The following is a 109,095-nucleotide window of genomic DNA, read 5'->3' on the forward strand; positions in this document are numbered from 1 at the left end:
CGGGGGGGGGGGGGGTCGCCCCCCCCCCACCCCGGCTGGTGTGCTCGGGTTCTGGTAGTCGTCGCAACACTCCAGCTCAAGGGGTTGCGAGCGGCGGGACGCGGGCCGAGTGACGGCGTGCGGCCCGGGTGACGGGTCCGGTCAGCCGGCCGGGTCCTCCGGTGTCGGCCAGGTGATGACCGAGAAGGCTGCGCCCTGCGGATCGGCGAGGACGGCCAGCCGGTTGGCGGCCATGTCGAAGGCCGGGGTCAGGACGGTGCCGCCGGCGCGGACGACGGCCGTCTGGATCTCGTCGACGTCGTCCACGTTGAAGTACGGCTGCCAGTGCGGCGGGACACCCGGCGGGAAGGTGGACAGGTCCATCATCCCGGCGACCGCGCGACCGTCGACCTTGAACTCGACGTACCCCTCGGCGCCGGGCGCCTCCGAGGGGCCGGTGGTGACCGGCAGCACGGCGGAGTAGAAGGCGGCGGCGGCCGTGCGGTCACGGGTGGCGAGTTCGTTCCAGATGAGGGCACCGTGCTCGTTGACGATGCCCGCGCCGTCGAAGGTGCCGGGCTGCCAGAGGCCGACGACAGCCCCGGTCGGATCCGCGATCACGGCCATCCGCCCGAGGTCCATGACGTCCATCGGCCCCGCCACCACCGAGCCGCCGGCGTCGGTCACGGTCTTGAGGGCGGCGTCGAGGGAGTCCGTGGACAGGTAAGTGGTCCACACCGTCGGCGGCATCGGGTCGGGGACGCTGCCGTCCGGGTTCATCGCCTTCATGATCCCGGCGACCGGCTTGCCCTTCAGGGTGCAGACCGAGTACCCGCCCTGCTCGGCGGGCCCGATCTCACCCTGCCAGCCGAACACCTCACTGTAGAAGTCGAGGGCCGCCTGCTGGTCGGGCACCATCAGGTCGATCCAACACGGGGTGCCGGGCTTGTAGGGGCCGTTCATGTCGGGCACGGATGCCTCCGGGAGCGCGTTCGGCGGGACGGGACGGGCGGTTCCGTACCCGGGTTCGCGCAACCGGAATCGGGCCGCAGGAGTGACGCCCGGACCTGCGGCGCCGGGAGGCGGATTCGCCGGGACGGGCGAATGCTGGGAAGCGGCGGGGCGGGCACCGGACCGGTCGAGGGAGGGAATCAGTCGGCCAGGTCGTCGTCGTCGGTGGCGTCCGGGTCGCCGTACTGGGCCCGCCACTCGCGCGCCCGGGCGTTGTGCCAGTCCACTCCCTGCTGCGCCTGCTGCTCGGAGAGACCGCTGAGCGCGGCGACCTCGCTGAGCGGCACCGGGTCGTCGCGTTCGGCCAGGACGCGGCAGACCTTGGCCGCCCACTGCTCCTCCGGGACGAACGGGCGGTCGCGGTAGACCTCGACCAGTACGGCGAGGTGCTCGGCCGAGCACGCCGTGACGACCCGCTCGCCGTCGAGGCGCGGGTCCGACTCGTGAACGACGGAGGAGTCCGGGACCAGTGCGCCGAGCAGGTCCTCGATGAGGACGACCCGACCGCAGTGGTCGCACAGATCGTACGCCGACGCGTCGTCCGCGTCGGCGCCGCCGTCCTCCGGGGGTTCGTAGCGCTCCACCCCCGACGCCTACCCGGTGGCCGGCGGCACAACCACCCCCGGCCCGGAGCCCGTTCGCCACCGCTCGCGCCACCGGTCGCACCAGTGGTCCCGCCCCTCGGCCGGGGGCGGGCGCTCCCGGTCGGCCACGCGCGCGTGCCCCGACGGCCCCGTCGGCAATCCTCCGAGCCGCGGAACCGTCCCAGTGGGCGCCACCCGGTGGCCGACCGGCGCGGCCCGCGATTGCATGGGGAGCGCCCGAACCCCTGCTCAGGGAGGCAGTCGTGTACGAGATGTGGGCCGAGACCGATCCCGCCGTGGACCCGGCGGGTCTGATGTGGCACGTGGTGTCGAAGGACGACGCGTCGACGGCGCTCTGCGGGCAGTTGCTGGAACTGTCCCGCCGGGTGGTCCCGAACGGCTTGGGGACGTCCGTGGGGACGCCCGACCGCTACTGCGATCCGTGCCTGGTCACGGTGCGCGAGACGATGGCCTCCGCCGACCACTGAGCGGCGGCCGGGCCCGCGGCGCGGCGGAAGGTGTCGGAGTCCGGGACCGGTGACAGGCTCCCCGGGCCGGGTGACTGGTGCCGCGGCATCAGCCGGGATCCTGCTCCGGGCGGATCACGGGGTCGGGCGGGTCACGGGGTCAGGCGGCTCACGGGGTCGGGCGGGTCGTCGCTCCAACCGGCCGCGTCGCGGTCCTCCAGCTCCTCCCGGAGGCGCGCCAGGGTGGCCGAGAGCAGCCGGGACACGTGCATCTGCGAGACGCCGATCCGGTCGGCGATCTCGGACTGCGTCCGGTCCTCCCAGAACCGCAGTTCCAGCACCAGCTGCTCGCGCCTCGGCAGCCGCCCGAGCAGCGGACGGACGGCGGTGCGGAACTCGGCGAGCTCTATGCCCGGGTCGCAGCACCCGAGCCGGTCCAGCAGTGCGCTGCCGGACTCGTCGAGGTCCTCCTCGCGCAGCGCGTCGAGGGAGTTCGCCCGGTGGACCCGGGTGGCCGTCAGCCCGTCGACGACCTCCTCCATGCTGAGGTCGAGCGCCTTCGCGATCTCCTCGGGGCTCGGCGGCCGGCCGAGCTCCTGCTCCAGCCGGTCCGAGCCGCGCGCCACCGCGAGGTAGCACTCCTGCATCCGGCGCGGCACCCGGACCGGCCAGGAGGTGTCCCGGAAGAACCGCTTGATCTCACCGGCGATGGTGGGGATGGCGTAGGTGACGAACTCGACGCCACGCCCCGGGTCGTAGCCGTCGACCGCCTTGATCAGGCCGAGGGTGCCGACCTGGAGGATGTCGTCCATGTCCTCGGGGCGGTGCCGGAAGCGGCCGGCGACGAACCGCACCAGCGGCATGTTGAGTTCGACGATGGTGCCGCGCACGTAGCTGTAGGCGTGTGTCTCACGGGCCAGCCCGGCGAGGCGGTCGAATAGCGCGTCGCTGAGTTCGCGCGCCTCGGCCTTGCCCATGGCCCGCAGCCGCGCCTCGGTGGGGCGTGGGGGCAGGTCCGGGGGCAGGTCGGACGTCACCACGGGCGGCGGGACGTCGGCAGGGGCCGGCGTCCCGCCGGGAGCTACGGACGGCGGGGCGGGGGTAGCGGACGGTGGGCCGGCTCGGTGGCCGAGCCCCAGAGTCGGTACGGACACGGCAGCACTCCTGGGGAACGGGTAGACCCCGGACCGCGCGAGGGGGGGTGGGGGCGTGCGATCGCCCGCGCACCGCGGCCCCTCGTTCCGAAACCTCTGCCCGGTTTCGTCGAGCGACGGTCCAGGTGGCACCTGAGAAGGGCACGGGAACGGTCCGCGGCGTTCCGCGGCCGCCCCGTACATGGTGGTACCCGACCTGGGAGGATTCATTCTGTTTTGCGTGGTTCGCTCTCCCTGCTCCGGGAACGCGTGGGCATGGCCCTCGGAACGCCCCGCATCGGCCCGTGGGCCCTGGTCAGGACCGGTCGAGCAGCAGGCGCGCGGCCACCTCGGCGCCGTCGGTGCGGATCCCGGCGGCCACGGCCGCGGCCCGGTCCCGGGTCTGCGGCGACAGGACGACCCGCAGCGCGGCGGCGACGGACCCGGCGGTCGGAACGGCCGTGTCGTGCACCGCGCCGATACCCAGCTCGGCGACCCGGGCGGCCCAGTACGGCTGGTCGACGATCTGCGGCACCACCAGCTGCGGCGCACCGGCCCGGGCGGCCGCCGCCGTGGTGCCCGCGCCGCCGTGGTGCACGACTGCGGCGACCCGGGCGAACAGCGCCTGGTGGTTCACCTCGCCGACCACGAAGCAGTCGCCCGGGCCGGCCGCGCCGCCGCCCTTGCCGCCCGGAGGTTCCGCGCCGCCCGACAGGTCCGCCCAGCCCCGGCCGACGACCACCCGGTGGCCGGCCGCCCCGGCCTGTTCGACGGCCAGTCGGGCGACGTCCTCCGAACCGCGCATCGGCATGCTGCCGAAGCCCACGTACACCGGCGGCTGGCCCGCGTCCAGGAAGGCGGTCAGCCCGGCGGGAAGCGGGCGCGGGTCCGGCAGCAGCCACGCTCCGGTCTGCACCACGTCGAGTCCGGCGGGCAGCCGCCACGGCCCGAGGGTCGGGTCGGTGGCCAGCCACGGCCGCTCGGTGAGGACGTGGTCGCGGACGTTCGCCACCGTCGGCAGGCCGACCGACGCCCGGTGCGCGTTGACCGCCCCGCCGAACAGCGCGTTCATGCTCTCGACGTCCAGCTCCCACAGCTCCGCGTTGCCGGCTCCCTCGGGCGGCGCGGGCCGGCCCGGGTACCGGAACGGCGGGTGGTGCGGCGAGGGCAGGGCGGTCGGCTGCAGGCCCGCGTAGACGAACCGGGCACCCGCCTTCTCCGCCGCCGCCCTGGCACCGGCCGCGCTCGGGAACAGCCCGGTCGCGACGACCGCACCGCCCTCCGCCGTCTGCCCGAGGACCGCCTCGTAGGACGCCGCCGTCAGCCTCGCCACCCGCGTGGGGAAGTCCGTCGGCGCCTGCGCCGCGCCGGTCACCAGCGCTCGCACCGGGTCGCCGACCGGCACCAGTGGTACGCCGAGCGCGGCCGACCTGGCCGCGAACTCCTCGTCCGGCGGAGCGCAGAGCCGTACGTCCGCGCCCAGGTCGCGCAACCGCACCGCGAGTCCCACCAGCGGCTCGACGTCCCCCCGCGACCCGTACGTCGACAGCACTACACGCATTCCGCTCTCCTTGCACATCTGCTGTTCCGGCGCCTTTCCGGCTCCGGCACCTCTCCGGCTCGGGCCTCGGGCCTCCGGCTCGGGCCTCGGGCCTCGGGCCTCGGGCCTCGGGCCTCGGGCCTCGGGCCTCGGGCCTCGGCGGGTGATTCTCCGATGTCACCGGGGCCTTGCCGCAAGCCCCCCGGTCCGCTGTAGCTTGGTAGTGGTGATGATCATCGGTCGGCCGCCGCGCGCCGTACCGCGCTCGTGGGGCTCCGGCCGGGAGCGGGGGCGTGGTGGGGCGGCATCGGATCCTGTTGCTGGACGCGGCGCCCGGGGACCTGCTCGGCGCGGAACTGGAGCGCCTGCTCGGCCACAGCCTGGCCGTCACCCTGAACCTGCGGCGGGTCACCGACCGGGCGGCCGCGCGGGACGCCTGGGGCGGGCGCGTGGGGTTCACCGACTTCGACCCCTTCGACGAGGCGGCCCTGATCGCCGAGACCCTCCGCGACGGCGGGCACCAGGCCGTCAAGTCCCGGGCGGGAGTGCCCTTGCGCGCCGCGTTCCTCGCGGCCACGGCCGGTGATGCCGCCGCTCCCGGGGCGGCCGGCGCGGCGACCGGGTCGCTGCGGGTGATCGGCCGGGCCGGGGCGGGCACCGATCATGTCGACCTGCCCGCCGCCGCCCGCCACGGAGTGGTGGTCACCCACACGCCCGGGTCCAACGCCGACGCGGTCGCCGAGTTCGCCCTGGCCCAACTGCTCGCCCTGACCCGGGACCTCCCGGGCCACAACGCGGCTTCGCACCGAGGTGATTGGCGCAGCCCGGCGGCGCCGCCCCGGGCGCTTTCCGAGCTGACCCTCGGCGTCCTCGGCCTGGGCCGGACCGGCAGCGCGCTGGCCGGACGGGCCCGCGCCCTCGGCATGACCGTGCAGGGCGTCAGCCGCGGCCCGGCCCGGGGGAACGGTGTCCGGCGGGCGGACTCCCTCGCCGGACTGCTGGCGACCAGCGACGTGGTGTCCCTCCATCTCCCGCTCACCGCGCGGACCCGGGGGCTGATCGGCCGCCGCGAACTGGCGCTGCTGCGGCCGGGCGCGATCCTGCTGAACACCGCCCGGGGCGGGATCGTCGACGAGCGGGCCCTGGCCGACGCCCTGCGCGATCCCGGGCACCCGCTCGCGGCGGCGGCCGTCGACACCTTCGAGCACGAGCACGCCGCCTTCGACTCACCGCTGTTCGGACTCCCGAACGCCCTGCTGACGCCGCACGTCGCCGGGATGACCCGCGGTGCCATGGCCGAGGCCGCCGTCCGCTGCGCCGACCACGTCGCCGCGCTGCTGGCCGGCCGCCCGAACGGCGTGCCGGTCGCGACCGGCTGACGGGCCATCCGCCCCTGCCCCTGCCGTTCGGCAGGGGCGGAGCGACCAGGTGGGGCTCGGTAAATGTGCCGATCGGCACATGTGCGGGTGGGGGTGCCGCGACCAGGATTGGGGCATCGAGAGGGCGGCCGACCGGGCCGCCGGGGAGGGAGACCCACCATGTTCCGCCTTCGTACCCGCAACCGTGCCACCGTCCGGACCGCCCGGGCCACCGCTGCCGCCGGGCTGGCCCTCGCGGCGCTCACGGGCGTCGCGCCGGCCTCCGCCGATGCCCTGTCCATCGGCTCCGGGCCCCTCGGCTCCGGGCCCATTGGCTCGGGGCCCATCGGCCCCGGGCCGGCTCGCTCCGCGTCCGAGGACTCCGCGCCCGAGAGCCGGGACGGCCGGTCCACGCGGCCGGCGAGCGTCAGCGGCAGCGGCCGGATCTGGTACGCCTTCTCCCCGGACGACGAGATCTGGTTCACCGTCGACGCCCGGGCGAAGCCCTACTCCCGCCCCCTTCCCGGGACCAAGTCGCCCAACGGACTGCCCACCGACGCCGTGGGCACGGTCCGCTACTCCCACCGGGTGGCCGCCACCGGGGAGACCTTCAGCGCCGAGGCCGAGGTGGACTGCCTGAGCACCGGCGGCCCGGTCGCCACCCTGACCGCCGTCATCAGCTCGGACGCCGGGAACTCCAAGGAACGGATCGGCCTGAGCGTCTACCAGGGCAGCGCCCGCGACGGCGCCCGCCTCGGCTTCTCGTGGGGCGTGGCCAACCTCGACATGGACGCCGACCAGAAGCCCTACCAGCCGGTGGTCGGCACGTGCATGGCCCCGGCCCCGTTCGCCCCGGTGCTGCGGGGCGGCTACACCGTCCGCCACGTGGAGTTGGAGGCCCCGAAGTCGCCCGGCCAGTAGGGCACGGCCCGCCTCGGGCCGGCCGAGGGATCGGCCGGGGCCCGACCGGCCCGACGGACGCCGTGCGGGTCCGGGGTCAGGACGCGGTGAGGCCCGGCTGGGCGCCGGCACCGCAGGACCGGGCCTCGATCTCCCCCGGCACCGGCACCGTGGCGGCGGGTCCGGTGGGTCCGGCGGGGCCGGCGGGGCCGGGGACGACAAGGACCCGCCCGGCCGCCGCAGGGATGCGGCGACCGGGCGGGAGACCGGGGCGGACGGGGTCCGGGCTTCGGGGTCGGAAGCCCTGGTTCGGACCCCGGGGCAGCCGCCTCCGGTCAGCAGGTGCCGGCCGCGCGCTCGCGCACGACCAGATCGGTGCGGCCCGCCGTGGCGTCCAGCCAGACCACCCGGGTCCCCCGGTCGGCCACCGGGAAGTACTGGCCGCCCCGGTTGCAGGACATCCGCTCGGGGGTGCCACCGGTGAGCGGGAGCTGCCAGAGCTTGGGCAGGTCGGTGTTCTTGGTGCCACCCGTCGCACGGCGACCGGCCTCGGCGAAGGTGACCGCCCGGTCGGAGGCGGTGAGGCCGGCGATCCGGCGCGGCTCGGAGCCGGCCCCGGAGCCGGGCCGGGGGCCCGCGGGCAGGAGGTCCGTCACGCCGGAGCCGTCCAGCGCGCCGGAGCGGATCGTGCTGCCCTTCGTCCGGTCGTAGGGCGTCTCGACCCACAGCAGCCGGCCGCCGGCCAGGCGGGTGCTGCCGACCTCGGTCCCGGCGCCGGCGTTCGCGTCGTCCACCACGTACTGGGCGACGACCTTGCCGGCGGCGAGCGAGTAGACGGTCGGCGCGCTCACCGTCCGCTCACCGACCTGCCAGCTCTCGGTCCAGGCGAGCAGGCCGTCGTGGAGGGCCAGAGCGGCGGCGGCATGGCCCTCCGGCAGCGCGATCGGCACCGCCGGGGCACCGTCGCGGGAGATCGCGGGCCCGCTGCGGCCGGTCGCGTGGTCCGGCATCAGGAAGGCGATATCGGCGCCGGAGACCCGGACGTCGCCGAGGTACTGGTTCACACCGCGGTGGACGCTGCGCACCGGGCCGCCTGCGAGCGGCCGGGCCAGCACCTCCATGCCCCAGGCGCCGTCGGCCCCCGGCCCCATCGCCGCCCACACGGCGGTCGTGCCGTCGGTGGCGGGCCAGCTGTGCGAGCGGCCGTCCTCCGGGCTGAGCCGGGCGGGCTCGGCGGAGCCGCCGACGGCACCCCCGTACACGGCCATGCTGCCCTTGGCGCCCTTGCCCGCGGTGGCCACCACCCAGCGGCCGGCGGCGACATCCGGTGTCACGCTCTCGGTGGAGAGGTCGCGCAGCAGCGGCCGGCTGTCCACGCCGATCCGCCGCTGCCAGCCGTCCTTGATCCCGTGGGCGTCGAAGGCACCGGCCACGGTGCGGAGCTGGGCGCGGTCGAGACCGAGCGAGCGGCCCGCGGCGAGCACCGCGTTGCGGGCGTCGACGAAGTCGTCCAGGGGGGTGAGGTACTCGGCGAGCGCGCGGTAGACCAGGCGGTCGGCGAGGAGCGGGTCGAGGGTGCGCCGGATGTCCCACAGCGCGCCCGAGACGATGGTGGAGTTGAGGTGCACACCGCCGTTGTCGACCCCGGCCGGCGCCCCGATGTAGTCGGCGGCGGTGCTGCGGCGGTCGTCCAGCCTGCGGTCGGCGCAGGTCTCGGGGGTGCCGGTGCGGCAGAGGTCCTCGCCCAGCAGTGCGGCCCTGGGGTCGGTCATCGGGATGCCTCGGCTGGTCACCTCGATGGCGTTGCCGAAGTAGTCGGCGAGGGCCTCGTCGAGGGCGCCGGACTGGCCGAGGTAGACCAGCTCCGCGGTGTGCTTGACGACGCCGTGGGTCATCTCGTGGCCGGCCACGTCGCGGGCGACGGAGAACGGGCGGTACTTGCCGCTGCCGCCCCCGTAGATCATCTTCTGGCCGTCCCAGTAGGCGTTGTCCATGGGTTCGCCGAAGCTGGTGACGTTGACGACGGAGGTGATCGGTCCGGCCTTGCCGTCGATCCCGTCGCGGCCCAGGCGGTCGCGGTAGAAGTCGTACACGGCGGCGGCGTTGAGATGGGCGTCGGTGGCGCCGCTGGTGCCGGTGGTGGCCGGGAACTCGGTGGTCGCCGAGGCGGCCGGGTGGGCGTCGGCGGGCAGGGTGCGGTCGTAGTCCATCACCTCCCGGCCGGCCGCGTCGTAGGTGGTGACGGTGGCGGGGCGGGTGAGGTCGACGAGCTGGTAGGTGCCGTCCGGGAGGCGGCCGATGTTCACCCGGGCGGGGCGGCCGAGGACGTCGGGCGCGGTGCCGGTGGCGGGTTCGAGGGCCGGGGCGGCGGCTGCCGCCGCGACGGCCGGGACACCGAGCGGGTACGGGGCGCGCACCTCGTAGGAGAGCGCGACCTGCCCGACCGCGGCGTCCACGAACACCTCCTGCGCCTTCGCCGCCCAGACCGCCGGGTCGCTCCCCCGCACGGTGAAGTGGCGGGCGAGCCGGCCGGCTCCGCCGGGCAGCACCACCAGGCCGTGGTCCTCGGCCGCCGCGCCCGCACGGGCCGCCGGGTCTTGCACCGCGCCGATCGCGAGCCGTCGCAGCACCTCGTCCGGCACGCTCTGCACGGTCGGGGCGGTGAGCCCGGTGAAGTACTTGCCGCCGGCCGACTCGACCCGCTGTCCGGCGCCTTCGCCGACCAGGTGGACCAGGTACCTGGCCCCGAAGACGGGTATGCCGCCGTGCCGCTGCTCGAACCTGACGGTGCGCCGGCCGTCGGCGGCGCGCTCCACACCGGCCTCGGCGAGCTGCGCGGTGTCGACCTGGTAGCGGTCCTGATGGGCGGCCAGGTGGGCCCGGGCCGCCTCGGCCGGGTTGTCGCCGGGGGCCGCCTCGGCGAGGCCGGTGACCAGCTGCGGAGCGGCGGTGTCCGACCCGGCGACCAGCCCGGGCACCGGGTCGGCGTCGGCGGACGGCCCCCCGGCCGGTCCGGCGAACGCGGGTGGCACGGCCACTCCGAGACCGAGCACGGCGGCGATCGCGACGCCGAGCAGCTTGGGTCCGGGTGTACGGGAACGGTGATGCACTGCGGTCCTCCCACGGGAAGCTGCCGGCCTGGCGGCATGCCAGGCCCTGCTGAACGGCGGACGCCCACCCCCACGGCTCGTCCGTTCTCCGGAGCCGGCGGTCCGCCCTGCGGGATCAACATAGGCCATCTCTCTGCATATGTCGATCGACTGCATATGCAGACCGACCGAGACTCCTTGCCCCCGACCGAAGACCCGCCCCCATCGCCCCGCCCCACCAGGGCAATTGACCCGCCCTCGACCCCCGGCCCGCTGGACGTCCACATCGCGGGTAGGCGAACAGGGCCCCCGGAGACGACGAAACCCCCGGCCCGGCCACCTCCGTGAGGTGGCCGGGCCGGGGGCAATCGGCCCTGCCGAACGACCCGTCGAGCTACTCGACTTACAGCGGGGGCGGCGGACGGCGGGCGAGGAGGTCGGAGACCTTGGCCGTCGAGAAGGGGGAGACCGCGAGGGCGAGCGCCAGATCCGCACCGGCGCGGTCCCGGCGCGGCAACGGCGCGGTACCGGCGGCGGGGATGCCACCGGAGAGGATCACCCGGGCCACTTCTGGGAACGGCTGGACATCAACCGGCCGTCATGGCCGTGACCAGGGCCTTGGGACGCCCGACGGCTCAGGCGGACCGGGGGCCGGCCATCAGCGTGCGGCTTCCGCCGCCCGAGGCCCCGCCCTGCCCGTCGGCCCCTCGGGCGGCGGCCGCGCACACGCGCCGGAGCAGCGAGTTGAGCTCGACGCGCTGGCCCCTCGTCAGTGCGGCCAGCAGGCCGTCCTGCGCGGCGGACGCGTCGGAGTGGAGCAGGTCCAGGGCGGCCCGGCCCGGGTCGGTGATCGCCAGCAGTTCCTGGCGCCCCCCGATGTGGACCACCATCGACTCCAGCAGGCCCCGGGAGAGCAGGTCGTCGAGTGCCCGGTCCGCGTCCGTCCCGGGTATCGCGAGCCGTTCCACGAGATCCCGTCGGCCGTGCGGTCCCAGGGTGGCCAGTGTCGACAGCAGCGCCTGGTGGGCCGGGGTCAGTCCACGGTGTTCCAGCCGCTCCGCGAGCAGGCGGTCGACGGCCCGGCCGGCCTCCGAGAGGAGGTAGACGGTCTGCTCGAACGGACTCGAGGATCCCTTCCGTCCGTCGTACAAGCCGTGTCCCCATCGTCGAGAGCGTGCGACGCCCCGCAGCCGGGACGGTAAGCCGAGGCTCACCATATCCGCGCTTCCGACCGTTGGTCTACATCGATGTCGTCACTACGGTCACCGCCCGGTGAGCGCCTCCGCCGCGTACTCGACGTACTCGTGCAGGCCGTAGGCGAGGCCCAGTGCCAGCACGGCCGAGGCCACCACCGCGGCGAGGAGTCCGGCGACGGCGAGCCGCGAACTCCGCCCCTCCGGTCCGGCGGGCGCCGGCGCCAGCAGGGCCTGGACCCGCAGGGGGACCGGCCCCGTGCTCACGGACAGGGGCCGGGCGGCGCCGTGTCCTCCCGGACCGGCCGCGCCGGCCAGGGCGGCACGGGCGATCGCGGTCGCGGCAAGCCGCCGGTCGGACACCGAGCGGGCGGCCGCCTCGTCGGCCCACCGCTCCAGAGGGAACTCCAAGCCGGTCCGCAGCCGCGCGAGGGCCGGATGGACGGCGGCGGCGAGGTCGGCGGCGGCCGAGAACAGGTGGTGGCGCCCCTGGAGGTGGGCCCGCTCGTGTGCGAGCAGGACCGCGCGCTCCGACGCCTCCAGGGTTTCGAGCATGCCCTCCGTCACGACCACCCGGCCGGCCCGCCCCCGGTGGCTCGGCAGGGCGAACGCCTCCGCCTCCGCTCCCGGCACGATGAGCACATCGCCCTCCGCCCTCGCCCCGCCGGTCAGCTGCCACGCCCGCGACAGCAGCGCGCGGTGGCGGCGCGCGGCCCGCACCAGTCGGACGGCCTGCACGACGAGCAGGACTCCGGCGACGCCCGCGACCGGCAGCACCGCCGGCCAGTGCGTCGCCACCCCGGTGAGCGGCAGCTGTTCGAGGCCCGCCAGGAATGGCACATGGAGGAGGGCGACCAGCACCGCGACGGTGCCGCCCGCCAGCAGGACCGCCGCGCCCGCGAGGGCCAGCGCGGCTTCGCGCGGCGCGAGCAGCCGCGAGAGCCGGGACGCCGCGGGCACCGCACCCCAGGGCAGGAGGACGGCCAGGGCGACGACGACCAGGACCGGCGTCATGCCTCCTTCACCCGCGCCGAGTCCTCCGCCCGCGCCTGGCCCTCCGCCCCGGCGAGCCGTCCGCTCTCCGCGGCGATCAGGAGGCTTCGCAGCACGTCCTCGTCGTCCGCGGACAGCGAGGACACGAACCGCTTCAGGACGAGATCCCGCTGCGGTTCCTTCTCCAGCTCCCGGCGCATGCGGCCCGCGGCCAGACCGGCGGCGTCCGCCACCGGCGCGTAGGCGAAGGAACGCCCCGGACGCGTCCGGCCGAGCGTCCCCTTCTCGTGCAGGCGGGCGAGGATCGTCGCCACCGTCGTCCGGGCGAGGTCCTGCCGCAGCGCGCCCTTGACCTGCTGGGCGGTCATCGGCTCGGCGGACGCCCACAGCACCGCCAGCACGTCCGCGACCAGTTCCCCGTGCGGACGCCTCGCCTCCTGCCTGCCCCTCACCATCTCGCTCCCCGCTCCCGCCCCGTCCCGATGCGCTCGACCGGCACACCCCGCGCCGACAAGGCCGACGGCCGGGGCCGCCCGGACCGGCGCGGTGGAGAAAGGGCGCGGCCGATGTGGGTGAGGTGTGCCTCGGTCGACTCTACGCGGACCGTCCGCGCACACCGCGGGCCAGTCCGCCCGGCGGCGACCGGTCCCGGCGGCACCCGTCCGTACCCGCCCTACCCGCCGGGCCAGCGGTTCGGGCGCGGGCCGGGCGGTTCAGGCGCGGGCCGCGCCGGGGCGGTGCTCCTCGCAGAACCACCCCCCGGGGTAGAGCCGGGCGCCCCGGCCGCAGGCGGGGCCTCGGCCCGCCGAGCAGACCTCGCGCCGGAGCGGGGCGATCTCCGGGCGCACGATCGGCGCGGGGGCCGCCGCCGGCTCGGGGCACCAGATCGCCTCGCCGCTGTCGCGGGCCGGCCGGGCCACGAATCGCCGCTGCCGCCGCTCGGCCCGATCCGCCCACTCGGCCCGGCCCACCCGGCCCACCCGGTCGGCGAGGTCCGCCCGGGCGAGGAGGCAGCGGGTGTCCCGGCGGCGGTGGGGGCGCGGACCGGACGCGGCGGAGCGGTGCGGCGCCGGCGCGCGGTCCACGGCACCGGCGTCCGCCTCGTCGGCGGGCGCGAGCGTGCCGCCGCTGTCGAGGAAGGCCTCCCGCTCCTCGACCGAGGACCAGAAGCGGTGCACGTCCCGACCCGCCCGCACGGTGAGCGGGACGCAGCTCCCGGCGGCGATGTCGCGGACGAGGTCGTCGAACTGCCGGGGCCGGGGACCCCACCGCGCGTGGCGGCGCCCACATCCGCCCTGCCTGCGGGTGGGGCACGGCGTCGGCATGCGGTCGCAGAGTTCCAGGGTGAGGGCCCGTACGCCGCCGCGGACCAGCAGGTCGCGCTCCGCGCGGACGGCCGCGGCGGGCAGGTCGTCCGTCCTGGTCCAGTGGACCGCGTCGATCAGCGGCGACCTCGGGTCCACCGCGTGCCAGACCGCCGTGATGCCGTCGGCCCGGGCGGCGGCGTCACGGCTGCGGGCGGTCGCGGCGGAAAGGTACGACAACTGTGGTTCGAACCCGTACCGTCGTCCGCCCGCGCCGGTGACGAGCACACCGGTACGCCGCCCGCCGTTCGCGTCGGCCGCCCCCACCTCGGCGGTGTGGCCGGCGCTCTCGGCCGCCCGGACGTACCGCTCCCGGTAGGCCTCGCACACATCGCCCCCGCCGGCCGGGCGGCGGTACGGATTGTGGTGCGCGGCAATCCGCAGGCCCTGCCGCTCGAAGACGTACATCCAGGCCCGGGCACCGCTCGCCGCCCGGCAGTCCGGGCAGTGGAGTCCGCGCTGGTCGACCGGCCCGCGGTCACCGATCAGCCGCTCCCACAGTCCGGGGTGGGCGGGGTGCCCGAGGTCGTCGCGGTCCAGGTCGAGGAGGGAATTGACGAGCGCGCAGAAGACGGGGTTGCGTTTGGAGGTTTCGCCGTCGAAATCATCCATGGCATCTCTTTCTCTGCCTTCGGCTACCGGGGTAGGCTCGGGTGAAAGGGTCCGCAGCTGCTTTTCCAACGCGCGAACGCCCTTGGTACTCCCGGATTCCGATGCCCCGCCGGCAGTTGTCCTGATGCGCGCGGAAAGTGGGCGGGTAACAGGCTGCCCGGGCCCGGGAATGCGGTGATTCCCCGTACTTGCCCGCTATTCGCCGCGCCGGAATCGGCCACCCGCGGTGTGAACCGCGGCCGGCCTCCCACGGCCGGCCCCCGGGTCGTCCTGACGGCGGACGGCGGCTCCGACCGTGGGGTGACGGATCGCGGCGGCCGGCGCCCGTATCGTCGAAGGCATGAGCCGAGCCCTGCATCTCTCCAGCTACCTGCTGGCTTTCGACACCCGGGCCCAGTCCTTGCAGGACCGCACCCGCGCCGGCTTCCTGGTGCGTGCCGCCGCCCTGGCCGAGCTCGCCCACCGGGGCGCCGTCGCCGAGGACGGGGCGGGGCACGTCCGGGTCGTCTCCGCCGACCCCACCGGGGACGGCGTCCTGGACGCGCTGCTCGCCGAGGCGGGCGGCACGGCGCGCGGCTGGAAGGCGTGGATCCGGCGCGACCGCGAGGACACCCTGGAGGCCGTCGAACAGCGGCTCGCGGTGCTCGGCGTGCTGACCGTCGCGGACCGCGAGCCCCACGGCCGGGTCGTGCCGCGGCGGCCGGTGGCGATGGACGACCCGCGCGAGGCCCTGGAACTCCAGGCGCGGGTGGCGGAGCTGGTCCACGGCAGTACCCCACCCGCCGAGGCCCCGTTCACGGACGCGGTGCTCGCGGCCCTGGCCGCCCACGGGCACCTGCGCCTGGTGCTCTCCCGCCACGACCGGAAGGCGCACGCCAACCGCGTCACCGCCCTCACCGACCGCCTCGCCACCGACGCGCCCGGCCTGGCCCGGGCGGTGTCCGGGCTGAACCTGACCATGATCGCCGCCCAGGGCGGCCTGGGCGGCGGCTGACCGGCCGAACCGGGCACCTGGGGCCTCCGAGCGCCGCTGGGGGCCGCCGGGGGCGGTCCGCAGGTCCGCGTCAATGCCCTCGGGGCGGTCCGGCGCCCCCCGGTTTCGGTCCGCCGGCGGAAAGTCGCAGGTCAGGGGGGTGACGCCGGTGCCCGTCGCCGGTCCGGGGGCGGCGTGGCGTGCGTCTCATCACAGGCGCGGCCGAGTTCGTTCCGGTATCGATGTGGTGGGATGTGCGCACACAAGGTGATGACCGTTGGACAGGGGGTGTTCCATGCGGAACGTACTGTTCGGGCTCGGGCCCGACGCGGGGGCTGCGGATCTGGTGGCCGTGGGGCTGGTCCGGCTGGCCGTGGAGGAGCGGCTGGGGCTCGTGGAGGGCGCACCGCCGTGGCTGGGGCAGATGCGCGCCGCCTCGTTCGCGGACGCCTGGCTGGCGTTCGCCGACCCGGCCGCGCCGGGGCTTCGGGTGCCGGCCGAGACGGTGCTGCGGGCGGTGGTGCTGCGGGCGGCCGAGCTGGTGCTCCGGCGTGAGGAGGGGGACGGTCCGGCGGCGCTGGAGCGGCTGGGTCGGGAGTCGGCCGGGGCCCGGGAGTGGGCGGCGCTCACGGACGTGTCGCACCCGGCCGAGCCGGACGCGCTCGTCCTGGTCTGGTACGGGGTGAAGATGGCGATGGCCGGTGCCGATCCGGTCGCGGCGGCCGAGCGGGAGACGCTCGGCGCCTGCGTCCTCGAACGTGCCCGGGCCTACGTCCGCGAGCACTGCCGACGCCAGGACATGCTCGCGCTCGTGCTGGCCTGCGCCCGCTCGGCGGCCGCGACGCTGGCGGAGCTCAGCGACGGCGACCGGGACCGGGCGCTGGCCGTCCTCGACGAGCACGCCGCCCGGCACATGGCGCCCACCGCCCCGGTGCCGCTGTGGGTCCCGGGCCGGCCGGGCCAGCTCGCGGGTTGAGCGGGGACGCCGGCACGTAGGGCGCCGGCACGCGGGGGGCCGACACGTGGGGGGCCAATGCGCGGGCACGCTCCGGCCGCCGATCCCGCCCCCACCGCCGGCCGCCGCTGCCGCACTGGGGGATGAGCACCTCAGGCGGCCACCCGAAGGAACTCGGCGCGTTCCTGCGCACCCGCCGGGCCGAGCTGCCCCAAGCAGGCCGGGCTGCCGTCGGACGGCGCGCTGCTCACCGACTTCGGGAGCCACCCCGTCCGGAACCGCGACTACGTGTGGCTGCTCTTCAACGACCCGGTGCTGCGGTCCCGTTACGGCGACTGGGCAGACGGCGCCCGTCGTCACGCTCCGGCGTCGCCGCCGATCGACAGGACCTCGGCGCTCGTCCGACCACCGGGGGCGTCGTACTCGACGGTCTCGCCGACCCTGCGGCCGAGCAGAACCTGACCGAGCGGACTGTCGTCGGTCACCAGCTCCGGGTCCAGCTCCTCGGCCAGTTCGCCGATCCGGACGGTCAACTCGGTGGCGTCCGCGAAGCGCAGGGTGACCGTGCTGCCGACGCCGACCGTCTCGGTGCTCGGCGCGCCCGCGGTCGCCGCCTCGCGCAGTCGGCTCTCGATCCGGGAGATCCTGTCGTCCAACCGGTCGAGGGTGTCGGCCCGTTGCAGTTCGTCGGCCTGGTCGGCCCGGTCGCCGACCTCCTCGCCGCCCCGCAGCGTGGCGGCGACGGCGTCGCGCTCCGTGCGCAGATCTGCCAGGTCCCGCTCCAGCGCGGCACGGCCGGCGTCGCTGATGGGTTCGGGTGCACCGGTCATTCCTGCCTCCCTGGTAGAGCCGCCCGATCGGACGGCGCAGGCTGATTCCGGCAATCCGAACATAACAGCACTCCTGGGTACCCGGCTCGGCGACAAGGTCACCCCTGATCGGTAACGACTTGCCCGTCCGTCTTCCCGCGACCGTCGGATGATCGATAGAACAGCCCTACCACCACCTCCGAGGCAGGGAACCAGCCAGGATGAGTACCAACGGCCCCACCGGGTACGGCCAGAACGAGAACCCGTACGACGGGTCGAACCCCTACGGACAGCAGAACCCCTACGGACAGCAGCCGCCGTCCGGCCAGCAGGCTCCGTACGGCCAGCAGGCGCCCCACGACCAGCAGGCGTACAAGCAGGAGGCCCCGTACGGGCAGCCCGGCTACGGCGTCCCCCCGCAGCAGCCCTACGGCGAGCAGCCGCAGGCCGGCCTGCCGCACTGGCTCGGCCAGCCCGGCGGGTACGGCGGCGCCCCGGTACCCGGGTCCCGTCAGCTCGCGCCGATCGGGGAGCGGCTGGTCGCCCGGCTGATCGACGTCGCCGTGCTCCTCGTCCCGACCCTGCTGGTCTTCGTCGTCCTCGGCGCCTCGATCCTCTACTACCTCGTGGCGGGCCTGCTCTCCTTCGGCTACGAGGCGGCGATGCTGCTCACCCAGGGCGGCCAGACGGTCGGCAAGAAGGTGATGAAGCTGCGGGTCGTGGACCTCGGGCACGGCGGTAAGCCGGCCGAGAACTCGCTGCTGATCCGCGCGGCCGTGTACACCCTGCCCAACGCGGTCTACTGCATCGGCTCCCTCTTCGCGCTGGTCAACGTCCTGTGGCCGCTGTGGGACAAGCCGCTCCAGCAGGCCCTGCACGACAAGTCGGCGAAGACCGTGGTGGTCAAGGAGTCCTGAGCCGCGGCCTCCCGCGAACTCCCCCGGCCGGACGTCGGGCCGGACGTCGGGCCGGACGTCGGGCCGGACGTCGGGCCGGACGTCGGGCCGGACGTCGGGCCGGTCCCGGGCCGGTGGCCCGCCCGACCTCCGGCCCCGGCCCGGCCCCGGTCCACGGCCGTCACCGGGCCCCGGTCCCCGTTCTCCCCCGGTGGTGGACCGGCATCCGGCCGGAAGGCCCGGAACCCCCCGGTGAGGTGACGTAGCGTCGGATCTGCGGGCCCGGCGGCGGTCCGTGGACACAGTCCGAGCCGGAACGTCAACATTTACATTCCCCGCGCGTCCTCGCATAGTGGCAGGCCGAACCCGAGAGGAGCGCTGCCTTGCCGCAGGTCGAGGACAACGTGGTACAGCAAGTGGAGCTGGAGCGGGCGGAGGTGGCCGCCGTCGTCGCGCTGTTCGACGAGCGGCTCGCCGACACCCGGGCCCGGCTCGTCGGGACACTCGCCGAACAGGCGGACGGCGCCACCGAGGCGTACGAGAGGGACTTGGCCGCCGAACAGCTCGCCCGGGAGGTGCGGCGCCTCGAAGGGGCCGAGGGCGGCCTGGTGTTCGGCCGCATCGATCTGGCGGACGGCACGGCGCTGCGGATCGGCCGGCTGAGCCTCCAGCGCGACGAGGACGAGCTGCCCGCCCTGGTCGACTGGCGGGCCGACGCCGCCCGCGCGTTCTACGAGGCGACACCCGTGCACCCGATGGGTCTGCGCCGGCGCCGCCACCTGCGGCTCACCGAGCGCACGGTGGTCGGGGTGAGCGACGAACTGCTCGACGGCTCCGAGCCCACCGCGGAGGACGTGGTCGGCGACGGCCCGCTCGCGGCCGCGCTCCAGGCCCGCCGCACCGGCCGGATGGGCACCGCGGTGGCCACCCTCCAGACCGAGCAGGACGCGATCGTCCGTTCCCAGCACCGCGGCGTCACCGTGGTCCAGGGCGGTCCCGGCACCGGGAAGACGGTGGTCGCGCTGCACCGCGCCGCCTATGTGCTCTACGCCTTCCCGAAGGCCGCCGAGCGGGGCGTACTGGTGCTGGGACCCAACGCCCGCTTCCTGGACTACATCTCGCACGTGCTGCCCTCGCTCGGCGAGAGCGAGGTCGTCCTCGCGACCTGCGCCGAACTCGCCGCACCGGGCCTGCGGAACGGGACCGGCGGCAGGGAGAACGGGGCGGGCACGGGGCGGGCGCCGGACGGGGCGGGGCCCGTGCCCGCCGTCGAGCGGCCGGAGGCGGCCAGACTCAAGGGCGACGGGGCGCTCGCCGGGGCGCTGGCGGCGACGGTGCGGGAACGGCAGGCACCCGCCGGGGAGTTCGCCGTGCGGGTCGGGCAGGACGACGTGTGTCTGGGCGAGGCGGAGGTCGCCCGGACTCGTGACGCCGCACTGATGAGCGGTCTCCCGCACCACCGGGCCCGCGGACTGTTCAAGGAGCTGCTGGTCGACGCGGTGACCAGGGACCTGGCCCGCGAAGCCGCCGAGACGCTGGAGCGGATCGACGCCGAAGTGGCCGAGCTGACCGGCCTCGACCTCGACCGGGCCACGGCGTCGGACCTGCGCAACCTGGGCATCGAGGCCGATCCGGCGGCCGGCGGGGCGGAGTTCGACGCGGACGCGATGCGGGCCGCCCTGCTCGACGACGACCTCGTCGAGCGCACGGTCGAGGAGTTGTGGCCGCACCTCACGCCCGGCGCGGTGGTGGACGCCCTGCTCGGGGACCTCGGGACGCTGGCCGCGCGCCTGCCGGGGTTCACCGCCGAGGAGCGCCAGGTCCTGCTGCGGGCCCCGGGCGCGCCGTGGACCGACGCGGACCTGCCGCTGCTGGACGAGGCGTCCGCCCTGCTGGACGGCCCGCCGGCGCGGACCTTCGGCCATGTGGTGGTGGACGAGGCGCAGGAGTTCACCGCGTTGCAGTGGCGGATGGTCCTGCGCCGGTGCCCGGCCCGGTCGATGACCCTGGTCGGCGACTTCGCCCAGGCCGGCCCGGCCACCACCGCGCACGGCTGGCACGAGGCCCTGGACCCGCACCTCGGCGGCCGCTTCGACCTGCGCACCCTGACCGTCAGCTACCGGACCACCGAGGAGATCCTCGCCACCACCCGTGAGCTGTTGGCCCGGATCGCGCCGGACCAGGCCCCGATCGGCTCGATCCGGCACGGCGAGGAGCCCCGCAGCCGCGACGCCTCGCCCGCCGGGCTGATGGACGCCCTGCTGGCCGAACTGCGCGAGCAGTCGGCCGCCCACCCCGGCGAACTCATCGGCGTGGTGTGCCCGGACGGCTCGGTGGACGCGCTCACGGCGGCGGGCGCGGAACGGTACGCCCGGCTGGTCCCGGCCTCCGAGGCGCGCGGTCTGGAGTTCGACACGGCCGTCGTGCTCGATCCCGACGCGATCGCCTCGGCCCGGCCGGGCGGCGAACGCGACCTGTACGTCGCGCTCACCCGGGCCACCAAGCGCCTGTGCACGATCGTGGTGCGGAAGGACTGACCCGACCGGTTGTGTCCCTCCCGGGCGGTGGCGGACGATCCGCCCGCCACCGCCCGGGGGCTTGAGGCCCTGGAAGCCACCGTCAGGCGCGGTAGGCGAGCAGCCCCATCATCCCGGCCTCGCCGTGGTAGGCGTTGTGACAGTGCGTCATCCACTGCCCCGGGTTGTCCGCCTCGAAGTCGCAGACCACCGTCCGCCCGGGCAGCACGATCACGGTGTCCTTGCGCGGACCGTCGTCACCCAGTTGGAAGGTGTGGCCGTGCAGGTGCATGGGGTGCCACATGTCGGTCCGGTTGACGAACTCCAGCCGCACCCGCTCACCGCTGCCGACGAGGAACGGGCGCGCGGCCGGGTCGGCCATGTCGAAGGGGCGCCCGTTCAGCGCCCAGTCGTACTCGGCCATCCCGCCCGTGAGTTCGATCCGATGGGTGCGCTCGGGCGCCCGTCGCGGCAGCCCGGCCCCCTCCGCCGCCCGCAGATCCGTGGCGGCGAGGATCCGGCCGTTCAGCTCGGCGGGGCGGAACGCGGCGGCCGGCGCCTCGCCCGCGCCGGTGCGGACCAGGGCCTGCCCGGCGGCGTCCTTCCCCTCGGCGAGCGCGGTCAGCGGGAAGACGCCGTCCTGGAGGGTGACCAGCACGTCGTAGCGCTCGCCCATCCCGACCAGCAGGGCGTCCACCTCCTCGTGGCGGACCGGGTAGCCGTCGGTGTGGGTCACGGTCAGCCGGTGGCCGCCCAGCGCGAGGCGGTAGGCGGTGTCGGCGCCCGCGTTGACGATCCGCAGCCGCACCCGCCGGCCCGGCGCCGACCGGTACACCTCGGGGTCGGCGGCGATCCGGCCGTTCACCAGGTGGTGCGGGTGACGGACGTCCCCGGCGTCGCCGCCGAGCAGGGCGCTGGTGGCGCCCATGAGCATGAAGGAACCGGCACCGCCGCCACTGCCGCCGCCGCTACTGCCGCTGCCGGACATGCTGTGGCTGCCGATGTCGTGGCCGCCGCCACCCATTCCCTTCCGAAGCTCGGCGAACGCCTGGTCGGGTGTGCCGGTGACGCCGTCCAGCCAGTCGTCCAGCACGACCACCCACTCCTCGTCGTACCCGAGCGGCTCGTCCGGGTCCTCGACGATCAGCGGCGCGTACAGGCCCCGGTCGAGTTGGACCCCGACGTGCGGATGGAACCAGTAGGTGCCCGGACGGTCGGTGACGAAGCGGTAGGTGGAGCTGCCGCCCGGCGCGACCGGCCGCATGGTGACCGGGGGCACGCCGTCCATGTCGTTGCGCAGCGCCAGACCGTGCCAGTGCAGGGAGGTCGGGTCGGGCAGGTGGTTGTTGAGCGTGGCGACCAGGGTGTCCCCGGCCGTGGTGCGGACCGGGGTGCCCGGCAGGGCTCCGAAGGTCCAGGACCGGGCGGTGGTCCCGCCGCCCAGGTCGACGGTGTCGGCCGTCGCGGTGACGGTCACGGGGCGCTCCCGGCCGGTGCCGCCCCGGGCGGCCTCCGCCCGGGCGACGGCGCTGCCGGAGGGGTCGGCGAGCGGCGGCGCCGCGGGACCGTCCGAACAGGCGGCGAGCAGGCCGGCGCCGGCGGCGCCGAGGCCCGCGAGCAGGAGGGAACGACGGTTGACGGTGTACTCGGGCATCGAGGTCTCTCGGGTGTGCGCGCGGTGGCACGGGTGGTCGCCCGTACCGGTGGACGGGGCCGCTCGGCGGCGCGGGACGGGAGTTCCGGTTCCCGGCCGCCGGGGGGCGCCTATTTGCGCGCGACGGAGAGGACGTCGAGATCGGGAGGTGGCGCGCCCGGCCAGGGCAGCCCGGGGTGGGCGACCGCCGGGCGCGGCGCCGGGTCGGGGCGCGCGGCTGCGGCGAGGGCGGCGGCGGGCGGGGCGGCGGGGGCCGCGCCGCGCGCCGGCACGGTCGAGGAGCAGACCCGGTGTTCGGCGCAGGCCCGGACGGGGTCGCTGACGACCGGTGCCGTGGCGGTCCCGACGGGAGCGGTGTGTGCCGTGGTGCCGTGTGCCGCCGTGCCATGGGCCATGGCAGCAGGGGCGTGCGAGGTCGGCATCACGCCCGCCGGCAGGGTGTGGTGGCCGATCAGCCCGAGGGCCGTCAGCAGCAGCACCACGACGGCCGCCCCCGCCCACCGCCGACGGTTCCAGCACGGACGCCCGTCCACCCCGGCACGGGCGGCGGGCCCGTGGGGGGAGGCTTCGGCGTCCGGGCGGCACATGGCGGCCACCGTACCCCGCCCCGGTATTCGCACGCCGTAAGACCGCCCGGCCCTACTCCGCGCCCCTACTCGTGGAGCTCGAACCTCCACACCTGCCGCTGGTCGTTGACGTCCAGCGGACGCAGCGCGAGGCGCGGCGGGAAGATCCTCAGCAGGCTGAGGTCCAGCGCCAGCTCGACCCCTTCGATCGGGCCGCCCGGGACCACCACATGGAAGCTGAACGGCTGGGCCGCCTGGTAGAGCGCCCACGGGCGGGGCTCGGTGCTCCCCATGATCATCTCGTTGAGGTTCGGGTCGTTGTCGTAGGTCAGGAATGTCTGGTGGCGCAGGTTGCGGATCGTGACGTTACCGTCGTCGCGCCCTTCGATCTGCCATTCCTGGTCGCCCGGCTGTCCGGTCGGCGGCAGCAGGACCGCGAGGTCCTTCGGCTCCAGCAGCGTGATCAGCTGCTCGTACTGCTTGGTGATGGCGTACACGCCGTTGGGTACGGGTGCCATGGTCGACTCCACTCTGCGGACGCGGTGCCACCCGGGCACCGCCAGCCATTGGGTGAGCCGATTCAATCGGCGCAGACCCGGCCGTGCACGGCGGAATCGCGGAGCCTCACTCCATCGGGTAGAAGCGGCCGTACATCCGTTCCCTGATCGAATGCCAGACCTATCCGGCCTGCGGCACCTGAACCGGCGGCCGGACGGAAGCGCTGCCGACACCCACCCCGGTGATCTTGCTGTGCCCATAACATCATCCGCACAACCGATTACCGATCGACAGGCGGGGAGAGGCACATGACCGTAAAGGTCGCAGTCATCCACTACAGCGCCACCGGTACCGTGCACGCGCTCGCGCAGGCGGTCGCCGACGGAGCGGCCTCGACCGGGGCCGAGGTCCGGCTGCGGCGGGTCGCCGAACTCGCGCCCGACAGCGCGATAGACCGCAATCCGCGCTGGCGGCAGCACGCCGACGCCACCGCGTCCTTGGAAGAGGCCACCCTGGACGACCTGGCGTGGGCGGACGCCTTCGCGTTCGGCACGCCCTCGCGCTTCGGCGCGCCGGCGGCGCAGCTCAAGCAGTTCATCGACCAGGCGAGCGGGCTCTGGGAGGAGGGGCGGCTGGCGGACAAGCCGGTGACGGTCTTCACCGCCGCGTTCAACCGGCACGGCGGGACCGAGGCCACCATCCTGTCGCTGTCCAACGTCTTCTACCACTGGGGCGCACTGATCGTCCCGCCCGGCTACACCGACCCGGTCGTGTTCGCGGCCGGTGGCAATCCGTACGGCACCTCCTCGACCGGCGGCTCCGAGGACGGCCCCGACGCCGCCACCCTGGCCGCGGCCCGCTACCAGGGCGAGCGCCTGGCCCGCACCACGCTCCGCCTCCACGCGGGCACCCGCGCCCTCGCGACCCCCGAGGCCCTCGAGGCCCTCGACGGTGCCGGCGAACTCCGCACCCACACCGGCTGACCGGCCGACGGAGGCCCTCCGAGCCACCGGGGCCGCCGCCGTCGGGCGGCGGCCCCCGCCGCCTCCGGACCCCACGGGGGCCTCAGGACGTTCCCGGGCGCGCGACAGCAGTGCAACGGCGGGGGCGCGGGGGCAGGGAGCCGGTACCGGAGGCCGCCCGCGGGGCGCCGACACCCGCACGAGTATCCGGGCCCGGCTCCGCATCGGCGGACGGCGGCGGGGGTACACGGATCGTTCGGGGGTGGATCCCTTCCGCCCTTCCGGTCCTCCCGGGCCGCCCGACGACGTACGGAGCCCGCGTGCAGGCAGCGCCCATCGATCCGAGCATCCCCGACGCCTTCCTCACCCCCGTCGGGCAGGTCTTCCGCCGCAGCCACCTCGGGCCGCCGCCCGAACTCGACGCCGGCGCCTGGACCCTGAGCGTCGAGGGCCTGGTGGACCGGCCGCTGCGGCTGGGTCTCCAGGCCCTGCGCGGACTGCCGCGCACGGACCTCACCGCCTTCCACGAATGCTTCGGCAACCCCTCCCGCCCCGACGAGCCGACCCGTGCCGTCGCCAACCTGGCCTGGTCCGGGGTGCCGCTGGCCGCCGTACTGGACCTGGCGGGTGTGCGCCCGCAGGCCCGCCACATCTGGCTGGAGGGCGCCGACCGGGGCGCTTTCGCGGGCGAGCAGGGCGTGGCGTACCTCAAGGACCTGCCGCTGGACCTGGCCCGGGCGGAGGTGCTGCTGGCCGACACCGTGAACGGCGCGCCGCTGCCGAGGGAGCACGGGTTCCCGGTGCGCGCGGTGGTGCCCCGGTTCTTCGGCACCAACTCGGTCAAGTGGCTGACCCGCGTCGTCCTGGCCGACCACCGGCCCGAGCACCTCTTCACCACCCGGCTGTACACCCGGGTCCCCCCGGGCGGCGGCGCCCCTCGACCGGTCCGGGAGGTCGACGTCAACAGCAGGCTGGTCGGCGCCCGCGACGGGGACGCCGTCCCGGCCGGGCCGTTCCAGGTGACCGGCCGGGCCTGGGGCTTCGACCCGGTCGTCGCGGTGGAGGTCGCCGTCGACGACGGCGGCTGGCGCCCGGCCCGGCTGGAGTCGCGCGGCCCCCAGCCCGTCTGGCAGCGGTTCACCCTGCCCTGCGCGCTCGCCCCCGGCCGGCACCTGATCCGCTGCCGCGCCACCGACGCCCGGGGCCGCGTCCAGCCGCCCGACGGCGCGCGGAACGCCGTCCACGGGATCGAGGTGGTGGCCCGCTGAGTCACCGCGGCCGGACATGCCGCCGGCCTCCCGGCCACCACGACCGCGGCTGCTCTGCATAGGGTCGGGGTACACGGGGCCGGGGAGAGGCCCGATGGTTCCGGTCGGGCACCTGCCCGGCCGGACGGAGGGAGCTGAGGAGCGGTGACAGTGACGATGCGGGAGTATCCGCTGGTGGGCGGACCGGTCGAGATCCGGGGGGCGCTGGACCTGGAGACGACGCCTGCGGGAGTGATGCCGCGCCGGCTGCCCGCGTGGACCAAGGAGCAGTACCAGGATCCCTCGGTCTTCGGGGGGACCGTGATGCCTTCGGGGGTGCGGCTGGTGTTCCGCACCGACGCGCGGGTGCTCGAGTTCGAGGTGCTCACCTCCACCGGCCAGCTCGACGGCGACCCGGAGCCCCGGCCGACCGGGATGCTGGACCTGCGGGTGGACGGCGCTCTGGTCGGCCGCCGGCGATCGCCCTTGGGCCACGTCCTGCGGATGGCGGGCCCCGGAGCCCCGCAGCGGCTCGTACCGGGCGAGCCGGGAACGGTACGTTTCGACGCGCTGCCGGCCGGGATGAAGACCGTCGAGCTGTGGCTGCCGCAGCAGACCCCCACCGAACTGGTGGCGGTTCGCGCCGACGGCGAGGTCCTGGCGCCCCTGCCCGACGGCCGGCCCCGCTGGGTGCACCACGGAAGCTCCATCAGCCACTGCCTCGAGGCCGACGGCCCCACCGGGACCTGGCCGGTGGTGGCGGCGTCGCTCGGGGGCGCGGAGGTGACCAACCTCAGCCAGCCGGGCAACGACATGCTGGACCCCTACGTCGCCCGGACGATCCGGGACCTGCCCGCCGACCTGATCAGCCTCGAGACGGGCGTCAACATCGTGGCCCGGGTCGGCTTCCGGCTGCGCACCTTCGGCCCGGCGGTGCACGGATTCCTGGACACGATCCGGGACGGGCACCCGGACGCTCCGCTGCTGGTGGTCTCACCGGTGAGCTGCCCGGCCCTCGACGGGTGCCCCGGCCCGACCGCGGTGGGCCGGGACGGGCGGATCACGGCGCTGGGAGATCCGGCCGACGTGGCCCTCGGGGCGCTGACGCTGCAGGTGGTCCGGGACGAGCTGGCCAGGATCGTGGCAGCCAGGCAGGCCGGCGATCCCCACCTGCACTACCTCGACGGACGCGAACTGCTCGGCCCCGCCGAGGTGGGCGACCTTCCCGACGGGCTGCACCCGTCCGCAGCCGCGTACCGCCGGATGGGCGAACGCTTCGCCGCCCACGCCTTCGCCGACCGGGGCCCGTTCCGTGGCCGACCGCAGCGGTGACAGGCCGTCAGTCCAGCAGCCGCGCGCCGAGGACGGTTCCCGGCGGGGCGCCGGGGAGGACGTAGGCGACGGCGGAGGCGGTGTGGGTGAGGAAGGGGTTGAGGGCGTCGCGCTCGGCCAGGCGGCTCTGGACGCGGGTGAACTGGGCGGTGTCGCGCACGAAGGCGGCGAAGAGCAGCCCGCGGTCGTCCGGGGCGTCGTCGTAGCCGTAGCCGCGCCGGAGCATCCGGGCGCCGCCGTCGAGGCGGGGGCCGGTGAGCCGGACGTGGGCGGTGGCGGGGATGACGTAGGCGCCGTCCGGGTGCTTGGCGTAGAGGTCGGGTTCGTCGTGTTCGGCGGTGCCGGTCAGCGGGGCGCCGTCGGTGGCGCGGCGGCCCATCGCGGCCTCCTGCCGTTCCCCGGGGAGGGCGGCGAAGGCCGCGGTGTCCATCCGGATCCGCCGGTAGACCAGGACGGTGGCGTTCTCGTGCGGGCCGGGCGGGCCCCAGACCCACTGCCGGGCGGCGTCCTCGTCCGGGTTGGCGGTGCCGTCCTTGAAGCCGAACAGGTTGCGCGGGGTGGCGCCCGGGCGGGTCGGGGGCAGGAAGCCGGACTGCGACCAGCGGGGCACCGCGCCGGCGGCGTGGGCGGCCGCACCGGCGAGTTCGGTGAGGACGGCGAGCGTCCAGGGGTCGGCGGCGGAGAGCTGGAGCAGCAGGTCGCCGCCGCCGCGCGCCGGGTCGAGGCGGTCGCCGGGGAAGGCGGGCGGCTCGGCCAGTCCGCCGGGGACGGCGAGGGCCAGCCTGGCGGCGAGGGCCGGGCCGAGGCCGACCAGCGAGGCGGTCCGGGGCGGGCCGTCGTCGCCCCGAAGTCGCGGGTCCGGCGGCGTGCCGGCGGCCGTGGCGGAGAGCAGGCGGGTCCAGTCGGCGAGCAGGGTGCGCAGGGAAGCCCGGTCGGCGGCCGGGGAGTTCGGCGGCAGGTCGAAGGCCAGCAGCCGGGTCGCCGGGAGTTGGGCACCCGTCAGTCCGGACTGGCGGGCTCCGTGGAAGGGGATCGGGGCCTCCGTGGCCGGCGCGCCGGCCGGGGCGGCGGCGTCCTCCGAGGTCCGGCCCGAGCCGGTCGACCCGCCGAACACGGAGCCGCCGTGGGCCAGTTCACCGACCGCCGCGCCGAACCCGGCGGCCAGCACCGCGCCGGCCGCCAGCAGTGCCCGGCGCCGCCCGGGGCCGCTCGCGGCGGGACCGGCGGGACCGGCGGGCGCGCCGGACGTCGGCGCGTCCTGCGGCAGCGCGTTCTCCTGCGGCGCGCAATCCGGCGGCGCATTCTCCGGTTCGGTGGGCATGCGCCCTATTGGAGACGATAGAACACGTCCTATGCAAATCACGTTTCGTGTTCGTCAGTTGACTATTGCGGTGGTGGTGGCGGCGCTGACCGCCGGGACGGCCACCGGGTGCTCCTCCAGCGGCTCGGACTCCGGCGACGCCGCGCACCCCGCCGGGAACGTCGTCCGGGTGCCGGAGGACTTCCCCACCGTCCAGCGGGCCGTGGACGTCGCGCGCGACGGCGACACGGTGCTGATCGGCCCGGGCACCTACCGGGAGAGCGTGCGGGTCGCCAGGAGCAACCTGGTGCTGCGCGGGACCGACCGCTCCGCCGTGGTGCTGGACGGCGGGCTCAAGCTGGCCAACGGCATCACCGTCACCGGCCCGGGCTCGGTGGTGGAGAACCTCACTGTGCACCACTACCTGGCCAACGGCGTGCTGTTCACCGGGGTCACCGACGAGAAGCTGCAGCAGCGCGGCGCGGGCGGCTCGGCGTACGACCCGCTGGACACCGCCCGCTTCCCGCCCGTACAGGGCTTCCGGGCGACCGGGGTGACGGCGTACAACAACGGCCTGTACGGCATCTACGCGTTCGACGCGCGCGGCGGCGTGATCGAGGACTCCTATGCCTCCGGGCACGCCGACTCCGGTATCTACGTCGGCCAGTGCAAGCCCTGCGACACCCTGGTGCGCGGCAACACGGTGGAGCGCAACGCGGTCGGGGTCGAGCTGACCAACGCCTCGGACGGCCTGTCGATCCTGGGCAACCGGGTGGCCGGGAACCGGGTGGGCGTCACCGTGAACTCCAACGACCTGGAGGCGCTGGCGCCGCAGCACGGCGCGGTGATCGCGGGCAACGTGGTCGTCGACAACAACGCCGCCGACACCCCGCAGCAGGCGGACGGGGGCTTCGGCATCGGGATCGGGATCGGCGGCGGGACGGCGAACCGGGTGGAGCGCAACCTCGTCCGGGGAAACCGCGCGGCCGGGGTGATCGTCACCGATCCGGCGGACCACCCGGCGAGCGGCAACCGGGTCGAGGGCAACCAGGTCGACGGCAACGGCGCGGACCTGGTGCTCGCCTCGGCCGACCCCGGCAACTGCTTCACCGGCAACCGGCCCGGCACCCAGAGTCCGGAGGGGCTGGAGGCGGCGGCGGCCTGCGGCGGACCGGGGCGCGGGCCGCTGGCCGCCGGGCGCCCGGCGCCGGTGCAGGCGCCGCCGGGGGTGCCGTTCAGCCAGGTGGCGGCTCCGCCCGCGCAGCCGTCCGCGGTCGATCCGGCCGCGCCGGCCCGCCCGGCGACCGGGCTGCCGGGGCCGGTGGACCCGGCGGCGTACCCGCTGCCGACGGACGCCGGTTCGCTCCCGCCGCGCCCGGCGGGGTGACGCCGGGCCCACACCCGGCGGGGTGAAGCCGGGCCCACACCCGGCGGGGTGGGACAGAGGCCCGGCGGGGTGAGGCGGTCAGCCGGTGAGCCAGGGGGCTTCGGGCAGCTTGGCGCCGCCGTCCTGCCCGGAGAACTCCACCGTGGTCGGCGTGCCCAGCCCGGGCATCCGCATGGTGACCCGGCGCAGGCCGCCGTCGCCGTCCACCCAGTAGGTCAGCGGTGAGCGTTCCCCGTCGGGGGCGGCGCCCTGGGCGCGCGGGCCGGCGAACCGGTCGTAGTCCCGGCCGTCGAGCCGCTCGCCGCCGAGCCTGCGGGCCCCGGACTGGGCGAGCAGCAGCGGGTTGTCGGGCCGGTCGGCGCCGAGCTGGACGACCAGTTGCAGCCCGGCGTCCAGCGGGTCGGCGGTGTAGGAGCGGGGGGACCAGCCCTGCCGGGGGACGCGTTCGGCCTGCTCCCAGGCCGGTCCGTCGACCCCGGCGGGTTCGGGGGCGAGCCCGAGGCCGCCGGCGTCCCACACCACCAGGCCGTGGTCGAGCGGGCCGTCGGCGCCGGTGACCCGGTAGCGGCCGACGCCCCGGCGGACGCGGTAGTCCACCACGCCCTCGACCTGGACGGTGACGCCGCCGCCCTCGGCGGCGGTCAGGGCGAGCGTGACCGGACTGGCCTGGAACAGGTTGAGCCGCGACAGGGCCAGCCGGGAGGCCTCGTCGACGGTGACCGGGCGTTCCCCGGTGTCGGCGGCGACGGTCCGGTAGGCGACCACGCCGCCGACGGCGGCGGCGCCCGCCACCAGGGCGGCGAGGATCCTGAGCCGGACCGTGCGGCGGCGCGGGGCCGGTCCGGGGGCACCGTCCGGCGCGGTCCGGGCCGTCCGCTTCCCGGGCTCCTTCGTCGCCACGGGCTCCTTCGCCTTCCCGGGCTCCTTCGTTGCCGACGCCTGCTTCGGGGCCTGCGGGTTCCGGGCCGGGGTCGTCCGGGCCATGCGGGTTCCTTCTCTCGTCCGTCGGTCGGCCGGTCGGCCGGTCGGCCCGTCGGCCGTTCTGCCGGTACGGGCACGTGCGTGAGCGGGCGGGCCCGAGAACCCGGAGGTCCTGGACCCGCCCGCTCGGCGACGGCCCGTCAGGGCCGCCACCAGGGCTGTACCGCTACTACTGGTGCCGCGCCCGGCGGCGGCGGGACAGCAGCAGGAGCGCCGCGCCGAGCAGCGTCAGCGTTCCCGCGCCGGCCAGCATCACCGGGATGCCCTCGCTCGCACCGGTGCTGGGCAGGTGCGATCCGGGGGCCGGCGCCGGCGGAGCGGGCGGCGGCACGGCCGGGCCCGGCTGCGCCGGCGGCCAGGTCTCGGTCGGCGTCACCACGGTCGGCGTCGGGGTCGGCGTGACCGTCGGGGTCGGGGTCGGGGTGGGCGTCGGGGTCGGGGTCGGGGTGACCGTGGGCGTGGGCGTGGGCGTCGGGGTGGGCGTCGGGATCAGCTTGTTGACGGCCGTCACCGAGACCCCGGCGGTGAGGTTGTCGGTGGTCAGCGCCAGCGGGCCGAACACCGTCACCTCCGGCGCGGAGTAGCCGTCCGGCGGACTGGTCTCCTGCCAGTAGTACGTCCCGACCGTGCCGGTGCCCTGGCAGATGCCGTCGGCCCCGGTCGTGCAGGGGTCGCCCACCGCGGTGTCGGGCTTGTCGCCGGTGCTCTGCAGCCCGTCGGTGCCGTTGGTGTCCTTCCACAGCCGGAACTTCGCGCCCGCCAGCGGCTTGCCGTCCTGGTCGTGCTTGACCAGGCGCAGCGCGCCCTCCTGCTGCCGGAACCCGAAGTCGTAGGTGTGGTCGTTCTCGCCCGGACCGCCGGTGGTCAGGGCGCGTTCGACGTACTGCCCGCCCGCCGGGACGACGCCCTTGGAGTCGATGAAGCGGTTGTCGCCGACGTCGGCCGTGGTGGGCACCCACTGGTACAGGGGGCCGCCCTTGGCGTAGTCGGCCGGGTTGTCGAGCTTGACGGTGTACTTGGTGCGCGGCTTGAGGCCGCCGGTGACGTTGGAGTCGTCGAAGTAGTACTCGCCGCGCGCGGTGGTCTTCGTGGTGCCGACGAGCTTCCCCGACTCGTCGTACAGGTTGACCGTCGCCGCCGGTACCGGGCGCTGGCCCGGCAGTTGGAGGCCGGAGCGCTCGGGGTCGTACCAGACCCGGTTGCCGATCTGGAGCGGGGCCTGGTCGCAGAGCACCTCGAGGTCGCCCATCGAGGCGCCCTTGCCGAACGGCGCCACCACTCCCGCCGGGTTGAGCCGCAGGCCGAACTTCGGGTCCTGCTGGCCGTTCCGCTGGAGGAAGGAGGTGCCGTAGCCGAGTGCGGTGTGGTTGGGGTCGAACGCGGAGGTCGCGATGGTGTTCTCGACCTTGGAGAAGGCCATGCCGGCGAAGGCCGTGTTGCGGTGGCCGCCCCAGCTGGTGTCGAAGAACCGGGTGCCGCGGGGCGACAGCCCGCAGCCGTTGTTGGTGTCCATCACGTAGCTGCCGTTGACCGGGCAGGCCTTGTTGAGGTCGCCGCCCGACATGACGACAGCGACGGAGCCCGGCGTCGGGCCGGCCGGGGCGCGGTCACCGAAGCGGTCCCGGAAGGACAGCAGCATCGAGCCGTCGGTCTCGAACGCGATCTCGCCCAGCTCCGGTTCGGGGTTGGCGATGGTGCTGGCGCCGCAGGGGTTGCCGTTCTGCGAGGTCGGGTAGGTGTTGGTCCACGGGAACCAGCCCGCCCCGTCGCAGGGGCCGCCGCCGACGGTGCTCTGGCGCGGGTAGTCCAGCGGCTGACTCAGTACCGCCGCCGCGAAGGCGCCGGTGCCGAGGTCGAACGGCAGCACGACCGCGCGCAGGTCGGCGAGCTTGCCGGTCGACTCGCCCGAGCAGACGCCGCCGAGGTAGCCGGTGCCGTCCTGCAGTCCGAGGCCGAACGGCCGCCAGTCCACGGCCGCCGGACAGCCGGGGTCGGGGATCGGGTAGGAGGCCTTCGGCGCGGCCGCCGTCGGACCAGTGGCGTCGTAGCGGTAGAGCTTGCGATCGTTGAGGTTGACGACGAAGAGGTCCTTGCCGTCGTCGGTGATCTTGATGCCGCCGAGGCTCTCCTTGCCCGGGACCGCCAGGAACCCGTCGTCGGTGCCGCCGCCGTGGGCGGTCGCGCCGGCGTCCGGGACGGTGGTGAAGAGCTTCGTGGTCTTCGTGACCAGGTCGGTCACGTAGATCGCGCCCGCGCCGCCGGGGCCGTAGTCCGTGGTGCGCTTGGCGACGGCGGAGGAGAACAGCCGGCGGTCCGCCCGGTTCCAGGCGATGCCGAACAGGGTTCCGGTGTCGGCGTTGGTGGCGAGGTCGGTGGCGTCGACGTCCACGCCCTCCTGGCCGCGCGCGCTGTACGGGAAGGACAGCAGCGTGCGCTGCGTCCCGCCCTCGCGCGTGGTCGGCTGGCAGGCCGAGACCAGCGGGGCGTTCTTCTGGCAGTAGTCGCCGGGGCTCCACAGTCCGGTGGTGTAGGAGACGTTCTTGCCGCCGGAGAGGTCGACGAACTCCTCGTTGCTGCTCAGCTGGTTGGGCGCGCCGGTCAGGCCCTGCCGGGAGGCGAAGGCCGGGTAGAGCTTGCCGGGCTTCGGATTCACCACCTGGACCCGGTACTTGCCACCGGTCGGCTTGGCCGCGGCCGGCGCCAGCGTCACCGTGCCGTCCGCCGCCGTGGTGCCCTCGATGCTGGCGCCGGCGTCGTCGGTGAGGGTCACCCTCACTCCGGCCAGCCCGGGTTCCAGCGCGGGCGTCCACACCCCGGTGGTGTCCACGGCCCGCACCACGCGGACCGTCACGGTGCCGTCCCCCGCCTGCGGGAAGGCCTCCGGGGCCGCCGCCAGCGAGACCGCGCCGATGCCGACGGCCAGCGCCACCGCTCCGCCGACGGTCCGGCGGCCGGGCGCCCGCGGCCGCCGTCGTTCCGGGCCGCGTACGGCGCCGGGTTCCTGTGCACGTGTCGTTGTCATCCCTGCTCTCATGGTGGAGTTGGTCCCGCCGCCCCGACCTCGGATGGGAGTCGTGCGTGGCGGAAAGCCGCCGTTGGTAAGGGGAGCTTAAGGGGACCTTATGGAAGTTCGCAGGAGAACCAGGAATCTTGACGTTCCATCAGATGTTTCTCCCGCCTCGGCCCCGCTCTTTCGACGATCATGACTGCCGGGAGCGCGCGCAGGCGCGGCGAGCGCCGCCGCCCGCGCCCCTGACGAGCGCCCGGCACAGGGCGCCGGCCGGACGAGAGGGGATCACCGATGCGGGACATCGTGCGGGAATCGGCGGCGGCGGGACGCCTGGTGGTGTGGGAGGAGTCGGCGCGTGACGGCGCGCAGGCCAAGACCTTGATGCCGGGCGGCTTCCGGGTGCGGCTGGCCCGGGAGCACGGCGCGATATTCGGCGCGGACGGGCCGCGCCACGTGGTGTTCGCCGCCGGATTCCCCGCCGTGTGCGCCGAGGAGTTCGAGGCGGTGCGGCGAGTAGCCGTCGAGACCGAGGGACAGGTTTCGGCCGCGGCCGTCTGCCGGGGCACCGAGGCCGACGTCCGGCAGGCGGTCGCCTCGGTGCGCGGCGTCGCACACGCCCGGGTGCTGGCCGTCGTCCCGGCCTCCGAGGCGATGGCCCGGGTGATGACGCACCGGAGCGCCCGCGAGGCGCTCGCGCACGGCACGGACCTGGTGAAGGCGGCACGCGACCTGGACGAGGGCGTCGCGATCGACCTGTGCCTGGCCGACGCCTCCCGTGCCGACCACGGCCTGATGGCCGAAGCTGCGGGCGGGTTCACCGCCGCCGGGGCGGGCACGGTCCTCCTCGCCGACACGGTCGGGCGCCAACTCCCCGGCGAGACGGCCGAGATGTTCGAGCGGGTGGGCGCCTCGGCCGGTCCCGGGGTGGTACTGGGCTCGCATCTGCACAACGACCTCGGCCTCGGCCTCGCCAACACCGTCCAGGCGGTGTGCAACGGCGCCCGGGTGGTGTCCAGTTCATGGCTCGGCCTGGCCGAACGCTCCGGCCTGGTCGCCACCGAGCAGCTGCTGTTCCTGCTCGCCCACGACCCGGAGCGCGCGGCGGCCCTGCTCGGCGCCGACGGGCGCGCCGCCGAACTCTGGTGGCGGACACCGGACCTCACCCGGCTGCCGCGCATCGCCGCCCTGGTCTCGGAGCAGACCCGGGTGCCGCTGACGGTGACCACCCCGGTGGTCGGCACGGGGGTGGCCACCATCTCCACCGGCACGCCCTTCGTCGACCCCCGGCTGTTCCAGCCCTACGATCCGACGGCCCTGCTCGGGGTCGAACCCCGCATCGTGCTCACCCAGTTGGCGAGCGCCCGGGTCGTCACGGCGGTCGCCGAGCGGCTCGGCCACCGGCTGGACGCGGCCGGGGCCCGCGCGGCCATGGCCTGGGTGAAACGCCGGGCGTTCCGCACCGGCCGAGCCGTCGTCGACGACGAACTGTTCGCCGCCTATCTGGACGGCCTCGCCCGCACCACCGCCGAGGACACCCCGTGACGCCCGTGCCCCCCGCCCGCGAGCTGTCCGACCTCGCGGCCGTCCGCGCCGCCCTGGCCCGGGGGCGGGCCGTGGTGCTGCCCAACCCCGCCCCGCTGACCTGCGTCGTCGCCGCCACCCGGCCCGACGCCGTCAACACCGCAAAGCAGCGCCCGGCGGAGCAGGCCGTCGCGCTCTGGGCCCACCATCCGCGGACCCTGGACGCGCTGACGGAGCGGCTCGACCTCGGCCCGCACGCGCTGCGGCTGGCCCGGCGGCTGCTCGCCGAGGAACACCTCACCGTGCTCGCGCCCGTGCGCCGCCCCGAGGCGCCGCCCTGGCTGGCACCCGCGACCAGGGACGGCTGGACGCTGCTGTTCGGCGCCCGCTGGCAGCCGCTGGCCGGCCTGCTGGACGCCTTCCCGGTGCTGTACGTCAGCAGCGCCAACCGGACCGGCCACGACCCGGCGCCCGGGCCCGCCGAGGCCCTCGCGATGTTCCCGCCCGCCGTGCCCGTCCTCCGCTCCCCCGTCGCCGACGGCTCCGGCACCCACGACCGCTCCGACAGCTCCGGGGAACCGCGGGCCGCCACCACCACCGTCCGGCTGCATCCGGACGGCCGGCTCGACCTCCACCGGCACGGCGCGCAGGACCGCGCCTTCGCCGATCCCGAGCAGTACCTGGCCCAGCTCCGGACCGGCCCCGGGCGGTGACGGCCCGCCCCCCGCACCGCACGTCCGCCTCCGGCAGGGCGCGTCCCACCCGGCTCCGGCGCCGACACCGGACTCGCCGCCGTCACGGCGGCTCCGGCGGCGCGACCCGGCCGCTTCCCCGCCCGGCCGGAGCGCGCCCGTCATGACGGCCGGTTGGTCGTGGACGCGGACGGTCACGGCATCGAGGGGCCACCTGTGGAGCCGCCGCCTCACATCTCCGGCGGCGGCGCCTCGCCCTCCCGGCGCTGCCGCCGGCGGTAGTTGCGCATGGACACCTGGGAGCCGCAGCCGGTACTGCAGTAGAGCCCCGCCCCATTGCGGGTGCGGTCGAAGAAACCGAAATGGCACGGGGGGTTGCGGCAGGCCTTGACGCGCCCCCAGTCGCCGGTCTGGGCGAAGGTCGTCACCGCGGCCAGTACCGTCCCGAACACACGCGGAACCCCTGTCTGCGGCGACGCCAACTCGACACCACCGGCCGTGACCACCGTCGCCAGCGGGTAGAGCGCACCTGCGCGCCGCAGGTGCTGCTCGGCGTGCCGGAGCGGCTCGCCGAGGCCCGTCTCATCGCCCGAGTGCGCGAGCAGCAGGACCACCAGGGCGTCACGCAGCTCGCGTGCGGCCGCGGCGTCCGCGTCGGTCGCCACGGTCTCGTCGCCGAATTCGCCGTGCTCCGCGAGCCACTCCGCGAACGAGTGCCCGTCCCCGAACAGCTCCCGCCGGCCGCCTCCGTCCGCGCGGGTGTTCACGAACGCGAGCACGGTCTCCACCGTCGGCACGACGGTGCGCGGGCTGGGTTTCGCAGATCCCGTTGCAGTGCTGCTCATCGCCCCAGCCTACATCAGCAGGAAAAGGCACTAAGTCGACTGAAAGGCAACGTTAGGCGCTCCCTGGATTGACGCGTTGCTAGCTAACGGCTTACGGTCGCAACATGAACGAAGCAACGAACCACCCGACCGCCCCCCGCAGCTGGCTCATCACCGGTGCGAGCTCCGGCATCGGCCTCGAACTGACCCGGCAGGCAGTGGAGGACGGCGATGTCGTCACGGCGATCGCCCGCGAGACCGCACCCCTGGAGGGACTGGTCGAAGCGCACGGCGACCGCCTGCTCCTCGTCCGGGCGGACGTGCGTGACGAGCAGGCCGTCCGGGAGGCGGTGGAGCGCGCACTCTCGCGTTTCGGCCGCATTGACGTGGTGGCCAACAACGCCGGATACGGACTCTTCGGAGCCGTCGAGGAAGCCTCCGACACGCAAGCCCGCGCCGTGTTCGACACCAACGTCTTCGGCGTGCTCAACGTGCTCCGCGCGACGCTGCCGGTACTCCGCTCCCAGCGATCCGGACACATCCTCCAGGGCTCCTCGGTCTACGGACAGTCCGCCCACCCCGGCGTGGGACTGCTGGCCGCGACCAAGTACGCGGTCGAGGGACTGTCGGACGCACTGGCGGCCGAGGTCGCGCCGCTCGGCATCAAGGTCACCATCATCCAACCCGGAATGACCGCCACCCCCTTCCTCTCGAACCTCGACGTCGCCGCCGGCCTCGACGACTACGACCGGACCGTCCGCGAGGTCCAGAAGGGCATCGGAGAACTGCCCGCCTCCGCGTTCTCCTCCGCCGCCCGGATCGCCGAAGGCATCCGAACCGCGGTCGACAGCCCCAACCCCCCACTGCGCCTGGCTCTCGGCGCCGCCGGCGCCACCGGCATCCGCACCGCACTGGAGGCCCGCCTCGCCGGCCTGGACGAGTGGAACCACGTGACCGACGCCGTCGACAGGTGATCGCACGTCCCCCGGGGGCCTCGGCGTCCGGCGCCGGGGCCCCCGGGGCGGCGCGGTCCCCTGTACGCCCAGCCCGCTACCCGTCCTCGTCCTCGCCCGCGGGTGGTGCGCCGTGACGTTCGGGTGTGCCAAGACAGCGAGAAGACCCAGTGGTCCCGGCGCTGCCCGGCTCCCGTCGTGGAGGCGATCTCGCCGATCGCCGCCGTGGCCGGAGTCGTCCCCGGTTCCCGGATGCTGTCCGTTCTCTATGGCCGTCCGGTCAACTCCGGTAGGGTGCCGCCGCTCAGGCGGACACCCGACGAACCGGAGATGTTCATGGGTTCAGCTTCCAGAAGGTGGCGCGGCCGACCGTTGGCCGCCCTTGTCTCCGTCGCACTGATCGTGTCGACGGGTTCGATTTCGGCCTGGGGAGCGACCGACACCGGCAGGTCCCCCGGTGCGGCCGGCCCCGACCATCGGGAAGCCGGCGAAGAGTCCGGCGAACTGATGGAATCCATCGACTCGTTCAACGATCCTCGGCTGTCGCCCGGCGGGACGGTGGCGCCCGGCGCGTACCGTGCGGCGTGGCAGCACGCCCTCGCGATGCCGGTGCACCAAGGCGCCTTCACCGAGGTCACGACGCAGCCGTACAACTCGGACGCGACGCACTACCGCGACCACAGTGCCTCCAACGGCGGTGGCGGGGGCGGGTATTCGACCGGCAGGATCGCCGCGCTGGCCGTCGACCCGGCACACCGGGGCGTGCTCTACGCGGGCGGCGCCGACGGCGGCGTCTTCCGGTCCGCGGACGACGGCGCCACCTGGACGCCGATCGCGGACCACCTGCCGAGCCTGTCCGTGGGCTCCCTCGCGGTCGCCCCCGACGGCGCGCTCTGGCTCGGCACCGGCGAGGCCACCACCGCCTTCGACAACTACCTCGGCAGCGGCGTGTACCGCCTCGCCGACCCGTCGAAGGCGACGTTCGCCGACTCCGACCACCTCGGCGCCGGCGAGCTCGACAACAGCTCGATCCACCAGCTGCGCTTCGACCCCGAGGCGAACTACGCCTTCGCGGCCACCTCGCACGGCGTCTACCGCCGCGCGCTGAACGCCGGAAGCTCCACCGCCTGGCAGAAGGTGCTGGCCCCCTGCGCGGGCGTCGGCATCACCGGCGTCGCCTGCGGCACCAGCCAGTACTACGCCGACATCGCGGACGACCTGGTCGTCCAGCCCGGCAGCGGCGGCAAGCGCCTGCTCGCCAACGTGGCCTGGCGAGGCGGCGCTTCGTACAACGGCTTCTACTACTCCGACGACGCCGGAACCACCTGGCGCCTGGCCAACCCGCAGGGCGCGGTCAACCCCAGGGACATCGGCAACGCGACCTTCGCGTACGCCGCGGACGGCAGCAAGCTGTACGTGGCGCTGGAGTCACCCGCGCTCTACAACAAGAACACGGGCGCCCAGGCGCCCTACTCCATCCTCGCCGGCGTCTTCGTCAGCAACTCGGGCGACGTGAACGGGCCGTACAACCAGATCGCCACCTCCAGCAAGCTGGCCGACAGCGGCTCGGCGATGAAGCTGACCGTGATGGGCCCGGGGTACCAGCCCGGCACCCAGGCCTGGTACGACCAGTCCCTCGCCGTGGACCCGGCCGACCCGAACCACCTCTACCTAGGACTCGAAGAGCTGTACGAGACCCGCAATGGCGGCACCAGCTGGAATACAGTCGGCCGGTACTGGAACTTCGGCCTGGACTGCTTCAGCTACCAGCCGTCCGCGAACACCTGCGACGGCAACGTGATGCACTCCGACCAGCACGCCCTCGCCTTCTCCAACTGGCCCGGGCGGGCGCCCGAGGTGTACGCGGGCAACGACGGCGGCGTCTTCGCCCGCCCGACCGCGCAGACCGCGCAGACCGCGCCCGGCTGGCGCAACCTCAACGCGAGCGGCACGCTGCGAACCCTGCAGTACTACTCGGTCGGCGCGGGCCGGCTGCCCGGCGGCGGCGACGCGGTCTGGGGCGGCCTCCAGGACAACGGCGTCTCGCTCGCCGCACCGACCGGCGCGACGTACTCCTACACCTACCCCGGTACCACCACGCCGGTCACCGAACAGCTCAACCCGCGCGGCGAGATGGCCTCGCCGTTCGGCGGTGACGGCGGTGACCAGCTGGTCAACCCGGCCAACGGCTGCCAGACGGTGGGCGAGTACACCAACCTCGCCATGTCGCTGACCAACAACTGCGGCTACACGGCCAACGACGACGGCACGCCCTCGGGGATCACGTCGATCGATCCGCAGGACCCCAACGCCCGCTTCATCGCCCCGTTCGGCGCGGACGCCAAGGACCCGGGCTACTGGGTCGCCGGCGGACAGTACGTCTACGCCAACACCCGCACCTGGCAGAGTACTTCGGGCGCAGACTGGCAGCGGATCGCCGACGCGGGCGCGGGCCGCTCGGTCAGCGCGATCGCCTCGCAGCGCGACGCCTCGGGCGACCACGTCGTGTGGGCGGCCTGGTGCGGGGCCTGCAACCCCGGTGACACCTTCGGACGCGGGATCATGACCAACTACGGTGGCAGCTGGCACCAGTCGCCCCTCCCGGCGCAGTTCCCGATCCGCTACGTCCAGGGCATCACCATCGACCCGGCCGATCCGACCGGGGCCACCGTGTACGCCGCGATCTCCGGCTTCTCCCGGCACTGGAACGAGGGTCCCGGCGCGGGCTTCGGCCACCTGTGGCGGACCACCGACGGCGGCAGCACCTGGCAGGACGTCAGCGGGCCCGACGGCGCGTCCGACCAACTCGTGGACGCCCCGGCCAACCGGGTCCTGATCGCCCCCGGCGGCACCCTGGTCGTCGCCACCGACCTCGGCCTCTTCACCGACGACGTCAAGGCCGACGGCCTCGGCCACTGGAAGCGGCTCGGCCTGACCGACACCACCGCGACCGGCAACCTGCCGAACGCCGCCGCCGTCTACCTCAGCCCGAACCCGGACGGCACCTCGGTCTACGTGGCCACCCACGGCCGCGGCATCTGGCGCACCCCGATGCCGTAACCACCGACAGCGAGGGCCGGAGGCACCCGCCTCCGGCCCCTGCCACGAACCCGCACAACACCGCGGGCAACGACCGGCCGGCAAGCCGGGTCGGGTCGGGTCGGGTCGGGTCGGGTCGGGTCGACCGATGGAACGGGAGGTTGAACGCCGGGGCGGACGAGTCGGCAGCCAGGCGCCGATCACGGCGCCAGAAGGTTTCGTGCCAGGTGTGACACCGGCGACGACTCCGGCGCTGAACGTGATGCCCGCTCCAACCGACGCGGGCCGATCACGCCCGTCCGATCCCGCCCCCGCACCCCGTAGAGGCCGCCCGCCGATGACCCGACACGCCGACTCCCTGTTCGAGGACACGGCGCCGCTCGTCCGCCTGGCCGAGAATCCGCCGAGTGCCACCGCCGAAGACCCGGCGCCGGGGTCCGCCGAGACTCCGGTCTTCGTCGATTCCTCGGGCAGGCGCCAGCGCAGCGTGCGCCGCCTGGGCCGTGTCCTGGTCGTGCCCGCCGCCGCGTACGTGGTCCTCCTGGTCAGCACCCTGCTCGGCGGCCCCACGGTCCGCTCCCCGTTCCTCCCTTCCGCCCAGGCTCCGCACTCCGCCCAGACCAGCGCACCCGCTTCCGACCCGAGCACGGCGGCCCCGTCCCCCGGCACCGCCGTGGCAACGAACCCCGCCGGCGCCTCGGGCGGGTCCACCGCCGTGTCGAACCCCTCGCCCAAAGCCGCCTCCGGGACGGGATCCGGTGCGACGCCGGTTCGCACCTCCGGCCCGACCTCCTCCACCACCACCGGAGCCACCCCGACACCCGCACCCACACCCACGCCCACACCGACCGCCACAGCGACCGCCACAGCGACGGCCACGGCCACGGCCACCGGGCACGGCAAACCGACGTCGGCCCCCAGCCAGAGGGGCAAACCCACCACCCACCCGTGACCCACCCCGACCGCACCAGGCAGGAACCACCTCCGTTGTCGAAGAACCGCCGCCAACCCCGCGGCCGGCACACCACCGTACGCAACGTCCCGCTGCGCACCCACTGGCTGCTGCTCACCACTCTCGTGGTGACACTGTCGGCCGCTCTGCTGCTCCAGGGCTACACCCAGCACATGTTCGACAGCACGGCGGACGGCGCACCCCGCGCCGCGATCCCGGCAGCCTCCGTGCCGGCGCAGATCACCTCCGGCGGACCCGTCATCGAAGGCTCCGCCGCCCGCACGGCCAAACCCGCCGCCCGTACCATCGCGCTGACCTTCGACGACGGCCCCGACCCCGTCTGGACGCCGAAGATCCTGGACATCCTGCGCCGCAACGACGTCCACGCCACCTTCTTCACCGTCGGTACCCGTGTCGCCGCCCACCCCGACCTGGCCCGGCGGATCGTCGCCGACGGGCACCAGATCGGCCTGCACACCTTCACCCACACCAACCTCGGCACCGCATCCGCCTGGCGACGCGACCTGGAGCTGCGCGAGAGCCAGCTCGCCATCGTCGGAGCCACCGGAGTCACCACTCCACTGCTGCGCCCGCCCTACTCCTCCACCAGCGAGGCACTCACCGACGCCGACTGGAACGCCGTGGTCCAGGCCGGTCAGCAGGGCTACCTCACCGTCCTCACCACCCAGGACAGCGAGGACTGGCGCCGCCCCGGCGTCGACAGCATCATCACCAACGCCACCCCCAAGGGCACCGACGGCCAGATCCTCCTGATGCACGACGCCGGCGGCGACCGCTCCCAGACCGTCGCCGCCCTGGAACAACTGATCCCCCGGCTCAAGGCGACCGGCTTCCGCTTCACGACCGTCAGCGACGCGGTCGCCCTACCCGCTCCCGTCCGGCCGGCCACAACCGCGGACCACTGGCAGGGACTCGCCCTCATCACCGCACTGCGCACCAGCGGCTGGGTCCTGACCGTCCTCTCCTGGCTGCTGTGGGCGGCCGGCGCGATCAGCGTGCTCCGCGCCGTGGCGGTGCTCGTCGCCGCCCGCCGCCACGTGAGGATGCGCCGCAAGCCCTGGGGCAGGACGATCACCGAACCGGTCAGCATCATCGTCCCCGCCTACAACGAGAGCGCCGGCATCGAAGCCGCCGTCCGCTCCCTGCTGGCCTCCGACCACCCGGTCGAGATCATCGTCGTCGACGACGGCTCCACCGACGGCACCGCCGACATCGTCGAAGCCCTCCGCCTCCCCGGCGTCAGGGTCGTCCGGCAGCAGAACGCCGGCAAACCCGCCGCCCTCAACACCGGAATCGCCGCCGCCTCCTGCAACCTGCTCGTCATGGTCGACGGCGACACCGTCTTCGAACCGGACGCCGTCCGCATGATCGTCCAGCCGTTCGCCAACCGCCGCGTCGGCGCCGTCTCCGGCAACGCCAAGGTCGTCAACCGCGGTGGCCTGCTCGGCCGTTGGCAGCACATCGAGTACGTGGTCGGCTTCAACCTCGACCGGCGCCTGTTCGACCTCGCCGAATGCATGCCCACCGTGCCCGGCGCCGTCGGCGCGTTCCGCCGCGAAGCCCTCCTGCGCGTCGGCGGCGTCAGCGACACCACCCTCGCCGAGGACACCGACCTGACCATGGCCCTGTGCCGCGACGGCTGGCGCGTCGTCTACGAGGAACGCGCCAAGGCCTGGACCGAGGCCCCCGCCTCGCTCGGCGCGCTGTGGAAGCAGCGCTACCGCTGGTGCTACGGCACCCTGCAGGCCATGTGGAAGCACCGCGGCGCCCTCGTCCAGCGGGGCCAGGCCGGCAAGCTCGGCCGCCGCGGCCTGCTCTACCTCCTGATGTTCCAGGTCCTGATGCCGCTGCTCGCCCCCGTCGTCGACATCATCGCCGTCTACGGCCTGATCTTCCTCGACCCGGTGCGCATCATCGGCCTGTGGAGCGCATTCCTCCTGGTCCAGGTCCTCATGGGCGTCTACGCCTTCCGACTCGACAAGGAGAGGACAGGTCCCCTGTGGAGCCTGCCCCTCCAGCAGTTCGTCTACCGGCAGCTGATGTACCTCGTCGTCATCCAGTCCGTGTTCACCGCCATCGCCGGCTCCCGTCTGCGCTGGCAGCGGATGGAACGCTACGGCAGCCTCCAGGTGCCCGTCACCGCGGTCGCACCGCCCGCCACCGCAGTCGCACCGCCCGGGCCGGCCCTCGGCCGGTCCTGGACGGAGGAGCCCGACGCCGTGCCACCGACAGCCTCCGGCACGGGATTCCACCACGGTCCCGCGGAGGACTCCTGGCAGCCGTACCAGCAGCAGAGCGGCCCGGTTCCCGAGCAGAGGTCATTCACGGAGTACAGATGACCCCTCGGCAAACCGGGGCCACGGGAGGAAAGGAGGGCGCGCATGATCTGTGCCGTGGTGTTCAAATTCTCGAATGACCGACACGGCTCCGAGCGCGGTGGCCGGGATGCCACAGTGACGGAATGGGCTCGACGGGTGACGCGTTGTTCGCCTCAGGTCTTCCTGGCCCTCTACAGGAGGCCGTACTTCTTCAAGTAGTCTCGCCAGCCGAGCCACCGGCACCGCGGGCTCGGGACCACCTTGCTGCTCACGATCCGGACCTACGGCTGGAGTTCAAGGCGATGACGGCGGCGATCGGGATCGACCCGCGCTTTGCGTACCGTGTCTACCTCTCACTTCTTCGCACCAGGGAAAGCGGCACGTGCCCGGAGGATCTCGCCCGGGACCTCGGCGCCGGGGTCGGCGAGGTTCGGGAGGCCCTCGGCTGGCTGGCCGGCCACGGCCTCCTGGACCGGGACCGGGGAGCGCCGCCGGCCACGCCGCAGAGCGTCCTGAGACGCTTGGTCGCCGATCAGCAGGAGCGGCTGGCCGAGGTCACCCGCGCCCAGGACCTGATCTCCGACCTCACCGACGGCTTCCTCGCCACTCCGGCCCCCGCGGGGGAGGGTCCGGCGGTCGAGGTGGTCGAGTCACGGGACCAACTGGTGCACCGATTGGGAGAGTTGCACGCGTCCAGCCGGTCGGAGGTGGCGGTGATGCTGCCCACCGCGGCCGAGCGGGAAGCGCTGCACCCGTGCATCCGCGAGGACGTCGAGCTGCTGCGCCGGGGCGTCCACTACCGGCTGGTGGCGCCGGCCTCCGCCCTGGGGAGCCCGGCCGTCGTCGAGTACGTGAACGCGCTCCAGGAGGCCGGCGCGGAGATCCGGACGGCGGAGTCGCTGCCGCTGCGGCTGGTCATCGTCGACCGGGAGAAGGTGGTCACCCGGTCGCAGGTCGAGGGGCTGCGCCGCAGTGTGGTGATCGACGGCGGACTGCTCGCCCAGCTCTTCACCCGGGTCTTCGAGCACAGTTGGTCCACGGCCGCGCCGTACACCCGGCGGCGGCGCGGCGCTACGGGGCCGGTGCTGTCCGGCACGCACCGGCTGGTGCTGCGGATGATGGCCGCCGGGACCACCGACAAGTCGATAGCCCGTCATCTCGGCTACTCGGACCGGACGGTGCGGCGGTTCGTCGCCGAGATCCTGCGGGTGCTGGAGACCGACAACCGGCTCACGGCGATGGTGCGGGCCACCCGGCTCGGGCTGCTCGAACACGAAGGCAGGGAGGGCAGGGAGGGCAGGGAGGCGAAGGAGGTCGCGGCGGCGAAGGAGTCGAAGGAGGTCGCGGCGGCGAAGGAGAGCCGGGAGGTGCGGGCGGCGAAGGGCTGAGCCCGGCGCCCGCCCGGGGGGGCGCCAAGTCCGCCTACAGCAGCCCCCGTTCGGCGGCGATCCGGGCGGCGTCGAAGCGGTTGCGCCCGTCGAGCTTGCGCATCGCGCCCGAGGTGAGGTTGCGGACCGTCCCGGCGGCCAGGTAGAGCTCGCGGGCCACCTCCTTCACCGAGGCGCCGGTCGCGGTGAGGCGGAGGATCTCGCGTTCCCGCGCGCTCAGCGTCTGCTCCGCGACGGCCGTCCGGACCGCCGGCCCGTCGGGCGCCGGTTCGGTGTCGCCCGGGGCCGGGCGGCCGCCCGCGGCGGCGTCCCGGATCGCGTCGACCAGGCGGGGGATCTTGGTCTGCTTGGTGACCACCCCGAGCGCCCCCGCCGACACCGCCCGGTCCACCAGGGTCCGGGTGGGCCGGGCCGCCATGAGGACGACCCGGCAGTCGGGCAGGCGCTTCCCGAGCTCCCGCACCAGGCGGAAGCCGCCCTGCGCGGTGCCCATGCCCAGCACGGCGACGTCCGGCCGGCGGCGGACCGCGACCGGGACGACCATCGAACTCCGGTTCACCGCCCCCACGACCTCGAAGTCCTTCACGGACGCGAGCACCTCGGCGATCGCGTCCAGGGGCAGCAGCTGCTCGTCGGCTACCAACACACGAATGGTCATCACTAGGTCTCCCCCGAGGATCCCGTGAACGGAACTCATGGTGATCGTTGCGGCCGCGCCCCAGTGTGTGGCGGACGGCCCGCTCCCGTCGACGGCACCCGGGCGTCCGGGTGCGGACATGTCCTCAGCAGGACCGGTGGGTCTACGCGTGTCATTCGGTGACCCCTCAACTTATCCCGGGTCCGGCGGCCGACCCGATGCCCGCGGGCAGGGACGTGACAAGTGTCAGTAGAAGCAGGTCAAAGCCTTGTCGCCGGTGACCGGCCGGGACCACGATGCGCACTGGTGATCGACTGCCGTGCGGGGCCCGTCCGCCCCGCACAGCCCCCGTCGCCCGCTGCTCCCCGACCCCTCCCCCCGGCCGCTCCCGGCCGTCCCGACCCGACACCGCCCGCGCGGCACCCTCCCGCGCGGCACCGTCCGCCCCGCCCCCTGCCCGTGCCCCGCCGGCACCCCGCCCCAGCGTGCCCCCGCACGCCCCGGGCCGGGCGCCGGCCCGTGCCCGGACCGGCTCACCACGGATGCCAGAGGAAGAGGACATGCACACAGACCCTGTGGTCCAGGACCCGACCCAGGCCCTGGCCGTCGTCGGCATGGCGGGACGGTTCCCCGACGCCCCGGACGTCGAGAGCTTCTGGCGGCTGCTGATGGAGCGTCACGACGCCATCGGCCCCGTCCCGGCGAGCCGTTGGGACTCCACCGCGCAACTCGACCCGCAGCGCGAGATCCAGGCCGTCGGCGGATTCCTCACCGACGTCGACCGGTTCGACGCCACCTTCTTCGGCATCTCCCCCCGCGAGGCGGAGATGCTCGACCCGCAGCAGCGGCTGATGCTGGAGGCCGCCTGGCGGGCGCTGGAGGACGCCGGGACACCGGCCCGCGCGCTCGCGGGCAGCCGGACCGGCGTGTTCGTCGGCGCCGGCTGGCACGACTACGAGCACGTCGGCCGCAGGAGCGCCGCCGGGGTCACCCAGCACACCGCGCCCGGCTACGCGCTCGACATGATCGCCGCCCGGGTCTCCTACTTCCTCGGGCTCACCGGGCCCAGCCTGGTCGTCGAGACCGGCTGCTCCTCCGCGCTGGTCGCGGCCCACCTCGCCGCCCAGGCGCTGCGCTCCGGCGAGGTGGACGCGGCGATCATCGGCGGTGTCGCGCTGATGCTCGACCCGACCGCCTCGATCGGCCTGACGTACTTCGGCGGCCTCTCCCCCGACGGCCGGTGCAAGGCCTTCGGCGCCGGGGCGAACGGCTTCGTGCGCGGCGAGGGCGTGGGCGCCCTGTTCGTGAAGACCCTGGCCCGGGCGCGGGCGGACGGGGACCGGATCCACGGTGTCATCGCCGGTACGGCGGTGAACAACGACGGCGGCGGGCAGAGCGTCGTCGCGCCCAGTCCGCTCGGCCAGGAGCGGCTGCTGCGGGACTCCTACCGGCGCTGGGGCATCCCGGCGGACCGGGTCGCCTATGTGGAGGCGCACGGGACCGGCACCTCGGTCGGCGACCCGATCGAGGCCGGTGCGGTCGGCCGGGTGCTGGGGCAGACCCGCAGCGCGGACGCCGGTCCGCTGCCGATCGGCTCGGTGAAGACCAACATCGGCCATCTGGAGGCCGCCGCCGGAATCCCCGGGCTGTTCAAGGCGCTGCTGGCGCTGCGGCACGGCGTGGTGCCGCCGAGCCTGCACTCGGCGGAGCTCAACCCGGAGATCGCCTTCGACGAGCTGAATGTGACGGTGGTCCGCGAGCCGCTGCCGCTGCCGGCGGACGAGCAGGTCTTCCTCGGCGTGAGCAGCTTCGGCTGGGGCGGCACCAACGCGCACGTGGTGCTGACCGGGGCGCCGCGGACGGAACCGCCGGCCGCCGACAGCGAGGACACCGCCGTGCACAGCGGCCCCGTACTGCTGCCGGTGTCCGCGCACTCGGAGCAGGCACTCGCCGAGCGCGCCCGCGAGCTGCGCGGGCTGCTCACCGGCGCGACCGCCCCGTCGCTCCCGGCACTGGCCGGCACGCTGGCCTGGCAGCGCGACCAGTTCCCGGTCCGGGCCGCCCTGCTGGCCGCCGACGCCGACGCGGCGGCGGGGCAGTTGGAGCGGCTGGCGGCCGACCCGGCCGGTGCCGAGCCGGTGCCCGGCGTGTTCGCCGGACGGGCCGCGACCGGGGGGCGGACCGCCTTCGTGTTCCCCGGCCAGGGCTCCCAGTGGCACGCCATGGGCCGCGAACTCCTGGCCGCCGAACCGGTGTTCGCCGCGGTGATCCAGCGCTGCGCGGCGGCGCTGGAGCCGTTCGTGGACTGGGACCTGGTCCGGGTCGTCTCCGGCGAGGCCGGGGAGGAGTGGCTGTCGCGGATCGACATGCTGCAACCGACCCTGTGGGCCGTGTCGCTGGGCCTGTGCGAGCTGTGGCGGGCGGCCGGGGTCGAACCGGACGTGGTGGTCGGCCACAGCCAGGGCGAGGTCACCGCGGCCACGGCGGCGGGCATCCTCTCCTACGAGGACGGCGCGATGGTCGTCGCCCGGCGCAGCGCGATCGCCCGCCGGACCTCGGGCAAGGGCCGGATGCTGGCGGTGGACCTCTCGCTGGACGCGGCGAAGGCGGCGCTGTCGGGCTTCGAGGAGGGCGTGTCGCTGGCCGTGAACAACGGCCCGAACAGCTGCGTGCTCTCCGGTGACACCGAACTCGTGCTGGCGCTCAAGGAGTTGCTGGAGGCCGAGGGCACCTTCTGCCGGCTGGTGAACGTGGACTACGCCTCGCACAGCCCGCAGATGGACGAGCTGGAGGACGACCTGCTGGCGGCGCTGCGACCGGTGCGCCCGGGCCGGGGCGCCGTCGAGCTGATGTCGACGGTGCGGGTGGCCCCGCTGGAGGGGCCGGAGCTGGACGCCCGGTACTGGGTGGACAACCTGCGCCGGCCGGTGATGTTCGCCGACGCGATGGAGCGGCTGTTCGACACCGGGGTGACCCATGTGGTCGAGATCAGCCCGCACCCGGTACTCACCCCGGCGCTGGAGCAGCTGGCCGCGCAGCGGCCGGTGCCGCCGCAGGTGCTGTCGACGCTGCGGCGCGACCAGGGCTCGCCGGACACGGTGCGCGAGTCCATGGCGCGGGCGTACGTGAGCGGTCTGGAGCCGTTCGGCGCGCTGCCCCGGACGGCCTGGGCGCCGGTGCCGCCGTACCCGTGGCAGCGGGCCGTGCACTGGGTGGAGCCGGGCCGCCGGCGTGCCGGGAGCGGGGCCGGGGAGGAGCTGCGGCTGGTGCCGTCGGTGACCGAGCAGGGCGCCTGGAGCGGCATGCTGGAGCTGGCCCCGGCGGACATCCCCTGGGTGCGCGACCACCGGGTGTACGACGCGGTGGTGCTGCCCGGCACCGGGATGCTGGAGCTGGCGCTGCGCACGGCGCTGGCCAGGACCGGCGGCGCGCACCGCACGCTCGCGGAGGTCGGCCTGCACAGTCATCTGACGCTCACCGAGGAGCCGGTGACGGTGGCGCTGGGCTGGCGGGACGATGTCACGGGCGGCGGCAGTTTCACGCTGTCCTCGCTGGAGCCGGGCGGGCAGGGCTGGGTCCGGCACGCGTCGGCGCGGGTGCTGGCGGAGGACACCGCGCCGCACGCGCCGTCGTTCCCGGAGCGGCTGCTCGCTCTGGACGCCGCGCCGGCCGCCGGGTTCTACGCCGACTGCGCGGCGCGGGGCCTGAACTACGGTCCGGCGTTCCAGGGCGTGGTGGGGCTGCGGGCCGGGGCGGCGGAGTGCCTGGCCGAGGTGCGGCTGCCGGAGGGCTGCCTGGCCGGCGGTCATCCGCACCGGCTGCATCCGGCGCTGTGGGACGCGGCGTTGCAGGCTTCGATCCCGCTGTTCCCGGGCGGGGAGGCGGCGGTGCCGGTCGGGGTCGGGCGGGTGCATCTGCACCAGGACCTCGCGGAGCCGGTGACGGCGCTGTGGTCGCACGCGGTGCGGCGGGACGGCGGCGAGGAGGTCGACCTGTTCCTGTTCGACGCCGGGCGGCGGCCGGTGCTGAGCCTGCTGGGCCTGCGGATGCGGGCGCTGGCGGCCTCGGCCGATCCCGGCGCCGTGGACGCGGAGCGGATCCACCGGCTGGAGTTCCGGCCGAAGGACCGCGCCGACTCCGAAGGGACCGGCACCGACGGAACCGACGCGGCGCAGCCGGCCGAAGCGGCGCGAGGCACCGGCCGCTGGGCGGTGTGCGCGGCCGACCAGGTCGGCGGCACGGCGGCCTGGGCGCGGGCCGGCGAGCTGGCCGAGGCGCTGGGCGCGATCGGCGGGACGGCGCTGGCGCAGGTGGCCGACGGCGCGGACGCGGCGCGGACCGAGGTCTGGCAGGAGCGGCTGGCCTCGGTGGAGGGGCTGGACGGCGTGGTCTTCCTGGCGCCGAACGCGGAGGCCGGGCCGGACGCCCAGCGGGCGGCCCTCACGGCGCTGGCCGCGCTGGTGCGCGCCTGCTCGGCGCACCCGCTGGTGCCGCGGCTGGTCGTGGTGACCGCCGACGCCCAGCTGCCGCCGTCGGCGGCCGGGGCGGTCGACCCGGGCGCGGCCCTGTACTGGGGCTTCGGGCGGGTGCTGCGCCGTGAGCACCCCGAGCTGCGGCCGGTACTGGTGGACGTGGCCGGTGGCGAGGCCGACTGGGCGGCGCGGTGCGCCGTCGAGCTGTCGGCCGAGGACGGCGCGGACCAGGTGCTGCTGAGGGGCGGGGAGCGGCTGGTCGGCCGGCTGGTGCGCGGCGCGGCGGGCCCGGTGGACGGCCCGGCGGACCCGGCCGGGCCGCGCCGGCGCTCGGCGGCCCCGCAGCCGTTCCGGCTCGCCCCGGACGGTCGGGGCACCTGGGACGGGCTGGCGTTCCGGCCGCTGGAGCGGCGGGCGCCGGGCGCGGGGGAGATCGAGCTGGCGGTGGGTTCGGCGGCGCTGAACTTCATCGACGTGATGAAGGTGATGGGCACCTATCCGGACCCGACGGCCGACGCCCGGCTGCTCGGGCTGGACGGCGTGGGCGTGGTGACCAGGACCGGCGCGGGCGTGACCCGCTTCGCCCCCGGTGACCGGGTGGTCGCCTGCACCGCCGGAGGCGCGCTCGCCACCCACTGGACGGTGCTGGCCGACCACGCCCAGCACGTGCCCGAGGGGATGGCGGACGCCGACGCGGCGGCGTTCCCGGCGGTGACCGTCACCGCCTGGTACGGCCTGCGGCACCTGGCGGCGCTGCTGCCGGGCGAGACGGTGCTGATCCATTCGGCGGCGGGCGGGCTGGGGCTGGCGGCGATCGCGGTGGCGCGGCTGCTGGGCGCCGAGGTGCTCGCCACGGCGGGCAGCGCGCACAAGCGGGCCCGGCTGCGCGAGCTGGGCGTGCGGCACGTCTTCGACTCCCGGGACCTCTCCTGGGCGGAGGAGGTGCGGGCCGCGACCGGCGGCCGCGGGGTGGACGTGGTCCTCAACTCGCTGACGGGCGCGGCGATCCCGCTGGGCCTGGAGGTGCTGGCCGAGGGCGGGCGGTTCGTCGAGGTCGGCAAGGCCGACATCTACGGCGGGCGCACGCTGGCCCTGGACGCGTTCCGCAAGGGCATCGGCCTGGTCTCGCTGGACCTCGCCGGGGTGATCGCCCGCCGGCCTGCGCTGTTCACCCGGCTGTTCGCCGAGGTGTGGGAGCGGGTGGTGGCGGGTGAGCTGGCGCCGCTGCCGGTGCTGTCCTACCCGTTCGCGCGGGCCACCGAGGCGCTGCGGGAGATGTCCCACGGCCACCACATCGGGAAGTTCGTGCTGTCGGACCCGTCGACGGTGACGGAGGTGGTCCCGGAGCCGCTGCGGGACGGCCGGTTCCGGGACGACGGCACCTATCTGATCACCGGTGGGCTCGGGGCGCTCGGCCTGTCGCTGGCGGAGTTCATGGCCGGGCGCGGCGCGGGCCGGCTGGCCCTGGTGGGCCGCTCGGCGCCGGGCGCGGACGCGGTGGCCCGGATCGGGGCGCTGCGGGCGCGCGGTGTGCTGGTGGAGACCTTCGCGGCCGATGTCGCCGACGCGGCGGCGGTGCGCCGGGTGCGCGAGCAACTGCCGCCGCTGCGCGGGGTGGTGCACGCGGCCGGTCTGCTGGACGACGCCACGGTCCTCAATCTGACGGCGGAGCAGCTGGACCGGGTGCTGGCGCCCAAGGTCGACGGCGCGGTCCACCTGGACGCGGTGACCGAGGGCGATCCGCTGGACTTCTTCCTGCTGTTCTCCTCCGCCGCCGCGCTGTTCGGCAACGCCGGCCAGGCGGCCTACGCGGCGGGCAACGCCTTCATGGACGCGCTGGCGGTGGACCGGCGGCGGCGCGGGCTGCCCGCGCTGAGCGTGCAGTGGGGCCCGTTCAGCGATGTCGGACTGGCCGCCGCGGCGGACAACCGCGGGGCCCGGCTGGCGGAGCGCGGCATGGCGGGCTTCTCCACCGCCGAGGCGTGGCGGGCGCTGGAGGGGTTCCTCGGCGGTGACGAGCAGGTGGTCGCCTATGTGCCGATCGACCTGCGGCAGTACCTGGAGGCGTACCCGGACACCGCGACGCTGGAGAGCTGGAGCGCGCTGCGCGAGCTGGCCCGGCACGGTGGGAGCGGCAGCAGCGCGGGCGCGGCCTTCCTCGCCGAGCTGCGCGGGGCGCCGCGGGAGCGCCGGCCGGAGCTGCTGGAGGCCAAGGTGCAGGAGCTGGCCGGGCGGGTGCTGCGGCTGGAGGCCGGGGCGATCGACCGGGACACGCCGTTCAAGTCGCTGGGGCTGGACTCGCTGATGGGTCTGGAGCTGCGCAACCGGCTGGAGGCGGCGTTCGGGCTGCGGCTGTCGCCGACCCTGCTGTGGACGTACGGCTCGGCCCGGGCGCTGTCGGCGGTGCTGGCGGAACGGCTGCTGGACGATCCGGCGGCGGGCGAGGACGGCGCGGGCGGGTCCGCCGAGACCGCCGGGACCGCTGCGGAAGACGAGGGCTGAGCGCATGACGGAGCAGCAGCAGAGCGGCACCGCCGCACCCGCGCCCACCCCGCTCACCCGGGCGCTCGACACCGTCCGCAAGCTGCGGGCGCAACTGGACGCCGCCAGTGGCACCGGCCCGCTGGCCGTGGTCGGCATCGGCCTGCGGCTGCCGGGCGGCATCGCCGACCTGGACGGCTACTGGGCCGCGCTGGCCGAGGGCCGCGAGCTGGTGGGCCCGCTGCCCGCCGGGCGGCGCGGGCCGTTCGCCGCCGAGTGGGAGCGGCTGCCGCACAGCGGCGGGTTCCTCGACGAGGTGATGGAGTTCGACGCGGAGTTCTTCGGCATGGGCCCGGCCGAGGCCCGGGGCGTCGACCCGCAGCAGCGGCTGCTGCTGGAGGTCGCCTGGGAGGCGCTGGAGAACGCCGCGCTGCCGCCGGACCGGCTGGACGCGGCCCGCACCGGGCTGTTCGTCGGGATCACCGGCCAGGAGTACTGGGACTGGCACACCGGTGAGCTGGACACCCACTGGGCCGGCGGCAACGGCCACTGCTTCACGGTCGGCCGGGTGGCGTACGCGCTGGGGCTGGCCGGTCCGGCGATCACGGTGGACACGGCCTGCTCCTCCTCGCTGGTGTCGGTGCACCTGGCGCGCCAGGCGCTGGCCCGGCGGGAGTGCGACGTGGCGCTGGCGGGCGGGGTGAACCTGGTGCTCTCGCCGCGGGCGACCCGGCTGCACCAGCTGGCGGGCACGCTGTCGCCGGACGGGCGGTGCCGGCCCTTCGACGCCCGGGCGAACGGCTTCGCCCGGGGCGAGGGCTGCGGCGTCCTGGTGCTGAAGCGGCTGGAGGACGCGCGGCGCGACGGCGACCGGGTGCACGCGGTGGTGCACGGTTCGGCGGTCAACCAGACCGGCCGCTCGACCGGCTTCACGGCGCCCAACGTGCTGTCGGAGGTCGCGCTGACCGAGGCGGCGCTCGCGGACGCCGGGCTCGCCGCCGCCGACATCGGCCTGGTGGAGGCGCACGGCACGGGCACCTCGCTCGGCGACACCATCGAGATGGAGGCGATCGCCGCCGCGCTGGGCCGTCGCAACGGCGGCGCCGAGTTGAGCGTCGGCTCGGTCAAGGCCAATCTGGGCCACCCGGAGTCGGCGGCCGGGGTGATCGCCCTGGTGAAGGCGGTGCTGTGCCTGCGGCGGCGCGAGGTACCGCCGTTGGTGAACTTCACCGCCCTCAACCCGCTGATCGACCTGGACGGCACCGCCATCACCCTGCCGACGGCGCTGCGGCCCTGGCCGGAGCGCGGCGGGCGGCACGCGGTGGTGAGCGCCTTCGGCATGGGCGGCACCAACGCCCAGGTGGTCCTGGGCGCGGCCGAGGACGGCTCCGTCGACGCCTCCGTTGACGCCTCCGTTGACGGGGCCGGGGCCGGGGCCGTTCCGGTGGCGGGCTTCGAACTCTCCGCCCGGACACCGGAGGCGGTGCGGGCGCTGGCCGGCGCCCTGCACGGCCGGCTCGCCGGGCTGCCGGACGGGTCCTACCCGGCGTTCGCCTACACGGCCGGTGCCGGGCGGGCCAGGCACCGCTGGCGGGCGCGGATCGCCGCCGCCGACCGGGCCGCCGCGCTGCGCGCGCTGCGCGGGCTCGCCGACGGCGGTGCGCCGTCCGCAGTGGTGCTCGCCGAGCGGGAGCAGCACGACCGGGACGAGGCCGACGGCGGGTTCGCGGGGCTGCCCAGGGCCGTGCTGGACCTGCCGAACTACCCCTGGCAGCGCCGCCGGTACGCCCCCGAAGATCCTGGGGCTCCTGGGGCTCCTGAGGCTCCCGCCGTGCCGCCGCCCGCCGTGGAGCAGCCCGCCGCCGAGGAGGGGACCGGTCGCGCCCTGTTCGCCCTGGAGTGGGCCGGGACCGAGGACGGCACGGGTGCGCCGGCCGGCGCACCGGGCCGCTGGCTGCTGTTCGCCGACCGCGCGGGCACGGCCGGCGCCCTGGGCGCCGAACTCGTGTCCCGGCGCGGCAGTTGGGTGTCGGTCACCCCGGGCGACCGCTCGCGATGGATCGACCCGCTGCGGTACGAGCTCGACCCGGCCCGGCCGGAGGACCTCGCCGCGCTGCTCAAGGAGCTGCGCGCGGCCGGCGACGAGCCGTGGGCCGGGGTCGTGTACGCCTGGGGCCTGGACGCGGCCACCGGACCGGCGCGGGAGGGTCCGGCGCCGTTCCCGCTCCCGGCGGCGCGGGCGGACGCCCTCCGCCCGGCCCCGCCGCTGGCCCGGGAACTGGCCGCCGAGGCGCTGCCCGGCGCCCCGCGCCTGGTGGTGCTGACCCGGGGCGCACAGCGGGTGACCGAGCGGGACGGGGCGCCCGACCCGGCGCAGGCGCTGCTGTGGGGTGCGGCCGGCGCGGCCCCGGCCGGGGCCGGAGTGCCCCGCCCGCTGCTGGTGGACCTCGACCCGGACCCGGCGCGGGACGACACCGCCCGGCTGCTCGACGTGCTGCTGCGCCCGGCCGGGGAGCCCTCGGCCGCGCTGCGCGGACCGGTCGGGTACACGCCGGTCCGGGTGCCGCAGGACTCCGCCGACGGTACCGAACCCGCCTGGCAGCGGCGGCCGTTCGATCCCGAGCTGGACACCAATCAGCGGCTGCTCGCGGTCCGGCCCGGCCTGCTGGAGAGCCTGGCGCCGACGCGCTGGGAGCGGACCGCGCCCGGCCCCGGCCAGGTGGAGATCGAGGTCGCGGCGGCGGGCCTGAACTTCAGCGATGTGCTCAAGGCGATGGGCGCCTACCCGGGCGCGGCCGGGACGGTCCCGCTGGGGGTGGAGTGCGCGGGCCGGGTGAGCGCGGTCGGCACCGGCGTCGATCGCTTCCGGGTCGGCGACCGGGTGATGGCGGTCGCGCCGTCCGCGCTCGCCGCCTACACCACCACCGAGGCGCACCTGGTGGCGCCGACGCCGTCGGCACTGGACGACGAGCAGGCGGCGGCGGTGCCGGTGGCCTTCCTCACCGCCGTGTACGGGCTGGGCCGGCTGGCCCGGCTGCGGGCGGGCGAGACGGTGCTGGTCCACTCGGCGAGCGGCGGTGTGGGCCTGGCCGCGCTGGCGGTGGCCCGGCGGTGCGGGGCGCGGGTGTTCGCCACCGCGGGGACGCCCGCCAAGCGCCGCTTCCTGCGCGGACTCGACGGCGTGGAGCTGGTGATGGACTCCCGCTCGACGGACTTCGCGGCGGAGGTCGCGGCGGCCACCGGCGGGCGCGGGGTCGATGTGGTGCTCAACTCGCTGACCGGGGAGGCGCTGCGGCGCGGCCTGGCGCTGCTGGCGCCGGGCGGGCGGTTCGTCGAGCTGGGCAAGCGCGACATCCACGACGACAGTCCGGTCGGCCTCGGCGGCCTCAAGGCGAACCGGGCGCTGTTCGCGGTCGACCTCGACCACACCTTCCACGCGCGACCGGAGCTGCTGGCCGAGCTGTTCGAGGAGGTGGTGCGGGGCTTCGAGGACGGCGGTTTCGGACCGCTGCCGGTCACCGTCCACCCGTTCGCCGGGGCCCGGGAGGCGTTCGCCGCGATGGCGCAGGCCCGGCACACCGGGAAGCTGGTGCTGCGTCCGGAGCCCGCGCCGGAACTCTCGGTGCCGCCGACCCGCTCGGTGGTCCGGGCCCGGGCCGGCTACCTGGTCACCGGGGGCACCACCCCGGTGGCTCTGGCGGCGGCCCGCCGGCTGGCGGACCTGGGGGCGCGCCGGATCGCCCTGCTCCGCTCCGCCGGCTCCGCCCCGGACGCCGCCGCGGAACCGGCGCTGGCCGAACTGCGGGCCCGGGGTGTGGAGGTGGTGCTGCCGGTCGCCGACCTGTCCGGCGCCGAGGAGCCGGCAGCCGCGGTGGCCGCGTTCGACACCCCGGCGGCGCCGCTGGCCGGGGTGGTGCACCTCGCGGGCGCCGAGGCGGCACACGCCGCGGCGTACGGTGCGGCAGATGGCGCGGCAGATGGCACGGCGGACGGCACGGCGGACGGCGACGGGCCGGAGGAGGCCGAGGACGACCCCTTGGGCGCCGCCGGCCCGGCCGCCGACGCCTGGCGGCTCCATCTCGCCACCGCAGGACGGTCCTTGGACTTCCTGGTGCTGTCCGACCCGGCCTCCGCACCCGGCCGGGAGACGGCGCTCGGCACCTGTCTGGACGCGCTCGCCGCGCACCGCAGGGCCGTCGGTCTGCCCGCGCTGAGCGTGGACGGCACGGGACTGGCCTCCCTCGCCCGGCTGTTGGGCAGCCCGGCCGCGATCGTCCGCTCGGCCGGCGGCGCGGGCTCCCCCGAAGCCGGCTTCCCCGGAGCCGACTCCCCCGAGCCCGGCGCCGCGGCGGCGGACACCGACGGCGGCGAGGCGGTCCGGCGGCAGCTGCTGGCGGTCGAGCCGGGCCGGCGCCGCCGGGCCCTGCTGGTCCGGCACTGCCGGGAGCTGGCCGCCCGGGTGCTCGACGGGCCCGGCCCGGGCGCGCCGGACCCGGCGGCGATCGACAGCTCGGCGCCGCTGGCCGGCCTCGGCTTCGACTCGATGCGCACCCTGGAGCTGCGTTCCCGGCTGGAGTTGTCGCTCGGCGTGCCACTGCCCGCCACCCTGGGCTGGCAGTACCCGACGCTGGACGCCCTGGTGCCGTTCCTCGCCGAGCGGATGGGGATCCCGCTGGAGGCCGCCGCCCCACCCGGCGCCCCGGACCGCCCGGACGTCGACCTCCACCACTTCCACGGCCCCTCCGACCTCGACCTCGACCTCCACGGGCCCGAGGACCCCGACGCCCCCGAGGACCTCGACGGGCTGTCGGAGCGCGAACTGGAGGCCCTCCTCCTCGCCAAGACCGAGCAGTTCGACACCAGTGCCGATCCGACCGACCGGGGGCAGGGACGATGACCACGCGCGAGCACACCACCCGGGGCGACACGCCCGAGGACCGCACCGGCTCGATGACGGCGATGAAGCGCGCCTATCTGACCATGGAGCGGATGCAGCGCCGGATCGACGAGCACGAGCGCGCCAGGACCGAGCCGATCGCCATCGTCGGTGTCGGCTGCCGCTTCCCCGGCGGGGTCACCGACCCCGATTCGTACTGGGAGCTGCTGGCCTCCGGCACCGACACGATCGGCGAGATCCCGGCCGACCGCTGGGACGTCGAGGCGTTCTACGACGAGCAGCCGCGCACCCCCGGGAAGCACAGCACCCGCTGGGGCGGCTTCCTGGACCACATCGACCGCTTCGACCACGAGTTCTTCGGCATCTCCCGCCGGGAGGCGGTGTCGATGGACCCGCAGCAGCGGCTGGTGCTCGAGGTCGCCTGGGCGGCCCTGGAGGACGCCGGGCAGGCGCCGGACGCGCTGGCGGGCAGCCGGACCGGGGTGTTCCTGGGCATCTGCAGCAACGACTACGCCGGGCTGCTGTTCCGCGAGCCGCAGGACATCACCGCCCACGCGTCCACCGGCGTCGCGCACAGCATCGCCAGCGGCCGCCTCTCCTACCTGCTGGACCTGCGCGGGCCGAGCGTCTCGGTGGACACCGCCTGCTCCTCCTCGCTGGTCGCCGTGCACCAGGCCTGCCAGAACCTGCGGCTCGGTGAGTGCGACCTCGCGATGGCGGGCGGCGTCAACGCGGTGGTCGCGCCGGACGCGGCGATCTCGTTCTCGCAGTTCCCGGAGATGCTCGCCGACGACGGCCGCTGCAAGACCTTCGACGCGGCGGCGAACGGCTTCGTCCGCAGCGAGGGCTGCGGCGTGGTGGTGCTCAAGCGGCTCTCGGACGCGCGCCGCGACGGCGACCGGGTGCTCGCGGTGATCCGCGGCTCGGCCGTCAACCAGGACGGGCGCAGCTCGGGACTGACCGCGCCCAGCGGCGCCGCCCAGCGCGAGGTGTTCCGCCGGGCGCTGGCCGCCGCCGGGGTGGGCCCCGACCGGGTCGGCTACATCGAGACCCACGGCGCCGGCACCAAGCTGGGCGACCCGATCGAGGTGTCCGCGCTGGCCGAGGTCTACGGGCGCCCCGAGGGCGCGCCGCTGCACCTCGGCGCCGTGAAGACCAATCTCGGCCATCTGGAGGCGGCGGCCGGGATCGCCGGTCTGATCAAGGCCGCGCTCTGCCTGGACCGGGGGCAGATCCCGCCCAATCTGCACTTCGCCGAGCTCAATCCGCACATCTCCTTCGAAGGCACCACCTTCGCCGTGCCGACCGCGCTCACCCCGTGGCCGTCCGACGGGGCGCGGCGGCTGGCGGGCGTGAGCAGCTTCGGTTTCAGCGGCACCAACGCGCACCTGATCGTCGAGCAGGCGCCGGACCCGCGGGTCGCCGGGCCGGACGACGCGCCGGACACCAGGCCGGAGAACGGGCCGGAGGACGGCCGCCCGCTGACGGTGCTCGCCCTATCGGCGCGCAGCGGCGGCGCCCTGCTGAAGCTCGCCCGCCGCTACCAGGACCGGCTGGCGAAGGCCGGTCCCGCGGGCGCGGCCGACCTGTGCTTCTCCGCGAACACCGGCCGCTCGCACTTCCCGCACCGGCTCGCCGCCGTCGGCGCCACTCCCGGCGAACTCGCCGAGCGGCTGGCGGACTTCGTCCGGGACGACCCGGGTGAGGGGCTGCTGCTGGGCCGGTCCGGGGGCGCCGCCCCGGCCGGGCCGGGGTCTACCGCCGAACCGGTCTTCCTCTTCACCGGCCAGGGGCCGCAACGCGCCGGTATGGCCCGGCGGTTGTACGAGACGCAGCCGTTCTTCCGACGCACCCTGGACCAGTGCGACGAGATCCTGCGAGGCGTCCTGCCGGCGCCGCTGCTCTCCGCCGTGTACCCGGCCTCGGCGGCGGACGGCGAGCTGATCAACACCATGGAGTTCGCCCAACCCGGCCTGTTCGCCGTGGAGTACGCGCTGGCCGGGCTGTGGCGCTCCTGGGGTGTGGAACCGGCCGCCGTGATCGGCCACAGCCTCGGCGAGTACGCCGCCGCCTGCTTCGCCGGAGCGCTGCCGCTGGAGGACGGCCTGCGGCTGGTCGCCGAGCGCGGCCGGCTGCTCCAGCGGCTCGCCGAGTCCGGCGCGATGGCGGCGATCGCCGCCCCCGCGGACGAGGTGGCCGCCGAACTCGCCCGCCACGACGAGGCGCTGGTCGCCGTGGCCGCCGTCAACGGCCCGGCGAACACCACCGTCTCCGGGGTGCGGGAGGTCGTCGACGAGGTCTGCGCGGCCTTCGCCGCGCGCGGCGCCGAGGTGCGGCGGCTGCGCATCTCCACCTCCTCCCACTCCCCCCTGGTGGAACCGGTGCTGGAGCCGCTGCGGGTCGCGCTGGAGAAGGTCCCGTTCGGCGCGCCGGCCGTCCCGCTGCTGTCCAACCTGACCGGCGGGCTGTGGCCGTGGGACAGACCGCTGGACACCGACTACTGGCTGCGGCACGCCCGGCAGCCGGTGCTGTTCGCCGACGGGGTGCGGGCGCTGTACGAGCTGGGCCACCGCACCTTCCTGGAGGTCGGTCCGGCGCCGACGCTGCTGGGCCTGGTCGGCGAGGTGCTGACCGGCGACGACGTGCTGATGCTGCCCAGCCTGCGGCCGAAGTACGACGACTGGGAGGTCCTGCTGGGCAGCCTCGGCCGGCTGTACGCGGAGGGGGCCGAGGTCGACTGGGCCGGGTTCGACCGGGAGTACCGCCGGACCAGGATGCCGCTGCCGCACTACCCGTTCGCCGCCACCCGCTGCTGGCACGAGCCGAGCGGCGACGGCTCCGCCGCCGCTCCCGCCCGGCGGCCCTCGCCCCGGGCCGAGCGACCGGAGCGCGTGCGGCGGACCGAACGCGTGCCACGGGCCGAACGGACCGAACCCGCCTCCCGGCCCGCGCCCCCCGTGACGGCCCCGGCCCGCAGGCTGCCCGGCGCCCCGGGCCGGGCGGCGGCGAGCGCGCTGCCGACCGCCGAGGAGCTGCTGTCCGCCCCGGCCGAGCAGCGGGTCGAGGCCCTGGTCGCCGGGCTGACCGCCAGTGTGCGCACCGCCCTGGGCTCACGCGGGGCCGCCGTCGACGCCGACGCGCCGCTGTCCGCCCTCGGCCTGGACTCGCTGATGGCCGTGGAGCTGCGCAACGAGATCCAGGGCCGGCTGGGCGTCAAGGTGACCGTCGCCGAGTTCCTCAAGGGTGCCACGGTCCGCAGCCTGGCCGGGCAGGTGGTCGAGGGGCTGACGGCCGCCGGGCCCGGCGGCGCCACCGTCGGGGAGGCGGCGCCGATCCGCCGGGCGGCCCGCTCCACCGACCTGGCCCCCGACCGGACGCCCGACCGGACGCCCGACCCCACCGCCGAGTTGCTCGCCCTCCTGGAGCAGGTCACCGAGGGCTCGGAGCGGGTCGATGACTGAGCTGGACGAGCGCCTCGCCGCGCTGACCCCGGAGCAGCGGGCGCACCTGGAGCGGCTGCTCGCCGAACGGCGGGCGGGCGACACCACGGCGGAGGACACCACGGGGAAGAACGCCACGGGGAAGAACGCCACGGCCGAGGACGTCTTCCCGCTCTCGGTGTTCCAGCAGGGCATGTGGTTCCTGGAGCAGGTCCGGCCGGCGAACCCGGCCTATGTGGTGCCGGGCGCGGTGCGGGTGCGCGGCCCGGTGGACGTCCGGGTGCTGCGCGCGGCGCTGCGCGAGGTGGTCCGCCGGCACGAGGCGCTGCGCACCACGTTCGCACTGCGCGACGGCCGCCCCGTCCAGGTGGTCCGCCCGCCCCTCGAACCCGAGCTGCCCGAGACCGACCTCCGGCAGGCCGGCCTCACCCCGGCCGAGCTGGACGGGAGGATCGTGGCGGCCGCGGTCGGCGAGCCGTTCGACCTGGAGGCCGGGCCGCCACTGCGGCTGGCCCTGCTGCGCACCGGCGAGGACGAGTCGGTGCTCGTGCTGGCCCTGCACCACCTGGTCTCGGACCGCTGGTCGTTCTGGGTGCTGCTGGCCGAACTCGCGGCACTGTACGAGGCGTTCGCGGCCGGCCTGCCCTCGCCGCTGCCGGAGCTGCCGGTCCAGTACGCCGACTTCGCGCTCTGGCAGCACGAGCAGCACGAACAGGGCCGCTGGGCGGAGCAGTTGGCGTACTGGAAGGAGCGGCTGGCCGGGGCACCGGCCGCGCTCGAGCTGCCGACCGACCGGCCGCGTCCGGCCGTCCAGGGCTTCAACGGCGGCACGCTGCCGTTCGAGCTGCCCGAGCCGGTGCTGCGCGGGCTGTCGGAGCTGGCGCACCGCCGGGGCGCCACCACGTACATGGCGCTGCTGGCCGTGTTCACCGTGCTGCTGTCCCGGTACGCCCGCCGCCAGGACGTGGTGGTGGGGGTGCCCACCGCCGTCCGCGACCGGCCCGAACTGGAGCCCCTGATCGGCTACTTCGTCAACACCCTGCCGATCCGCACCGAGCTGGGCGGCGAGCCGTCCTTCACCGAGGTGCTGGACCGGGTGCGGGCGGCCTGCCTCGGCGCCTACGAGCACCAGGAGGTGCCGTTCGAGCTGGTGGTCGGCGAGCTGGGCACGGCCCGGGACCTCAGTCGGCCGCCGGTGTACCAGGTGAGCTTCGCCTACGGCCGGGAGGCGGTGCCGGACCTCACCCTGGGCGGGGCGCGGCTGGAGCCGGTGCCGGTGCGCGGCGGCGGCGCGCGGTTCGACCTGGAACTCCAGGCCTTCGACCGGGACGGCGGCCTGAGCGGCTGGTTCGAGTACGACCGCGACCTGTTCGACGAGTCCACCGTCGCCCGGCTGGCCGACCGGTTCGGCCGGCTGGCCGCGCAGGCGGTGGCCGGTCCGGAGCGGCCGGTGGAGCGGCTGGAGCTGCTGACGGAGGCCGAACGCCACCGGGTGCTGGTGGAGTTCAACGACACCGCGCGGGACTGGCCGGCCGGGTCCGGCTGGATCCACCAGGCGTTCGAGGAGCGGGCGCGGCTGTGCCCGGAGGCGGTGGCGCTGCGCTTCGAGGGCCGTTCGGTGGGCTACGGCGAGCTGGACCGGCGGGCCAACCGGCTCGCCCACCGGCTGCGCCGGCTCGGCGTCGGCCGGGACTCGGTGGTCGGCGTCGGCATGGAGCGCGCGCCGGAGCTGGTGGTGGCGCTGCTGGCGGTGCTCAAGGCGGGCGGCGCCTATCTGCCGCTGGACCCGGAGCTGCCGGCGGCCCGGCTGGAGTACATGGTGCGGGACGCCCGGGTGCCGGTGCTGCTCACCCAGCGCCGGGTGCTCGGGCGGCTGCCGGCGGTCGACGCCGAGGTGCTGTGCGTGGAGGAGTTCGAGGCCGGGCCGGGCGGGGAGCCGGACACCGCCCCGGAGGTCGCGGTCGGCGGCGAGGACCTCGCCTACGTCATCTACACCTCCGGTTCCACCGGCACCCCCAAGGGCGTCATGAACGTGCACGCGGCGATCCGCAACCGGCTGCTGTGGATGCAGGACGCCTACCGGCTGGACGCCACGGACCGGGTGCTGCAGAAGACGCCGTTCTCCTTCGACGTGTCGGTGTGGGAGTTCTTCTGGCCGCTGGCGGAGGGCGCGACGCTGGTGCTGGCCCGGCCGGAGGGGCACCGGGACACCGGCTACCTGGCCCGGACGATCCGGGCGGAGGGCGTGACGACGGTGCACTTCGTGCCGTCGGTGCTGCGGGCCTTCCTGCGGGAGCCGGTGGAGGAGTGCGCGAGCCTGCGCCGGGTGGTGTGCAGCGGCGAGGCGCTGCCGCGCGACCTCCAGGACCGCTTCCTGGCCCGCTCGACCGCCGCCCTGTACAACCTGTACGGCCCGACCGAGGCCGCCGTCGACGTGACCCACTGGACCTGCGGGCCGGACGACGACCCCCGGCGGCCGGTGCCGATCGGCCGGCCGATCGCCAACACCCGGATCCTGGTACTGGACGAGGCGATGCGGCCGGTGCCGGTCGGGGTGCCCGGCGAACTGCACATCGGCGGCCGGGGCCTGGCCCGGGGCTATCTGAACCGGCCCGAACTGACGGCCGAGCGCTTCGTCCGGGACCCGTTCGACCCCGACCCGGCGGCGCGGCTGTACCGCACCGGGGACCTCGCGCGGTTCCGCGAGGACGGCGCGGTGGAGTTCCTCGGCCGGCTGGACCACCAGGTGAAGCTGCGCGGCCTGCGGATCGAGCTCGGCGAGATCGAGGCCGTGCTGACCGGGCACCCGAAGGTGCGCGAGGCCGTGGTGACGGCCCGTCCGCACCGGACCGGTGACCTGCGGCTGGTCGCCCATCTGACCTTGGCCGAAGGCGCCGGAGCGCCGCCCGGGCCGGCCGAGCTGGCCGCCCATCTGCGCGGCCGGCTGCCCGGGTACATGGTGCCCGCGGTGTTCGCCGTGCTGGACGCACTGCCGCTCACCCCGAGCGGCAAGGTGGACCGCAACGCGCTGCCCGAGCCGGGCGAGGACGGCCCCGCGGCGGGCGCGCCGTTCACCGCGCCCGGGGCCGGGCTGGAACGGTCGCTGGCCGGCCTGTGGCGCACGGTGCTGGGGGTGGAGCGGGTCGGCGCCCACGACAACTTCTTCGACCTCGGCGGGCACTCGCTGCTGATGGCCGAGCTGCGGTCGCTGCTCGCGGCGGACCTAGGGCACCGGGTGTCCATGGTCGAGCTGTTCCAGCACCCGACGGTGGCCTCGCTGGCCGCCCATCTGAGCCGGTCCGGGGTGGATCCGTCCACGGCCCCCGGGGCGGCCGCGCGCGAACGCGCGGAGAACCGACGCCGGGCCGGTGCCCGGCGGCAACAGGCGGCCGTGCGCCGTGCCCGTTCCTGAGAGCGCGATGTGAGAGAGCGACAGGTGACCCCGATGCCGGAGATGTCCGAAGAACTCGACCAGATCGCCGTCGTGGGGATGGCCGGCCGCTTCCCCGGCGCCCCCGACGTCGACAGCTTCTGGAGGACCTTGGAGGAGGGCCGGGAGTCGATCGAGGTGCTCTCCGGGGCCGGGCTGCGGGCCGCCGGGGTGGACCCGGAGGTGTCCGGCCGGGACGGCTACGTCCGGGCCAAGGGCGTACTCGCCGGGGCCGACCGCTTCGACGCGGCGTTCTTCGGCTACAACCCGCGCGAGGCCGAGATCATGGACCCGCAGCACCGGGTGTTCCTGGAGTGCGCCTGGGAGGCCCTGGAGTCGGCCGGCTGCGTGCCGGAGGACTTCGGGGGCCGGATCGGCGTGTTCGCCGGCGCCGGGATGAACACCTACCTGCTGCACAACGTCACCGCCAACCGCCGGGTCTTCGAATCGGCGGGCCCGTACCAGACGCTGCTGGCCTCCGACAAGGACTTCCTGGCCACCCGGGTCGCCTACAAGCTGGGCCTCACCGGGCCGGCGATGAGCGTGCAGACGGCCTGCTCGACCTCGCTCACCGCCGTCCACCTGGCCTGCCAGAGCCTGCTCAACGGCGAGTGCGACCTCGCCCTGGCCGGCGGGGTGTCGATCGGCTCCCCGCTGGAGCAGGGCTACCAGTACGAGCCGGGCGGCATCCTCTCCCCCGACGGCCACTGCCGGCCGTTCGACGCCTCGGCGGGCGGCACCGTGCCCGGCAACGGCGTCGGCGTGGTGGTGCTGCGCCGGCTGGCCGACGCGCGGCGCGACGGCGACCCGGTGGACGCCGTGGTACTGGGCTCGGCGGTCAACAACGACGGTTCGCTGAAGGCCGGTTACACCGCGCCGAGCGTCGACGGGCAGGCCGCGGTGGTCTCCGAGGCACTGGCGATGGCCGGAGTCGACGCGGGCTCGGTCGGCTACGTGGAGACCCACGGCACCGGCACCGCGCTCGGCGACCCGATCGAACTCGCCGCGCTGACCCGGGCCTTCCGCGAGGACACCGAGGAGACCGGCTACTGCGCGATCGGCTCGGTGAAGAGCAACATCGGCCACCTGGACGCCGCCGCCGGGGTCGCCGCGCTGATCAAGACGGTGCTGGCGCTGCGGCACGAGGCGATCCCGGCCTCCCTGCACTTCACCAAGCCCAATCCCGAACTCGACCTGGAATCCGGCCCGTTCTTCGTCAACGACCGGCTGCGGCCGTGGCCCCGGGGGGAGCGGCCGCGCCGGGCCGGGGTCAGCTCCTTCGGCATCGGCGGCACCAATGTGCACCTGGTGCTGGAGGAGGCCCCCGCGCCGACGCCTGCGCCGGCGGAAGTCGTCACCGGCCAGGAGACCGGCCAGGAGACCGGCGAGGCCACCGGCGAGGCCACCGGCGAGGACACCGCCCCCGTCCTGCTGCCGCTGTCCGGCCGCACCGCCGCGGCCGTCGCCGAGGGCGCCCGACGGCTCGCCGACCACCTGGAGGCCCACCCCGGCCTGCGGCTCGACGACCTCGCCCACACCCTGGTCCACCGCCGCCGCGCCTTCGGCCGCCGCGCCGCGCCGGTGGCCCGGGACCGGGCCGGGGCGGTGGCCGCGCTGCGCGCCGTCACCCCCGCCGGCACGACGGAGGCCGCCGAGGGCGCCCGAGTGGCGTTCCTGTTCCCCGGCCAGGGCACCCAGTACGTCGACATGGCCCGCGGCCTGTACCGCCGGGAGCCGGTGTTCACCGCCGAACTCGACCGCTGCGCCGAGCTGTTCGCCGCCGAGCTGGGCGAGGACCCGCGCGCGCTGCTGTTCCCCGCCCCCGGGGCGGCCGGCGCGGCGGCGGAGCGGCTGACCCGCACCGAGTACGCCCAGCCCGCGCTGTTCCTGGTCGAGTACGCGCTGGCGCAGCAGTGGACGGCCTGGGGCGTGCGGCCGGACGCGATGGTCGGCCACAGCGTCGGCGAGTACGTCGCCGCCTGCCTGGCGGGCGTGTTCGAACTGGAGGACGCGGTACGGCTGGTGGCGGCCCGGGGCCGGCTGGTCGCGGCGATGCCCGCCGGGGCGATGCTCACCGTGTTCCTCTCCGAACGTGAGCTCGCGCCCTGGCTGGCCGACGGCACCGGCCTCGCCGTGGCCGCCCTCAACTCCACCGGGCTGAGCGTCGTCTCCGGCCCGACCGACGCGGTGGACGGGCTGGAGCGGCGGCTCAGGGAGGCCGCCGTCCCCTGCCGCCGGCTGCACACCTCGCACGGCTTCCACTCCCCCGCGATGGACGGCGCCGTCGGCCCGCTGGTCGAGGCGGTCCGCGCGGTGCGGCCGAACCCGCCGCGGATCCCGTTCTGCTCCAACGTCACCGGCACCTGGATCACCGAGCAGGAGGCGACCGACCCGGAGTACTGGGGCCGCCACCTGCGGCAGCCGGTCCGCTTCGCCGACGCCGCCGCGCTGCTGCTCGCCGACCCGTCCTGGGTACTGCTGGAGGTCGGCCCCGGCCACACCCTCGGCGACTTCGTCCGCCGTCACGGCGCCTGGCAGGAGGGCCGGACGGTGGTCGGCTCGCTGCGCCACCCGCAGGAGCGGGAGGAGGACGACGCGCTCCGGCTGCGCCGAGGCCTGGGCGCGCTGTGGAGCGCGGGCGTGCCGGTCGACCGGGACGTGCTGCGGCCGGGCACGGACGGACGGGTGCTGCGACTGCCCGGCTACGCCTTCCAGCGGCAGCGCTTCTGGGTGGAGCCGGACCGCGCCGCAGCGGCCGGCCCGACGGCCACCGGCGGCGCGTCCCGGCGGGCGGCCGGGCCGGTCCCGGTCGAGGACTGGTTCCGCACCCCCGGCTGGCGGCGCCTCGCCCCGCACACCGGACCCGGCGCCCGGACCGGCTCGGACGGCGCGGACGGCTCGAACGGCTCGGACGGCTCGGACGGCGGGCCGCTGTGGGTGGTGCTGGGCGACGGCACCGGCCTCGGCGCCGCCCTGGCCGGGCGGCTGGCCGAGGACGGCGCCGCCGTGGTCCGGGTCGGCACCGCCGACGGCTCGGAGCGCACCGACGGCCTGCGCGTCCCCGGTCCGCACGCCCGCGGCGCGGACTCCTGGTCCCTGGACCCGGACGACCGCGCGCAGGCCGCCGAACTGCTCGGCGCGCTGGACCTCCGGGGCGCGGCCTCGCTGCGCCTGGTGCACCTGTTCAGCCTCGGTGACGAGCTGTCCGACGGCGAGGTACTGGAGGGCGAGGCCCGGGCCGGCGAGGCGCTGGACGAGGCCCGGCTGAACGCCGCCCGCCGGCTCGGCCTGGACAGCCTGACCGCCCTCGCCCAGGCCCTCACCGACGCCCGCCCCGCCGTCCCGGTCACCCTCGACGTGCTCTGCCGGGGCGTCCACAGCGTCACCGGCGACGAGCCGCTGCGGCCCGAGCAGGCCCTGCTGGCCGGGCCCTGCACGGTGATCCCCCAGGAGCTGCCGGACGTCGGCTGCCGCCTGCTGGACGTCACCGGCACCGATCCGGCCGCCCCGGCGGAGGAGGCGGTGCGCGCCGTGCACGAGCTGCTGCTGCGCGACCCCGCGGAACGCGACCTGGCGCTGCGCGGCCGGCACTGGTGGGTCCGCGACTTCGACCCGCTCCCGCTCCCGGCCGGGGAAGCGCCCGACGGACCGGCCGACGGACCGGCCGGGGACGCGGCCGACGAACGGTCCGACCGCCCGGCCGACCGTCCGGCGCACCCCCGCGACGGCGGCGTCTACCTCGTCACCGGCGGCCTCGGCGGAGTCGGTCTGGCCCTCGCCGAGCAACTGGCCGAGGGCCTGCGGGCACCGGTGCTGGGCCTGCTCGGCCGCTCGGACTTCCCCGCCGAGGAGGACTGGCCGGCCTGGCTGGAGACGCACGGCGAACAGGACCCGACCAGTGCCCGGATCCGCCGCCTCACCCGGCTCCGGGAGCGCGGCGCACGGATCGCGCTGCTGCGGGCCGACGTCACCGACGAGCGCGGGCTCGGCGCGGCGCTGGCCGCCCTGCGCGCGCGGTTCGGCCCGCTGAACGGCGTGGTGCACGCGGCCGGGGCGCCGTCCACCGGCATGCTCGCCCGCCGGACCCGCGCGGACGCCGACGCGGTCCTGGCCGCGAAGACCGTCGGCACCCTGCTGCTGGACCGGCTGTGCGCGGACGACCCGCTGGACTTCCTGCTGCTCTGCTCCTCGGTCAGCGCCGTCCTCGGCGGCCCCGGCCAGAGCGACTACGGCGCGGCGAACGCCTTCCTGGACGCCTTCGCCCAGTGGCGGCGCCGACAGGGCCGTCCGGTGACCGCGCTCGGCTGGGGCACCTGGGAGGGCGTCGGCATGGCCGCCGGACTCACCGGCCGACCGGCCGCCGCCGGGCCGGAGACCGGCCACCCGCTGCTGCGCCCGGTCCGCGCCGAGGGCACCACCGTCGTCTACGAGACGGTGCTCTCCACCGCGGACAGCTGGATCGTCGACGACCACCGGCTGATGGGCCACGGCCTGGTGCCGGGCACCGCCTACCTCGAACTCGTCCGGGCCGCGCTGGCCGGGCGGGCCGGGGAGCGTGAGACCGAGCTGCACGACGTGCTGTTCATGACGCCCGTGGTCGTCCCCGACGGGCAGCACCGGACGGTGTTCACCACGGTCGAGGAGCGGGACGGCCGCCCGCACTTCACCGTCCGCAGCCGCCCGTCGGCGGACGCGCCGTGGCGCGAGCACGCGACCGGCTCGGCCTCGTTCCACGAGCGCGGCCCGGACGTCGTCCGCGACCTGGCCGAGGTGGCGGAGCGCTGCGAGGTGACGGAGGTCCTGGAGACCGAGGAGGAGATCCGCCGCCGGCTCGGGGTGGAGCGCTTCGAGGAGGGCGGCGGGCCGCTGCGGTTCTGGTTCGGACCGCGCTGGCAGGTGCTGAAGACCATCCGCACCGGCGGTCGGCGGATGCTCGCCACCCTGCGGCTGGACGACGCCTTCCTGGCCGACCTGGCGGACTACCCGCTGCACCCGGCCCTGCTCGACATGGCCGGCGGCGTCTTCCGGCTGCACGCCGAGGACCCGTACTACCTGCCGCTGACCTACCGCAGCCTGCGGATCCTGCACCCGCTGACCGGCACGGTGGAGGTCTCCGTGGAGATCAAGCACCCGGCCGGATCGACCGGGGAGACCCTCACCTGCGACCTGGAACTCCTGGATCCGGACGGCCGGTTGCTGGTCCAGGTGACCGACTTCACGGTCAAGCGGATCAACGACGTCGAGGCGCTGCTGACCCAGATCGGGCGGACCGTCGCGGAGGCCGAGGCGGCCGGCGCGGACGCCGGGACCGGGACCTTGACCGGGGCGGGTACCGGACCGGCCGAGGCCGCCGGGGCGCTGGCCGCGCTCGCCGAGGGCTTCGGCGAGCCGGAGGGCCGCGCCGCGTTCGCCAGGGTGCTGGCACAGCCGGAACTTCCCGCCCAACTGATCGTCACCCCGCAGGACTTCACGGTGCTGCGGCGGCTGGCCCGCTCGATCACCCCGGCGCTGCTGGCCCGTGAACTGGAGCAGCTGGCCCCGCTCGGCGGCAGCCACCCCCGGCCCGAGCTGGCGACCCCGTTCGTGGCGCCCGCCACCGAGCGGGAGGAGGCCGTCGCGGCGCTCTGGCGGGAGGTCCTGGGCGTCGAGGAGGTCGGCGTGCACGACGACTTCTTCGCCCTGGGCGGCCATTCGCTGGCCGCCGTGCAGATCAACACCCGGATCCGGAGCCGCTTCGGCACCGAACTCGACCTGCGGGACTTCTTCCACTCCCCGACCGTCGCCCACACCGTCGGCCTGCTGGACGGGGGCGGCGGTGACGCGGGCGGCGGCGGGGACACCATCGAGGCCCTGAGCCGCGCCGGGGACGGCGGAGAACCCGGGCACGAGGACCTCGACGACCACGACCTCGACGACCTGGACGGCCTGGACGACCTCGACGGCCTGTCCGACGAGGAGGTGGAGGCCCGCCTCCAGGCCCTGCTCGCCGAGGAGACCGCCGACCGGGGGGACCAGGAATGAGCGCCCGCGACACCCACGGAACACCCGAGGACGGACGTGCGATGACTACCCCCGACCCCGCGACGCTCTCCGCCGCCGAGAAGCGCGCACTCCTCGCCGAACGCCTGCGCCGCAAGAAGGCCGCCCGGCCCCGCGAGCACCGGTTCCCGGCCTCCTTCCCGCAGCAGCGGATGTGGTTCCTGGACCAGCTGACGCCGGGCGACACCGCCTACAACGTCTGCGGCGCCACCCGGATCCGCGGCCCGCTCGACCTGGACCTCTGGCGGCGCGCCGTCTCCGCGATCGCCCGGCGCCACGAGGCGCTGCGCACCACCTTCCGGGCGGTGGACGGCGAGCCGGTCCAGGTGGTCACCGAGGGCGCCGAGCCGGGCTTCGCCGTCGTGCCGTGCGAGCACCTGGCCGGGCCGGACGGCGAGGACGGCCTGCACGCCCTGGCCCGGGAGGAGTTCGCCCGCCCGTTCGACCTGGCCACCGGCCCGCTGGTGCGGATGCGCTTCCTGCGGCTCGCCGCCGACGAGCACGTCCTGCTGCTGACCATCCACCACATCGCCGGCGACCTCTGGTCCACCTCGGTGTTCCTGGACGAGCTGGTCACGCTCTACGGCGCCTACGCGGGCGGCACCGAGCCCGCGCTGCCCGAACTGCCCATCCAGTACGCCGACTACGCGGTCTGGCAGCGCAAGCGGCTGGACGGGGACGGCGCCCGCGCCGACCTGGAGTACTGGAAGCGGACGCTCGACGGGGCCCCGGCCGCCCTGGAGCTGCCCACCGACCGGCCCCGCCCGCCGGTGCAGAGCACCCGCGGCGGCTCCCGCCCGTTCGCGCTCTCCACCGAACTGATGGACCGGGTCAGGGAGTTCAGCCGGGCCGAGGGCGTCACCCCGTTCATGACCCTGCTCGCCGCCTTCCAGGTGCTGCTGCACCGCTACACCCGGGAGGAGGACGTGGTCGTCGGCGTGCCGGTCGCCAACCGGGGCCGGCCCGAGGTCGAGCGGCTGATCGGCTACTTCGCCAACATGCTGGCGCTGCGCACCGACCTCTCCGGCGCGCCGTCCTTCCGCGAACTGCTGGGCCGGGTACGGCCGGTGTGCCTGGGCGCGTTCGCCCACCAGGAGCTGCCGTTCGAGCGGCTGGTGGAGGAGCTGCACCCGCGCCGGGACCTCTCCCGCACCCCGGTGTTCCAGGTCTCCTTCGTGTTCCAGAACATCGCGATGCCCTCCTTCGACGTGGCGGGCCTGCACCTGGAGCCGATCGAGGTGGCCGGCAGGACGGCCCGCTTCGACCTGGAGCTCCAGGTCTTCGACCGCCCGGAGGGCCTGAGCGGCCGCTTCGAGTACAACAGCGACCTGTTCGACGCGGCCACCGTCGACCAACTGGCCGGCCACCTGCGGCTGCTGGTGGAGCAGTTGCTCGCCGATCCGGACCGCCCGATCGGCGCGGTGCCGATGCTCGCGGCGGAGGAGGAGCGGCGGCTGCGCGCGCAGGGCGACGCCACCCGCCGGGAGTGGCCCGACCGGGCCCCGGTCCACCGCCTGTTCGCCGAGCAGGCCGCCCGCACCCCGGCCGCCGAGGCGGTGCGCTGCGGCGCCGAGGCGCTGGACTACGCGGAGCTGGACCGGCGCTCCGACCGGCTGGCCCGGCGCCTGCGCCGGCGCGGCGTGGGCCGGGACGTCCTGGTGGGCGTGTGCACCGAGCGCTCGGTCGACCTGGTGGTGGCGCTGCTGGCGGTGCTGAGGTCGGGCGGCGCGTTCGTCCCGATCGACCCGGAGTTCCCGCCGGAGCGGATCGCGTACATGCTGGCCGACTCCGGACTGCCGGTGCTGCTCACGCAGCGGCCGGTGGCGGAGCGGCTGCCCGCGACCACCGCCGAGGTGCTCCTTCTGGACGAGCTGGACGAGCCCGAAGAGCCGGACGAGCCGGTCGAGTCGGACGAGTCGGACGAGCGGCTCGCCGCCGAACCGGCCGGGGACCCGGCGGTGGCCGAGGAGGACCTCGCCTACGTCATCTACACCTCGGGCTCCACCGGACGCCCCAAGGGCGTCCAGGTCCCGCACCGGGCGCTGGCCAACTTCCTGCGCTCGATGCGGGAACGGCCTGGCCTGACGGCCGAGGACACCCTGCTCGCCGTCACCACCCACTCCTTCGACATCTCGCTGCTGGAACTGCTGCTGCCGCTGGTCACCGGCGCCCGGGTGGTGGTCGCCGAGCGCGCCGCCGCCGCCGACGGCGAGCAGCTGTCCCGGCTGCTGGCCGCCTCCGGGGCGAGCGTCGTCCAGGCCACCCCGTCCACCTGGCGGATGCTGCTGGACGCGGGCTGGCCGGGCGCGCCCGGGTTGAAGGCGCTGGCGGGCGGCGAGGCGCTGCCCGCCGAACTGGCCCGGCGGCTGCGGGCCTGCGGCGTGGACCTGTGGAACATGTACGGACCCACCGAGACCACCGTCTGGTCGGCGGTGGCCGAGGTCGGGGACGGGCCGATCTCGATCGGCGCGCCGATCGCCAACACCGAACTGCACGTGCTCGACGAGCAGGGCCGGCTGACACCGCCCGGGGTACCCGGCGAGCTGTACATCGGCGGCGCCGGCCTGGCCCGGGGCTACCTGGGCCGGCCGGAGCTGACCGCCGAGCGGTTCGTCCCGCACCCGTTCGGGGCGGGGCCGCAGGACCGGCTGTACCGCACCGGGGACCTGGTGCGCCGTCGGCTGGACGGCGGCATCGAGTTCCTCGGGCGGCTGGACCACCAGGTGAAGGTGCGGGGCTTCCGGATCGAGCTGGGCGAGATCGAGAGCGAGCTGGCCCGGCGGCCCGAGGTCGGCCACGCGGTGGTGACGGTCCGGGAGGACGTCCCCGGTGACCAGCGGCTGGTGGCGTACGTGGTGCCGGCGGCCGACGGGGGCGCCGGCCCGGCGGAGGAGTGGCCGGACCAGGTCGAGGAGTGGCGCCGGATCTGGGACACCGCCTACGACGGCCCGGAGGACGGCCCCGCCCCTGCCACAGCCCCTGCCACAGCCCCCGCCGCCGGAACGCCCGGCATCCCCGCCGAGGACCTGCGCGGCTGGAACAGCAGCTACACCGGGGAGCCGATCCCGGCCGGGGAGATGCGCGAGTGGGCCGACCGCACCGCCGATCGGGTGCTCGGCCTGCGCCCCCGCTCGGTGCTGGAGATCGGCTGCGGGACCGGCCTGATCCTCCAGCGGGTCGCGCCGCGGGTCGAACGCTACTGGGGCACCGACATCTCCGAGGTGGCCCTCACCGGTCTGCGCGAGGTCGTCGACGGCGCCGGTGACACCCTCGGCGAGGTCGCGCTGCACCTCTGCGCGGCCGACCGGCTCGACCGGCTGCCCGAGCGGCTCTTCGACGTGATCGTGCTCAACTCGGTGGTGCAGTACTTCCCGGACGAGCGCTACCTGCTGCGGGTGATCGAGGGCGCGCTGCCCCGGCTCGCCCCGGGCGGCTCGCTGTTCCTCGGCGACATCCGCAGCCTGCCGCTGCTGGCGTCCTTCCACCTGTCGGTCCAGCTCGCCCACGCCGAACCGGGCCTGCCGCCCGCCCAGGTGCTGGCCCGGACCCGCCGCCGCCTGGCCGAGGACCAGGAACTCGTCATCGACCCCGCCCTGTTCACCGCCCTGCCGAGCCGCTTCCCCGCCGTCCGCGAGGTCCGGGTGCTGCCCAAGCGAGCCGCCACCGCCAACGAGCTGACCCGGTTCCGCTACGACGTCGTCCTCACCACCGCCCCGGCCGACCTCACTCCCGAGCCGGTGGAGGCCGAGCCGCTGGACTGGGCCGCCGAGGGTCTGACCGTGGCCGCGCTGCGCGAGCGGCTGGCGACGCGCCGGCCCGCGCTGCTCGCCGTCCGCGGCGTGCCCAACGCCCGGCTCCGCGACCTCGCCGACACCCTCGGACGGCTCGACAACGGCGCCGAACCGCCCGCGGACCGGCCCGGGGCCGTCGACCCCGAGGAGCTCTGGGCCCTCGGCGAGGCGCTCGGCTACCGGATCGACCTCGACTGGTCCGAGCACGGCCCGGACGGCGCGCTCACCCTGCTCGCCCGCCGGTCCGACACCGACGGCGGGCCGACGTCCCGCTTCCCGGGCGCCGTCCGCCCGCCGGCGGCCGAACCGGACTGGGGCAGCCTCGTCAGCGGCACCCGGCGCCGGCTCACCCGCCGGCTCGTCCCGGCGCTGCGCTCCGCCCTCGCCGAGCGCCTGCCCGGCTACATGGTCCCCTCGGCGTTCGTCCTGCTGGACGCCCTGCCGCTGACCCCCAACGGCAAGACCGACCGCAAGGCGCTGCCCGCTCCCGACGGCGACCGCCGCGACCTCGACGCGGTGTATGTCGCCCCGCGCGACGAGCGCGAGGAGGCGCTCTGCGCGCTGTTCGCCAAGGTGCTCGGGGTGCCGGCGGTCGGTGTCCACGACAGCTTCTTCGACCTGGGCGGCCACTCGCTGCTCGCCACCCGGCTGGTCTCCCAGATCCGGGCCGCCCTGGGCGCCGAGGTCCAGGTCCGGGCGCTGTTCGAGACCCCGACGGTGGCCGGACTGGCCGGCCGCCTCGCCGCCGACGGCCCCGACCGGGCCCCCGCGGCGGCCCGCCCGGCCCCGGCCCCCGAGCCCCGGCCGGCCGAACTGCCGCTGTCCTTCGCCCAGCGCCGGCTGTGGTTCCTCGACCGGCTGGAGGGCCCCTCCGCCACCTACAACATCCCGATGGCGGTACGGCTGACCGGCCCCCTGGACGCCGACGCCCTGCGGGCCGCGCTCGCCGACGTGGTGGAGCGGCACGAGGCGCTGCGCACCGTCTTCCCCGACACCGGCGGGGTGCCGCGCCAGCACGTCCTCGCCCCGGCCGCCGCCCGCCCGGTACTGACCGTGACCGAACTGCCGGAGACCGCCGCAGCGGCGGCCGTACGCGCCGCCGCACGACACCGCTTCGACCTGGCCCGCCGGATCCCGCTGCACGCCGAGCTGCTGGTGCACGGCCCGCAGCGGCAGACGCTGGTCCTGGTGGTGCACCACATCGCCGCCGACGGCTGGTCCGTCGCCCTGCTCGGACGCGACCTGGCCACCGCCTACACCGCGCGCCTCGCCGGCCGCCCGCCGCAGTGGGCGCCGCTGCCGATCCAGTACGCCGACTACACCCTGTGGCAGCACCGGCTGCTCGGCGGCCAGGACGACCCGGGCAGCCTGCGCAACAGCCAACTCGCCTACTGGCGCGAGGCCCTGGCCGGACTGCCGGAGCGGATCGCACTGCCCGCCGACCGGCCGCACCCGGCCTCGGCCACCCACCGCGGCGGCACGGTCGCCCTGCGCTGGGACACCGAGCTGCACACCGCCGTCGCCGCGCTCGCGCGCCGGCACGACGCCAGCGAGTTCATGGTCGTGCACGCGGCCCTGGCCGCCCTGCTGCACCGGCTCGGCGCCGGGGACGACATCCCGGTCGGCGCGACCGTCGCCGGGCGCACCGACGCCGCCACCGAGGACCTGGTCGGTTTCTTCGTCAACACCCTGGTGCTGCGCGCCGACCTGTCGGGGGCGCCGAGCTTCCGCGAGCTGCTGGCCCGGGTCCGCGAACGCGGCCTGGACGGGTACGCCCACCAGGACGTCCCGTTCGAGTTCCTGGTCGACGCGCTGCGCCCGGCCCGCTCCACCGCGCACCACCCGCTGTTCCAGGTGCTGCTCGCCTGGCAGAACGTCCCGGACGCGGTGCTCGGCCTGCCCGGTGTGGCCGAGGAGGCCGTGCCGGTGGACAGCGGCGGGGCCCGGATGGACCTGGTGTTCTCGCTGACCGGCCGCCGTTCCTCCGTCGACGGCGCGCCCGCCGGGATCGACGGCGTGGTGGAGTACAACGCCGACGTCTTCGACCCGGCCACCGTGGAGCTGCTGGCCGAACGCCTGCGGCGGATGCTGGTGGCGGTGTGCGCCGCACCGGACCGCCCGGTCGCCGAGGCCGAGCTGCTCTCCCCCGACGAGCGGCACCGGCTGCTGTCCGACTGGGCCGGGACCGCCCCCGCCCCCTCCTCGGGAAGCACGCTGCCCGCGCTGTTCGAGGCCCGGGCGGCCCGCACCCCGGACCGGACCGCCGTCGTCGACCCCGGGCGGGAGCTGACCTACGCGCAGCTGGACGCCGAGGCCAATCGGCTGGCCCAGCTGCTGATCGCCCGCGGCGCGGGCCCGGAGCGGCCGGTCGCGGTGGCGCTGGGCCGCTCGGCCCGGTCGGTGGTGGCCATGCTGGCCGTGGTCAAGGCGGGCTCCGCCTACCTGCCGGTCGACCCGGACTACCCGGCGGCGCGGATCGCCTTCCTGCTCGACGACGCCCGTCCGGTGCTGCTGCTGACCGACGGCGGGTCGGCCGCCGCGCTGCCGGCGGGCGAGGTCCCGGTGCTGCGGCTGGATCTTCCCGAGGTGCTCGCGGAACTCGCCGCCCGGCCCGCCGTCGCGCCGACCGACGCCGACCGCGCCGAGCCGCTGGCCCCGGCGCACGCGGCGTACATCATCTACACCTCGGGTTCCACCGGCACCCCCAAGGGCGTGGTGGTCACCCACACCGGCATCCCGGGCCTGGTCGCGGCGCAGGCCGAGGGCTTCGGGCTGGACGAGCACAGCCGGGTGCTGCAGTTCGCCTCGCCGAGCTTCGACGCCTCGGTGGCGGAGCGCTGCGACGCGCTGCTGACCGGCGCCGCGCTGGTGGTCGTGCCCAAGGAGGAGCTGCTGCCCGGCGAGCCGCTGACCCGGACCTGCGAGCGCTACGGCGTGACCAATGTGACGCTGCCGCCCAGTGTGCTGGCCGCCGTGCCCGAGGGCGGGCTGCCCGCCGGGCTGTCCCTGGTGGTCGCGGGCGAATCCTGCCCGGCGGCGCTGGCGGACCGCTGGTCGGCGGACCGGCGGATGGTCAACGCCTACGGGCCGACCGAGACCACGGTGTGCGCCACCCTGACCGGACCGCTGGCGCCCGGCGCCGGCGCCCCGCCGGTCGGCCGCCCGATCGCCGGCGCCCGGGTGTACGTCCTGGACGAGGGGCTGCGGCCGGTGCCCGCCGGTGTGCCCGGCGAGCTGTTCGTGGCCGGCGCCGGCCTGGCCCGCGGCTACCTGGGCCGGCCCGGGCTGACCGCGCGCCGCTTCCTGCCCGACCCGTTCGGCGCGCCCGGCACCCGGATGTACCGGACCGGGGACCTCGTCCGGTGGCGGGCCGACGGCCGGCTGGACTTCCTCGGCCGCACCGACCAGCAGGTGAAGATCCGGGGCTTCCGGATCGAACTGGGCGAGATCGAGTCCGCGCTGTCCGCCCGCCCGGACACCGCCCGGGCCGTGGTGACGGTCCGGGAGGACCGGCCGGGGCAGCGCGCCCTGGTCGGCTACCTGGTCCCCCGGCCGGGGGCGGCACCGGACCCGGCGGAGGTGCGGGCGGCGCTCGCCTCCGAGCTGCCGCCGTACCTGGTCCCGGCCGCGGTGGTGGTGCTCGCCGAGCTGCCGCTCACCGCCAACGGCAAGGTGGACCGCGACCGGCTGCCCGCCCCCGGCTTCGCCCCGGGCGCCGGGTCCGGCCGGCCGCGCACCCCGGTCGAGGAGACCCTGTGCGCGATCTTCGCCGAGGTGCTCGGGCTGCCCGAGGTCGGTACCGGGGACGGCTTCTTCGACCTCGGCGGTGACAGCATCCAGGCGATCCAGGTGGTCTCCCAGGCGCGCAGCGCCGGGCTGGTGATCGGTGCCCGGGACGTCCTCGCCCACCAGTCGGTGGCCGCGCTGGCGGCCGTGGCCGTCCCCGCGGACGGGGCGGCCGGGCCCGAGGACGACGGCGTCGGTACCGTCGGGCCCACCCCGATCACCGAGTGGCTGCGCGAACTGGACGCCCCGACCGGCGAGTTCAGCCAGGAGGCGGTGATCGCCGTACCGCCGGCCGGCGTGCTGGACCTGCCGCGGCTCACCGCCGCGCTCCAGGCGGTGGTGGACCACCACGCCGTGCTGCGCTCCCGGCTGACCGTGGGGCCGGAGGGCCGCTGGGGGCTGGAGACCGGCCCGGTCGGCTCGGTGCGGGTCGCCGACCACCTGGTCCGGACGGACGCGGCCGGTGCGGACCCCGAGCGGCTGCGGGCGCTGACCACCGCCGGGGCCGCAGCCGCACGGCGCCGACTGGACCCGGCGGCCGGGGTGATGCTCCGGGCGGTCTGGCTGGACGCCGGGGAGCACACGCCCGGCCGGCTGCTGCTGGTCCTGCACCACCTGGTGGTGGACGGGGTCTCCTGGCGGATCCTGCTGCCGGACCTCCGGGCCGCCGGCGAGGCCGTCCTCGCGGGCCGTCCGGTGCGGCTGGCGCCGGTCGGCACCTCGGTGCGCCGCTGGTCCGAGCTGCTGGCCGCCGAGGCCGCGGCCCCGCACCGGCTGGCCGAACTCCCCGCCTGGCAGCGGCTGCTGGCCGGGACCCCGGCGCTGCTGCCCACTGCCGGGACGGCCACCGGCACCAGTACCGGCACCAGTACCAGCACGAGCACCGGCACCGGGCGGCTGGTCCTCACCCTCCCGCCCGAGGACACTGCCGCGCTGCTCGGCACCGCCCCCGGCGCCTTCCACACCGGCGTGCAGGAAGTGCTGCTGGCCGCGTTCGGCATCGCCCTGGAGGAGTGGCGCCGCCGCCGCTCACCGCTGGACCCGCCGGCCGACGGCGTCCTGGTCGCCGTGGAGAACCACGGCCGCCAGGAGGACCTCGCCGACGGCGTCGACCTGTCCCGCACCGTGGGCTGGTTCACCAGCGTCCAGCCGGTCCGGCTCGCCCCCGGCCCGCTGAGCTGGCCCCGGGTCACCGAGGCCGGGGCCGAGCTGGCCGCCGCCGTCGTCCGGATCCGGGAACAGCTGGCCGCACTGCCCGGCGACGGCCTCGGCCACGGGCTGCTGCGCCGGCTCAACCCCGCGACCGCCCCGGCACTGGCCGAACTTCCCTCCCCCCAGGTCGCGTTCAACTACCTCGGGCGTTTCGCCGACGCCGGCCCGGACACCCCCTGGGCACCGGTCACCGCCGACGCGGCGCTCGCCCTGGGCGACCCGGACGCCCCGGTCGGCCTGCTCACCCACCCCGTGGAGCTCAACGCCGTCACCTACGACAGCCCCGACGGCCCCCGGCTGGCGGCCGGCTGGACCTGGGCGCAGGGCCCGCTGACCGAGCCCGAGGTGCGCGAACTGGCCGAGACCTGGTTCGCCGCGCTCAGGGCGGTCGCCGGCTGCGCCGCCCTGCCCGGCGCAGGCGGTCCGCCGCCCGCCGGGCCCGCCGTCCGCCGGCGCCCCCGGGCCGCCCGGGCCGACGGCCTGGTGCCGTCGGCCGACCGCACCCACGGCGTGCCGCTGTCCTTCGCCCAGCTGGACATCATGCACCAGCCCGTCGATCCGGAGTCCTCGCACCACAACGTCATCACCGCGACCGTCCTCACCGGCACCCTCGACCCGGCGGCGCTGCGGGCGAGCCTCGACGCGATCGTGCACCGCCACGAGGCGCTGCGGACCAGGATCGTCGGGGACGGACCCGGCGACTGGCGCCAGTTCGCCGACCCCGTCGGCGGCTGGCCGCTCGCCACCGTCGACCTGCGCGAGGAGCCCGCCGCCGGCAGGCGGGAAGCGGTGCGCCGACTGGTCGCGGCCGAGGTGGACCGCCCGTTCCGGCTGGCCGAGGGCCCGTTGGTGCGGGGCACCCTGATCGCCACCGCCCCCGGCGAGTGGGTGCTGGTGCTGGTGCTGCACCACATCGTGGTCGACCTGTGGTCGTACGCGCTGCTCGGGCGCGAGCTGGGCGAGCTGTACGCGGCCCGGGTGCTGGGCCGCGAACCGCGGCTGCCCGCGCCGGCCGTCCAGTACCCGGACTGGGCGGCCTGGCAGCGGCGGCGGCTGGCGGACGGCGTGCTGGACGAGCACCTCGCCCACTGGGAGCGGCTGTTGGCGGACCTGCCGGCGCTGCCCCGGTTCGAGGCGCCGGAGCACCAGCGGGCCGAGGCCGTCACCGGGTACACCAGCGGCTTCGTACTGGAGCCCGCGATCGCCTCGGCCCTCAAGGAGGCGGCGCAGCGCGAGGGCGTGACGCTGTTCATGCTGCTGCTGACCGGCTTCCACCTCCTGCTGCAGAGCTACGCGCGGGGCGGGGCACCGGACGGGGTACCGGGAGAGGAACCGGCCGGTGACCTCGCGGTCGGCTTCCCGCTGGCCGGCCGGGAGCATCCGCAGACCGAGCGGATGATCGGCTTCTTCATCAACCCGGTCGTGGTCCGCCCCCGCCCGGCCGCCGACGCGACCGTCCGCGAACTCCTGACCGCCGTCCGGGCCGGCGTCCTGGACGCCCATCTGCACCAGGAGGTCCCGCTGCGGCAGCTGCGCAAGGACGCCGGGGAGGACCACAACCCGCTGCGGCTGCTGTTCAACCTGCTGAACGTCGCCGGCGATCCGCTGGACCTGCACGGCCTCACCGCGGCGCCGCTGAGCCTCGACGTCGGCGACGCGGAGGTGATCCCCGAGCTGGTCACCGAGATGCGCCCGCACAACGCCGACCTCTACCTGATGATGCACGAGTCCGAGGCCGGACTGCGCGGCCTGTGGCTGTACTCGCCGGACCGGATCGACCCGCGGTCGATGGCGGCCATGATGCGCCAGTGGCCTTTCGTGCTGGAGCTGCTGGCCCACCGGCCGGACCTCCCGCTGGCCGAGCTGCGGCGCCGCGTCCGCGACCGCCCGACGGCCTGAGCCTCCGACGGCCTGGACCCCCGACGGCCTGGGCCTCGCCGGACCGACCGCCCCTCCCCCGCCTCCCCGACCCGAAAGGCCCTCGATGAACCGGACCGCCAACCCCGTCGCGCTGATCACCGGCGGCACCCGCGGCATCGGCCGCGCCACCGCCCTGCGGCTGGCCGAGGACGGCTACGACATCGCCCTCTGCTACAGCACCGACGCCGAGTCCGCCCGCACCCTGGAGAAGGAGCTGCTGGACCTCGGCCGCGCCGCCTACGTCCGCCGGACCGATGTCGCGGACGCCGAGGCCGTCCGCGACCTGGTGGACGGCGCCGAGGACGCGCTCGGCCCGATCACCGCGCTGGTCGCCTCGGCGGCGATCCTCCGCGACGCCCCGCTGCTGCTGATGGAGGACCAGGACTGGCAGGACGTGCTCCAGGTCAACCTCAGCGGCGTCTACCACGCCTGCCGGGCGGTCGTCGACGGCATGGTGCTGCGACGGCACGGCACCATCGTCAACCTCTCCTCCGTGGCCGGGATCTGCGGCAACGCCGGGCAGACCAACTACGCGGCGACCAAGGCCGGCATCATCGGCTTCACCCGCTCGCTCGCCCAGGAGGTCGGCCGCTACGGCATCCGCGCCAACGCGGTCGCCCCCGGCTACATCGACACCGACCTGGTCGCGCAGCTGCCCGAGGAGGCCGTCGAGCGGTCCCTCGAACAGGTCGCCCTGCGGCGCCTCGGCCGCCCGGAGGAGGTCGCCGACCTGGTCGCCTTCCTCCTGTCCGAGCGGGCGAGCTACCTCACCGGCGAAGTCCTCCGGATCGACGGCGGCTTCCGCTGACCCGGCCCGCTTCCCGACCGCCCCGCCCACCCCTGGAGCCCCCGTGCGATGGACCGTCCTGGTCAACGACCAGCAGCAGCAGGCCCTCTACCCCGCCGACCGTCCCGCCCCCGCCGGCTGGCACCCCACCGGCTTCACCGGCACCGAGGAGTCCTGCGCGGCCCATGTGGACGCGACCTGGCCCGACCTCCGCCCGCTTGCACCGCGCGCCCAGGAGTCCTAGGTTCTGTCCGGCGGATCTTGACAGGTCACAGCGCAGTACGCTGGGACGGTGCTGCTCCCCACCGTCCCACGCACCCGACTGCGTTCCGCCGATCAGCCGGCTATCGACACGCCATTCGGCCCGCTGACCTTCACCACGACCATCGGGAACACCGGCCTTCCCCTGCTGCCCGATGAGCTGTTCGAACTGTCGAGGGGTCGCATGGTTGCCCGCTGGGTCCATCCTTCGGCCCACGTCGAGCTGCTGCTGACCCCGTGGGATCCCGAGCTCGACCCCGAGCACTGGGGGCCGCTGATCGACTGCCGCGCGGCGGTCTGGAGGATCGATGCCCTCACCCCGATCGAGCGGGTGAGGTTCTCGGCGGAGCTGCCGGAACGGCTTCCGGAGGGAGCCGACGCGCAGTGGGACGGTGGGCAGGCGCTGGCCGCGATCACGGTGGAGGACGACAACATCCGGCTCACCGTCGGTGGTAACGACGAGGAGGCGATCTGTGGGGCGGCCGCCGAAGGCGAGGTACCGCGGCGGTGGGCGGCGCTGAGCGGGGAGGTGTACGACCGTTCGTTCACAACGTGGGGGGTGGACTTCGGACACCATCACGGCATGTCCTGGACGCTGCCTCCGCTGGAGGCGGGTGACCACTGTGAACTCCCGGTGGTGGCCGCCTGGGCCCCGGCCACGGACGAGACCGAGAACACCTGGTCCGCCGTCATACCATCGCCAACGGTGCTGCTGCGGCAGGTCACTGCCGAGCTGACGAAGCGGGCTGACGCTCCGGACGCGGGCTGATCAGGGTCTGAGCCAGAGGCGTATTGACGCGACGATGACGGTGCCGTGGAAGACGTAGGCGCGCTTGTCATACCGCGTCGCGACGGCCCGTGAGTGCTTAAGTCGGTTGATCGTGCGCTCGACCTCGTTCCGGCGCTTGTACATCTCCTTGTCGAAGCCCGCGGGCCGGCCTCCTCGGCTGCCGCGGCGCCGGCGGTCGGCCCGCTGGTCCTTCGGCTCCGGGGTGGTGTGCTTGATCTGGCGTCTGCGCAGGTAGCGGCGATTGCGGCGGGAGCTGTGGGCCTTGTCGCCGCCGAGGTGGTCGGGGCGGGTGCGCGGATGGCCGCCGCCTGGGCGCTTGACCCTGATGCGTTCCAGGACCGGGATCAGCTGCGGGCTGTCGCCCCACTGACCGGGCGTGATCAGCATGGCCAGTGGACGGCGGCCGCCTTCCCCGGCAAGGTGGATCTTGGAGGTCAGACCGCCACGGGACCGGCCGATTCCCTCGTCGGGGCGGTGCTGCCGGGGCGTTGATTTCCGCTTCGGGATACGGGGTGTTCTGCGCGGTGCACCGGCAGCGTGCCGGTGGGCCCGGCACGAGGTGGAGTCCACGCTCACCATGCTCCAGTCGATGCGCCCCTGAGAGTCGGCCTCGGCCTGGACGCCCTGGAGGATCCTTTCCCAGGTGCCGTCCGCCGACCACCGACGGTGGCGCTCGTACACGGTTTTCCAGCTACCGAACCGCTCCGACAGGTCCCGCCACGGGACGCCCGTGCGGACCCGGAACAGGATCCCGTCGATCACCGTCCGGTGATCAGTCCACCGTCCACCGCGGCGCCCGGTCTTCGGCAGATGTGGTGCCAGTCGCACCCACTCGTCGTTCGTCAGATCGCCCCGCCCCACGACCAACACAATGGGCCACGCGAGGCGATCACATGATCCGCCGGACAGAACCTAGCGCGCCGAACCGTTCGGAAACTTTCCTAACCAAATCCATTGACCCCGCGGCCGGGGACCCCGATTCTGTGAGACACCCGCCGCGGGGCGTCGTCGTGCGCCGCGGGCGGCCCTCCACCTCCCCCTGACCTGCCGTCAACCCCGTGCACAGGACCGACGAAAGCGAGTTGGCATGCGCAAGACCATCGGAGTCCGCCTCACCGCCCCGCTGCTGGCCGCCCCCCTCGGTCCGGCCGCCCTCCTGCTGGCCCCGGTGGCCTCCGCCGCGGCGGACCCCACGGCCACCGACCCGGCCGCCGTGGCCGCGCCCGGGATGGCCGCCGCGCCGTACGAGTACCTCGGCTGGGGCAACCCGCAGAAGCCGACGGACGTGATGAAGGCGACCGGCGTCAAGTGGTTCACGCTGGCGTTCATCCTCTCCGACGGCGGGTGCAACCCGAAGTGGGACGGCAGCCGGCCGCTCACCGGCGGCTCCGACGAGGCCGCGATCAAGTCGATCCGGGCGGCCGGCGGCGACGTGGTCGTCTCGGTCGGCGGGTGGAGCGGCAACAAGTTGGGCGAGAAGTGCTCCAGCGCGAGCGCACTGGCCGGCGCCTACCAGAAGGTCATCGACGCCTACCGGCTCAAGGCCTTCGACATCGACATCGAGAACACCGAGTTCGGGAACGCGACGGTCCGTCAGCGGGTGGTCGACGCCTTGAAGATCGTCAAGGCGAAGAACCCCGGCCTCGTCACCTACATCACCCTGGGCACCACGCCCACCGGCCCCGACGCCAACGGCAAGGACCTCATCAAGCGCGGCGCGGCGGCCGGCCTCGCCAACGACGGCTGGGTGGTCATGCCGTTCGACTTCGGCGGCCACAGCGGCACCATGGGGCAGGCCTCGGTCGGCGCCCTGGAGGGCCTCAAGGCGGCGGTCAAGAGCGCCTACGGCTACAGCGACGACGCCGCCTACCGGCACATCGGGGTGTCCTCGATGAACGGGAGGACCGACGAGGCCGGCGAGACCGTCACCACCGCCGACTTCCGCACCCTGCTCGGCTACGCCCAGCAGCACCACCTCGCCCGGTTCGCCTTCTGGTCCGTCAACCGCGACCGCGCCTGCGGCTCGGGTACCGACGCCGACGCGTGCAGCGGCGTCGCGCAGTCCCCGTACGAGTTCACCCGGATCGTCGTCCAGTACCAGGGCTGAGACCCCTCGGCCGGGGGCGGCGGTCACTCCACCGGAGCCGCGCCCCCGGACACCGGCCACCGGCCACCGGACCCGGCGAGCGGACCGATCGATCGGTTGATTCTCTTGCCGGATAAGCCAGTTGACGTATCTTCCGCTTCGGATCCCCCTCGATCGTTGACGACCGGCCGTCCGGAGGATTGGCTTCCCGGAAAGCCCGCCACCGGGAGGGATCCCGGCCGGGCGACCTGAGGGGAAGCCTTGATGACACGTACCAGCCGGACGTCCCGCAACCGATGGCTCGCGGGCGGCGGAGTGCTGGCCGCGGCCGCCGTGATCGCCGCCACCGCCGCCCCGGCCCAGGCCCTGGCCCGGCCGGTGGCGCGCGGTACCGTCCAGATCAGCACCGGGGTGAACGGCACCGCGCCCGACGGACAGTCGTCCAGCCAGGGCATCAGCGCCGACGGCCGCTACGCCCTGTTCACCTCCTGGGGCACGAACCTGGTGGGGCAGCCCGGGAAGGGCGGGCGCGACGCCTATGTGACCGATCTGCGCAACGGGCGCACCGAGCGGGTCAACCTCTCCGACGCGGACGAGCCGCTGAACGGCTTCACCGAGTACGTCGCGATCAACGCCAACGGCCGTTACGTCGCCTTCGACAGTGAGGCCGAGGGCGTGGCCCCCGGCGCACGGGTGGCCGGGCGCGACGAGGTGTACCTGCGCGACCGCTGGACGGGGCGCACCGAACTGGTCAGCGGCAGCGCCGCCGGGACCGACACCGACCAGTACCACGCCTCCTACGCGCCCTCGATCAGCGCGGACGGCCGGTACGTGGCGTTCGTGTCCTCCCGGACCGACCTGGACCCGACAGTGGTGGACACCGAGCCCCCGGCCACCGGCACCGACCCCGCGCTGGCCCGGCCGTACACGTGGAAATACAACGTCTACCTCACCGACCGGCGGACCCACACCACCCGGCTGGTCTCCCGGGACGTCGACGGCAAGCCGGGCGAGAGCCTCTCGGTGCACCCGACGATCAGTGCGGACGGCCGCACCATCGGCTTCTCCTCGCTCTCGGCGCTGCTGCCGGAGGACCAGCCGACCGCGGCACCCGCCCCCGCCGACGTGGAACCGACCCCGGGCGCCGCCGAGGCCGCGCGCCGGATCACCCCGCCGGGGGCGGCGCAGTCGCTCGCCTCCCATCCGACCTCCGCCGTCTACTACGTCTACGACGTGCCCACCGGGCGGCTGACCCCGGTGAGCACGGGCACCGACGGCGTCCTCGGCAACTCCAGCTTCGCGGCGACGATCAGCCCCGACGGGCGGCGCGCGATCTACACCCTGGCCGAGCCCGGCGGCTCGACCCACGGCCACCGCTACCACACAGTGCTCCACGTCCGGGACCTGCGGACGGGCACCGTGACCAAGGTGAGCGGCGGCCTGCCGGGTACCAGCTCGGTCGGTTCCTCGGACCACGGCTCGATCACCGCCGACAACCGCTGGCTCTACTTCGAGTCCGCCGCCGACAACCTGGTGGCCGGCCCGCAGCACGCGGACTGGGACGTCTACCGCCAGGACCTGCGCACCGGCCGCACCGAGCGGGTCTCCACCGCGCCCGGCGGCTCGCTCGGCAACGGCTCGTCGAGGGAACCCTTCGTGGACGCCGCGGGCCGCGCGGTGGTGTTCGGTTCGACCAGCCGCAACCTGGTGGCCGGCACCGACGCTCCGGCGGCCGAGGACTCCCAGGTCTTCGCAGCGTCCGCCGGGCACCACCGGGGCGACGGCGACGACCAGGGCGAGAACGAGGACGGCTGACGGGCCGGAAGGACCGGTCAGTACGGGCCCGACCGGCCGCAGAGGCCGGTCGGGCCCGTTGCCGTGGGGGCAGGAACGAGGCCGCCCTGCGCCCTGCCACCCGACCCCGACCCCGACCCGACACGCCGACCGGGCGACGGCCTGCTTTGCGATTAATAATGCCCAGTATTAATCTTGGGCCCATGGCAAGGACGTCGGCGGGCCACGAGACCCGCGAGAGGCTGCTTCGGGCGGCGGAGGAACTCTTCGCCACCCGGGGTGTGGAGGGCTCGCTCACCAAGGACATCGTCCGGCTGGCCGGGCAGAGCAACCCGTCCGCCGTGCAGTACCACTTCGGCTCCCGCGAAGGGCTGCTGGACGCGATCATGGCCGCCCGGCAGGAGCGCACCGAGCGGGCGCTCGCGCCGAGGCTCCCCACCCTGGCGGAGCAGGACCTCCCCGGACTGCTCGACGCCCTGGTCACCGCCGAGGCCACCGAGCTGCGCACCGAGCAGGGCCGGCACTGCCTGCGGATCTCGGCCCAGGTCAGCCACGACAGCGGTGTCCGCACTCGGACCCCGCACCCCACCCTCGCGGGCGGCGGCTACTGGCGGCTGATCGCGCTGGCCGAGCAGCGGATCTCCGGCCTGCCGGAGCCGGTCCGGCTGGAGCGGCTCGACCTCGCCCTCACCCTGGTCGGCGCGGCGCTGGCCGACCGGGCGCGGCAGTACCTCACCGGGTCCACCCCCCTGACGGACGAGGAGACCTTCCTGGCCGACCTGGTGACGGTGTCCGCCGCCATGCTCTCCGCCCCCACCCCTTCGAGGAGCACCTCATGAACGACCTGACCGGCAAGACCGTCATCATCACCGGCGGCGCCCGCGGCCTCGGCGCCGAGGCCGCGCGGCTGGCCGTCGCCGCCGGCGCCAATGTGGTCGTCACCGACGTCCTGGAGGACGACGGTCTGGCCACCGCCGCCGAGCTCGGCGAGCGGGCCCGGTTCGTGCGGCACGACGTGACCTCCGAGGAGGACTGGCAGCGGGTGGTGGACCACGCGGTGGCGGAGTTCGGCGCGGTGCACGGCCTGGTCAACAACGCGGGGATCTCCACCGGCACCCCGCTCGCGGACGAGAGCGTGGCGTACTTCCGCAAGGTGCTGGACGTCAATCTGACCGGGGTGTTCATCGGCATGAAGACCGTCGTCCCGGCGATGCGCGCGGCCGGCGGCGGCTCGATCGTCAACATCTCCTCGGCGGCCGGCCTGATGGGCCTCGCCCTGACCGCCGGTTACGGCGCCTCCAAGTGGGGTGTGCGCGGCCTCAGCAAGATCGGCGCGGTCGAGCTGGGCACCGACCGGATCCGGGTCAACTCGGTGCACCCGGGCATGACCTACACCCCGATGACGGCGGCGGTCGGCATCCGGCAGGGTGAGGGCAACTACCCCAACACCCCGATGGCCCGCGTCGGCGAGGCGTCGGAGATCGCCACCGCCGTGGTGTACCTGCTGTCCGACGACGCCTCCTACGTGACCGGCGCCGAACTCGCGGTGGACGGCGGCTGGACCACCGGGCCGACCGTCAGGTACGTCATGGGGCAGTGAGCCGGGCGCTCCCCCGAGCGACTCCCGCGCGCCGCGCCCCGGGAACGTTCCCGAGGCCGCGGCGCGCGGCGGTCCGCCACCCGTTGCCCGCCGGGCTACCGCGCCCCGTCGAGCAGGACCGGGAGTTCGCGGTGCCCGTTGGAGATCAGCGACTCGACGGGCCGCAGCTCGGCGCCCGGGGCGAGGGCGAGGTCCGGGAACCGCTCGAAGAGCATCCGCAGGGCGGTCGCCCCCTCCAGCCGGGCCAGCGGGGCGCCGATGCAGAAGTGCGGGCCGTGGCCGAAGGCCAGGTGGTCCTTGACCGGGCGGGTGACGTCGAAGACGGCGCCGTCCTCGCCGTAGCGGACGGGGTGGCGGCCGGCGGCGGCGTACGAGGCCAGGATCGGGTCGCCCTTCCGGAGCACCACCCCGCCGGGCAGCTCGATGTCCTCGACGGCGTAGCGCAGCGGCAGGTGCGCCACGGGGGCGTCACGGCGCAGCGCCTCCTCGACCACGTCGCCCCAGCCGACCTTGCCGGCCCGGACCAGGGCGAGCTGCTCCGGGTGGGTGAGCAGCGCGGCGATGGCGTTGTCGATCAGGTTGACGGTGGTCTCGTAGCCGGCCGAGACGACCAGCAGCAGGGTGTCGCGCAGTTCCTCCTCGGTCAGCGCCGAGGCACCGGCGGTCCTGTCCGGCCCGTCCTCCCCATCGGGCCCGCCCTCGCCGTCCCCGGTGTCGCGGGCGGCGATCAGCAGCGAGGTCATGTCGTCGGCGGGCTCGCGGCGCTTGGTGGCGATCAGCTCGTCCAGCATGCCGTAGAAGGTCGTCAGGTTGGCGACGGCCTCCGCTGCGGTGCGGGTGGTGTCGAAGACCCGGTCGACGGTGGTGCGGAAGCTGTCCGTGAGGGAGTCCGGGAGTCCCAGCAGCCGGGCGATGACCTGGATCGGCAGCCGGTAGGCGAGGTGTTCGCGCAGGTCGACGGGGGTGCCGGCCGGCATCGCGGCCAGGTCGTCCAGCAGCGTCCGCGTCAGCTGCTCGACCTGTCCGGTCATGGCGTTGATCCGGCGGACCGAGAACGCGGTGCCGACCAGCCGGCGCAGCCGCCGGTGCTCCGCGCCGTGGGCGGTGAACATGTTGCGGGCGGCCACCCAGATCGCCAGCGGCCAGGTGGGGACGACCTCGGCGAAGTCCGGCCAGTGCTGGAGACCGTCCTTGGACACCCGGGGGTCCTTGAGCAGTTCCTCCAGCAGCTCCGGGTCGGCCACCGCCCAGGCCCGCACCCCCAGGAGGTCGACGGGCGTCGCCGGACCGCGCTCGAACAGCTCGGCGGTCTCGGCGTCGCGGTCGCGACCGGTCGGGTCCAGCACGAGTCGTTCCACGGGGGCTCCTTCGGTCGGGTGACGCAGGCGCGCGGCGGTCGGGCCGCGCACGGGACCGAGCATGCCGCCGCGCGCCGGTCACGTCGAGAGGGCCTGTGCGGCAAGGGCATTGACGGAGCATCAGCTTGAACGGCTCCTGGGTGCCGAAAATCAGGTGGCGACCGGAACCCCCGCTGTTAGAATTCCGGAGACCGTTGATCTTTCCTCGAGGAGACCGGACATGGTGGTGGACGAGGACATCTCCGGGTGATCACCCGGAGCCGACAGGCCGCTCGCCGGTGCATCGAAGCACCGCTGCCGCGGCCCGCTCGTCATCCCCTCCTTCCCTCTGTCCGGCACCCGGGCGGGTGTGTCCTCCCCCGCCCCGTCACTCCACGAGGTCACCGCCATGTCCGGCGCTTCCGTCGTCTGCACCAACCTGTCCTTCTCCTGGCCCGACGACACCCCCGTCGTCCAGGACCTCTCCTTCGCCGTCGGCCCCGGCCGGACCGGCCTGGTCGCCCCGAACGGCAGTGGCAAGAGCACCCTGCTCCGGCTCCTCGCCGGTGAACTGCGCCCCTCCGCGGGGTCGGTGACCGTCGACGGCGTGCTCGGCCACCTCCCGCAGACCCTCCCGCTCACCGCCGGGCTCACCGTGGCCGAGGTCCTGGGCGTCGCCGACGTGATCCGGGCCATCGACGCGGTGGAGTCCGGGGACGTCGACGAACGGCACTTCACCACCATCGGCGAGGACTGGGACATCGAGGAGCGCACCCGCGACCGGCTCGCCCGCCTCGGCCTGGGACACCTCTCCCTCGACCGCGACCTGGGCACCCTGAGCGGCGGCCAGATCGTCTCGCTGGGCCTGGCCGGCCAACTGCTGCGGCGCCCCGACGTCCTGCTGCTCGACGAGCCCACCAACAACCTCGACCGCGACGCCCGGCACCGGCTCTACGACGCGCTGGACGACTTCCACGGCTGCCTGCTGCTGGTCAGCCACGACCGCGAGTTGCTCGACCGGACGGACCGGATCGCCGAGCTCGACCGGGGCGCGCTGCACTTCCACGGCGGCAACTTCACCGCGTACGAGGAGGCCGTCCGGGCCGGGCTGGAGGCCGCGGAGCGCACTGTCCGCAGCGCCGAGCAGGAGCTGAAGCGGGAGAAGCGGGAGCTGCAGCAGGCCCGCGAGCGGGCCGAGCGACGGCAGAGCAACGCCGCCCGCAATCTCAAGAACGCCGGACTGCCCAAGATCTTCGCCGGCACCATGAAGCGCGGCGCCCAGGAGGCCGCCGGCCGGGCCGGCCAGGTGCACGCCGGCCGGGTCGGCGAGGCCAGGGCGCGGCTGGACGAGGCCGGCCGCGCGCTGCGCGAGGAGCAGCGGATCGTGGTGGAGCTGCCCGACACCCAGGTGCCCGCCGGACGCACCCTGTTCCTCGGCGAGCGGCTGCGGGTCCGGCTCGGCGGGCGCGAGCTGTTCGCCGCCCCCGGCGTCGACCTGACCGTGCGGGGCCCGGAGCGGATCGCGCTGACCGGGTCCAACGGCTCGGGCAAGAGCACCCTGCTGCGGCTGCTCGACGGGAGCCTGCTGCCGGACGGTGGCACGACCCGGCGGGCCGAGGGCCGGATCGCCCGGCTGTCGCAGCGGCTGGACCTGCTCGATCCGGACCGCACGGTCGCCGAGAACTTCGCCGCGTTCGCCCCGGAGCGGCCGGAGGCCGAGCGGATGAACCTGCTGGCCCGCTTCCTCTTCCGGGGTCCCGGCGCCCAACTGCCGGTCGGGCTGCTGTCCGGCGGCGAGCGGCTGCGCGCCACCCTCGCGTGCGTCCTGTGCGCGGACCCGGCGCCGCACCTGCTGCTCCTGGACGAGCCGACGAACAACCTCGACCTGGCGAGCGTCGGCCGGCTGGAGAGCGCCCTGACCGCCTACCGGGGCGCCTTCGTGGTGGTCAGCCACGACGAGCGGTTCCTGGAGCGGATCGGGGTGACCCGCCGGCTGCACCTGTCCGACGGCGGGCTGCGGGAGGCGGCGGTGCCCACCACGCCCTGACCGGCCGCCGCCACCGGCCCGGGGGCCGGGGGCCGGGGGCGCCAGGGTCCGGGGCCGGGGCTGCCGGGGGGGCCGAGGGCGCCGGAGGGACGACTACCGGCGAGTACGGCGTGGGCGGCGCGGCGGCCCGGGGACGCTGCTCCGGATCGATGCGCATCCGCGCCGAAGACCGGGAGCCGTCCATGCCGCCGTCCGCCCCGCCGCCCGATCCGCAGCCCGACCGCCGCGGCCCCGCCGCCGCCGAGCCCGCGGCCGAGCGCACGACCGCGCCCCCGGCCGAGCGCCGGGGGCTGCGGCGGCTCGGCGAGTGGTGCGCCCGCCACTCACTGCTGGTCATCGTGCTGTGGATCGTGGCGCTGGCCGCCGTCCAGACGGCGAACAAGACGGTCGGCGGCGACTACTCGGACGACTTCTCGCTGCCCGGCTCCCAGGCGCAGCAGGGTCAGCAGGTCCTCCAGGCGCACGTCCCGGCCGCCGCCGGCACCAGCTCCCAGGTGGTGCTGCACGACGCCCAGCCGCTGACCGGCTTCGCCCCGCAGGTGTCGCAGGCGGTCGCCTCGCTGTCGCAGCTGCCGCACGTGCTGAGCGCGCAGAGCCCGCTGCCGCCGGCCGGGCAGCCCGCCCCGCCCGACGGGCCGCTGGCCGCGGACGGCCTGACCGGCTACATCACGGTCCGCTTCGACACCAACCCCACCCTCCTCGACCCGGACTACCTGGCCGGTGTGGACACGGCGGTGGCCCCGCTGCGGGAGGCCGGCGTCCAGGTCGAGTACGGCGGTCCGCTGGGCGAGCTGGCGCAGCCCGACCCCGACGACCGCCTCAGCGAGGTGATCGGCTTCGCGGTGGCGATCGTCGTGCTGCTGATCGGCTTCCGCAGCGTGATCGCGGCCGGGCTGCCGCTGGTGACGGCACTGTTCGCGGCGGTGGTCGGCCTCGGCGTGCTGGGGCTGATCGCGGCGCTGTCGACCTTCGCGACCGTCGCGCCCACCCTGGCGACCATGATCGGCATCGGGGTCGGCATCGACTACGCGCTCTTCCTGCTCACCCGGCACCGGCAGAACCTGATGGACGGGGTGGATCCGGTGGCCTCGGCCGGACAGGCGGTGGCCACCAGCGGCCGGGCGGTGCTGGTCTCGGGCTGCACCGTGATCATCGCGCTGTCCGGGCTGTCGGTGTCGGGCATCTCCTTCATGGCCAAGCTCGGGGTCGCCGCCGCGGTCACCGTGGTGTCGGCGGTGCTCGGCGCGCTCACCCTGCTGCCGGCGCTGATGGGACTGATCGGCCGCCGGATGGACCGGTTCACCGTCGGCCGCCCGATCGCCGAGAGCAACGGCGAGGCGGGCGCGGAGACCGGGGTCTGGCACCGCTACGCCCGGCGGGTCGAGGGGCGCCCCTGGTGGTACCTGATCGCCGGCGTGGTCGCGCTCGGGATCCTCGCGATCCCGCTGTTCTCCATCCAGCTCGGGCACATCGGGGACGGCGCCGACTCCACCGACTTCACCGACCGGCGCGCCTACGACCTGATGTCCGAGGCCTTCGGTCCAGGCTCGAACGGCCCGCTGACCGTCGTGGTCGACCAGAGCGCCGTCCCCGCCGAGGACCGGCCGGGCGTCCAGGCCGCCGTCCAGCAGTCCCTCACCGGCCTGCCGGGCGCGGCGAGCGTCGGCCCGCCGCAGCTCAGCCCGGACGGCGTGGTCCTGTTCAGCACCGTCGTCCCCAGCACCTCACCGCAGGACCGGGCCACCACCGAGCTGGTCGACGACCTGTCGGACACCGTGCTGCCGGACTCGGTCACCGGCACCGGCGCGAAGACCTACGTGACCGGCAACACCGCCGCCCAGGTGGACTTCCTGGACATCGTGTCGAGCCGGCTGGTCCCGATCATCGCCGTGGTGGTCGGACTCGCCTTCCTGATCATCCTCGCCGTCTTCCGCGGCCTGCTGGTCGCCGTCAAGGCCGCCGTGCTCAACCTGCTGTCGATCGCCGCCTCGTACGGGGTCCTGGTGGCGGTCTTCCAGTGGGGCTGGGGCGGCCCGGCCCTCGGGGTGAACGGCACGGTCCCGATCGAGAGCTACGTGCCGATGATGATGTTCGCGATCGTCTTCGGACTGAGCATGGACTACGAGATCTTCCTGCTCTCCCGGGTGCACGAGGCCTGGCTGCGCACCGGCCGCAGCCAGGACGCCGTCGCGCACGCCCTGGAGATCACCGCCCGGGTGATCTCCTGCGCCGCGCTGATCATGGTGAGCGTCTTCGCCGCCTTCATCGTCAGCGACAACATCGTGATCAAGATGATGGGCCTCGGTCTGGCGGTCAGCGTCCTGGTGGACGCCACCATCGTCCGCCTGCTGCTCGTCCCGGCCGTGATGACCCTGCTCGGCCCGGCCGCCTGGTGGACCCCCCGCTTCCTCGACCGGATCCTCCCCCACATCGACGCCGAGGGCGGGGGCGAGAGGGTCTAGGGTCCGTCCCCCGGGGCCGCCTCCCGACGGCGGGGGGCGGGCCCAGGGGCGTCGGTCACCGCGACCCGGGGCAGGGCGTACGGGTGATGGTCCCGCAGGTACCCGATCAGGTGCTCGCGCAGCTGGCAGCGGAGTTCGAAGGCGTCATCGGCGTTCGCGGCCGTGGCGAGGGCCCGCACCACGATGGTGGTGGCCGTGGTGTCGACCACCTGGAGGGCGCTGCCCTCGCCGTCCCACAGCGGGTGCCCCGACAGGAAGGCGTCGAACTCCTCGCGCAGCGTCCCGACCGGCGCGTGGTGGTCCAGGTGGAGCAGCGCCGTGCCGGTGATCCGGCTGGTCCGGCGGGACCAGTTCTCGAACGGACGGCCCACGAAGTACGACATCGGCATGACGATCCGCCGCTGGTCCCAGGTCGCGATCACCACCGCCGTCAGCGTGATCTCCTCCACCGTCCCCCACTCGCCCGCCACCACGACCACGTCACCGATCCGGGCCAGGTCCCCGAACGCCATCTGGACACCGGCGAAGACGTTGCCGAGCGTGCTCTGGGCCGCCACGCCCGCCACCAGACCGACCAGGCCGGCGGAGGCGAGCAGACTCGTCCCGACGCCGCGCACCGCCGGGAAGGTCATCAGGATCGCGCCCAGCGTCGCCAGCGCCACGACCGCCTGGCAGATCCGGCCCAGCAGATCGGCCTGGGTCCGCGCCCGCCCGGCCCACGCCGGGTCGCGGCGGTGCACGGCGATCCGCACGGTGCCGTCCACCAGCAGCGCCACCACCCGGGCACCCAGCCAGCCGCCGGAGGCGATCGCCAGGATCACCACCAGGTGGCGCAGCGCGTCCCGGGCGGCGGGCGGCGCGTCGATCCACGGCAGCGCGCCGAGCAGGAGCAGGCACGCCGTCAGCGCCAGCGACGGCCGCCGGCACCGGGCCAGCACGCCCGGCACCCCGACCGGGCCGCCCGCCCCGTCACTGGCCCCGTCACCGGCCCCGTCACCGGCCCCCGACCGCCGCGCCACCGCGCGCGCGACCCGGTCCAGACCGTACGCGAGCAGCACCGCCGCGAAGGCCGCCACCGCGAGTCGTACCGGACTCCACCCCATGTCCCGCTCTCCGTCCGCTCGCACCGACCGGCCCGCCGGGCCACCGCGCCCGGTCCGCCATCCCGCCTTTCCCGCCCGGGCCTCGTCACACCTCCCGTCTTGCCGCAGGCATGGATCCCACGGACCGGGGCACCCGAGCGGTGCACCGGCCTGAACGACGGAAGGGAGAAGGACACATGAGCGAGGGCGTCAACCTCTGGCAGTTCCGCGACACTTCCGGCCACACCGCCGGGACCGACCTCATCGGATTCCACGTGGAGGCCGTGGACGGCCCGGTCGGCAAGGTGGACCGCCTCTCCGAGGCGATGGGTTCGCAGTACCTGGTCGTCGACACCGGCCCCTGGATCTTCGGCCGGCTCGTGCTGCTCCCCGCCGGCACCGTCATCCGGATCGAGATCGGCGAACAGAAGGTCTACATCGACCGGACCAAGGACGACATCAAGCACAGCCCCACCCTGGGCGCCGACGACACCGACCGCGGCCCGGACTTCCAGGACCGCTATGCCCTCTACTACAGCCCGTTCTACGGCGGCCGCCGCTTCTGACCGGGCTCGGGGGCGAACCTGTGCGGAGACCCACGGGGCCGTGGACGGCTGTCTGCTCCGCAACCCCGAGGACATCACTCCGGCCATGCCGCACCACATCATCGGCGGGCAGTGGAAGAGGATCAAAGCCTCCGGCCAGGTCGACATCCCCGAGGGCGTGGTCCTCTACGGCCTGCGCCACTTCTTCGCATCGGACTGCCTCAGCAACGGCATACCGATCACGAGGCCTGCCGATCGAACGAGAGTCCAAGCCGCGCCGAAGCCAGTGAGGTCGGTCCGCAGCAGCTGAACCCTCGTCGTGTTCCGGGCCGGGCTCGGTCCCGCCGCAGGACGGCCCTGCTGGAGGGGCTCACCGCGCGTATCGAGTGCGGCGCGAGCGGTTCCGGTACCTGACGCGGAGCGGGCGCGGTCCGACGGCGCCGGTCCCCCGGTGGTCGGCGGTCGCCGTTCGCGCGGGGGCCCGCCCGCAGGCGGGTGGCGCGGATTTTGTCGCGCCACCCGCCGATCACACCGTGGCCGGGTCCTGCGGAACGGGCCCGGGGCCGGTGCGGGAGCGGCGGCCGGGGTCCGTGCGGCCGTCTTCGGGCCCGCGTCGCTCCGGGCATCAGCAGGGCACCACCACACTGGTGCTGATCGGGGCGGTGTACCAGCCGTCCGCGGAGACGGAGAAGGTCGCGGTGACGGTCGAGCCGCACGGGACGGTGCCGCCGTAGCCGGCGATCTCCAGCGTGGTGGCCCGGAAGAGCAGGGACTGCTGCACGGTGCCGAGCGATTCGCCGCCCTCGATGTCGGTGGTCAGGGCCGCGTCGACCAGCTTCGTCCGCAGGGGCGGGCTGCCGGGGCTCGGCGGGCCGGCCAGGCCGATCCGGCCGGTGAACTGGACGCCGTCCTCGGTGACCGTGTAGCAGAGCTTGGTCCAGAGGCCGGACTGCAGGCCGGAGGCGTCGCAGACCTCCGTGGCGGTCCCGGTGGTGGCGGTGGTGGCGGCGGTACCGGCGGCGACGGCGGCGACGGCCGGGGTCGCGCCGGCGAGAGCGAGTGCCAGGGCACCCGTGGCGGCGGCCGTCGTCAGCATCTTGCGAGTCATGAGGTGCTTCTCCTGTGTGCAGAGCTCCTGGTCCGTCCAGCAGCACTGTTATGTGATATTGCACTATCTCTCTGTAGTCAAGAGGTCGCTCATCTGAATGGAGTGAGTCCGGTTGGCATGGATTTGGTACGTGGAATCCGGATGTTTAATTCGCCCGCGCGTGGTGAACGACGTCCTGGACCTGCCCGGGAGCGACTTGGACCGACCCTCCCACCTGGCGGGGGAAGGGTCGCCGGGGTGGTGCGGAAGCGGGGGGCGTGGGCGGGGAGGAGGAGTTCGAGGAGCGCGGTCGACTCGCGGAGCGCGAACCGGGCGCCCAAGCAGGCGCGGGCGCCGACGCCGAACGGGCAGTAGGCGGCGAGGTGGGCCTGCCGGGCGCCGGGGATGGTGAACCGGGACGGGTCGAAGTGCTCGGGCTCCGGCCAGAGTTCGGGGTCGCGATGGGTCGGGTAGCGGCAGACCAACAGGTCAGTGCCGGCCCCGATCCGGTAGCCGGCCAGGCTGTCGTCCTCGGTGGCGCGCCGGGGAGGATCCAGGCGGACGGGTAGAGCCCGAGGGTTTCGCTCACCAGTGCCTGCACGACCGCAGGACCGCCACGAGGCGGCAGACCTGCCCATACCGGGGCGACATCGACTCTTCGGAGCCACCCCAGCATGGACATGATCACGCACCGGGAGCAGCCCGATCGGTCAGACCTGGTTCGTACTCTTCTCTCGGCAGGGGTAGCGGTGATATCACTTGACCCCGGGTGATCGACTGGTCACGGACACAGGGGACTCGGGGGGCTGGGAGAAGTGTCTGACGGTGTCGCCATCGGGGCGGACGACAGTGACCCGCCGCACCTGACCCTCACCGGTCCCTGGCTGAGAACCCACGCCGTACCTTCCCCGAAGAAGATCGTCTTCTCGTACGATCCCGACGAGTTCGAGGAGTTCGTCAAGGAGTGGGTCCCCGCCCTGACGACGAAGTACGTCGCAGTGCAACGGCACGGCGGTTCCGGGGATCACGGAGTCGATGTCGCCGGCTATCTGACCCCGAACGGGCTTGAAGGAACCTGGCACAACTACCAGTGCAAGCACTACGGGGAAGCCCTGACGTGGTCGAAGGCCGCTCCCGAGATGCGCAAGATGTTCGCTTCGGTGGTCAGCGGGTACTTCACCGCTCCCCAGCAGTACGTCTTCGTCGCGCCCATCGTCGGCCCCAGCCTGGTCCGGCGGTTGTCCAAGCGGTCCGAGGCCCGAGCCGAGTTCCTCAAGGAACTGGATTCCACCAGCGATCCCGTCATCACCTCGCTCACCCCCGGGAAGCGGCGCGAACTCCAGGAACTCGTCGAAGCCACGGACTTCTCCATGTTCACCACCCTCGACATGGACGACATGTTGTCGTTGCACCAAACCACCCCGCACTGGGCGGTGCGCTTCCCCCAACCCCCGGCAGCACGTCCACGGAGGATGCTTCCGCCTGACGCCCACACCCCAAAAGAGGCCCGCTACATCCAGCAGTTGGTGCGGGCTTACGGAGAGCTCTGGGGCGAGCAGGCCGACACCCTTGAGCGCGTCGCCGAGCACAACGAGGCACGCGATCATCTGCGCAGGCAGCGGGAGGCCTTCTACAGCGCGGAATCGCTGCGCCTGTTCGCCCGCGACTCGACCTCGGACGGGCACTTCGACGCCGTCCTCGACGATGTCCACGACATCGTGGTCGAGGTCGCGGCCGGCAGGTTCGAGTTCGGGTACGACCGCATGCAGGCGGTCCTGGCCGCCTCGGGGAACATCGAGCTCACCAGGACTATCCTCACCGAGTTCGTGCGGCCGTTGGACCGCAAGGGGGTCTGCCACCACCTGGCGAACGCGGACCGCTTGATCTGGTGCCGCGGAGGTGCCGCGTGAATCCGCTGAACAGCCCTCTCGAGGTCGGGATGCGCGCACTGGTCCTGCTGGCCGAGAGCCATCCCGAGCCCCTGGACCTGGCCCAGATCACCCTTCTCGACTACGCGCTGCTGCACAGCGGAGAGTTCGACGGCCCGCCGAGCCTTCACCCCGACCTGCCCGCAAGGTCCGGCGAACTGGGCGTGAAGCGCGGCCTGCTGGAGCAGGCGTTGCTCGTCCTGATCCGCGCCGAGCTGGCCCGGCTAGAGCCTGCGGACGACGGCCTTGTCTACCGCGCGACGGAGCGGGGGCCCGCGTTCGTCGAACTCCTCGAAGCCCCCTACGTCGAGCGCCTGCGCGAGCGCGCCGAATGGGTCGTCCACCAGTACGCGCCCAGCGCCGACGTGCGGGCCGCCACCCGTGCGCTGCTCAACCGCCCCGCCGGGACGCCCCTACCCCCCGAGGTTCACCGTGGCTGATCTGCGACTGACCCACCTCACGTACGCGGGCTCCGGAAAGCCCACCGCCCACGTGGCCTTCGGCCCCGAACTCACCGTCATCTACGGTGCGTCCGACACCGGCAAGTCCTTCATCGTCGAGTCCATCGAATACATGCTCGGTGGTGCGCGTCTGCCCCTCATCCCCGAAGCCGAGGGCTACAGCCAGATCCTCCTCGGGCTGCGGTTGCCGGACGGAGCGCCGATCACCCTGGTCCGGCGACCGGGCGCCCGCACCGTTGCCGTCCACTACGAGGACCTGCGCAACCTGGTTACCCGGAGGTCCGACCGGGAACTGACCGCGGTCCACCGTGCCGGCAGCTCGCGCAGCCTCTCCGCCGTTCTCCTCGCCGAGCTCGGTTATGCCGACGCCCGAATCCGAAAGAACGACGCCGGCGGTACCCGCGGACTGTCCCTCAGCGACCTCGTCCACCTGTCTCTGGTGACCGAGACCCGCATGGGCGACCCGCTCTCCCCCGTCCTGCGGTCGAACGCAGCGGCCGGCAAGACCGCTGCCGCCTCGCTGATGAAGTACCTGCTGACCGGCGAGGACGACCCGCTGGTCGCCACCGGGCCGAACGCCGAACAGCGCCGGGTCCACAAGGGCCAGATCGGGCTCCTCGACCAGATCGTCGTGGAACTCTCCACCAAGCTGACGACCAGGGAGAACGCCTCCCAACTGCGCGAACGGCTGACGCGGATCCAGGCCACCATCGACGGCCAGTCCCGTTCCCTGCGGGTGATCACCGACCGCCACGTCGGCGCGGTCTCCGACCGCATGAATGCCGCGCAGGAGCTCGCCGCCGTCGAGTCCCGCCTGGCCGAGGTCCACGACCTGATCACCCGGTTCGGACTGCTGGAACAGCAGTACCGCTCCGACCTCGACCGCCTCGCGATGGTCAACGAAGCGGGCAGCATCCTCGGGTACTTCCGTGTCGACACCTGCGTCTTCTGCGGTGCCGAACCCGAACACCAGCACCACGGCCACGGGGAGCAGGAAACAACCCAGCTGCACGCGGCCGTCGAAGCCGAAGCCGCCAAGACCAGCTCGCTCCTCGCGGACCTCCTCCCGACCATCGCCGACCTGCGGACCCAGCTGGACGAGCTCGTCGGACGAAGGGGCGTCCTGCTCCTGCGGGCCAGAGAGCTCGACACCGAGATCTCCCAGTCCGAGGAGCGCCTCACACCCCTGCGGACACACATGGACGAACTTCTGGCGGCCCGCTCAACCGCCGAACGCGAGCTCGAACTCCACGCCCGCATCGAGGAATTGGACGACCGACGGTCCAAGCTCGACGGTGCAGGTGCGGTCCGCTCCCACCGGCCTGCCAGTCACATTCCCGCCCGGGTGCTCTCCAAGTTCGACGATGTCCTCAGGCGGACCCTGGACGCCTGGTCCGTTCCCTCGGTCGAGTTCGCCGAGTACGACCAGTACGGCATGGACGTCCGGGCCGGCAGCCGACCCCGATCCGGCCGCGGCCAGGGCGTGCGCTCGGTCCTGCACTCGGCGTTCACCACCGCCCTCGCCCGCTACTGCCTCGGCGGGGACTTGCCCCACCCCGGCTTCGTCGTCCTCGACTCCCCCGTGGTCACCTACCGCGAACCGGTCGGGGAGGACGTCGACATCACGTCGAATGTCGTCGACCACTTCTACCAGGACATGCTGACCTTCCCCGGCCAGGCCGTCGTCATCGAGAACGGCGACCCGCCGAGCAGCGTGCTCTCCTCCGCCACGACGTACCGCTTCACCGGCCCGGGCGGGGGCCGCCCCGGTTTCTTCCCGGTCTCGCCGACCGGCGGGGCGTGAAGTCGGGACTCAAACCTCACCGTGCTCTCCCGACTGCGAGATCCGGCACCACTATCGGCGGCCCGGGCTCCGACGCATGGTCCCGTCGGCATGGTGGCATGCGACGGAGCCCGAGCCGTAGGCGGAGTCCCGTTCGGCACTGCCTTGTGTTGGCGAAGAACACTCCGAGGTGGAGGCGTGGGCTGGTTCGCGCTCGAGGCGCCAGTGGTGTGGGATGCCGGCAGCGGCGTACAGGGCCAGCTTCATCTTCTTGTCGGTTCGCCAGGTGGAGGGTGAGGTGCTCCCAAGGGCGACGCCGATGTCGGCGGCACTGAGGGTGGTGCCGACCTCGGCGAACGCAACGGGGCCGGCGGCGGCGACGAGGTCGATGTAGGTGAGGGTGACGAGCAGACCGTCGACAGGGACGTCCTCGATCCGGACGGTTTCCGGCCGCCGCTCAACACCGTCCGGATCGGCGCGCGGCATGGCCTGCCACTCCATCCGGCCGTAGCGGGCGCGCTCGAAGTTGCGCGAGAGCAGCGCGATAGCGGCGGCGGACTCGGTCACGCAGCTGTCCATGAAGCCGACGAAGTTGGCGCCGAGCTCGAAGCCCCATCCCCGAGGGGGAGGCCTGGTTCCCGGTCTCGCCCAGGGTCCAGTCGATCCAGGAGGCCCAGCGTTCGCCAGCAGGCGAGTAACTGATGAAGAAGTCGGTTGCCCGGGCCACCCGAGCTCACGACAAAGGCCCTCTTGGGTGGACCCGCCAACCCGTCCAACGGGCCTCGATCCTGTTTCACCGCAGCGGATTTGGGTGGTTCTCGCACACCCAGACCGAACGGCTGCTCGACGTGGGCGCCAGCGAACGAATCTCGAACGCGCTCGTTCGCGACGGCGGCTGTAGCCTGCCCGTGCCTCGATCGAGGAGGAGGCTCGTCGGCCGCGCCCTAGGAAAGCCAAGCCGCCGAGCTCCTCCTCGCGGGGTCCATCCGTGCTTCGATCAGGAGGGCACCCGTGAACGACGACAGTAGCTCATCCATCCCGAACGGCTCCGGCCGCAGACCCACCAGGTCACCGTGGCTTCTGTGGGCCGCCTTCTACACCTGTGTTCTGGGTGCCGTCGTTCTCGGCATCGCAGAACAGGGCCCGTCCTCGCTGGCCTTGGCGGCTGCGGCCAACCCCCTTGGGACGGCCGCTGTTCGAACCAGCCGCGCCTCGTGATCCACTGGGGCTGATTGCCGCCCTTCGTGCCCGGTCACTGTGCGGTGACCGGGCACCCTGCTCGTGCCGGACGTCAGCTGCGCCGATCAGCCACGCCGCCCTGACGGACGCCCACCTGGTCGGCGTGCATTGGACTACGGAGACCAAATGACCCACCGACGTAGCGCACCAGCTACTGGGTGTCGGGCGCCGGCGGCGCCGTAGGCGAGATCGAGCACGGAGGGGTGGAGGTGGACGCCGTCGTTGATGAGCTCGACGGTGACCCGCTCGTCCTCCAGCAGGGCCACGATCGGGCCGGGGGCGCGGTGGGCGATGCCGGGCATGGCGTTGAACAGGTGGGTGGCGACGGTGGCGCCCGCGCCGATCGCCTCCAGGGTCCTGGTGCAGTCGGAGTCGGCGCCGCCGGCGGCAGCGATCTTGCTGCCGACCGCCGCAGCGGTCGGCGCGCCCGCACACGGTGGATCTCACCTGACTGTTCGTCAGTCGAGGTCAGCAAAAGGCAGCATCACTACGAGTACACCCCCACAAACCTGCGTACACCTGGGAACGTCGACCCTTGTCCGTCGGCCTCGCCCCGGCCTCTGCGGGGGTGCCCGGCGGGCCAACGGCCATCGGGCAGGTCGTCACTCTGAGGTCTTTACTCACACCTTTCATCCCGATCCGGTCCGCTTACCGAATGGTCGGCATCGCTCTGCGTGTGCGGTCAGGAGGTCAGGGTCACCGACTGGGCGCGGTGGAAGACGTTGGTGGCTCCCCAGGGCTTCTTGGCCTGCGGCAGGCGGGTGCAGTTCAGCCCCTTCTGCGGCGGCCGCCGCTTCTGAGGCACCGAACGCCAGCGGGTTGTTGGGACAACGGAACGGCCCCGGGCCTGCACAAAGGCCCGGGGCCACTGTCGCGACGCCGACATTCCGGTTCGGCCCAGGGGCATGATCGACCGTCCGGGGTCAGCAAAAGGTCGGCGGGTTCCCGGAGGGCGGCCGCCATGGCAATCAGCGGGCTGCGCGTGCGCCGACGCGCGGCCGACAACGACACCTTGAGAGAGCGCCCGCAGGCTGCGAGCCGAGCCGTGCAGCTGCTCCGCCCTGAGTGGCGCACGTTTAGGAACGATTGTTCTTGACTGACCGTTCCTCAACTGAGTACGGTCATCCCATGGGTCGCCCGAGAGGATTTGACGAGGCCGAAGTGGTGCGGTCGGCGGCGGAGTTGTTCGCCGGCCGGACCTACGACGGCACCTCCATCGATGATCTGGTCGCTCACCTCGGTGTGCACCGCAACAGCCTGTACAAGACGTTCGGCAGTAAACGCGGGCTGTATCTGGCCGCGCTACGGTGGTCCCTGGAGCATGACCTCGCCCCCTTGATCGGCCGGATCGCCGAGGCCGCCGGCCCTCTCGAGGCGGTGCGCGAGGCCCTGGCCGCACCGGCCACCGGGACAGGTCTCGACCTCCTTCTGCTGGCCGCGGTCGAACGCGCGCCGGTGGACACCGAGGTGGCCGGCATGGTCGCCGAAGCATTCGCCGCTCTGGACCGGGCCGCCGGCGCCTCGGTCCGGGCGGACGACGGCGACAGCGACAGCGACAGCGACAGCGACAGCGACAGCGACAGCGACGAAGCATCCGGCCTGGCCACAGCGCTCACCGCAGCAATCCTCGGGCTGCGCCTACGGGCCAGGTCCGGCACTTCCGGCACGGCCGTCGACCGAGCCGGCGCCGCCATCGCGCAGCGCCTCGACCAGCGCTGAACCATCCATCACAAAGGAACCGACATGGCCAATGTCAGTATCGACGGCGACAACCTGATCGTCGAGATCGAGGGGCTCGACAAGCTCTGGGCCCTCAAGAGCCGACTGGTCATCCCGCTGACCAACGTCCGCGGTGCGACCGTCGATCCGGGGATCTCCAGAGAGGCAAAGGGCTTTCGTGCCCCGGGCACCCACTTCCCCGGCGTCATCACCGCCGGCACGTTCTACATCCACGGGGAGCGGGTCTTCTGGGACGTCCACGACCCGGCCAAGGCCGTGGTGATCGAGCTGGCGGACGAGCGCTACGCCCGCCTCGTCATCCAGGCCGCCGATCCGCGCGCGACCGTGGCCCTCATCGAGGGGGCCACAGCCGTGGGCTGACTCCTGCGACGCCTTCCCCTGTCCGCGGATTCCGCCGCCATGATGCCGCTGGTCCCGCACCGACCTTCAGCCCGCCCCACCGCCCCACGACCGCCCCTCCCCATGGAGAGACCCATGACCTGGCGCAGCCGGGTACTTGCCGCACTCGCGGCCCTGATAGCCACCACCACCGTCGGCGCCGGCACCGGCGCGGCCGAAACCACGGGCAGCCGCGGTTTCTTACCGGCGGTCGACCGCGAGGTGCAGTTCGACGTGGACGGCACCACCACCTACGCCACCGTCCATGTGCCCGCCCACCGCGCGGGCCACCGGATGGCCGCAGCCCTGCTACTGCCCGGCAGCGGCCCCACCGACCGCGACGGCAACCAGCCGCCCGTGCTCACCCCGTCGACCCTCGCTCTCATCACGGACGCCCTCGGCGGCGACGGGGTGATGACCCTGCGGTTCGACAAGTACGGCACGGGACAGACCGGCCTCGGCCAGTACCGCGGCAACCCCGGCCGCATCGACATGGCCGCCTTCACCCGGCAGGCCGCCGCCGCATACGGCGCGTTGCGCGAGCAACCTGAGGCAGATCCCCACGCCCTGCTGATCGTGGGACACAGCGAGGGTGCCCTGCGCGCCCTCCTGGTCGCCCCGATCGTGCGCCCCGAACCGGTCGGCCTCGCCCTTCTCGCTCCCCAGGACCAACGCCTCCTGGACACCCTCGACCGCCAACTCGCGGCCCTGATCGACCAGGACGTCGCGGCGGGCCGGCTCACCGAAGCACAGGGCGAGGCCAACAGGAACGGCATCTCCCGTGCGATCGCGGACTTCCGTGCGGGCCGCCCCGTGGACACCAGTGGGATCGTCCCGACGATCGCCACCCTGCTGAACTCGCTCTTCGGCCCACTGAACGCCCGTTACATACGCACGGACGACGCCGTCTACCCGCCCGACGCGGCCCGCAAGCTGCACCCCGGCACACGAGTAACCGTCACCTGCGGCACGGCCGACACCAACGTCCCCTGCTGGACCACACCCCCGCTGGTCAGCGCCCTGGCCGACGCCCACACCAGCGGCCCCGGCCTGAAGATCCTGCCCGACCTGGACCACTTCCTCCACCCGGCCGGCACACCGGCCAACGACAAGACCCTCGCCCCCGCCGCACTCCAGGCCCTCCACGACTTCACCCGCCCGTGGCGTCGCGATTGAACGCCGATCCCGGTCGATGCGCGTCCCCCGGGCGTCAGCTCCGGGCCGCGTGGATCGCGCGGCTCTTGCGGGACTTGACGGTCTGCGGGTGGAACTGGCCCAGCACACGGTGGCGGTCGGCCGCCACCTGCTCCAGCAGCCGCGCCGCCTCCCCGTGGTGGCCGGCCTCGCCCAGGTTGCAGGCGTGGTTGTGCCGGGCGGTGAGGGTGTGCGGGTGATCCGGGCCGAGGACGCGCCGGCGGTCGGCCGCCACCTGCACCAGCAGCCGCGCCGCCTCCTCGCGGTACCCGGCCTCACCCAGGTAGTAGGCGTGGTTGTGCCGGCTGGTGAGGGTGTGCGGGTGGTCGGGCCCCAGGGCATGGTGCCGGTCGGCCGCCACCTGCTCCAGCAGCCGGGCCGCCTCCCGGTACTGCCCGGCCTCGCCCAGGTTGTAGGCCTGGTTGTTACGCGCCCTGAGCGTGTCCGGGTGGGCCGCGCCCAGCAGCCGGGCCCGGCCGTCGGCCACCTGCGCCAGCAAGGCCGCCGCCTCGTTGTGGCGCCCCTCCCGACCGAGGGTGCCGGCCAGCTCGTGGGTCGTCGTCAGTTCGGCGACGGTGGGCGGCCGGACGGCCGTGGCCGGCGGTGGAGGCGGAGGTGGAGCGACCACGGCGGTCGGTGCGGCGACGACGACGGTCGGCGGGGCAACGACGACGGTCGGCGGGGCAACGACGACGGTCGGCGGGGCGACGGCGGCTCGCAGCGTCTCGGCCACGGCCAGGGCCGAGGCGGGGCGGTCCGCCGGGTCCTTGGCCAGGAGCTGGAGGACGACGCGGTCGAGGCCGCCGGGCAGGTCGGGCCGGTGGTGCCGCGGTGGCACGGGCTGCTCGTTCAGGTGGGCTTCCACCGCGGCGTACGGGCTGCCGCGGAAGCCGAAGGGCGTCGTGCCGGTGAGGAGCTCGTACAGCACGCAGCCGAGGGAGTAGAGGTCCGCGCGGCCGTCGACCCGCAGGCCCCTGGCCTGCTCCGGGGCCATGTACGCCGGGGTGCCGATGCCGCTGCCGGCGGGGGTGAGCTGGGTGTGGCCGGCCATCAGGTAGGCGGCGATACCGAAGTCGAGGACGACGACGGCTTCCGTGCCGTCCGCGTGCCGGGTCAGGAAGAGGTTCCCGGGCTTGATGTCCCGGTGCGCGACGTCCACCGCGTGGGCGGCGGCCAGCGCGTTGCAGATCTGCACGCCCCACTCCACGGCCCGGGCGGGGTCGAGCCGCTGACCCGAGCGCAGGACATCGGCGACGGACCGGCCGGTGAGCAGGCTCATCACGACGTAGGGCGTCGCCAGACCGGCCTCCCGGTGAATGCCGTAGTCGTGCACGCCGATGATGTTCGGGTGCTGGAGCCGCGCGGTGATCCGGGCCTCCCGCTCGAAGCGGGCCTGTGCCTCGTGATCCTCCGCGCCGTCGACCTGGGGCAGCAGGACCTTGACGGCGACGTCCCGCTGCAGCCGGGTGTCCTGGGCACTCCAGACCGCCCCCATCCCACCGGCACCGATGCAACGGTCCATCCGGTACCGGTTGTTGATCAACGCGCCCTGCCGCATCCGCTCCCCCACCCCGAGTCCCGTCCGGCCCACCGTAGTGTGCGCGGACGGCCCGGCGCAGCCTCGTCCGGGGTTCCCGATCAGCGGGCCGGGCCGCCCGCGAGCGCGGGGTCAGCCGGCCGGGAACGGCTCCGCGTCGGCCGTCCCCCGCCGGACGAGCCCCCGTGCCCCCGCCACCGCCTCGCGGACGTCCGGGTCCGGGTCGTCGGCGAGGCCGGCCAGCAGTTCGGCGACCCCGGGCGTGCGCCAGTCGCCGATCGCCCACACCAGGGACTCCCGGACCCGGTGGTCGGGATGGGCCGCGAGGTGGGCGAGTTCGGCGATCGGGCCCCGGCGGCGCCGGAGCCTCCCGAACCAGTCCAGGGCATCCTCCAGCTCGGCCGGGTCTCCCGGATCCCCGGCGGCCGCGATCCGGGCGAGCAGCACGCCGGTCGGCGGCGGCGGGCCGTCCAACGAGTGCGGGAGACGCTCGCGCAGCCGCCGCGACCCGTACCCCCCACGCACCCGGCACCCGAAGCAGGTGCAGGGCCGGGTACCGTGCGCGTCGGGCCGGTACCGCCACCCCACCACCTGCGGCGCGGCACGGACCCGGTGCACTTCCGCCCGCCCGATCGCCCGGGGCACGAACACCTCCCACCCGCGCGGGTCGTTCAGCGCCGCGACCCTCCGCACCGCCTCCGCCGCGGGAATCTCGGCCTGGGCGCTCCGCATCCGGTCCCCGTAGGGCCCGACCAGCACCGGCTGCGCGTCGTCCAGCCGGACGTGCACGGCCACCCACCCGCCCCGCCGGTCGAAGCGGCCGAGCTCGCGCATCCACTGGTGGGTGAGCGTGTACGACGGCAGCACCGGGAAGCAGTACACCCCGCGTGCGCCGTCCTGGCCGTGACTGACCGCACGGATCCCGGCCCGCCGGATGCGCGGCGCGTTCGCCGCCGCCGTCAGGTGCACAAACATCGCCATGGCTCGGCATGCTAGGCGATCGGTCCCACGGAGTCCCGGGAATTTCCCGCCGCTCCGCGCCCGCCGGGGGCGGCGGAACTCGTCGGTGGTTCATCGGTGGTTCATCGGTGGTTCGTCATGCCCTCTGCCAGCGGCGTGAACAGCAAGTCCCAGTTGCCCGGCAGATGTCGTACCGCTGCGGTCAGGTGGAAGCGCACGACCGTCCACTCGTCGGGCCGCGCCTGCGTCCCGTGCTCCCGGACAGCCTCGAGGCAGTGGTCGACGAACTCCGGATCCTCCTCGTCGAACCCGAGCCGCTGGTACGCCCGCCGCACCTCCGGTGCCTCCTCGAACCAGTCGTCCCAGCCGGTGGCCGCACCCAGGAGGTAGAGCAGATGACTCGCGGCGTCCGGCAGACCACCGCGCAGGTCCTCCGAGGCGACGATCCGCTCCGCGTCGTCGCCGGCCAGCGCCGTGCCCTCGACCGCCAGGGTCACCAGGCCCTCCCAGTAGGCCGCGTCGTGCCTGCCGGTGCGCTGCCGCATGTACTCGCTCGCGAAGGCAGCCATCGCCCTCGGATCGTCGATCAGCGGGGAGACAACCAGGTCGCTGGTGTAGTCGAAACCGAAGTAGTACCGCCGCCCGTCCAGAATGAGCGACTCCACGCCCCCGACGTGACCGATCCGATCAGGCAGGGGAGGAAAGCGCTTCAGGAGATCCTGTTCCATGACGCGGACCATAGCCTCCCCCACCGACACCCGCCCGGCCCGGACCGGTTCACCGGACGGCATCGCGCCGCACCAGTGACCGGAGCGACACGGACGGACTTGACGGACAGTCGGTCACGGTCGGCCCTGGCTCGCAAGGTCCCGTTC

General features: G+C 74.7%; 69 protein-coding genes and 1 pseudogene. 40 read left to right on the forward strand and 30 right to left on the reverse strand.

Features of this window, described 5'->3' with window-relative positions; all coding sequences use genetic code 11:
• Nucleotides 1-141: 141 nt before the first annotated feature.
• Together SM793_RS12435 and SM793_RS12440 are read right to left on the reverse strand one after the other, a co-directional pair.
• Nucleotides 142-942, reverse strand: a complete 801-nt coding sequence (locus SM793_RS12435) for a VOC family protein (RefSeq protein ID WP_320438255.1) — start codon at nucleotides 940-942, stop codon at nucleotides 142-144.
• Between the two features lie 188 nt (nucleotides 943-1,130).
• Nucleotides 1,131-1,574, reverse strand: a complete 444-nt coding sequence (locus tag SM793_RS12440) for a hypothetical protein (RefSeq protein WP_320438189.1) — start codon at nucleotides 1,572-1,574, stop codon at nucleotides 1,131-1,133.
• Nucleotides 1,575-1,837: 263 nt separating this feature from the next.
• Between SM793_RS12440 and SM793_RS12445 the strand changes: the two genes are divergently transcribed.
• Nucleotides 1,838-2,062 carry a hypothetical protein gene (locus tag SM793_RS12445; protein ID WP_320438190.1) on the forward strand — a complete coding sequence of 75 codons (225 nt, stop codon included), beginning with the start codon at nucleotides 1,838-1,840 and terminating at the stop codon, nucleotides 2,060-2,062.
• Between the two features lie 131 nt (nucleotides 2,063-2,193).
• Here SM793_RS12445 and SM793_RS12450 read toward each other — a convergent pair whose 3' ends face one another.
• Together SM793_RS12450 and SM793_RS12455 are read right to left on the reverse strand one after the other, a co-directional pair.
• On the reverse strand, nucleotides 2,194-3,081 hold the full coding sequence (locus SM793_RS12450) for a SigB/SigF/SigG family RNA polymerase sigma factor (RefSeq protein ID WP_320438191.1): 888 nt from the start codon (nucleotides 3,079-3,081) through the stop codon (nucleotides 2,194-2,196).
• Between the two features lie 409 nt (nucleotides 3,082-3,490).
• Nucleotides 3,491-4,735, reverse strand: a complete 1,245-nt coding sequence (locus SM793_RS12455; RefSeq protein ID WP_320438192.1) for a glycosyltransferase — start codon at nucleotides 4,733-4,735, stop codon at nucleotides 3,491-3,493.
• A 272-nt stretch (nucleotides 4,736-5,007) separates the two neighbouring features.
• Here SM793_RS12455 and SM793_RS12460 point away from each other — a divergent pair, with 272 nt between their 5' ends.
• Nucleotides 5,008-6,093: an NAD(P)-dependent oxidoreductase gene (locus SM793_RS12460; protein WP_320438193.1), complete on the forward strand. Its 1,086-nt coding sequence runs from the start codon at nucleotides 5,008-5,010 to the stop codon at nucleotides 6,091-6,093.
• A 159-nt stretch (nucleotides 6,094-6,252) separates the two neighbouring features.
• Nucleotides 6,253-6,993, forward strand: coding sequence for a hypothetical protein (locus SM793_RS12465; protein ID WP_320438194.1), 741 nt, complete (start codon nucleotides 6,253-6,255; stop codon nucleotides 6,991-6,993).
• A gap of 314 nt (nucleotides 6,994-7,307) precedes the next feature.
• Here the strand turns inward: SM793_RS12465 and SM793_RS12470 are convergent, their stop codons facing one another.
• The 6 genes from SM793_RS12470 to SM793_RS12495 all read right to left on the reverse strand — a co-directional run bounded on the left by SM793_RS12470 (nucleotide 7,308) and on the right by SM793_RS12495 (nucleotide 14,223).
• Nucleotides 7,308-10,082, reverse strand: coding sequence for a M4 family metallopeptidase (locus tag SM793_RS12470; protein WP_320438195.1), 2,775 nt, complete (start codon nucleotides 10,080-10,082; stop codon nucleotides 7,308-7,310).
• 382 nt (nucleotides 10,083-10,464) lie between these two features.
• Nucleotides 10,465-10,620 (reverse strand): hypothetical protein, encoded by a 156-nt coding sequence (locus SM793_RS12475; RefSeq protein ID WP_320438196.1) that lies wholly within the window; start codon nucleotides 10,618-10,620, stop codon nucleotides 10,465-10,467.
• A gap of 76 nt (nucleotides 10,621-10,696) precedes the next feature.
• A complete protein-coding gene (locus tag SM793_RS12480; protein ID WP_320438197.1) occupies nucleotides 10,697-11,212 on the reverse strand; it encodes a MarR family winged helix-turn-helix transcriptional regulator in 516 nt (171 codons plus the stop codon).
• A 111-nt stretch (nucleotides 11,213-11,323) separates the two neighbouring features.
• Nucleotides 11,324-12,268 (reverse strand): M48 family metalloprotease, encoded by a 945-nt coding sequence (locus tag SM793_RS12485; RefSeq protein WP_320438198.1) that lies wholly within the window; start codon nucleotides 12,266-12,268, stop codon nucleotides 11,324-11,326.
• Nucleotides 12,265-12,699 (reverse strand): BlaI/MecI/CopY family transcriptional regulator, encoded by a 435-nt coding sequence (locus SM793_RS12490; protein ID WP_413815942.1) that lies wholly within the window; start codon nucleotides 12,697-12,699, stop codon nucleotides 12,265-12,267. The genes SM793_RS12485 and SM793_RS12490 overlap by 4 nt, the downstream gene beginning before the upstream one ends.
• A gap of 261 nt (nucleotides 12,700-12,960) precedes the next feature.
• On the reverse strand, nucleotides 12,961-14,223 hold the full coding sequence (locus SM793_RS12495; RefSeq protein WP_320438200.1) for a hypothetical protein: 1,263 nt from the start codon (nucleotides 14,221-14,223) through the stop codon (nucleotides 12,961-12,963).
• A gap of 340 nt (nucleotides 14,224-14,563) precedes the next feature.
• On the opposite strand from SM793_RS12495, the gene SM793_RS12500 reads away from it, so the two are divergent.
• Entirely contained in the window at nucleotides 14,564-15,217 is a 654-nt protein-coding gene (locus tag SM793_RS12500; RefSeq protein WP_320438201.1) for a GOLPH3/VPS74 family protein, read from the forward strand.
• A gap of 274 nt (nucleotides 15,218-15,491) precedes the next feature.
• Nucleotides 15,492-16,172, forward strand: coding sequence for a hypothetical protein (locus tag SM793_RS12505; RefSeq protein ID WP_320438202.1), 681 nt, complete (start codon nucleotides 15,492-15,494; stop codon nucleotides 16,170-16,172).
• Between the two features lie 335 nt (nucleotides 16,173-16,507).
• Here SM793_RS12505 and SM793_RS12510 read toward each other — a convergent pair whose 3' ends face one another.
• Nucleotides 16,508-16,981: a GreA/GreB family elongation factor gene (locus SM793_RS12510; RefSeq protein WP_320438203.1), complete on the reverse strand. Its 474-nt coding sequence runs from the start codon at nucleotides 16,979-16,981 to the stop codon at nucleotides 16,508-16,510.
• Between the two features lie 200 nt (nucleotides 16,982-17,181).
• Between SM793_RS12510 and SM793_RS12515 the strand changes: the two genes are divergently transcribed.
• On the forward strand, nucleotides 17,182-17,877 hold the full coding sequence (locus SM793_RS12515; protein ID WP_320438204.1) for an RDD family protein: 696 nt from the start codon (nucleotides 17,182-17,184) through the stop codon (nucleotides 17,875-17,877).
• Between the two features lie 362 nt (nucleotides 17,878-18,239).
• Complete coding sequence (locus SM793_RS12520) at nucleotides 18,240-20,393, forward strand: HelD family protein (RefSeq protein ID WP_320438205.1); 2,154 nt, start codon at nucleotides 18,240-18,242, stop codon at nucleotides 20,391-20,393.
• Nucleotides 20,394-20,475: 82 nt separating this feature from the next.
• Here SM793_RS12520 and SM793_RS12525 read toward each other — a convergent pair whose 3' ends face one another.
• The 3 genes from SM793_RS12525 to SM793_RS12535 form a co-directional block, all read right to left on the reverse strand.
• Nucleotides 20,476-22,026 (reverse strand): multicopper oxidase family protein, encoded by a 1,551-nt coding sequence (locus SM793_RS12525; RefSeq protein WP_320438206.1) that lies wholly within the window; start codon nucleotides 22,024-22,026, stop codon nucleotides 20,476-20,478.
• A 110-nt stretch (nucleotides 22,027-22,136) separates the two neighbouring features.
• On the reverse strand, nucleotides 22,137-22,613 hold the full coding sequence (locus tag SM793_RS12530) for a hypothetical protein (RefSeq protein WP_320438207.1): 477 nt from the start codon (nucleotides 22,611-22,613) through the stop codon (nucleotides 22,137-22,139).
• 65 nt (nucleotides 22,614-22,678) lie between these two features.
• Nucleotides 22,679-23,110: a hypothetical protein gene (locus tag SM793_RS12535; protein WP_320438208.1), complete on the reverse strand. Its 432-nt coding sequence runs from the start codon at nucleotides 23,108-23,110 to the stop codon at nucleotides 22,679-22,681.
• A gap of 288 nt (nucleotides 23,111-23,398) precedes the next feature.
• Here SM793_RS12535 and wrbA point away from each other — a divergent pair, with 288 nt between their 5' ends.
• From wrbA to SM793_RS12550, 3 genes are all read left to right on the forward strand, one after another.
• Nucleotides 23,399-24,073: an NAD(P)H:quinone oxidoreductase gene (wrbA, locus tag SM793_RS12540; protein ID WP_320438209.1), complete on the forward strand. Its 675-nt coding sequence runs from the start codon at nucleotides 23,399-23,401 to the stop codon at nucleotides 24,071-24,073.
• A gap of 299 nt (nucleotides 24,074-24,372) precedes the next feature.
• Nucleotides 24,373-25,320, forward strand: coding sequence for a molybdopterin-dependent oxidoreductase (locus SM793_RS12545; protein WP_320438210.1), 948 nt, complete (start codon nucleotides 24,373-24,375; stop codon nucleotides 25,318-25,320).
• 156 nt (nucleotides 25,321-25,476) lie between these two features.
• Complete coding sequence (locus tag SM793_RS12550; RefSeq protein ID WP_320438256.1) at nucleotides 25,477-26,631, forward strand: GDSL-type esterase/lipase family protein; 1,155 nt, start codon at nucleotides 25,477-25,479, stop codon at nucleotides 26,629-26,631.
• Between the two features lie 7 nt (nucleotides 26,632-26,638).
• On the opposite strand, the gene SM793_RS12555 is transcribed toward SM793_RS12550, so the two are convergent.
• A complete protein-coding gene (locus tag SM793_RS12555; RefSeq protein ID WP_320438211.1) occupies nucleotides 26,639-27,952 on the reverse strand; it encodes a Dyp-type peroxidase in 1,314 nt (437 codons plus the stop codon).
• 31 nt (nucleotides 27,953-27,983) lie between these two features.
• Here SM793_RS12555 and SM793_RS12560 point away from each other — a divergent pair, with 31 nt between their 5' ends.
• Entirely contained in the window at nucleotides 27,984-29,318 is a 1,335-nt protein-coding gene (locus SM793_RS12560) for a nitrous oxide reductase family maturation protein NosD (protein WP_320438212.1), read from the forward strand.
• Nucleotides 29,319-29,396: 78 nt separating this feature from the next.
• Here the strand turns inward: SM793_RS12560 and SM793_RS12565 are convergent, their stop codons facing one another.
• On the reverse strand, nucleotides 29,397-30,302 hold the full coding sequence (locus SM793_RS12565; RefSeq protein WP_320438213.1) for a hypothetical protein: 906 nt from the start codon (nucleotides 30,300-30,302) through the stop codon (nucleotides 29,397-29,399).
• Between the two features lie 166 nt (nucleotides 30,303-30,468).
• Nucleotides 30,469-33,321 (reverse strand): SdrD B-like domain-containing protein, encoded by a 2,853-nt coding sequence (locus SM793_RS12570; RefSeq protein WP_320438214.1) that lies wholly within the window; start codon nucleotides 33,319-33,321, stop codon nucleotides 30,469-30,471.
• A 279-nt stretch (nucleotides 33,322-33,600) separates the two neighbouring features.
• Between SM793_RS12570 and SM793_RS12575 the strand changes: the two genes are divergently transcribed.
• Both SM793_RS12575 and SM793_RS12580 read left to right on the forward strand, forming a co-directional pair.
• Nucleotides 33,601-34,851, forward strand: coding sequence for a 2-isopropylmalate synthase (locus tag SM793_RS12575; RefSeq protein ID WP_320438215.1), 1,251 nt, complete (start codon nucleotides 33,601-33,603; stop codon nucleotides 34,849-34,851).
• A complete protein-coding gene (locus SM793_RS12580) occupies nucleotides 34,848-35,543 on the forward strand; it encodes a hypothetical protein (protein WP_320438216.1) in 696 nt (231 codons plus the stop codon). The genes SM793_RS12575 and SM793_RS12580 overlap by 4 nt, the downstream gene beginning before the upstream one ends.
• 209 nt (nucleotides 35,544-35,752) lie before the next feature.
• Here the strand turns inward: SM793_RS12580 and SM793_RS12585 are convergent, their stop codons facing one another.
• Nucleotides 35,753-36,367 carry a CGNR zinc finger domain-containing protein gene (locus SM793_RS12585; RefSeq protein ID WP_320438217.1) on the reverse strand — a complete coding sequence of 205 codons (615 nt, stop codon included), beginning with the start codon at nucleotides 36,365-36,367 and terminating at the stop codon, nucleotides 35,753-35,755.
• A gap of 104 nt (nucleotides 36,368-36,471) precedes the next feature.
• Between SM793_RS12585 and SM793_RS12590 the strand changes: the two genes are divergently transcribed.
• The 5 genes from SM793_RS12590 to SM793_RS12610 all read left to right on the forward strand — a co-directional run bounded on the left by SM793_RS12590 (nucleotide 36,472) and on the right by SM793_RS12610 (nucleotide 45,017).
• The gene (locus tag SM793_RS12590; RefSeq protein WP_320438218.1) at nucleotides 36,472-37,320 is read left to right on the forward strand and encodes an SDR family NAD(P)-dependent oxidoreductase; all 849 of its coding nucleotides are present in this window, start codon (nucleotides 36,472-36,474) and stop codon (nucleotides 37,318-37,320) included.
• 486 nt (nucleotides 37,321-37,806) lie between these two features.
• Nucleotides 37,807-40,359 carry a glycosyl hydrolase gene (locus tag SM793_RS12595; protein ID WP_320438219.1) on the forward strand — a complete coding sequence of 851 codons (2,553 nt, stop codon included), beginning with the start codon at nucleotides 37,807-37,809 and terminating at the stop codon, nucleotides 40,357-40,359.
• Between the two features lie 316 nt (nucleotides 40,360-40,675).
• A complete protein-coding gene (locus tag SM793_RS12600) occupies nucleotides 40,676-41,290 on the forward strand; it encodes a hypothetical protein (RefSeq protein ID WP_320438220.1) in 615 nt (204 codons plus the stop codon).
• 35 nt (nucleotides 41,291-41,325) lie between these two features.
• Nucleotides 41,326-43,650 carry a bifunctional polysaccharide deacetylase/glycosyltransferase family 2 protein gene (locus tag SM793_RS12605; RefSeq protein ID WP_320438221.1) on the forward strand — a complete coding sequence of 775 codons (2,325 nt, stop codon included), beginning with the start codon at nucleotides 41,326-41,328 and terminating at the stop codon, nucleotides 43,648-43,650.
• Nucleotides 43,651-43,931: 281 nt separating this feature from the next.
• The gene (locus SM793_RS12610) at nucleotides 43,932-45,017 is read left to right on the forward strand and encodes a LuxR C-terminal-related transcriptional regulator (RefSeq protein ID WP_320438222.1); all 1,086 of its coding nucleotides are present in this window, start codon (nucleotides 43,932-43,934) and stop codon (nucleotides 45,015-45,017) included.
• A gap of 34 nt (nucleotides 45,018-45,051) precedes the next feature.
• On the opposite strand, the gene SM793_RS12615 is transcribed toward SM793_RS12610, so the two are convergent.
• A complete protein-coding gene (locus tag SM793_RS12615) occupies nucleotides 45,052-45,675 on the reverse strand; it encodes a response regulator transcription factor (protein ID WP_320438223.1) in 624 nt (207 codons plus the stop codon).
• 539 nt (nucleotides 45,676-46,214) lie between these two features.
• On the opposite strand from SM793_RS12615, the gene SM793_RS12620 reads away from it, so the two are divergent.
• From SM793_RS12620 to SM793_RS12660, 9 genes are all read left to right on the forward strand, one after another.
• On the forward strand, nucleotides 46,215-52,628 hold the full coding sequence (locus SM793_RS12620) for a type I polyketide synthase (protein WP_320438224.1): 6,414 nt from the start codon (nucleotides 46,215-46,217) through the stop codon (nucleotides 52,626-52,628).
• 4 nt (nucleotides 52,629-52,632) lie between these two features.
• Nucleotides 52,633-57,504 carry a beta-ketoacyl synthase N-terminal-like domain-containing protein gene (locus tag SM793_RS12625; RefSeq protein WP_320438225.1) on the forward strand — a complete coding sequence of 1,624 codons (4,872 nt, stop codon included), beginning with the start codon at nucleotides 52,633-52,635 and terminating at the stop codon, nucleotides 57,502-57,504.
• Nucleotides 57,501-60,965, forward strand: coding sequence for a type I polyketide synthase (locus SM793_RS12630; protein WP_320438226.1), 3,465 nt, complete (start codon nucleotides 57,501-57,503; stop codon nucleotides 60,963-60,965). The genes SM793_RS12625 and SM793_RS12630 overlap by 4 nt, the downstream gene beginning before the upstream one ends.
• Nucleotides 60,958-64,356: an amino acid adenylation domain-containing protein gene (locus SM793_RS12635; RefSeq protein ID WP_320438227.1), complete on the forward strand. Its 3,399-nt coding sequence runs from the start codon at nucleotides 60,958-60,960 to the stop codon at nucleotides 64,354-64,356. Before SM793_RS12630 ends, SM793_RS12635 begins: the two co-directional genes overlap by 8 nt.
• A 33-nt stretch (nucleotides 64,357-64,389) precedes the next feature.
• The gene (locus SM793_RS12640; protein WP_320438228.1) at nucleotides 64,390-70,395 is read left to right on the forward strand and encodes an SDR family NAD(P)-dependent oxidoreductase; all 6,006 of its coding nucleotides are present in this window, start codon (nucleotides 64,390-64,392) and stop codon (nucleotides 70,393-70,395) included.
• 41 nt (nucleotides 70,396-70,436) lie between these two features.
• Complete coding sequence (locus SM793_RS12645; RefSeq protein ID WP_320438229.1) at nucleotides 70,437-81,101, forward strand: non-ribosomal peptide synthetase; 10,665 nt, start codon at nucleotides 70,437-70,439, stop codon at nucleotides 81,099-81,101.
• An 85-nt stretch (nucleotides 81,102-81,186) separates the two neighbouring features.
• Nucleotides 81,187-81,930, forward strand: a complete 744-nt coding sequence (fabG, locus tag SM793_RS12650; protein WP_320438230.1) for a 3-oxoacyl-ACP reductase FabG — start codon at nucleotides 81,187-81,189, stop codon at nucleotides 81,928-81,930.
• A gap of 43 nt (nucleotides 81,931-81,973) precedes the next feature.
• Nucleotides 81,974-82,153: an MbtH family NRPS accessory protein gene (locus SM793_RS12655; protein ID WP_320438231.1), complete on the forward strand. Its 180-nt coding sequence runs from the start codon at nucleotides 81,974-81,976 to the stop codon at nucleotides 82,151-82,153.
• A 48-nt stretch (nucleotides 82,154-82,201) separates the two neighbouring features.
• On the forward strand, nucleotides 82,202-82,939 hold the full coding sequence (locus SM793_RS12660) for a hypothetical protein (RefSeq protein WP_320438232.1): 738 nt from the start codon (nucleotides 82,202-82,204) through the stop codon (nucleotides 82,937-82,939).
• Here the strand turns inward: SM793_RS12660 and SM793_RS12665 are convergent, their stop codons facing one another.
• Nucleotides 82,940-83,821 carry an IS5 family transposase gene (locus tag SM793_RS12665; RefSeq protein ID WP_320438233.1) on the reverse strand — a complete coding sequence of 294 codons (882 nt, stop codon included), beginning with the start codon at nucleotides 83,819-83,821 and terminating at the stop codon, nucleotides 82,940-82,942.
• A 226-nt stretch (nucleotides 83,822-84,047) separates the two neighbouring features.
• On the opposite strand from SM793_RS12665, the gene SM793_RS12670 reads away from it, so the two are divergent.
• The 4 genes from SM793_RS12670 to SM793_RS12685 all read left to right on the forward strand — a co-directional run bounded on the left by SM793_RS12670 (nucleotide 84,048) and on the right by SM793_RS12685 (nucleotide 88,440).
• The gene (locus SM793_RS12670; protein ID WP_320438234.1) at nucleotides 84,048-85,067 is read left to right on the forward strand and encodes a chitinase; all 1,020 of its coding nucleotides are present in this window, start codon (nucleotides 84,048-84,050) and stop codon (nucleotides 85,065-85,067) included.
• Nucleotides 85,068-85,310: 243 nt separating this feature from the next.
• Entirely contained in the window at nucleotides 85,311-86,861 is a 1,551-nt protein-coding gene (locus tag SM793_RS12675; RefSeq protein WP_320438235.1) for a hypothetical protein, read from the forward strand.
• Between the two features lie 182 nt (nucleotides 86,862-87,043).
• Nucleotides 87,044-87,679, forward strand: coding sequence for a TetR/AcrR family transcriptional regulator (locus tag SM793_RS12680; protein WP_320438236.1), 636 nt, complete (start codon nucleotides 87,044-87,046; stop codon nucleotides 87,677-87,679).
• On the forward strand, nucleotides 87,676-88,440 hold the full coding sequence (locus SM793_RS12685) for a glucose 1-dehydrogenase (RefSeq protein ID WP_320438237.1): 765 nt from the start codon (nucleotides 87,676-87,678) through the stop codon (nucleotides 88,438-88,440). Before SM793_RS12680 ends, SM793_RS12685 begins: the two co-directional genes overlap by 4 nt.
• Nucleotides 88,441-88,535: 95 nt before the next feature.
• Here SM793_RS12685 and SM793_RS12690 read toward each other — a convergent pair whose 3' ends face one another.
• Nucleotides 88,536-89,798, reverse strand: coding sequence for a cytochrome P450 (locus tag SM793_RS12690; protein ID WP_320438238.1), 1,263 nt, complete (start codon nucleotides 89,796-89,798; stop codon nucleotides 88,536-88,538).
• Nucleotides 89,799-90,186: 388 nt separating this feature from the next.
• Here SM793_RS12690 and SM793_RS12695 point away from each other — a divergent pair, with 388 nt between their 5' ends.
• Both SM793_RS12695 and SM793_RS12700 read left to right on the forward strand, forming a co-directional pair.
• Nucleotides 90,187-91,824, forward strand: coding sequence for an ABC-F family ATP-binding cassette domain-containing protein (locus SM793_RS12695; RefSeq protein ID WP_320438239.1), 1,638 nt, complete (start codon nucleotides 90,187-90,189; stop codon nucleotides 91,822-91,824).
• 182 nt (nucleotides 91,825-92,006) lie between these two features.
• Nucleotides 92,007-94,286, forward strand: coding sequence for an MMPL family transporter (locus SM793_RS12700; RefSeq protein ID WP_320438240.1), 2,280 nt, complete (start codon nucleotides 92,007-92,009; stop codon nucleotides 94,284-94,286).
• Here SM793_RS12700 and SM793_RS12705 read toward each other — a convergent pair.
• Nucleotides 94,283-95,389 carry a mechanosensitive ion channel family protein gene (locus SM793_RS12705; protein WP_320438241.1) on the reverse strand — a complete coding sequence of 369 codons (1,107 nt, stop codon included), beginning with the start codon at nucleotides 95,387-95,389 and terminating at the stop codon, nucleotides 94,283-94,285. The genes SM793_RS12700 and SM793_RS12705 overlap by 4 nt on opposite strands.
• A 176-nt stretch (nucleotides 95,390-95,565) precedes the next feature.
• Between SM793_RS12705 and SM793_RS12710 the strand changes: the two genes are divergently transcribed.
• Entirely contained in the window at nucleotides 95,566-95,934 is a 369-nt protein-coding gene (locus SM793_RS12710) for a PRC-barrel domain-containing protein (RefSeq protein WP_320438242.1), read from the forward strand.
• A gap of 604 nt (nucleotides 95,935-96,538) precedes the next feature.
• On the opposite strand, the gene SM793_RS12715 is transcribed toward SM793_RS12710, so the two are convergent.
• Both SM793_RS12715 and SM793_RS12720 read right to left on the reverse strand, forming a co-directional pair.
• Nucleotides 96,539-97,021, reverse strand: coding sequence for a hypothetical protein (locus SM793_RS12715; protein WP_320438243.1), 483 nt, complete (start codon nucleotides 97,019-97,021; stop codon nucleotides 96,539-96,541).
• A gap of 89 nt (nucleotides 97,022-97,110) precedes the next feature.
• Nucleotides 97,111-97,638 carry a cytochrome P450 gene (locus SM793_RS12720; protein WP_320438244.1) on the reverse strand — a complete coding sequence of 176 codons (528 nt, stop codon included), beginning with the start codon at nucleotides 97,636-97,638 and terminating at the stop codon, nucleotides 97,111-97,113.
• A 177-nt stretch (nucleotides 97,639-97,815) separates the two neighbouring features.
• Here SM793_RS12720 and SM793_RS12725 point away from each other — a divergent pair, with 177 nt between their 5' ends.
• Genes SM793_RS12725 through SM793_RS12735 form a run of 3 tightly spaced genes read left to right on the forward strand, consistent with a single transcriptional unit; the run spans nucleotide 97,816 to nucleotide 101,193 of the window.
• Nucleotides 97,816-98,910, forward strand: a complete 1,095-nt coding sequence (locus SM793_RS12725) for an ABC-three component system protein (protein WP_320438245.1) — start codon at nucleotides 97,816-97,818, stop codon at nucleotides 98,908-98,910.
• A complete protein-coding gene (locus SM793_RS12730; RefSeq protein WP_320438246.1) occupies nucleotides 98,907-99,368 on the forward strand; it encodes an ABC-three component system middle component 2 in 462 nt (153 codons plus the stop codon). The genes SM793_RS12725 and SM793_RS12730 overlap by 4 nt, the downstream gene beginning before the upstream one ends.
• Entirely contained in the window at nucleotides 99,361-101,193 is a 1,833-nt protein-coding gene (locus SM793_RS12735) for a hypothetical protein (RefSeq protein WP_320438247.1), read from the forward strand. The genes SM793_RS12730 and SM793_RS12735 overlap by 8 nt, the downstream gene beginning before the upstream one ends.
• A 51-nt stretch (nucleotides 101,194-101,244) precedes the next feature.
• Here the strand turns inward: SM793_RS12735 and SM793_RS12740 are convergent, their stop codons facing one another.
• From SM793_RS12740 to SM793_RS12750, 3 genes and pseudogenes are all read right to left on the reverse strand, one after another.
• Nucleotides 101,245-101,739, reverse strand: coding sequence for a hypothetical protein (locus tag SM793_RS12740; protein WP_320438248.1), 495 nt, complete (start codon nucleotides 101,737-101,739; stop codon nucleotides 101,245-101,247).
• A gap of 836 nt (nucleotides 101,740-102,575) precedes the next feature.
• Nucleotides 102,576-102,806: pseudogene (locus SM793_RS12745) on the reverse strand (N-acetylglucosamine-6-phosphate deacetylase); the annotation flags it as partial.
• 287 nt (nucleotides 102,807-103,093) lie between these two features.
• On the reverse strand, nucleotides 103,094-103,216 hold the full coding sequence (locus SM793_RS12750) for a hypothetical protein (protein WP_320438249.1): 123 nt from the start codon (nucleotides 103,214-103,216) through the stop codon (nucleotides 103,094-103,096).
• 323 nt (nucleotides 103,217-103,539) lie between these two features.
• On the opposite strand from SM793_RS12750, the gene SM793_RS12755 reads away from it, so the two are divergent.
• From SM793_RS12755 to SM793_RS12765, 3 genes are all read left to right on the forward strand, one after another.
• Nucleotides 103,540-104,130: a helix-turn-helix domain-containing protein gene (locus SM793_RS12755; RefSeq protein ID WP_320438257.1), complete on the forward strand. Its 591-nt coding sequence runs from the start codon at nucleotides 103,540-103,542 to the stop codon at nucleotides 104,128-104,130.
• A gap of 24 nt (nucleotides 104,131-104,154) precedes the next feature.
• Nucleotides 104,155-104,511: a hypothetical protein gene (locus SM793_RS12760; RefSeq protein ID WP_320438250.1), complete on the forward strand. Its 357-nt coding sequence runs from the start codon at nucleotides 104,155-104,157 to the stop codon at nucleotides 104,509-104,511.
• A 114-nt stretch (nucleotides 104,512-104,625) separates the two neighbouring features.
• Nucleotides 104,626-105,705 (forward strand): alpha/beta hydrolase, encoded by a 1,080-nt coding sequence (locus SM793_RS12765; protein WP_320438251.1) that lies wholly within the window; start codon nucleotides 104,626-104,628, stop codon nucleotides 105,703-105,705.
• A 34-nt stretch (nucleotides 105,706-105,739) separates the two neighbouring features.
• Here the strand turns inward: SM793_RS12765 and SM793_RS12770 are convergent, their stop codons facing one another.
• From SM793_RS12770 to SM793_RS12780, 3 genes are all read right to left on the reverse strand, one after another.
• A complete protein-coding gene (locus tag SM793_RS12770) occupies nucleotides 105,740-107,314 on the reverse strand; it encodes a protein kinase domain-containing protein (protein WP_320438252.1) in 1,575 nt (524 codons plus the stop codon).
• A 78-nt stretch (nucleotides 107,315-107,392) separates the two neighbouring features.
• The gene (locus SM793_RS12775) at nucleotides 107,393-108,241 is read right to left on the reverse strand and encodes a HEAT repeat domain-containing protein (protein WP_320438253.1); all 849 of its coding nucleotides are present in this window, start codon (nucleotides 108,239-108,241) and stop codon (nucleotides 107,393-107,395) included.
• Between the two features lie 101 nt (nucleotides 108,242-108,342).
• On the reverse strand, nucleotides 108,343-108,885 hold the full coding sequence (locus SM793_RS12780) for a hypothetical protein (RefSeq protein ID WP_320438254.1): 543 nt from the start codon (nucleotides 108,883-108,885) through the stop codon (nucleotides 108,343-108,345).
• Between the last annotated feature and the right edge of the window lie 210 nt (nucleotides 108,886-109,095).

The sequence above is a fragment of the Kitasatospora purpeofusca genome (assembly GCF_034043715.1).
GTDB lineage: Bacteria > Actinomycetota > Actinomycetes > Streptomycetales > Streptomycetaceae > Kitasatospora > Kitasatospora purpeofusca_A.

Bases quoted from the DNA above. Each gene is read 5' to 3' on its own strand.
- SM793_RS12585 (WP_320438217.1), bottom strand. From the start codon at position 36,367: ATGAGCAGCACTGCAACGGGATCTGCGAAACCCAGCCCGCGCACCGTC.
- SM793_RS12685 (WP_320438237.1), top strand. From the start codon at position 87,676: ATGAACGACCTGACCGGCAAGACCGTCATCATCACCGGCGGCGCCCGC.
- SM793_RS12680 (WP_320438236.1), top strand. From the start codon at position 87,044: ATGGCAAGGACGTCGGCGGGCCACGAGACCCGCGAGAGGCTGCTTCGG.
- SM793_RS12670 (WP_320438234.1), top strand. From the start codon at position 84,048: ATGCGCAAGACCATCGGAGTCCGCCTCACCGCCCCGCTGCTGGCCGCC.
- SM793_RS12500 (WP_320438201.1), top strand. From the start codon at position 14,564: ATGAGCCGAGCCCTGCATCTCTCCAGCTACCTGCTGGCTTTCGACACC.
- SM793_RS12565 (WP_320438213.1), bottom strand. From the start codon at position 30,302: ATGGCCCGGACGACCCCGGCCCGGAACCCGCAGGCCCCGAAGCAGGCG.
- SM793_RS12610 (WP_320438222.1), top strand. From the start codon at position 43,932: ATGACGGCGGCGATCGGGATCGACCCGCGCTTTGCGTACCGTGTCTAC.
- SM793_RS12620 (WP_320438224.1), top strand. From the start codon at position 46,215: ATGCACACAGACCCTGTGGTCCAGGACCCGACCCAGGCCCTGGCCGTC.
- wrbA (WP_320438209.1), top strand. From the start codon at position 23,399: ATGACCGTAAAGGTCGCAGTCATCCACTACAGCGCCACCGGTACCGTG.
- SM793_RS12765 (WP_320438251.1), top strand. From the start codon at position 104,626: ATGACCTGGCGCAGCCGGGTACTTGCCGCACTCGCGGCCCTGATAGCC.
- SM793_RS12645 (WP_320438229.1), top strand. From the start codon at position 70,437: ATGACTACCCCCGACCCCGCGACGCTCTCCGCCGCCGAGAAGCGCGCA.
- SM793_RS12600 (WP_320438220.1), top strand. From the start codon at position 40,676: ATGACCCGACACGCCGACTCCCTGTTCGAGGACACGGCGCCGCTCGTC.
- SM793_RS12515 (WP_320438204.1), top strand. From the start codon at position 17,182: ATGAGTACCAACGGCCCCACCGGGTACGGCCAGAACGAGAACCCGTAC.
- SM793_RS12505 (WP_320438202.1), top strand. From the start codon at position 15,492: ATGCGGAACGTACTGTTCGGGCTCGGGCCCGACGCGGGGGCTGCGGAT.
- SM793_RS12595 (WP_320438219.1), top strand. From the start codon at position 37,807: ATGGAATCCATCGACTCGTTCAACGATCCTCGGCTGTCGCCCGGCGGG.
- SM793_RS12530 (WP_320438207.1), bottom strand. From the start codon at position 22,613: ATGTGCCGCCCGGACGCCGAAGCCTCCCCCCACGGGCCCGCCGCCCGT.
- SM793_RS12570 (WP_320438214.1), bottom strand. From the start codon at position 33,321: ATGACAACGACACGTGCACAGGAACCCGGCGCCGTACGCGGCCCGGAA.
- SM793_RS12575 (WP_320438215.1), top strand. From the start codon at position 33,601: ATGCGGGACATCGTGCGGGAATCGGCGGCGGCGGGACGCCTGGTGGTG.
- SM793_RS12710 (WP_320438242.1), top strand. From the start codon at position 95,566: ATGAGCGAGGGCGTCAACCTCTGGCAGTTCCGCGACACTTCCGGCCAC.
- SM793_RS12560 (WP_320438212.1), top strand. From the start codon at position 27,984: ATGCAAATCACGTTTCGTGTTCGTCAGTTGACTATTGCGGTGGTGGTG.
- SM793_RS12700 (WP_320438240.1), top strand. From the start codon at position 92,007: ATGCCGCCGTCCGCCCCGCCGCCCGATCCGCAGCCCGACCGCCGCGGC.
- SM793_RS12590 (WP_320438218.1), top strand. From the start codon at position 36,472: ATGAACGAAGCAACGAACCACCCGACCGCCCCCCGCAGCTGGCTCATC.
- SM793_RS12695 (WP_320438239.1), top strand. From the start codon at position 90,187: ATGTCCGGCGCTTCCGTCGTCTGCACCAACCTGTCCTTCTCCTGGCCC.
- SM793_RS12550 (WP_320438256.1), top strand. From the start codon at position 25,477: ATGCGGGAGTATCCGCTGGTGGGCGGACCGGTCGAGATCCGGGGGGCG.
- SM793_RS12455 (WP_320438192.1), bottom strand. From the start codon at position 4,735: ATGCGTGTAGTGCTGTCGACGTACGGGTCGCGGGGGGACGTCGAGCCG.
- SM793_RS12465 (WP_320438194.1), top strand. From the start codon at position 6,253: ATGTTCCGCCTTCGTACCCGCAACCGTGCCACCGTCCGGACCGCCCGG.
- SM793_RS12510 (WP_320438203.1), bottom strand. From the start codon at position 16,981: ATGACCGGTGCACCCGAACCCATCAGCGACGCCGGCCGTGCCGCGCTG.
- SM793_RS12535 (WP_320438208.1), bottom strand. From the start codon at position 23,110: ATGGCACCCGTACCCAACGGCGTGTACGCCATCACCAAGCAGTACGAG.
- SM793_RS12775 (WP_320438253.1), bottom strand. From the start codon at position 108,241: ATGGCGATGTTTGTGCACCTGACGGCGGCGGCGAACGCGCCGCGCATC.
- SM793_RS12755 (WP_320438257.1), top strand. From the start codon at position 103,540: ATGGGTCGCCCGAGAGGATTTGACGAGGCCGAAGTGGTGCGGTCGGCG.
- SM793_RS12615 (WP_320438223.1), bottom strand. From the start codon at position 45,675: ATGACCATTCGTGTGTTGGTAGCCGACGAGCAGCTGCTGCCCCTGGAC.
- SM793_RS12555 (WP_320438211.1), bottom strand. From the start codon at position 27,952: ATGCCCACCGAACCGGAGAATGCGCCGCCGGATTGCGCGCCGCAGGAG.
- SM793_RS12760 (WP_320438250.1), top strand. From the start codon at position 104,155: ATGGCCAATGTCAGTATCGACGGCGACAACCTGATCGTCGAGATCGAG.
- SM793_RS12635 (WP_320438227.1), top strand. From the start codon at position 60,958: ATGACTGAGCTGGACGAGCGCCTCGCCGCGCTGACCCCGGAGCAGCGG.
- SM793_RS12715 (WP_320438243.1), bottom strand. From the start codon at position 97,021: ATGACTCGCAAGATGCTGACGACGGCCGCCGCCACGGGTGCCCTGGCA.
- SM793_RS12640 (WP_320438228.1), top strand. From the start codon at position 64,390: ATGCCGGAGATGTCCGAAGAACTCGACCAGATCGCCGTCGTGGGGATG.
- SM793_RS12705 (WP_320438241.1), bottom strand. From the start codon at position 95,389: ATGGGGTGGAGTCCGGTACGACTCGCGGTGGCGGCCTTCGCGGCGGTG.
- SM793_RS12435 (WP_320438255.1), bottom strand. From the start codon at position 942: ATGAACGGCCCCTACAAGCCCGGCACCCCGTGTTGGATCGACCTGATG.
- SM793_RS12625 (WP_320438225.1), top strand. From the start codon at position 52,633: ATGACGGAGCAGCAGCAGAGCGGCACCGCCGCACCCGCGCCCACCCCG.
- SM793_RS12630 (WP_320438226.1), top strand. From the start codon at position 57,501: ATGACCACGCGCGAGCACACCACCCGGGGCGACACGCCCGAGGACCGC.
- SM793_RS12495 (WP_320438200.1), bottom strand. From the start codon at position 14,223: ATGGATGATTTCGACGGCGAAACCTCCAAACGCAACCCCGTCTTCTGC.
- SM793_RS12720 (WP_320438244.1), bottom strand. From the start codon at position 97,638: ATGGGCAGGTCTGCCGCCTCGTGGCGGTCCTGCGGTCGTGCAGGCACT.
- SM793_RS12525 (WP_320438206.1), bottom strand. From the start codon at position 22,026: ATGCCCGAGTACACCGTCAACCGTCGTTCCCTCCTGCTCGCGGGCCTC.
- SM793_RS12675 (WP_320438235.1), top strand. From the start codon at position 85,311: ATGACACGTACCAGCCGGACGTCCCGCAACCGATGGCTCGCGGGCGGC.
- SM793_RS12485 (WP_320438198.1), bottom strand. From the start codon at position 12,268: ATGACGCCGGTCCTGGTCGTCGTCGCCCTGGCCGTCCTCCTGCCCTGG.
- fabG (WP_320438230.1), top strand. From the start codon at position 81,187: ATGAACCGGACCGCCAACCCCGTCGCGCTGATCACCGGCGGCACCCGC.